A 109,503-nucleotide genomic window follows, 5' to 3' on the forward strand; every position below is an offset into this window, starting at 1 on the left:
TAGTCTCAGGCAGACTCGAACTGCCGACCTCTACATTATCAGTGTAGCGCTCTAACCAGCTGAGCTATGAGACTGTCCTATTTATCAATTGAATGATCTGAAATGAATTCAGGATCATCAACCGAAAAATATCTTGAATTGACAACTAAAACTAAAACTTCGTCTTTCCTTATAGTCGTGTCTTTAACTGCTATGCAGCAAAGCTCTAGAAAGGAGGTGTTCCAGCCGCACCTTCCGGTACGGCTACCTTGTTACGACTTAGCCCCAGTTACCGGTCTTACCCTAGGCCGCTCCTTGCGGTGACGGACTTCAGGTACCCCCAGCTTCCATGGCTTGACGGGCGGTGTGTACAAGGCCCGGGAACGTATTCACCGCATCATGGCTGATATGCGATTACTAGCGATTCCAGCTTCACGGGGTCGAGTTGCAGACCCCGATCCGAACTGTGATAGGTTTTATAGATTCGCTCCGCCTTGCGACGTGGCTGCTCTCTGTACCTACCATTGTAGCACGTGTGTGGCCCAGGACGTAAGGGCCGTGATGATTTGACGTCATCCCCACCTTCCTCACGGTTTGCACCGGCAGTCTGGCTAGAGTTCCCGACTTGACTCGCTGGCAACTAACCACAGGGGTTGCGCTCGTTATAGGACTTAACCTGACACCTCACGGCACGAGCTGACGACAACCATGCAGCACCTTGTAATCTGTCCGAAGAAAAATCTGTTTCCAAATCTGTCAGACTACATTTAAGCCCTGGTAAGGTTCCTCGCGTATCATCGAATTAAACCACATGCTCCACCGCTTGTGCGGGCCCCCGTCAATTCCTTTGAGTTTCATTCTTGCGAACGTACTCCCCAGGTGGGTTACTTATCACTTTCGCTTGGCCACCCAGTCCTCAATTAGACCGGACAGCTAGTAACCATCGTTTACGGCGTGGACTACCAGGGTATCTAATCCTGTTCGCTCCCCACGCTTTCGTCCATCAGTGTCAATATATTGTTAGTAACCTGCCTTCGCAATCGGTATTCTATGTAATATCTATGCATTTCACCGCTACACTACATATTCTAGTTACTTCACAACAATTCAAGACTAACAGTATCAATGGCAATTCTACAGTTAAGCTGCAGACTTTCACCACTGACTTATTAGTCCACCTACGGACCCTTTAAACCCAATGATTCCGGATAACGCTTGCACCCTCCGTATTACCGCGGCTGCTGGCACGGAGTTAGCCGGTGCTTATTCTTACGGTACCGTCATCGTGCTACACGTAACACTTATTCTTCCCGTATAAAAGCAGTTTACAACCCATAGGGCAGTCTTCCTGCACGCGGCATGGCTGGATCAGGCTCCCGCCCATTGTCCAATATTCCTCACTGCTGCCTCCCGTAGGAGTCTGGTCCGTGTCTCAGTACCAGTGTGGGGGATCTCCCTCTCAGGACCCCTACCTATCGTTGCCTAGGTGTGCCGTTACCACACCTACTAGCTAATAGGACGCATGCTCATCTTGTACCGTAACCTTTACTATATAAAATGATGCCATTAATATAGACTATGGAGGATTAATCCAAGTTTCCCTGGGCTATACTCCAGTACAAGGTAGATTGCATACGCGTTACGCACCCGTGCGCCACTCGTCATCAGAAAAGCAAGCTTTCCTATGTTACCGTTCGACTTGCATGTGTTAGGCCTGCCGCTAGCGTTCATCCTGAGCCAGGATCAAACTCTTCATCGTAGTATTGTAAATAATATTCCACGATATAAGGAAATTTAATCACCTCTGTAATAACAGAAGCTCAAAATGGTCGTTCTAGTTTTAATTCAAATATTATCTTTTAAAGATAATACGCGTTGTCAATTCAATATGTCAATTAACTCCTCCCCTAATTAAAGAAGATCATTTATCGTTAGATGTCAAGGAATCGAACCTCTCTTTTTATTACCAAATCATCTCGTTTTCAATGTGCGTTGCTCTCTGCGAAAGCGGCTGCAAATATACAAACCTTTTTTATTACTAAACAAATAAAATTTAAAGTTTTTTTTGGGCCTTTTTTTAGTCGCTTTTCTAAGAACTAATCCGCTTTCCTTGCCGAAAAACGGGAGGGCAAAGATACTACCCTTTTCCCTTTATAAACAAGCTTTTTTTAAACTTTATTTTTGACGCCGTCAAATGGATTTCACAACCAATGACTTGTCTAAAACAAAAATTCTATCATTAGTAAATTCCCCACGAGATCAACCCGGAGGCACTTTACTTTATCTGCATTTCTATGAACGTAAAACCGTTTTTTATATCCGATTTTGGAGGCGCAAATATAGAACGATTATCTATCCCCGCAAGCACTTTTTCAAAGTATTTTTAAAATAATTTACTACCGCCTTGTTTACAGTTAATTACATTCTTAAAGTTTTTGAAAAAACTTCTGGATATACTCATACAATCAAAATAACAAACGATCGAAGCAGCTTCTAAAAAAGCAAAATCCTGAATTTTACTGGATTTACTCGATGAACTACACAGAAAACACACGAGGTGGTGTGAAATACGAAAGTAGAAATACAAAATACAACTAAGAGCTTGTAGGTCACTTCGAGCGCAGTCGAGAAGCTTTTTAAAGTTTGCAGTAGCAGTATTCAGTCAGCAGTTTCAGTGGGCAGTAGGCAGTCCACCACTTGAAATATAAAATCAGCAGATACGAGGTACAAATTAGCACTCTTATATAATGCCGATCTGATTATTGCGCTTCTTCTTTTTTATATTTTTCAAAAATTTCATTCATACGTATGGGTGAGATCGGTTTGATCACATAATCCTTCACTGTTTCCGAATAGCCTAAGGCCCGCTTCCGGTCTGCGCTGCTTACCGAGGAAGTTACAATATAAATGACGATTGCTTTTTGAGGCTTGATCAATATAAACTCATCAAGAAAGCCCCAGCCATCCATAATAGGCATATTGAGATCCAAAAATATAATATCAGGAATTGCAGTAAGCGGTCCTGTTTGCATCAATAGCGTAAGTGCATCTATGGCTTCTTTTCCATTGGTATACACGAGAACCTCATCACAAAACGAGGCGCGTTCCATTAGTTTTTTAGCTCCAAAAATAAATATAGGATCATCATCAATAAGACAAACTGTTCGTGTATACTTCTTCATAAGGTAAATATATAGTAAAGGTCGTACCTACGTCTATGGTACTTTCTACAGTGACCCGGCCTCCCATGGCCTCAATTTGATTTTTAGTTATAAACAACCCGATTCCTCTAGAATCCTTATGCTTGTGAAACGTATTATACATCCCAAAAAGTCGCTCCCCATATTTTTTAAGATCCATACCTAATCCATTATCTTCAATAGTGAGTTCTATTTCATTTGCATTGACCTCGGTACAAAATTTTATATAGGAAGCCCTTTTCGTCGACCGGTATTTGATCGCATTGGAGGTGAAGTTCAGCAGGATACTTTCCAGATATGCAGGAATGGCATTTACCACCAAGTTAGCCGGCGTTTGATCAACGATGCTGATGTTATTTTCTTTGATTACAGCACTAAGGGTGTTTGTGGTCCTCAATATGTACTCTTTTAAACATACCGTTTTTCGTATGGCATTTTCATTAGTTTGAATTTCGGTCACCTCATTTAAATGCGCAATCGTCTCTGCCAGCTGTCCGGTTGCAGAATCCATCATTTGCATAAGTTCTTTGAGCTTACCATCTAGTTCCTCATTCAGAAATGCGACCAGCATATTTAAATTACCCGAATGGGACCGAAGATTATGCGAGACGATATGCGAGAAGTTTTTCAACCGGTTATTTTGATCTTGGGTCAATCTGAGCACCTGCTTTAGATCATTTTCAGATTTGCGCTGTGTACTTATATCTGTAATTTGAGAGATGAAAAACAAGGGGATCAAGTCTTTATCTCTAACGACACTTACCGATAAAATCACCGTAACAACGCGTCCTGTTTTATGAAAATAGCGTTTTTCAATTTGGTAACTATCTCTTTCACCTGTACGTAAAGCATTTACGTGACTCAAGTCTAATTCCAGATCTTCAGGGTGCGTAAGTTCTTGAAAGGTCATCCCGCTCAATTCCTCTTTAGTATATCCTAAGATATCTGATATCTTTTGATTGATCTGTAACCAATTTCCCTCAGGGGATACCAAAGCCATACCAATAGGAGCATTTTCAAAACTAGATTTGAACGTCGTGTCGATCAACTGCTTCTCCTGGTTTGCGGTAATAATCTCTGTAATATCGTGCATCGCCACTACTGCCCCTATGAGTTGCTCTTTTTCATCATAAAGTTGATTCCCGGTAACCCTTACGTAGCGATTCTTGGCCGCTGTTTTGATACTGATGATCTCGTCTGGTCCCAAGACTTTTCCCTCAAGAACCTTCAACAATGGGATGTCTGCCTCTTCTAACAGGCTTTTACCGTCGGCTTTATATAAACTGTAATAGTGAGAAAGCTCTGAAGCGGGGACCGACTTAGAAGGTAAACCATGCCACTCCCTACTGGTTTTATTAAAATAGGTCAATTCTTTCTCAGCGTTACATGCTACAATGCCTACGTTAATGGAATCGAAAACCGTTTTTTGAAAAGCCTGCTGGCGTTTTTGCTCAAACTGTAATTGTTTAAAATGGGTAAGGTTTGAAGTTTGCATGAGCAGACCGCCTATTTCACCCTGATGGTACCAGGGTTTTACTTGCCATCGCAAATAAAACGCGGCTCCAGTTCGGTCAAAAAACTCATCTTCCTCAGCTTGATGTATCTCGCCCTGAAGACATTTTCTATGTATTTCTTTCCAACGTTCAGGGATATCAAAAAGATCATAATGATTTTGCCCCTCAATCGCTTCAGGCAAATTGTAATCGATCAACCATTGGCGCGAAGCAGCCAAATAATTAAGCTGGGTATCAAACATCGCAATGGCACCCGGAGCTTGATCGATAAAGGTTTTTTTGATTAGGGCACCCATACCGGTTTCATCTAGAGCCGTATGGTAGCCGGTCATCCATTCGGGACTGCCATCTTTCCAACTTACTACCTGTCCTTGATCTTTTACCCAAATGTAGTCTCCATTTTTTTGTCGTAAGCGCAGCGTACAAGTATATTGCTCTGTAGTACCAAGACAATGTGCCTCAAGTGCACGCTGATAATTTTGCAGATCATCGGGATGACAAAGCCTTTCTTTGGTTTCGCAGATAGCTGGGATATCATCTACTGAATACCCTAGCACTTCAGCCCACGCAGGACTATAATGCATTTCATGGGTAATCCTATTCCACTCCCATACTCCGATACCGGCATCCCTTAAAATATGCGCGTAGCGCTGTTGGTTCATTTTCTCTAATTACAATAGCAGCTTCAAATTAAGGCATTTTTAGTAATTCTACACAAAAAAATTGATTGTGCTTTAAGTCAAAATACTCATAACCTAGTATAAACAGTTAGATTTATTCCATGCTCACACCAAAGATTACGTGAAAATTCCTACGTATTGATTTAAAAATATATAGTGTCTTGATGTGTAGCACCTAGCATTTGCTGTTATCCCAATGTAAGATAGAGTATAGCAAGGTCTAGCTATTATTTTAGAGCTATAGTCCTTGGGTAGGAATTATATCGAGAAGCTTTTTTGAAGTCTGCAGTAGCAGTGTTCAGTCAGCAGTCTCCGGGAGCAGTTGGCAATTGTTATGCTGCTGTTTGTTACTCCGGATCAAAGTACAAAGTCAGAAGTACAAAATACAAATAAGCAACGCACAGTCACTTCGAGTGATTCTTGAATGCCTTAGCGCGAAAGGATTGTATCGAGAAGTAGTTCTCAGTGGGCAGTCGCAGTTGGCAGTGAGCAAACTTTAGGCTGCTGTTTGTTATTTTGCTATTTGTTATTGCTGATTTGTTATTCGGGGTTGGTGTACGTAGAAATACGAAATACTTCATACACTGTCACTTCTAGCGCAGTCGAGAAGTTTTTTATTAATTAGCAGTAGCAGCGGTCAGTCGGCAGTCACCTACTTGAAATACAAAATCATAAAATAAGGAGATTCTCGCACTGCCCATCCCAATGAAGGTTAGGAATTGTATCGCGTGTTTTGGAATGGAAAACCATACCTTATGTAACGCTATCAGTTCCCCTCCTCGTTGAGGAGGGGTGGCAGCAAGGCGCACGCAGTGCGCAGCTTACGGGGTGGTGTTGCCGTAAATATACTAGAACCACCCCTGCCCTGCTGCGCGGGCTTTCCCCTCCTTTAAAAGGAGGGGAGCTTTGTTCTATTCTTTTTTGGATCCTTGTGATACGATGCTGAAACAATCCGAATAGTTGTCGAGACTAAGATTAGTTAGTTAGCGGCTTAACGTTCTAAGATAGAAATACATAACCTAATGTCACTACAAACGCAGTCGAGAAGCTTTTTTTAAAATTAGGTAGTTGGTAATTTTCAAAACGCGCTAAGCATCTTCGGCCAGCATTTTTTGTTCCAGTTTAAGAATGAGTTCGTTTAAAAACTTGGTCCTGCTGCCTTTGCGTTCTTTCAGTTCGGTATAGGTTTTATACGGGTGCTGCAATTTGATATTGAAAAAATCTTCAAATCCTGAGGTCAACTGCTTAAGGTCGAGTGCGCCGTGATTGATGACCTGATCTGAATACAAGGCATAGATAAGTTCTACCAAAGCGGTTTTAGAGCCCGTCCAAACCAATACTTTGTGCTTATCCTGTTTCCATTTAAAATTCTGCCCCGGTTGTAAAGCCTCCAATTGTTCCCGTATATAATGAATGTATCGGTTCATGGCTTTAACTTTGGCCCAGAGCATATCATGTGAGGTGGTGAATTCAGGAAACTGGTAGTAATGCACCAGTGGATTGACGGGATACTCCGGATTTTGGGTACGTGAAAAATACTGATGATCCAGATACGTATGTCCCAGCTCCATATAATGTACAAAATCAGCATTCCTGTAAAAGAACTTGTTGAGCTTTTTAAGCTCTTTTTGCAGAAAACTTACTTGATAGTGTTTCCCCGCCTTGGGTTTCTGCAGTTCACAGGTGCGCACTTCGGTATAATAAATAAGATGACTCATGGGTTCTGACTTCAGCGACTTGAAGAAATAGATCTCAGAGGGTATGCTTTCAAAATCATGCGTATCTACCCAATGCTGGAGGGACGACAAGGTTTTGTTACAGACTGCAATGGCCTCCAGAGCACATTTTAAAGGCGTGGCTTGTGCTTCTTGTAAGGCTTGTAACTCCCGGGTAAAAGCAGCTACCCGTGCTTCCGCTTCTTTCATAACTATTCGGTTTTTAGTTGGTGTTGCGCTTCGATATAATCCATCATAAAATTGCCATCCCTACGCATATAGGCTTGTTTGGGTAGGAGTTGCGCTCCCAGCTTACGCTTTTCAAAATTGGCACTGATACCCCAATCCACCTGAGTGCAATGCAATCGACGGGCTCTGAGCAAGCTTTCGTATAAGAGTTGGCGATAGGTTTTGTAGGTAGCTGCGTGTGCGTATTCCATCCCAATAAGACTGGGGACATAGGTTGTTCCGTTACGGTAACAAAACAATACGCCCAAGAACTGCTCCCCTTCCCGTGCATACAGGACTAGAAATTCCCACTGATCAGAAGTATTCATCGCTTCAAAAAGCCTGTAGGGGTAGGTAAAGGTATTCAAGGCAAGATTACGTGCTTTTACTTGTTGATACATCCCGTACGCCAACTGCAATTGCACATCACTCAACTGTGCTTGTACTTTGCAGTGCACCAGATTTCGAAAGGGTAAAATATCCCGTTTAAAATGCTTTCGGGAGCGTGTACTCAGGTCATTTAAGTAGGCTTCCTGATTCTTCCAGTCTAAAGAAGTTACCAATGCCGTTTCGGGCATAGCCACCGGAATAAAGCCCTTTTGATTAAACCAAGTATCTAATGCATGACCCAAGTCCAAATCCCGGAACACAAGTTGTGATAGGTTCTGGGTTGTACTATAGTCTTCCAAGGTCTTGAGCATCATGTTTAGTGCCTGAGTTGCCTGAGGATGATCGTGTTGTAAATACAATGGCAAGCCGTCTGAAAATAAAGAACCCAAACTAAGCACCGCACTGCATAAATAATAAGAATCCTTTATACGCTTCTTTTCTATAGCTTCAGAAATTTTTGCCGGTGCCAACACGTCTTCTTTCCATAAGCTTTGTGTAAAGGCTGCTAAAAGTAGCAGTTCTCCTTGAGCATCCTTGATCTGCAGATACTTAAACTTCCAGTGATGTTCGGGCAAAGCAGCTTGCGCAAACACCTGTTCTACAAAACGCCAGCCCTCCCAGTCGAGAATACCAAAACCTTTAAAGTGTGTATCCCATAAAGATTGGTCAACAGCTTCAATAGTCTCTTCCACGATCAGGCTTAGGTTGGCTAAGGAGGTATCAGGCATTGGCATCACTTCAAAGTGCTGTTTAAACGCCGCACTTAGCTGGTCAAAATCATTCCCGGTAGCCTGTAGCACTCTGGGGTATTCCTCTTGAAGACAACGTGCAAGCCCTTGAATATCCTCTAAGGTGTTTTTAAGCGATACCGTAATACGCAATCCTGTATTTTTAGAAGGCACTGCCGGGAACAAGCCCATATTTACAAAATACCCGCGATCGAGCAACCTGCGGGTTAACTGATATCCGGTTTCCGGCACTCCGGTTGCCAGAAAAAATACCGGAGCATCGGTTACTGCGACGAGGGGAAGTTTATACTTCTTCAACAGCGCATTAAAACAAACCACCCGCTTTTGCAAATCCTGTTGCCAGTCGTTCAACTCTGAAGTAAGATGTAAGCGTGCAGCGGCAATTGCCGCGCCTACCGAAGCCGGATCTAATTGTGCTGAAAAAGTAAGCGGTCCGCCAAAGGTTTTGATCTTATGATGCGCATCAAGATCTCCACAAATAATAAGAGCGCCGTTAGCACCAAAGGTTTTGCTAAGCGTGCCTATCACAACGCTACGGGGCAATAGCTCCTGCAGGTGATCGTAGATTACCCCGGTACCGTGTTTTCCCGCCCAGCTCATACCGTGTACATCATCAAAATACAACTGAAGCTGCTTGTATTTATGAGCCAGGCGTTTTAAAGCTTCCAGGGGCGCATAATCTCCGTGCATAGAATACACCCCGTCTGCCATATACCATATCTTGTGTGAGGTAGACCCTAGTTCTTGTAAACGCGCTTCGAGAAGATCCATACGGTTATGTCGTATCAAAAGCACCTTAACTCCTCGCAATTTGAGTCGGTTTGCTGCATCCTGTACGCTCCAGTGTACCTGATGATCGAGAATCACCGTATCGGCATCTCCCACCAGGACCGGTAGGGCTGCCATGTGGGCCAGCGTAGCATTTTTGGTTACGATCACCGGGCGACCGTACATGGCTTCCAGTAGGGTCTCCAATTCTTGATACAGCGGATGCGCGATATAGGTTTTTGACAACGGAAACTGTGTACCATAAGCTTCGATAGCTGAAATTGCAGCCTTTTTGATGCGCTCATCCAGCCCCAATCCCAGATAACTGGTGGTTCCAAAATGCTTCAGGCGTTGGCCTTCTATCTGAATAAATCTACCGTCAAAACCAGCAGGATCGGCATGTAAATGGAGGATGTGTTGCGCCCGCGCATGATTAAAAACCGCATCTACGGTGTCTAAAAAATGATTGTGTCTAAGTTGCGCCATAAGCTTGCGTATTACGTGGATATTCAAGTTAAGCACCACTAAACTAATTAATTGCAAGCAGCCTTTAGCGCTATCACGCGTACGCCGCTTTAAAAAATCCCGCAAAGCAAAGATTTTATCCCGCAGAGCAAAGTTTTAAGTATCTACCACAGGGAATAACCCTCAAAACACCTGTATATCAAGCCTATAAAACACACTTTTAAAGAATAATTAGTACTTTCAACACAAATAGCAGGATTAATGAACTTCTTAGAAACCAACTTTGCTGTAATGCAGCTGCGGGAGAATATCCTTTTTTTTAGGTACAAGCAGATTCCGCAATTCGATCTTTCCGTGGCTAAACAACTCGTGGCAGACCGGCTACGCTTACAACGGGAACAAGCCTATCCCGTTTTGTGTGATATGCGCCAGTATAACCAGCCCGATCTGGAAGCCCGACGCTATCTGGCGGTACAAGGTTCTGTACTTATTCGTGCTGTAGCGTATGTAATACCACCGGATACCCGCAATCATGTGATCTATTTTTTCATCAGGGTTGATCAACCTGTAGGAAACGCCAACATATTTACACACGAACAGGAAGCGCTTCGCTATTTAAAAAAGTACGTATGAAAACATCCTCAAATCCCGGTCACAGCTTTGATAGCTTACGGCAGATGATCCAACAGCTCGCCAATGGAGAATTTGCGCACCGTATCCCCCTGCACGAGCAACCCCAAAATGACCTCGAAGAAATCGCTGGAGACCTCAACATGCTCGCAGAAGAATTGGCCGATTTATTCATCAATAAACAAGCCTTTGGATTGAAGGATATGGCCAATCCGCTGATACTGGTCGTCAATGCGCGTTTTAAAATTCAAGGGATCAATAAACGCTTGGCTCAAATGCTTACCCAAGCTTCCAAACGCCTGCTGGGGAAATCCCTGCATAAGGTACTCACCCCGGAATGCATTACCAGTTTGCACGAGATCCTTCCCCTGCATTTGCAAACGCAAAGCAGTAGACCTCCGGTCAAAACCTTAGTGATGTTCAAACTCCCTAAGGGCACCGTACAGGCCTGGGGATATTGGCATTTGCTCAACACGCCAGAAGGCTATTGTTTTTTCTTTAGGGGATTGCCGGCGCGCCTGCAAGATGCACCACCACCTCAAAAAGGACAGCCTACCGCAACAACTTCCCGTAAGGACACCGAGCAACTACAATATGACTTCAACACCATTAAAAAGGTGCATCAATACGTACTGGAACATCTTGACCAGCCCCTACCCTCTTTGCCGGAGCTCGCAAAACTATTTTCGACCAATGAGTTTAAGCTTAAAAGAGGGTTCCGATTGCTGTATCACAACACTATCTTTAAGTTTCATTTAGAGAAACGCCTTGAAGTTGCACGGCTCAAAATCCAGAATACGCCCACCAGCTTAAAACAAATCGCACAAGACCACGGGTTTCGTAATTACAGTCATTTTTCAAAGGCTTTTAAAGCCCGTTACGGTCATAAACCTTCGTACTATAAAAATCGCAACGAGCTGTTTTAAAGCTATCCTTACAAAAAATCCCTTAGACATAACTCATACTCCTGCATAGCAAACTCATTGTAAAATAGATGGATGAACTTTAACCTACAAAGTTTTTACCATGGCGCTAAGCAGTTTTAACAAACAAGGGATCCTAAGGGGAGTTATCAGCTTCTTTATCCTGCTGTGGGTCTATGCCGCAACAGCAAAGCTGCTCGAGTTTGATGATTTTGGTATTCAGTTGGGACAGTCCCCTTTACTCAGTGCCTATGCCGGTATCTTGGTTTGGTTGGTTCCACTAAGTGAATATATACTAAGCGCGCTCCTGCTCCTTCCCACAACTAGAAAAGTGGGTTTATATGGAAGTCTGTGTTTGATGACGGCGTTTACCACCTATATCATCATCATTCTTAATTATGCAGATTTTGTACCCTGCTCGTGTGGTGGGATTCTGGAGGCCTTGGGATGGACAGAGCATTTGATCTTTAATGGGGTGTGTTTGTTTTTGGCTGCAACTGCGTTCTTATTCGCTGCTCAAAATTCTAAAAGCCCTATTACAGGGTTGAAACGAACGGAAATACTAAAACTCTGTGCAGGCGTTTTGGGAAGTGCTGTATGGGTAATTGTCCTGTTTTTGACTTCGGAAGAGCAAATGCATCGTAACAATGCCTTTATACGTCGGTATCCTCAGCATGTGGCCAAAGTTAAGGCGAAAATTAACCTAGGCTATAACTCCTATTATATTGCAGGAATCACCAACGATAGTATTTACTTGGGAAATACCACAGCGCCTTTACACATTATTGCAACTGATACTAAGCTACAGGATACCATACACCATAGATTACACCTTAAAGATATGGATCAGTATTCCTTCAGGTCGCTGCAATTTCGGGTGTTGGATACAATGTATTACCTCAGTGATGGAAGTGTCCCTGTAATTTTTACTGATACGATCGGGAAGTGGAGACCATCCAGAATTTTAAAAACGGAGTATTCTTTTTATAAACTACAACCTTTGCATAATAGCACCTTCGCAGTATTAACTGCAAATAAAGAGACAGGAGATCATGAGCTGGGCTTGCTGAGTTTTAAAGATACCGTAGCATTTCATATAGCTCCGGAGCTATTAGAGAAACAAGTAGATGGTATTTTTGATGTAGATGGATTTCTGCGATATAATGAGAGCCAGGATAAACTCATCTATGTGTATCACTACCGTAATGAGTATTTGGTAATGAATAATATGCTTAAGCTCGAACATAGCGCTAAAACTATTGATACTTTGAGTCAGGCCCAGCTGGATATTGCAACCAGCAGTACTACACTAAAAATTGGCCCTAAATCCATTGCAGTGCATCTTAATGCCGCTACTGCAGGACATTATCTCTATTTACGTTCAGACCGCTTAGGGCAATATGAACCTGCAGAAATGCTTGAGGAAGCAAGTATTATAGACGTTTATGATCTGCAGGATAAGAGTTATGTGCTTAGTTTTTACCTCTATGATTATAAGGGACATTCCTTGAGAAACTTTATGGTAAAGGGTGATCAACTCTACGCCATTTACGATACGTATTTAATAAAATACACCTTAAAAGCTGATGCTTTTAAGTTTTAAAATATTCCGGCCGGGATCAGGAGATTTTAAGAGCTGAAAACCTGTAAACGAGTAGGCCAATTAATAGTAATCTTTAATTTTTATATTATGAAAAATGCACAAAGAAAACTGATTTTACCAGCTCTGGTAATGGGGCTGGGTGTTTTTGGAGCCTTCGTGAGTACTGCACATACTGCAGCTAGCTTTGCTCCACAAACAGGTTATGTAGAGAATAACCAACCTTGTGACACGCCGGTAAGTTGCGATACAGACGGTGAAGTCATGTGTACCCTGATCATCAATGGTGAGGAACAGATTGCAAGAGGGAAATTAACGCCCGTTAGTGATTGTACAGTACCGCTTTTTAGACCGGTGCAAAATTAATCAGTAAAGAGGGGGCCGGTTGGCCCCTTTCTTTTTGCCGTTGATTGATAGTATGATGCTTAATCCATCCAATCTTGTTTTGGCATTCCTTTTAAATAGTGGTCGAACCATTCCAGATGCCTGTTATACAGGTCCTGTCGGGCAACTTTAGCACTAATACCATGTCCTTCTTCAGGGTATACCAATAGCACGTGCTCCTTTTCCAATCGTCTTAAAGCCTGATACAATTCCCGGCTTTGCGTCCATTCAATATTTGGGTCTTTTATTCCTGTCCACGTCAACAAGGGTGTATTGATTTGTGCGGCCTGATGCACGGTAGAATTAGCCAGATAGGCCTCCGGGAACTCATAAAAACCCTTATCAAACCGCCACTGATGATTTTCAAACCGAAAGTAGGCCGACTCAAGAATGAAATTTAGATACCCTAGATAATGGCTTACTAAATCAGTCACCGGGTTTCCGATGATAGCAGTAGCATATCTATCGGTTTGAGTAAGTATAAAACCGGCTTCAGAGGCTCCATACGATACGCCCATTAAACCTACAGCTTTGGGGTTGATTGAAGCGGTTTCGATTGCTTTATCTACGGCAGCTCCCACACAATTAACCGCCGAAATTCCGAAGGCATTCAATTCATAGCGAATATCAGGGCGCAGTACAAAATATCCATTGAGATTTAAATCTATCGGCTCTATACTGCCGCGTTGAAAAGTTAATGAGGGCAGATGATAATCGTGTAGCTTTCTCGAATTAAGCTCATACACATCTACGATCATCGGGTAGCTTCTTGATGGATCATAATTTACGGGATAATGCAATGCCCCGTGAAGTTTATGACCTCCCTGCCAATAGGTAATGAGTTCAGACCGGGGTTTATAGTAATCCTGCTCGTGCAGATTACTTTGTTCAAGAGTTTTAACCGATTTCTGATTCAGGTTGCTGTACATTAAGCGGGTAGGATGGTCCGAAGATTCCTGTTTAAAAATACACAGCCTACCTGAGCTGTCCGCTTGAAGATCATAAAGCTTTAAAGAATCATAGCTTAAAAAGATCTCGTCCTGAGTTTCGCTTAAGGTGCTAATTCCCATTTCATAAGTATTCAGGTTTTTAACTTTAAGTAAGGGGTTTTCGTCAAGAGCAACCTGCTGGGTTTGAAAGTTAAGTTTTTCATATACACTTACCTGTCGTACAGGACGCTTAGTCAAACGAAACTGTAGGTTTCTGCCGCTTCCATCTGTAAGTTTATGGCGTACCCCGGTTTTAGGGCTCACTTTCCAGATGTCCCAATGGTCGTATAGTAAAATAGCTTCATCTCCTTTAGTAAAATAGGGGACTTCATAAGGAGGCGGTATGCCGCTTCGGTCATAGGTGGTATCATACGCAGGGATTTCCCATCCCTGAGTCAGGTTAAGATGCTGTTCCGTTTTGATATCATAAATCCACCAGTGTTTATTTTTAAAGTAACAGATATACTTTCCTTCAGGCGAACCACAAAAACTATTTTTTATAAAAGGCAGGCTGTCTACAATGCGTCTGCGTTGACCTGTTTCCAAATCAAGCAGATTAAGGTCCATAATAAGTTCCCCAGTTTTGAACCTGGGAAGGTATTGAGAGGTGTTGTAGGTTAAAGCATAACGCTGTTTGGGAATAAGGAGTGAAAAAGGCTGCTCTTTCGATTCTACAGGCAATACTTCCTGCTTTTGAGGCTTCCATACCATTAACCGAACACCATGTTCAATCCAGTCATAATTGGGGCTTTCAATTTCGGTCCAGGGGGCACTGGCCTTCCATACTTGTACGTTAGCCAGTTGACTGGTATCTAGTGCAGCTGTAGTTTCCACACGGGGTACTGCTTTAAAAAATACGCGGCGGTTATCTGTGGATATCCCAAAATCAGCACTGCTGCCTTTGTAAAAACTATATTCATCCAGTTCATACTCGTTTAAAGTGAACACACCGGTTTCTAAATCTACATAAAGCAGACTGTTGTTGTTTTCCTCTTCCCGCAACACGGTAAAGGATTTTCCATTTGGGTTCCAATGTATGGCCCTAAATGTACCCGTAGTCTTAAGTTTTTGTGTTACCTGAAAACCGTCCAGATTGAGAACTTGTAGTTCGGCACCCGGATCGCTTTGCAACACCACAACGGCATTAGCTGTAAGTTTGCTAAAATAGACGTCTTTTAAATTAGTAAGCTTAAGGGAATTCCCGCTTTCGAGATGCAGGAATTGACCTTGGTGCTTCTTCTTGTTTTTTAAAAGGAAATGGGTGCCACTGGCGCTAAAGGATGCATCGGTATAGGTGTTAAAGGTCTTGATCGAATCGTTTTTCAGATTAATCAGATTCACTTCTTCAGGGGTTTTAAAGCTTGCCCAGTTACTGTTATTGGAGAACTGCAGGCTTTGCCCATTGGGGATTTCGTGCCGGTGTTCGGTTTCCGTATGTACCAGAACCAGCGTATCGTTCCCTTTTTTATAATGCCGGTTATACGTAACCCAATGACCATCCGGTGACAGACCCGAATTTGAGAATTTATACCATTTGCTCAGATCATTCTGCGATAGTTGGCGATTTTGTTGAGCCATACTATATGGTCCAATACCGAGTACAGTCAGTAGTAAAAAGATTTTTAAAAATTGCATCAGTATCCGGTGTTTTGAGGTTGTAAATTCGGATTGAGTACCAGCTCAGCTTCCGGAAGTGGCAATCTGATCTTATAGGACTCCCATCCATTTTTATAGGATAAAGCCGCATCAGCCGCATCAAAGCGTTTGAGGTCAAAAAACCGATGCCCGTATTCGGTAAACAATTCATGGCGTCGCTCCTGTAAAATAGCAGCGAGCAATTGCTCCTGCGTATTGGCCGCTACCTCGGGAAGAACGGCACGTGTGCGTATGACATTTACATCGGTTGCGGCAGCTTCCAATTGCCCCAGCCGTGCCTGTGCTTCAGCGCGTATTAAATACTGTTCTCCTATACGTAACACTATGCTACACTCAAGGGTATTGGCCGTATTGCTGTTTTCCTGATACTTGTAAGGAAAGTACTGGGCAGTTTCGCCCGTTCCAACCTTTCCGATCCACTCTTGCAAGCGCTGATCTTGTTCCTCAAAACTTGTGATAAGTCTTGAGGTTAGAGCCGTTCTAGGGGGAGGCAAAGATTCAAATACATAGTTTGCAGCTTCATAGGTGTTGGCACCTTCAGCACCTGGACTGAACTGTAAAAGAGTTGCCTGACTATCTTTTAAAAACACCTCACGCAAAGGAAGATCTACCCGGTATAGGGGATTTTCAATCACTTGGCTTGCTTGCGTTATAGCTTGCTGCCAAGCTCCTGAATACAAATATACTCTGGCTAGTAATGCAGTAGCAACGGCCTGATTAGGCCGTACCCGTTCTGCGGAAGGGTATGCTTCAGGTAAAAGGTCTTTAGCCATTTGCAAATCGTGTATGAGCCTTTCAAAAACCGCTTCTTCAGAGCTTTTGGCTATGTTGGTGTTTTCAACATAATTCGTGCTGGTCACATATGGGACTTCACCAAAAAGTTGCTGTAGATATAGATGCACTAAGGCGCGTAGAAAATAAGCTTCACCTTGTATTTGTAGGGCAAACGCCTTCGACAATTGATCGTTATTTGTAGTGTACGCTATAATATCATTTAAAGCATAAATCTGGCTGTAGCTATCTTCCCAAAGCTGTTCAAGAAAAGGGGTTTCGGGTAAGACATTGTTCTCATAAAACACCAAGACATTGGCGCGACTGGTCAAATATAAATCCAGTTCATCGGTATAATGGGCTGTTAAATTTCCTACGCCAATATCTTTTCCGGTTAGCAAACCACCCTCTCTTAAATTGGCGTAAACGTTGAGTAGGGTAGCGTTGGTGGTGCTTTCATCGGCAAATACGGTCTCGGCTGTAATCTGCGTATTGGGCAGATCGGTTTCTAAGAAGGGTTCGCAGGCATACATACTGCATACCAGTAAACAGAGCATGCTTTTATATAATAGTGAATGCACTTGTATAGATTTTAGTATTCGTTTCATAAGAGTATCAATTAAAAATTAGCCTGTAACCCAAGGGTTAAAAAACGTAATGGCGGCAGGTTGTCTATACGCTGGGTTTCGGGGTCTGAACCCGCATATCGGGTAAAAGTCAGGAGGTTTTGTCCCTGAACATAAATGCGCGCATCCACACCTTGAAGCAACCTTTCCGGAAGATTATAGGAAAAAGAAGCATTTTTAAGCCGTATATAGGAAGCATCGGTAACCGAGGCGCTGCTGTTTCGGTAATTGGAAAAAGCACGAACGGCCTCGCTGTCTCCGCCCGCAGTGAGCTTTTGAAAGGGAGCATCATCCTGCGGCTCTTGCCATCGGTCGAGAAGTGCTACGGGTTGATTTGAACGGATACCGGGTCTTGAGCCGGTGGCATAATAATTAGAACCCTGCTGTTTGGCAAACTGCAGCAAGAAGTTTAATTCGAACGCCCCCCATTGCACCTGGTTGCTAAGCCCTCCAAAGAAATCCGGATTCAAATCCAGCACCGCTTGGCGGTCATTAGGAAAGCTGATGCTACCATCCCCATCATAATCCTGAAATTCATAGATGCCGGTTTCGGGGTTAATGCCGGTGTACTGATATACTTTGCGGATGTTTAGTGGCTCTCCCACCATATATTGATTGGCATAGGTAGAACCTTCCAGATCGGGAAACGAAACCAGCTCATTTCTTAAAAACGAAATATTCAAAGAGGTACTCCAGTTGAATTTTTCATTTTGAAAATTGACAGTACTCAATTCAAACTCCCATCCGCTGTTTTCTACCGTGGCATCAAGGTTGGCCAGAATCGAACTAAAGCCCGTGGTTCCCGGCAGCGGTATGCCCACCAGTTGATTCCCGGATCGGTTTTTAAAGTATGCCGTATTCAGTAAAATGCGATTCTTTAAAAAACCCAATTCAAGAGCTAATTCTAACTTTTTGTTTTCCTCCCAGGCAAAATCTGCATTAAACAGACGTGTAGGGGTGATTCCGGTTAGACCCTGATACCGGTTTGTAGTAATGCTATAGGTATCTAGAAATTGATAATCGCCTATCGCGTCACTTCCGGTAATCCCATAACTACCGCGTAGTTTACCAAAACTCCACCAAGGGCTATCCTGTATCACATCTTCTTCAGAGAATATCCAGGCAGCACCTACCGCACCAAAATTGGCAAACTGTTTACCCGGACCAAAACGACTGCTACCGTCTCTGCGTCCGGTCAGATTCAAAATATAGCGGTCTTTATACTTTAAATTCAATCTTCCAAAGCCCGCGGTATACGTATAAGCGGTACTCCCGTTCTCCAATACAAAAATAAACGAGGCGGCACTTAAATTGGAAATCAGGCTGTTATTGGAATATCCCTGACCGTATACTACATTGCTACGTGTAGTTTGATTTTGAAAGGTGGCCCCCAGTAATGCATCCAGCTTCCAGTTTTGCATATTCAGGGTATAATTAAGCTGAGGTTCTATGATCCAGGATTGATTACGGGTATCATTGGTAAAACGATACGAGCGATCACTTCCATACCCATATGCCGGATTGTAAAAGGTAGAAGGTACTTCTTTAACCTCTGTCAAAAAACGATCATTATACCCCAGACTAGAGCTTACTTTTAAATGAGGTGTCACTTGATATCCTATAACTGCATTGGCGATAAGGGTATGGTTTTTTGCTCGATAATCCTGTTCCAGCTGAGCCAGGGGATTGTCCCAAGTACTATCTGCCCAGTTCAGCGCCCCATCTTCCGTATACAGATCGGGGGCATTGGGAGGTAGCATGCGTGCGTCACGGGTAAAATCATTTCCCGGTTGGTTGTTGTCATCAAAGGAGTAGGACGTCGTCAGGTTGATACTGAATTTCTGATCTGCAGATTGATGATTGAGGTTGCTGTTTACCGAGAGTTTATGATAGGTAAAAGCTCCGGGGAATACTGAGGTTTCCCGTTGGTACCCGCCTCCTATCCTAAAGCGGGTAGTTTCTGATCCCCCCGTAACAGCGCCCTGAAGGGCAGCGGTAGTTGCTGTACCACCAATAAGGGTTTCCTGCCAGTCGGTATATTTATTCGCATCCCATGTACCGTTGATGTCGTAAGCATTGGCAGGATAATCGGTTACCCCATCATTGGCGTAGGCTTCCCGTCGCATCTCCAGATACTGCTCGGTATTCATCAATTCCAGAGTACGAGTAAGCTTTCCGCTACCGGTATAGGCTTGGAGGCTAAAGCGGGTCTTACCGGCTTTTGCCTGTTTGGTGGTGATCAGCACTACCCCGTTAGCCCCGCGTGACCCATAAATTGCAGTAGCATCAGCATCTTTCAAAATTTCAATACTTGAAATGCTGTACGGATTTAAGGTATTTAAAGGGGACATATTGGCTCCCGGCAAGAGGGTGGCAGAGACGTTGGTATTGCTCAGGCTTTGTGAATTGTAAGGTACTCCATCAATGATATAAAGCGGTTCGTTACCCCCTGCCCGTAAACTATTCCGCCCGCGTATCTCAATATCAAATCCCCCTCCCGGTACTCCGGTGGTTTGGGTGATATTCACACCCGCCATCCGGCCTTGCAAAGCGGCTAGGGGATTGGTCACCGGTTGGCGCTCGATCTCGGCAGCGCTTACCCGGGCGATACTGCCCGTCTGCTCGCGGCGGGTAGTATTGTAATACCCGGCATTGATGGTCACCTCACCCAGATCGGTGATGTCCTGTTGCAGGACAATCGTAAAATGGGTTTGATTCTTTACCGGCAGGCGGATTGTTTTAAACCCAATATAACTGATGCTTAAGGTATCGCCAGGTTGTGCTTGAATGCTGAAGATTCCTTGCATATCGGTTTGCGTCCCCGTGTTGCTGTTTAAAAGTCGGATGCTTACACCCGGAATTGGGTTTTCTTGTGCATCGGTAACGGTACCGGATACGCTTTGTTGGGGCGTGGCCCAAAGTAGATTTCCTGTTGCCCAAAATAGGCAAACAAGTATCCACGCAGCCCCCGTAAGGCGCGTAGTCAAAATTTTCATAACTTCGTCGTGTTAAAATGAAACAATAGTTTTATTTAAGCTCACGCCTTCCCGCCGGACGCCAATCTCGAGGGAAGGCTTTTTTGCTTAGACGGCTTTGTAAAAGGCGTCATTCTAGTCCTGCCGTTAGGCAGGGTGTAGAATCTCATCCGGCATACTCCATGCCCAATGAGGTGATTCACCTTTAAAAACCAAGATTTCTTCTTCACAGACCTTGCGGTCTGCAGCTCTTTTTTATGGCTAATTCACGTGTTTGCAATAGGGTATTTAGCTTCGTTTGCCCTCATCCCCCCGCCCTTCTCCCGCAGGAGAAGGGTGCTTGATCTTACATAAACACGCTTAAAAGTTGCTAAAGCCCCTGTGCTTGTACAGGAACTGTATAAGCCCGTGCTGCATGCACTGCACGCAACCCCAACCCAACTACCGCGTATTCTTAGGGAATGACCGGTAACCCACGGGTGCTTTAGCAGGATGGTGTGCTCCCGTTCGCACGTTTGTCATATGTTTTTTACTTTTAGATGATTAATACTATTTTACTTTTCAATTTGATGGACTTAACGTCCTGATTTTATAACCCAAAGGGTTAAACTAATGTCTTCCCTCGGTTCAGAATAGTCGCAAGGGCAGCGCGTTAAGAAAAGGTCTGGTAGACCTTTTTAACGAATGAGCCAGGTGGCGCGTTGGCTTTGGAATAGAATATTTTACTTCAAGTAAGAACTACTCTTAAAAAATCTTGAGCAACGACGCGGAGCTGACCAGGCGGTTTTCGCCTCTAAGGCGAAAAATTCCTAAGCGAGGGGCTCTTTTCTTTTGGTTCGTTTTCTTTAAACAGGCAAATCGACTTTAGGAGATTCACGAGCTCCCGTAAAATAAAAATCGCGCGAGTAAAGAAAATGAACAAAACATGCTATAAACCCATTACCTCTATTTTCTAACCTAAATACTAAGTAGCCTACCTCAAGGCGAGCCTCAGCATATTAAACCCTTTGGCGACGCCAATAAACAACCAAGTAGCAGCTAGAAGATCAAGGCTCACAAGACAGCATCTAAATGTATCATCCACTTTAATGCATTCTTTTTAATCAAAAGGCCCCAACGCAGCAAGCCAGCTCACTTTCCAGAATAGTTTTTAAGTGTATTCTTTAGGCTCAGCCCTAAATATCTTGAGGCCTGCTTTCCAAATACAGAAAACACAAAGACGCTAAAACATCCTTATCTTTGCACCAGTACTTTTGCATTTAATAAGGCTATCACTCCAGATAAAGCTGCTGTGCTTGTCTTGCGCTAATAACGCTACAAGCGTGCTAAAAACAGTACGCATTATGGCGTTATGATGTGCACCCGTTGGCACGTGTGTCATAGGCAAATTGATTTAAGGATGCCAAGGCAAACCGATTTTACTTCAGGCTACCACCAGCCGTGATAGCGATGCTCATTGGGGTTTTAGGGGAAGAATTAGGAGCTGCAGGGCTACAGGCTTTCTTTAATCACAACGTTGCTACCCGGATAGTCAGCGTTGAGCACTATAAAGGCTAAGAATCCTGTCGGCTTATGCATCAAAACAATAATGCAGCACCCTAATTATGAGGTAAATATATAATAAATCTACAAAACAACAAATAACAATTACAATATATTTTTTGTTGCCGTATAGATTGTTCAATTTGATCTATGTCAAGATATAAAGACGAACTCAACTTAGTTAAACTGGGGGCTAACCTGACCAAACAACGGGAAGCCTTAGAACTGTCTGTAGAAGATGTTTCTGAAATGACCGGTTTTTCTGCGCAAACCATTCGAAATATTGAAGCCGGTGAAGAGAGTTCGTTGTCTTACGTCATTGCCATTTGCCAAGCATTAGAGTTACACCCTACCCAAGCCTTTGACTTTCCGATTAAATTGGAACCTCGATATAAGTTATCTGCTGCGCGCGTCGAAAAAACACGACTCACACAACGCATCGAGGGCTTTGTCGCCGGCGATTATTTTAATGAGGGCCGCACAGCTAAGGATGTAGTCACCGAGCTGAACGAAGTCTATCATATTCAAACCACTACCTCGGCCGTCTCTGTGATCCTTAAACGCAAAGTAGATGAGCAATTACTTAAAATTGATCAAGCAGGTAAACAGCGTATGTATAAAAAGAACTGATGTTTTCTCCCTGAATGTTTCCTTCTGTCACAATGTATATAGGGCATTCCACCCCTAACCTATTCCCTGCTCGTGCGCTGCCTGTCCCAATGCATATGTGGAATTGCATCGCGTTCTCCTTCTTCTAAATTCATACTACTAAACAAACTACCCCCGTTGCCGCGCGATTGTATCGCGTGCCCAAAATCTGAGCTTGAGGTACTGGAAAACCAAAATTCTAGTCTAAATAATCCAACAAATCTTCCACATTTAATCCGCAATACGACGAAAACTCAGGTACCGTAACAAACTGATGTGGCTCTTTTTTTAGATATACCCTGATATCTGCAAGCACTTGACGCCCATAGCGCTCACGTTTTCCGGTGATACACTGTTTATCTTTTGGAAATATATACAAGCCTTTGGTTTTCATAAGTGATCAAAGTACAAGCCAATAGAAAAAACCAGAATCTTTCGGTATACCGTTCGTAGTACCGTAAAAATTTAACAGTTAGATCATCAATAACAAATAACAAACAAGCAATAAGAAATAAGAAAACGCAAACCCTAAACAGAGAACAGAGAACAAAGAATAACAATTAAGGAATAAGGAATAAGAAACAAGAAGCTGGATATAGTTCTAATTTTGAACTTTGAATTTTGAACTTGTTATCCATCGCTTAGGAAAAGACCTTTTTAAGCAATAGTTTCACATTCAAATACTACGCTTATGCACCCTTTTTAACTGGATAAGCACTAAAGCTGCAGATGTCTCAGTATTTAAGAGCCCCTTTATTTTTTTCGCACAAAAGCACCTTTATTTTTACAAACAATTGATTGCTAGATGATTGTTTATTAATTTGATTTACACGTACTTAGCGTCGGAGTGAGACACTTCTTCAAAATGCGTATTTAAAGTTGGGTTACTTCTAAGCATTTGAGGTCTCACTCTTTTTTTAAAGCATGCTTTCACACGAGCACATTATAGAAATGATTCCAATTTTGAAAAGTCTTATGAATTTGTAAGAGCCTTGGACAAAAGGGACTATATAAGATGCTAAATGCACGAAATTGCATCCCATACCCCTCACCAGCTATACGACTAATCCAAATACCCTAACAAATCTTCCCCTCCTTCTTCTTTTACCATCTCCCAGAAAATAACAAACAAGAAATAAGGAGCAACTAGAAACAATGACACTGGTTCATACATTATCTATCCCAATGCATACAAGAATTGTTGGTGCGCGATTGCAACGCATACTCCTAATTCCTACTACTAAACAAACTACCCCATTGCCGCGCGAGTGTATCGCGTGCCCAACATCTGAGCTTGAGGTACTGGAAAACCAAAATTCTAGTCTAAATAATCCAACAAATCTTCCACATGCAACCCACAATAGGCTGCAAACTCATGTACCGTTACAAACTGATGTGGCTCCTTTTTTAGGTATACCTGATGTCTGCAAGCAATTGACGTCCATAGCGCTCACTTTTTCCGGTGATACACTGTACATCTTTTGGAAATATACACAAGCCTTTGGTTTTCATAAGCGATCAAAGCACAAGCCCCCCAGCAAACCTCCCCTGTTCGTGCGCGATTGCATCGCGTACCCTTCAATAGTTACACGATTAATCCAAATACACAAACAAATCCTCCACATGCAACCCACAATAGGCTGCAAACTCATGTACGGTAACAAACTGATGCGGCTCCTTTTTTAGATAGACCCTGATGTCTGCAAGCAATTGCCGCCCATAGCGCTCACTTTTTCCGGTGATACACTGTACATCTTTAGGAAATATACACAAGCGTTTGGTTTTCATAAGCGATCAAAGCACGAGTAACCCTACAAACCTGCTAAGAAAAAACCAGAATCTTTCGGTATACCAATCGTAGTACCGAAAAAAATTAACGCTTATCGGTATACGTTAAGAATTAAAAAGGCAAGCCTTACGATTGAACCTAGAGTCAAAACACACTACTTCACCTACACGCTGCTCAACTCAACTGTCCCTTCGACAGGCTCAGGGTGACAACTAGAATAGACACGCAATCCCAAAAAACTTAAAAGTTCGTGCTAAATACCTGCCAGCCGCCGACTGAGACTGCCTACTCATTACGTATGCGTCAAAATCCTAAACCTCGCATTTTGAACTTTGAATAGTAAATCCTTCGCCTCAAATAAGAGAGAACAAACAGCGAACAGAGAACAGCACATAAAAAACCCTTCCTCCAGACCTAAACCTGAAAGAAGGGTTAAATACATCTGGTAATCACAAGATTGTGATCCCTAGTTAAGGTCTCTTCGTTTTAAAATCCATGCTTTCAAGCGCTTAAGCAACCATTTTAAAACCAAAGAAACCACAAAACTCACACAAGCCCCTAGGCCTGCAAGCACAACGGCCTCAAAGACTTTGTCGCGGTGCAGACTGGGGAGTGTTGCAGCAAGCATTCCTCCCAGTGTACCCAGTTTTAAAGAAATACTACTGCTGCGCATCGGCTTCCTTAGTCTTCGCTTCCGATAGTCCGTCTGCAACCACTGCCTGACTTACTGCAGTAGCTACACTTCCGGCAACTACCGCATAACCGGCAATACTCAGCAACACAGCAGGGAGTGCTACGGGAGCTGCGAGCAAGGCCGCACCCCCACTGGCCAGACTAATCCCTACCGTACGCAGCATCCGGAAAAACCGCGGGGTGGGTTGCCGATAACGTTCTAAGATATTCATGAGTGTTATAGGTTATCGTTAAATAAACAGCCTCCTGTTCCTCCACCGCTTCACAGTAGAGGAGCAGTAAACGTTCCAGCGCAGGCTTGGCATGCAAACCTTGCGCAATACCCGTCAGCTCCAGCACCGGCACGATGCCCCCTTGCAGTTCATGAAGCCCATTCTTGTCTGCGTGCAACAGGACTTGCTTGCACCCGGGCACATCGCTAAGAGACAGATGATGCCCATACTGCTGCGACAGGCGTGGCAGTACTTCGTACCGCCCTTCAGGAATACAGGATAAGGCTTTACTACTATCCTGCCAAGGCTGCTCCATACAAAAACATACAAACCGCCCATGCACCTGCAAGACCCCATGCGTTCCCTTCGGGTAGTAGCTGCGGTGTAGTACCCACTCCATCTTAAGCCGATTGAGCTACCTGTACTACCGCCATGGCGTTATACGCCCCATTCTGCAGGGAGTACATCGTACCGTTGACCTCCTGGTAAAACTCAATGCTCAAGGCCTGTACCACACTCAACGTACTGTCTGCTGTGATATTCACTTCCAGATCGGTAACAGCGACTTCCGCATTTTGATAGGGTAAAATCCCGGTAGTCACGGTCTTAAAGAGCGACGTCTGTGCCTCAAAATCGAGTTCGCTTACTCCACAACTCAGCTTGTAATGCGTAGCCCCTGTGGGTGCTGCGATCTGTACCTTCGGATTGTAGGCCTCCAGCGTCAGTCCCACCGCTCCGGTTGCCCGGTCGTAGCGTACACTAAAGGGGGTAACCAGTGTGGTGCTTAACGGACTGTTGGCATTAAATTCAAAGCCGTTTAGAAAACCCAGTTCCCCTTCGGTCAGGTTGCGTTCCCCGCGCATAGAGATAGCATCGGTTTTGATGATCGCAAGCAATTGTGTAGTCAATCGGCTTACCACTTTTGGGTCTTTTGCCTGTTGCATCATGACCTGCATCGAATTGCGCAGCAGTTTTCCGCCTTTTCCGGCACGTCCAAATTCGGCCCCGTTCTCCCGGGTACGTTGAAAAGCAGGATCGGTCGCAATACGCTTGCCATCTACTCCTCCCTTAAAACGGGCCATATGCCCATCTGCACTTTTGTAAAAGGCAATATCCCCGATAGTGCCCTTCAACTTGATAATTCCAGCTTGTTTAGCCATAATAAAAAGATTTAAATTAGGTCACAAAGTAAATAGGCTTACGAGCGGAAAACCAGCAGCAGGGTACATCCGTGCCGATATTGCCGAAAATGTTCCTTTCTGCCGAATCTGCCGGTACATAGGAAGTAAAATCATCGTCTAACCCTGTAAAATTGAGGCTCAGGTACATCTTACATCGGGTAGCTTAAACAAAAGATGGAAAAACTATAAAAGAAATTTTAATCCTCAAGTTCTGTCTGTATAGTTTATTTAGGATTAAAAATTAGCTTTGTATAGCTATAACAGGATTTATTTATTAATCTGTATAGCTAATTTAGGACGGGTCAACGCCTAGGCATCCCCCAGGCAAAGCCTAGGATAGTGTATGAAGAGTGTATGAAAACGGCATTTGAAAAGTAGAAATTTAAGAATTCGTTAACAAATAATGAAATTGAGTATACCATTGATTTTTAAAATCTGGGGGCTCAAGAAAAGTATCGAGCATGTCACTTCGAGTGATTCTGGAGCGCCTTAGCGCGAGAGGATTGTATCGAGAAGTTGTTCTTAGTGGGCAGTCGCAGTAGGCAGTAGGCAAACCTTAGGCTGCTGTTTGCTATTCCGAATTAAAGTACAAAGTCAGAAGTACAAAATACAAATAAGCAACGCACGGTCACCTCGAGTGATTCTGGAGCGCCTTAGCGCGAGAGGATCGTATCGAGAAGCATTGTTAACTATAAACTCCCTAACTTCAAAGACTTCTCGATACAGTTGAACCCCAGCTAAGGCTGGTCTTCATCCACTCGAAGTGACATCACCCATACCCGAAGGGTAGCATGCAATCATAAATCCCTCGGTTCAGAATAGATGCTGGAAGCTCCGAAGGATAGGAGCGGTAGCGACGCGGAGCTGACAAGACGGTTTTTGCCTGATAAGGCAAAAAATTCCTAAGCGAGGGCGTCGTTTCTTTTCTGCATCCGACGACCGCAGGGAGAGGAATGCACCTGTTGTGCTCTGTAAAAATGCTAGTCGAATTAGTAATGGTAAAGAAAATGAACAGAACATGATTTAAAGTAAAACCTATCAAACTGACGTTAATACGTTAATATGAAAATCTCAAGCTACTAGCCTCAATGCATGTAGGAAAAAATATGAAACTACACCCCCTTATGTAACGCTATCAGCTCCCCTCCTCGTTGGGGAGGAGTGGCAGCAAGGCGCACATAGTGTGCAGCAGCTGACGGGGTGGTGTTGCCCCGTATGTACTAGAACCACCCCTGCCCTACTATGCGGGCTTTCCCCTCCTTTAAAAGGAGGGGAGCTTTGTTGTATTCTTTTATTTTTAATCCTTGTAATGAGATGCTGAAACAAGGTACTTATCGGGACAGTATGACAGCTTGTATTCATAAAAGTTAGACGCATCCATACCCGAAGGGTTTAATTTCCTTTTGGTCAGTATAGTAAGGGCATCCCGTTAAGAATTTTTGAAGCCTTGGAAGAAATTTAGGGATGCACTTACGGTTTTTGCGATAGCAAAAAATACCTATCCAAAAGGCGTCCTTTCTTTTGTTACTTTTCTTTGGAGAAGCAAAGAAAAGTAAGAAGTTAGAATCACTCAAACCAAGGATACGAGGTTCACGAGCACCCCTTAAAATAAAAACCCCGCGAGCTAAACCGAGGATACAAGGTTCACGAGCTCACGTAAAATAGAAATCAAGCGAGATAAATCGACGCTAGGAGATTCACGAGCTCCCGTGAAATAACAAACCCGCGAGTAAAGAAAATGAACAGAACATGATTTAAAGTAACTAGTATTCCAATGGTAAACTATGGCTCAGGCAGGCCAACTCCCAGTCAACTTCTAGGCATCCCCTAGGATGGTGTATGAAGAGTGTATGAAAACGCCAATGCAAACGCAGGATTTTAAGAATTCATTAACAGCTCTACTTTTTTGCTTTAATGCCCACCCCAAAATAAAAAAAACAAACAAAACCTATCGACTACAAGCTATAGGCTATGAGCGATCATAAAAACAACAAACAGAAAACAATAAACCTCAAACGGGCCTATCGACTAAAACCTATCGATTAACAGCCATCCACTCGAAACAGCAAACAACAAACCCCATAAACCAATCCCCAGTTCCTAATCCCCAATAACCCCAAACCACTCCATCCTATCAACTAAAAGCTATCGACTACAAGCTATAAGCTGTCATCCAAACTTCAACACGAAACAAAAAACACAAAACAAGAAATCAGGAACCACTCCACCCTATCGACTCATAGCTATCGACTACAAGCTATCATCCAAACTTCATCCCGCAACGGAAAACAAAGAACAACAAACCGTAAACAGAAAACCGTAAACAAAAAAAGGACACTGATCACAGCATCCTTTTTTAAATCTATCGACTAATAGCGAGTAGCTATAGACTACTTAAAAGCTCTTCTTAAACCGCTCCCATAAGGAAGGTTTGCTTTGGCCATAAGCATAACCGTACTTATTCCCATAGCCAAAGTTGGCGGTTTTTACATCGTTGATCACAAAACTAACGTCATGCAATTTCCCATCATTTTGTGCGTCTACAGCAAAATGGAGCAATTTCTTTTCCGTATACCCCGCACGGGTGACGTATAAGATCAAATCGGCATACTTGCTAATCAAAAAGGTATCAGCTACCAGCATAGAAGGTGCAGTATCAACGATCACATAATCAAACTGCTCCCGTAATTCCTGGATCATATGTCCAAACTTCGCCTGGTGTAACAATTCTGAGGGATTGGGCGGGATACTTCCTGACAACAAGAGTTTCAAATTCGGATGGAATTTAGAATCGCTGATCAGATTTTGCAACTGATGATCCTCGTTTACCAGGTAATCACTGATCCCCAAGAAGCTTTTAGACTCGGTATCATAACGTTGCAATTGGGGATTCCGTAAATCTGCCCCTATTATGACTACTTTTTTACCCGTATTGGCCAAGGTAACCGCCAGGTTGATCGAGGTAAAGGTCTTTCCTTCCCCTTTTACGGTAGAGGTGGTATAAATACAATAGCCTTGATCTTTGTTTTTAGCATTCACTAATAAATACTGCAAATTGGTGGTCATGATCCTAAAGGATTCAGCCAAAACGGAGCGGTCATTCTCGGTAACCAGGTCGATCTCCCCTTTGGGAATATTTGGCAATTCGCCTACTATAGGGATGCTTTTGGTGACCTTTTCAATATCTTCCCGACTCTCGATCTTATTATTGAGTAAACGTTTAATATAGATAACCCCAAATGGGATCCCCAAGCCTAAGATCAAGCCCAAGACTAAAATGATCAAAGGCTTGGGAGCAACCGGTTTATTCGAACTATAACCACTATCTACGATCTTGGCTTTAGGCATGGTAGCAGCTAAGGATAGCGAATTTTCTTCCCGCTTTTGCAATAAGAAAATATACAAGGCCTCCTTAATATTTTGCTGTCGCGAAATATCTCTAAACCTGCGTTCTTTTGAAGGTACTTTACTGATTTGCGAATCAATTAAAGAATTTTGACGCTCCAGATCATCCAGTGCGATTTGAAAATTTTGTTTGGTCTGTTGCAGTCCATTATAGATGGTCTGTTCCAGTTGTTCGATCTGTGCATTCAAGCGTTTTACAGCAGGATTTAGCTCGGTTGCGCCTTCCAGCAAGCGGTTTCTTTGTAAGATCGCATTGTTGTAATTCCCGATCTGTACATTTAAACCATTATTATCTAAGGCTATATTGCCGGGAAGTAAATCTGAAGCACGCCTATCATTTTCTAAAAACTCGATAAGCGCGTCAGAAAAAGCGATTTGTGTATTCAACTCCCGTTGCCGCTCGCGATACTCGCTGGCATTTTCTATAAAGAGCTTTGACTCTTCTTCAATATTGGTGAGGTTGTTGCGCTCTTTAAAATCCTCAAGCCCTACTTCAACCGTATCCAATTCGTTACTGATAATATCCAGGCGCTCGTTGATAAACTCTGCGGTACTTAGTGCAATTTGATTTTTATCTTCAATAGCTTCCTTATTATATTCAAAAATCAGTTGATTAAGAATATCCTCTGATTTTCTCTTAACCGTACTTTCCAGGCTCAACTCCAAAAAAGTCGCATTCTGCTCAAGCAGATTAACCTCAATCTCGTTTCTTAGATAGTCGGCAATGCCGTTTACCTCTCTAAAACTGATCAGGATGTTAAAACGCTCCTCATCAGGATCCACATTCAGGTTGGGGTTTCTTTTGATCACAACCTCTCCAAATCCCAGGTCTACCAGAGTTCCTAAAGCAATGTCTTTAGTAATCCCTAAGAAATCATTATGCACGTGCACCACTTCATCAGTAAAATTTCCGGTAAATTCAAATTCACCAGCCTCTTCTTTGACCAATTCCTGCAAGCGCTTATCGTCTTGTCGAACCACCTCTACAAGCAAGGGAGACTTTAGATAAAGTTCTTGACTTACAAAAGACGAATTATCAAAATAACGCACATTCAAATTAAGCGCTTTGATGGTGTTTTGCATCATACGATAGGACTTAAACATCCCGATCTCGTTTTCAATACTGTTGGTTCCCATCCCTCCCATCAATCCTAACTCGGCAAAATTTGCCAGGCCTGCAGATGGGGTCTTTCCTTCATCATCTTTGATGATCACACTGGCGACTGTTTTATATTTGGGGATGGTCAGCTTTAAATAAACAAAAGCTAAGCCCAAAGCCAAAATTCCACTGAGTACAAACCAGGGCCAGTACCTAAGGTACTTACCCAATTCCTCTCTTAAATTGAAATCCTCCTCGTTATTGTTTAAGCTTTGCATAAATTCCTTTATTTATCGAGATATTAATACCATTAATGAAACCAGTACGGAAGCTACTGATATATACACAGAAGCATTTCGGTTATAACTGGCCGCTTGGCGTTGAGGGCCGTTAGGCTCTACATAAACGATATCATTTTGCTTTAAATAATAAAAAGGGGATTCCACAATGCCAGGCTCGGTAAGATCCAACGTCGCCTGCAGCATTTTTCCATCCTGTTCTCTAAGCACCTTTACGTTTTTACGTCTACCATATATGGTTAAATCGCCTGCCAATCCTAAAGCTTTAGGTAAACTCAGGTATTCATCACTAATGCTAAAGGTTCCCGGGCGCGCGACTTCCCCCAATACCGTAACCTTGAAGTTGGAGATTCTTACGATCACCATAGGGTCTTTTACATAAGCGGCGATGCGTTCTTTCAATAAGGCAGCCAGCTCCTTTCGGGTCAACCCATACACCTCGATTTTACCTAAAACGGGAAAATCGATCTCCCCTTCCGGATCTACGAGATAGGTTTGCACCTGTGCTTGTGTCCTGTTTGGGATCAAATTATTGTCTAATATCGTCCCGGTACCCACCATAGGTAAGTTAAAGGGAATGGCTGTTTCCTGCTCTAAGGCAGTTACCGTGATCGCTAGTTGATCGTTATAGGTTATGGTAGGATTAGAGGCTTCAGACAGCTTTAATTCCTGAATTTGCTGCTGCACTTCTTCTTCATCATAAAAATAAACAATCTCTTTTCGGGACACACAAGACCCCATGCTGAGTATCAGTAAAAGCAGTCCTAGACTGTATTTAAATCGAAGTAGCAATCTCATATAATGTTTGTTAAAGTTGCGAAAATAAGATTTCCCTTTTAAATCAATATGCTTTTTCTTCACCTTTTACCGCATTGACTACGGTAAAGTATATAATTTTAAGGTCCAGACGCAAAGACCATTTTTCTACATAAAAAATATCCAAACGCGTCCTGTTGATGATGTCACTCTGCTCTACGATCTCCCCGCGATAGCCGCGTACCTGTGCCAATCCGGTGATTCCCGGCTTTACAAAATGACGTACCAGATATTTATCTACCGAGGTCTGATATTTTTCGGTATGCACCTCCATATGCGGGCGCGGCCCTACCACACTCATATTACCTAATAAGACATTATAAAACTGTGGCAATTCATCAATACTAGTCTTGCGTAAAATACGTCCCAGCTTGGTCACCCGCTTATCGTTCTTGGTCATCATCTTGGTATCGGCATCCGCCGTGGTGGCCATGGAGCGAAATTTATAACACCAAAACACCTTCCGGTTCACCCCGTGCCGTTTTTGCTTAAAGAACAAAGGCTCATTAGAATCAAAACGCTGCAACAGGTAGACAATGGGGCTCAACCAGGACAGAAACCCCACAATGACGATAAGGGCAAAAACCACATCAAAAATCCGTTTAACCACCTTCGCATAAGGCGTTTCTAAGGGTAATTCCCTTAGATTAAGTACAGGTACATTATCGTAGAGCTCGATCTTCATCGCCCGGGTAAAGATCTCTTTATTATCGGGGATGATCTTAAGTTTGATCAAATTATTATCGGCAAAAGCCATCAAATTGAACAGCTGCGGCTGAGACAAACGCGAAGCGATACAAAAGATCTGTTCTACTTGATTATTTTTAAAATAGGCGAAGGCTTCTTCAACCTTCCCAAGGTAGGTGGGACTTTTAGAATGACTGTTATCAAAATACCCCAAGTACCGGTAGCCCAAGTCGGGCTCATCAAAAACTTTACGTATTTTTTTAAGATTCCGGTCCCTGCCGATCACAACCACCTTAACCGCATTCCCCCCTACTTCCCGATACTTTGCACGCGTATAGTAAAACAAAATACGATAGGCAAACAAGCTTCCAAACAAACCCAAAAGTAGATATGCATGATATTGGGCAGATCCCAAAGGCGTAGCGCTTAAACTGAACCAGGCAAAGTAGCCTAAAGTAAACAACAGATACAGCTGTATGGGTTTATGAAAATTGGTAAAAAAGCGCTCTTTCCGCGAGGTGGGATAATAGTCTATCGCATAGGCGCTCAACAACCAGGTCGCATTAAAAAATAAGATCGAATTGAGGTTAAAATACAATTCCGGGATAAACCAAGCCAAAAAGCCATTGATCAAGAGCAAATGAATGACAATAGTAACCGGTACAATAAGTTCTGAGCGTTTCATGCGGTAGTGCGTACTTAGTGAGTTAGCATTTTAAAAAGAATTGTAGTTGGCATTTTTCCTCCCTTCTAGGGTTTTTGAATTTTAAGAAGCTGTTCAAAATAAGTTATAGTTTCTGTAAGCCCTTCCCGTAAGCCCGTTTGAGGCTGCCAGCCGTTAAGCAATTCTCGAGCTTTGGATATCTCGGGGCGACGCTGTTGCGGATCATCCTGAGGTAAAGGCTGAAACACCAATTTTGAGGAAGATCCTGTCAAATCAAGAATGCTTGCTGCCAATTGCAACATGGTACATTCATGAGGATTCCCCAGATTCACCGGGCCTGTTACCTGCACATCGGTACCCATTAAGGCGGTGAGACCGGTGACCAGATCGTCTACATATTGAAAACTTCGGGTTTGACTCCCATCGCCAAAAATGGTCAGGTTTTTACCTTCCAGGGCCTGTACGATAAAATTAGAGACCACCCGTCCATCATGGATATTCATATGGGGGCCGTAGGTATTGAAGATTCGGGCGATCTTGATCGCCACCCCGTTTTGCGTATGGTAATCCATAAACAAGGTCTCGGCACAGCGTTTCCCTTCATCATAGCAGGAACGCGGCCCTATAGGGTTCACATGCCCCCAATAGCTTTCGGGTTGCGGGTGTACCGCCGGGTCTCCATACACCTCTGAGGTACTCGCCTGTAAGATCTTCGCCTTTACCCGCTTGGCAAGCCCCAACATGTTGATCGCCCCCATCACCGAAGTCTTAACGGTTTTAATAGGATTGTATTGGTAATGTACCGGGCTGGCAGGGCAGGCCAGATTATAGATCTCGTCTACTTCGGCATAATAGGGCTCTGTAATATCATGACGGATCAATTCAAAATAAGGATTGGTTAACAAGGGAACGATATTTTCCTTATTCCCTGTAAAATAATTATCCAGACATAGAACTTCGTTCCCATCTTGAAGCAGCTGTTTACAAAGATGGGATCCGATAAACCCGGCGCCCCCGGTAACTAAAATACGCTTCATAAAGAATTAGCCTTGTTTTATTTTTGAAGCCTGCGTTAAACAAGAAAGCATATACTCCCGATACTGTTTGTTGATAAGCTCCCAGGAGTAAATATCCTCTATTTTTTTCCAGTTCCTATCTACAAAATGCGTATAGCTTTTTTTCTGAATCGTTCTGATGCTTTCTGCCACATCATCGGCATGGCTAAAATAAAGTGCCTCCTCCCCCAGAATAGACTTATTAAAGATATTATCATTCGCCACCAGCAGGGCTCCCGAAGCCATAGCTTCTAATAAGGATGGATTGGTCCCGCCTACCGTATGCCCATGAAAATAAAGGTTACTATAGTATCTTAAATTGTTCAACACCTCGAGGTTGTAAACACCGCCTACAAAACGGATGTGGGTAGCCTCCTTAAATTTATCCTTTAAATAAGCGCCATAGGCTGTATTATGATTCCCTATAACCAAAAAGGGAACCTGCTCCCCACTGGAGACGACGCCATCCAAAATAACCTCTATACTGTTTTCCGGCTCTAAACGGGCCACCAGCATATTGTACCCATAGGGAAGCACGTCATAAGCCTCAATGTGTGTGGGTTCAGGTGTTTTAAATACGTGAGCGCCATAAGGAATATACATGGAAGTTGCCCCATAGGCATTTTGCAGATGCTCCTGGATCCCTACCGAATCGGCGATCAAATAATCGCTGGTTGTAATGGCCAAAGATTCTGCAAACTTAATAAAGCGACGTACCGGTTTGCTGAATTTGGTTCGTTTCCACTCCAGTCCATCCATATTGGTGACGATCACCGCTCTTTTAGGCAAGAGCCTTCCCCATACCGAACTGCTAGTATAGCCCAGTTGCAAGACAACATCAAAGTTTCGCTTGCGCGCATCACGTATACAATTGAGATCATAAAGAAATTGCCCCGCCGTTCCCAGTTGATCTTCCGGATCTTTTTGATGGATCAGGTGCACGCCCTTCCAGGTGGTTTCCTGATACGGATGCGTATGGGAGTTATACACATAAACCTCATCGCCCTGAGTCACAAGATACTGCGACAAATACTCTGCAAATTGCTCAAAGCCTCCGTAATGATTGGGGATCCCGCGTGTTCCTAAAATTCCTATTTTCATTTCTTTTATTTTATGGGAGTATTTAATCCTTCTTTTAAACCGTCTAGGAGGGTTGTTCCTAATACCTCAGATGGGGTTAGCCAGGCGCCCTCTGCATATTCATTCCAGGCATAGAGCATAATAAGTTTTTTCTTAGACACTGACTCTTTATGAGTATCTACCCAGACCCTTGTAGCAAGTACCGCCTTTTTAACAGATTTAGCCGAAAACCCACTGAATATTTTAGCGCCGGAGTGCTTTTGCATCGGACGCGGGTCCCAATTTAAGGTAACCGTGGGAATTTGTTTCAAACTAGTCAACTTAGATTTTAAACTCCATAATTTTTGTTCTTTAGCAGCCATGCGCTCAATAGATTCAATTCTCTTTTTAGAATACTCAAATCCAAATTTCTGATGATTATAACCTGTAATATAATTAACCCCACATAATTCTGCCTTTTTAATCATTTCAGGAGTCCCGGCATCACAAACCGAAATTTCCACACCATTAAATCCTGATTTTATGGCCTCACTTCTAAGAAGTGAAAATGCTTTCTTTATAGCTTCAGTTGTTTCAAAAGTATCATAGAGACTTTTCAATGAAAAAAATGATAAAAGGGGTTTCCCTAAATCTGATTGCATATAAAAATCATCAGACATCAATTCTACCCATCTTTTAACCAATAAAGGCCAATCTTTCTTCTTCAACTTGTACCCAATATGATTTGTCACCATAATCGTATAGTTCATATCGTATCGATTATCTACATCTCTAAAAATTTTTAATGCATTATTTTTTGAGTCATTACCGACACTGCTCCTCGTTTCACGAGGATTATAATACCAACAAAAATTAAAAAAATCGATCCCGGCTTCTGAGGCCAATCGCATTTGCTCTTCCAAAACTTCCGGGGTACTGGTTACCCAGCCCCAGATGGGTTTACGCTCCGGAAAATCCTCTTTTAAACGTGCACTTGCATGCATGGTTTTTCCGGTCCAGCCATCAAAATAATAGGCGCCTACAGTAACCTCCTTCGTAGTTTGACAAGAAGCAAACTGCACGCTAACAAAAAAAAGAATAAGAAAATAAGCAAAAGGAATTTTAAAAAACATCATCTAGGGCAGTGGTTAAGCTTTGTGTTGAAAATTGCATTTTAAAACGTTGATATCCCTGTAAACCATGCTCCCGTATCAAATGCCTATCCTTGAAATAGCACTGAAGACACTTAATAAAATCCATCTGCGAATTCGGTGTAAACAACAACCCGGTCTCTTTATGTATCACAATTTCAGAAAGCCCTCCGTGATCTGCAGCGATCACCGGCTTGGCAATACTCATGGCTTCAATGGCGATACGTCCAAAGGGCTCCGGCTTTTTACTGGGTACCAGCAGTACATCGGCTTCCTGATAATAGGGTTCAGGATCGGGGACAAAAGCTATAAAACGTACCTTATCCTGCAGCCCGTAGGCCTGCACCTTTTCTTTTAATTCGGCCAACAAGTGCTCATTGCCTTCAAAAACACTTCCTAAGATAGTTAGGGAAAACGGCTGCTCTGCATCCAATTGTGAAAAAGCCTCAACAGCAAAATCCTGTCCCTTCCAATCGTTGATTCGCCCTACCAGCAAAAACTTTAAAGGCTGTGCTACCTCCACCTCATTTACAGGTACTCCCGCATAATTAAAACCTTCAAACGCATTGTATACCACCTGCCCGCGTTTGACCTTCTTAAAAGCAGCAGCAGTGCTTTTAGAATTATACAGTGCCAAGACCTTCCCGGCATTGATAAAAAAAGTAAAAAAACGCGTAAGCCATTTATCGGGGATTTCCCGTACGTGTAAAATATTCCGGTTCTTAAGCACTAAGGCAAGTAGATAGAAATCCATGACCACAGTGGTATTGCAATACACGATATCTGCCTGTTTAAAGCGCTTATATTTCGAAGGCAGTTTAAAAAGTGGAAAAATCAATTTCCCCCACTGTAGCTTTTTTATCCAAACCTTTCGCAGAATACAAAGCCGGGTAATCTCTACCTGCACTTTCAGCTTTTGCAACTCCGACACCAAGGGGCCATGCATCGGTAAAAGCACAAGAATATCAGTAACATCTTCCCGCTCCGAAAAATACGTGACTACCTGCAAAAAACTACGGTCAGAACCATACAATTCTGCACTTTGATGTAAACAGATTATCTTCATAAACTAAACTCTTTGGGCTCCTTTTTTAAGGTATACTATTTTCAAACCTTCTATAAATCGAATGAGGTTCAAATAATACTTAACCGTAAAGGCCTTAATACGAATATCAAAAGGCTTGTTTCTAGACCAAGACCACGTACGTATGGGAGGAACCAAAAACCGAAAGACTTGAATGAATTCACTTCCTTTGACACTCTTGACATTACCCGTAATTCTTTTACTTTTATTCACTAAAACTCTCATGGTATCTCGTGCCGGATGATTGATAATAACATCTTCCTTATATTCAATAGGCAAATTCATGCTCTTAGCCCGTATTGACCATTCGTGGTCTCCTCCTGAAAACAAGGTATCATTAAAAGTTCCTACTTTGTCTTCTTGAAATAAGTAACTATAAGCAAACATATTTCCGGTTACGCTAGCACCTAAAGTAGCTGCAATATCTTGCCTAAACGCATATACACTCTCGTAAACCTCTGCCCAGTTTCGCCTTTCAGAGGTATAGAACAATTCGATATGTCCTGCAATGCGTTTTAAGGAGGGTTCTTTTTTAAAATGAGCAACCGCATTCATTATCCAGTCCTTGTCAGCAATGCAATCTGAATCGGTAAAGGCAAGCAATTCTCCTTTAGCCAATTGAAGCGCCTTATTACGTGCAGCATAAGAACCGGGCTTCGCTTCTTCCAACAGCGCTACATTAGGTTCAAAATTAATGGTTTCAGGACATGGATCTTCAGGAGCATTATTCACCACAAGAACCTCAAAATCATCTTGTGCATAACTTTGATCTCTTAAAGAGGCTAGACACAAAGCCAGCCTTGACCAGTCGTGATAGGTAGGAATGATTACAGTTACAAACATAAATTACAATTTAATACAAACTTTAAAGATCATTTCTATTTAGGCTTTATTAAATACTTTTAAAGCACTGATTCGTAAGGCACGTGTAACGAAGGGTAAAAGTTGTTTAATGTATTTATAAGTTTATAATAGAGATACAGTCCAAAAACACAATATGCTAATAAGCGAGTATCTTTTTTGATAAAATTATTAGAAAACAAAAATTCAGCAAAAAAAGGGAAGCCGAGTATAAAGAATGTAGACACACGAGCAAATTGGGTCATTGAATTTCTAAAAAACTCCGAAATCATGAAGTAGAATAAATAGCTATTGTAAAATACATTTATATTAAGGCTTCCTTTATACGTCTTCCTTATTTCGGTAAAAAGATAGAGAATAAAAAGGGAAAGAAGAATACTTGCTAAGCCAAGGCTATAATTTTCCAGATTCCCACCAAAGTTCATATAAACTTGTATCCTATGAGTAAAAGAATACCCAATTCCAATTTTTGTTAAGATATCTACAACCCCACCCATTATTGCCATTTGAATTGACCGAGTACCTAGAACGACGACTGAAAAGAACAATATATAGGCGATATTGCTCTTAATCCTTATATTCAATAAGTAATAAAAAGGAAAAAATAAATAGCTCGACTTATGAAACGTAGTCGCTATCAATACCGTAATAATAAAAGGTAAGAGTTTACGGGCAATTAAAAACCTATATGAATAAATTATAAAAGCAGCCGCAAAAACTTGCCTTACTGGAAAAAAGGCAGATGTAAATAAGATCATTGCAAAAACTAAGATGGGTTTAGCAGAAAACCTTACTACAATTTTATAATAGGATACTAATATAAGGAAATTTGTAATTAATAAAAAACCAGTATAGTCAAAACCTAAAGACTTGATTAGAACATTAAGAAAAACATATCCAAATTCTAGGACTTCATCACTCGTTTCATACCGAGAGAATGTGAAAATATTATTCCAGTCGGCATATTGAAATACCTCTAAAAATTGCTGCCAGTCAGTGCCCGTCTCCCACCTTAAACCTCTAAACAAAGTAAAAATTAAGACAAAAAATATCAAAACCACCTTTTTTTCTGATTTTGACCGTTCCTTTCTGTCAAATAACACGATACTCAATAAGAGTAAACTATATAAAAATATATAAACAAACACTAATCTACAAATTACAATTCCCTACAAAATCCCTTATCATAAAGACTTGTATACTTTCTCTAAGCTATCAACGACTTGAGCTACAGAATGATTTTGCTGCATATAATCGAGTAGATTCTTACCAAATTTATTAAGCTCTCCTTGAGCATTCTGAGCTTTTAAAATAGCGGTTTCCAGCGCCTCCTTATGAGTAGCTACCGTACTATAAGAATAAGTAAACACAGACGTTCTTAAAGTTTCATCCAGATCCTGAAGCGTACCAATATCCGGGCATATAACACTCCTAGCATAAGAGAACGCAAGCAATACCGTACCCGAATTGAGGCTACTTCTTAGATCATAAGGAAGCACTAGTGCATCACAGGCATTTAAATAGCCGGGTATGAGATCGTCTGGTATAAAAGTGAGTTCCAGATGTATATTAGATACATTCTTTACCAAATGCTCTAATTGAATACCGTATTCTACAGAAACCGGTTTACCCGCAATGGTAAGCTCTATAGTTGACACTTCCAAATTTTTGACCACTTCAATAAGCAACTCTATATTTTTATAGGGCTTCACCGCTCCCATAAATAAGAGCTTTAATGTTTTGGAGTCATCTTTCTCAATTGCAGCCTCCATAGGCCCATATTCATTGATGTAATCGGGATGCGGACAATAAAAAACCTTGTTCTCGTCAACACCATAATCATTTTTGAGAATTACTTGAGACAGTTTGCTGTGTATGACGATCGCCTTAGATTGTTTTATAAGTTTGGTCAATAATAACTCATGCAACTTCTGAAATCGTTGATCATGAGGCATTCTATTATGCATGGTCCAAACAATTTTTTTTCTTAAAACCTCCAGAAGGAGGAGTTTTGTATATTGCTTTAAAAACGATTGTAACAAAGCTATACGCGATTCTCCCACAATACTTTCAAACCAATTGAGGTGGATGATTTTAACATTTCTATATTTCAACAGATTCCCTAAAAAAGTAGGCAGACTCAAAATATGATACCCCTGTTTACGAAGCCCAGTGGCGATTTTAACTACATATCTATTGGTAAAACTTGTACAAGGATCATATACTATTTTCACTTAACAAAAGTTTTTTGCTGAAAGGGTTAAAACTTTATTTAAAGATATCATGTAGTCTATTTTTGCGATATATTTCATACTCATCAAAATCAAAAAAGCCAGAACTAATACTTTAACCATACCCTCAGTTAGTAATTGACGATTTTAGTGTCATTAAGAATATTATAGAGACAAATCTTTATTAAGCCTATCTATCTGAACCTTAATCTTTTCATCTGCTAGAGCCAACTTAGAATCTTCAGACAAGCTATAAACAAGCCCTCTATTCTTTGAAAATCTTTCGCGCATTAATTCCTCTACCTTTTTTTTATTTAAATTTTCAAGAGAAAATTTATACCCACTCAATTTCTTACTCCATTTATTTAACCTACCACTCTTTGTATAAAAAGGGAAAAAGCTCACTTCTCCTTTATCAATATTCAGTGAAGATTTCCAATCTTCCCATTTAAATTCAGACACTCTACCTCCTTCTGTATGAGGGGAGGAGAGTACAAAACGATGCCAAGGTACTCTTAAAGCATCAGCAAGTATAGCCCCATGCATAGCCTCAGTGATCAGAAATTCGCTTTGTGCTATTTCTTTCAAAGTCTCTTCAACTCCATTTTCTGAATGGGGTGAAATGTAATGAATACCCAAATCTGCACATAAAGTTCTCCAATCAAAATACTCTACCGAATGAAAATATGGCATCAAGCTAATTTTGTACTTTTTTTGTTGATTGATATATAAAGATTCAAAATTGTCAATATGCCGTATAGCATAGGCAGCGTCAGTTATATATTCATATTTATTATTTAAACTAGCAGAGGATAAGGGACCTCTTAAAAAGCGTATATCCCAAGTAGGATCTATTTGAAAATGACTATAATCTGATGCAGGACGAATCCCACTACCAAAAACTATTTTATTTTCGCTTTGTAATTCCTTTATATTCTTATTGCCATTGTGAAGTATGGATCCTATCCCCAAAAAATAAGTATCCTGTAAAACTTGAGAAACATCCCCCCAAAGTTTCTCCCACAACCAAGGATTGAGGTCATCTCCAAAATTACCCTTAGGAGATTTAAAATATAAATAATGCATAAAAGTCTTTACTTAGAATGTATTAATGATTTAATTTTTAAATAAAATGCTGACACTAAATGCTTCTCCTTTTGATTGAGTCCTGCATAATAAAAAATTAATGAATAGATTACTGAGGAAAGGATCGCGGTAAGAATGAACCTATACTCAAAATGAATAAATCTTACTAAAAAAAAATTACAAACAACTACCGCTAATAAGGGAATAAAAAGCTTAAGAAGCACCTCTCTTAAATAGATCATATAAGAAAAAGAAAGCTTTATTTTTGCAATACACAACCGTAAAACACAGGCAAACAATTCTATAAACGCATAAGTCATCAGTACCGTTTGCGGTTCAAAGTCTCCAGTTTTTAACAATAGGTAAGCCAAGGGTAAATTTAAGAGTATGACACTCCCCACCACGATCTGATAGAGCTTTATATCCCCATAAGCCTGTAAAGCCGATTGCACCCCAATGGTAAGTTGATTAGCTAAGGCTCCTATCAAAATAAGCTGACAAAATACTACAGTATATGGAGGCACCTCTTTTAACCAAAATTTCAGAATTGCTTCCATTTCAAAAATGATGGGAATCGCAAAAAAAGAAAGTAAGAAGAAACCAAATTTACTCGCCATCATCGACAGGCGCAGCATCCGTTCTCGGTCACCAGCCCCTTCACTTTTCATGATTTGCGGGTTAAGCGCCCTTAACATGGTTCTTGAGAAAAATTGGAGTTGAGAACCTACTTGATTAGCAATCCCGTAAGCCGCGTTGACCACTGTGCCGAAAAACAGGTTTAAGATCAAGGCCAACCCCTGATTCCGCCCCATACCACATAAGGCTCCAAACAAATTCCAGCCCGCAAAACCTGCTAGTTCTTTTACAAAGCCTGTCTCAGGTTTCATCACACCCTTAAACGTACATTCGGGATATTTTTTAAAACAAAATACGCTATATAAGCCAAAACTCACCACCACGATACTTGCGGTTAAAATCCCATACACCACCAAGCGATCTGAACTCAAGGTATATAAAAACAACGCAATGCCTAATTTAAGCAGGGTCTCTACGATATTCACAAAGGCTACCCACAACATATTCTCATGCGCGATAAGCAACCCATTAAAAGGCACGGTAATCACCGTAAAAAAAACCGTAACGGCCATATAATGGTAAATGATCCGGGCACTATCAATACGATCTGCAGGGATGTTTAAAAAACCATCAAACAAAAACATGCCCGCCACTTCCAAGCCTATCACAATTATTGCTCCTATGACGATATGCAAAAAGAAACTGTTAGTAAACACTTCCTTCTGCTTTTGCAAATCCTTCCGCCCCTGATGAAAAGATAAATACCGTTGCGAAGAAGTTGCCATTGCCGTATTGAGAAAGGAAAGCATCAAAACGATCCCGGCGACCAGATTATAGATTCCATAATCGGTACTCCCCAAGGCATTCAGCACCAGACGCGTTGAATACAGGGTGATTCCCATAGTCAACAGCATGCGTCCGTAAAGAATTAAGGTATTGGCGGCTACCCGGTTGGCTGCGTTCAAGACTATCTTAGTTTTTAAAGTGCTCTAAAACCAAATCCTTCTCAGAGACCTGAATCTTTTCTTCAGGAATCCCCCAATCAATAGCTAAGGTTGGATCATTATAAACGATTCCTCCTTCGGAGGCTTTGTGATAATAATTATCACATTTATAGGCAAAAACCGCCGTCTCGCTCAACACCGAAAAACCGTGCCCAAAGCCTCGAGGCACAAACAATTGCCTGTTATTTTCGGCATTGAGCTTCACTGCAACATGCTGCCCGTAGGTAGGAGAGCCTTCACGTAAATCTACCGCCACGTCAAGTACTTCGCCTTCTAAAACACGTACCAGTTTGGCCTGAGCATGAGCTCCTTTTTGAAAGTGAATCCCACGAATGACCCCATATTGAGAAAAAGACTGGTTATCCTGTACAAAATGTACGGGTTGGCCTACGAGCTCCTCAAATGTCTTTTGATTAAAACTTTCAAAGAAATAACCACGGTCATCTTTAAAAACGCGGGGTTCTAAAATAAAGCATCCTTTTAATGCTGTTTCCTGTGCTTGCATAATTCTTAGCCTTTCTTCTTTTTTGCAGCCAGTCGCAATAAATACTGGCCATATTCATTTTTCTTTAAGGGTTGTGCCAACTCTTCTAAACGTTCCTGACTCAGATACCCCTTTTCAAAAGCGATCTCCTCGAGACAGGCTACCTTTAAGCCTTGTCGTTTTTCGATGGTTTCAATAAAATTAGCAGCTTCAAGTAAAGATTCATGAGTACCAGTATCTAACCAGGCATACCCCCGCCCCATCAATTCTACCTTAAGACCGCCTCCTTCTAAATAAGCCTGATTCACGCTCGTGATCTCCAGTTCGCCACGCGCACTGGGTTTGATTCCTTTTGCGATCTCAACTACCGAATTGGGGTAAAAATACAAGCCTACCACTGCATAGTTACTTTTGGGATCCGCAGGCTTTTCTTCTATAGAGATCACCGTTCCTGCCGCATCAAATTCTGCTACTCCATAACGCTCGGGGTCCTGTACATAATACCCAAAAACTGTGGCTTTTTGAGCCTCTTTAACATTATAAACCGCAGCATCCAAAAGTTCGGTCAAGCCGTGACCGTAAAAAATATTATCTCCCAAAATCAAACATACATCATCATCACCTATAAATTCTTCCCCAATAATAAAAGCTTGCGCTAACCCGTCCGGACTAGGTTGCTCGGCATAACTCAAGCGAATACCAAAATCAGTACCATCACCTAATAGTTGCTCAAAATTGGGCAAATCCTGAGGAGTCGAAATGATCAAAACCTCTTCGATCCCCGCCAGCATCAATACGGATAGGGGATAGTAGATCATAGGTTTATCATATACCGGCATCAATTGCTTAGAGATCGAGCGGGTTAAGGGATACAATCGGGTACCGGATCCACCGGCTAAAATAATTCCTTTCATCTGTTTAAATTAAGTGGTTTATGCAGTTGTTTTAATTGTTCAATTGCAGATCGAACCAAACACGCTGGTTTCAAGAATGTACAACCTGTATCAGTTCTTCGCTACGCCCAAGTGTTGCAGGCACATTGTTAAACTTTCTTTATAATCAGGCACAGCAACCTTATAGACCTGTTGGATCTTTTGCGTGTTTAATAACGAATAGGCCGGTCGCTTAGCGGGGGTTGGGTACGCTGAAGTAGGGATCCCGTCGAGATCACACGCTAAACCGGCCACTTCCTTAATAGCTTGGGCAAATTCATACCAGCTAATTCGCCCGGCATTCGAATAATGATAAATTCCGGATTCCCAATGTGCTGAAGCTAGGATCTTTAAGATCGCCTGAGCCAGATCTGCCGCATAGGTAGGACTCCCGATCTGATCCTTTACAATGTTTAAAGAATCACGCTCCTGCATCAAGCGCAGCATGGTCTTAACAAAGTTGTTACCAAAAACCGAATACACCCATGCAGTGCGAATGATAAGCACCTCAGGGTTGCTTGCCAATGCAGCCTGCTCGCCCTCAAGTTTTGTACTCCCGTAAACACTTTGCGGGTTAGTGACAGCTGTCTCTGTATAAGGGATGGAAGAGCTCCCATCAAAAACATAATCGGTAGAAATATGAACCAATTTCGCGTGATGTTCGGCGCTCCAATTAGCAAGTAACCTTACAGCATGAGCATTGATCTGCGTTGCCTTTTCAGGTTCAGATTCTGCCTTGTCTACTGCGGTATAGGCCGCACAGTTGATGACATAATCAGGTGTGGTTTTATTGAGGTAAGTCAGAAGCTGTTCTTCGTCTTCAAGATCAAATTCCTCTCGGGTAACAAAATCAAACAGCATATCGGGATAAGTCGAGGCCAAAACCTGCAGCTCTTGTCCCAATTGCCCATTAGATCCGGTTACTAAAATACGTTTACTCATAGTTCTTTTTCGTATTTCCAGGGTACTCCATACTCATTAAATAGATAATAGTTTATGCTTCTCGACTGCGCTCGAAGTGACAAACTATTGTCAGTTCGAGTGATTCTTTCACGCAGTAGCGTGAAAGAATAGTATCGAGACTCTTGTTTCTTTCTTAATAACCCGAAATTAACACTCCCCTCTCCCGAAGCTTCGGGAGGAGAAGGGTTTTGTACTACGCCTCGTATTGCTTACTATAATATTCCTGATAAGCCCCACTGGTTACATGAACGAGCCATTCTGGATTATCAAAGTACCAATCGATGGTTTGCTTTAACCCCTCTTCAAAAGTTACAGAAGGTTCCCAGCCCAATTCTTTGTTGATCTTGCTTGCATCTATAGCATAGCGCAAGTCATGCCCCGGGCGATCTTTTACAAAAGTGATGAGCTGTTCTGAAGTTCCTTCTTCACGTCCCAACTTTAGATCCATCTGCTCACAAAGAAGTTTAACCAGATCTATGTTTTTCCACTCGTTAAAACCGCCTATATTATAGGTCTCAGCAAGTTCCCCTTTATGAAACACAAGATCAATAGCGCGTGCATGGTCAATTACATACAACCAATCACGCGTATAATTACCATCCCCATAGACCGGCAACGGCTTATTATTTATGATGTTGTTAATAAATAATGGGATCAACTTTTCAGGAAAATGGTTAGGCCCATAATTATTAGAACAATTGGTGATCACATAAGGTAAACCATAAGTCTCTCCATATGCGCGTACAAAATGATCAGAACTTGCCTTGGATGCAGAATATGGTGAATTGGGATCATACGCTGTGGTTTCAGTAAACAAACCTTCAGCTCCTAAAGCTCCGTAAACCTCATCAGTGCTCACATGGTAAAAACGTTTACCCGCATAATTATGCTCCCAGATGGCTTTAGTCGCATTCAAAAGATTCATCGTACCCAAAACATTGGTTTTCACAAATGCCAGTGGATCTTTAATAGAGCGGTCTACATGCGATTCTGCGGCCAAGTGTACCACCCCATCAAACTGTTGCTCTTGAAACAATTGGTCTATAAAGGCAGCATCGGTAATATCACCCTTTACAAAATGATAATTAGCTTGATTTTCGATATCTGCTATATTCTCTAAATTCCCTGCGTAAGTCAAGGCATCCAGATTGTAAATTTCATAATTAGGATAATTCAATACAAAGCGGCGCACTACGTGCGAACCGATAAATCCGGCACCACCGGTGATAAGTATTTTCATGATTTCAAGTTTTTAATAAACCTCCTCAGAGCAAGCCTGTTTATCGATAGAGACTGGCCCATAAGGCATTGGTTAGAAACGAATTTTCACTTTCGAGTCAAGCCTCAGAGTTCCATCCTTTGGCGGCGCCAATAAATGAGTTACCTAATGCTATTGGCTGTTTGCTTATACTTAATTACCTTGAAGTAAGTAAGCATATAAATTTTGTAATTAACAAGGACATCAAAAGCTTCTCACCGCTCTTGAAGTGACAAGCCTGTCAGTTGGACCGTGTCACACGGAGCTTGTCGAAGTGCAGTCGAGAACTTTACTCCCTATCGACTACAAGCTAAAGACTAAACGCTTTCGAAGTGACAATCTGTGTCAGTTCGAGTGATGTTGGAGCGCCTTAGCGGGAGAACATCGTTTCGAGAACCCTAGCCCGAATTATAAATTAAACAGGCTTACTCCTAAGACTTCTCGATACAAATTAAGCTCCGTTAACACTCCGCTCAATTCACTCGAAGTGACAAACTACGTTTTTTAGAAAAAGTTTATAGAATTCATCTCCCTTCTCCCTTTGGGAGAAGGGTCGGGGATGAGGGCTCTAACTCCCTATAGCATAGAATTCAAAACCTAAAGCCGTCAACGCCTCTTTATCCAGCAAGCGTCGCCCGTCAAATAAGAAGGCTGGTTTTAACATGCCTTCATAGATCGCTTCCCAGTCTAGGGTTTTAAATGCATCCCATTCGGTCATCACTGCAACCGCATGAGCAGCTTTGCAAGCCTCCTGAGCTGAATTCACGACGGTAATCAACTTACGGTTTTCTTCTTCTGAGCGCGTACCCAGATAATCCAGATCAGCCAGGATCTGTTCTTTGGTCACTTTAGGATCATACACCACGATCTCAGCCTGCTCATTCAGCAGGTAATCGGCTACATAAATGGCTGCTGACTCGCGGGTATCGTTGGTATCCTTTTTAAAGGCCCAGCCCAAAAGCGCGATTTTCTTTCCGGAAACCGTATTGAATAAAGTCTTGACGATCTTGGCAGCAAAACGGCGTTTTTGATGATCGTTCATGAGGATCACCTGCTCCCAATAATCAGCCACTTCATTCAAACCGAATGATTTGGCGATATAGACCAGATTGAGAATATCTTTTTGAAAACAAGAACCTCCAAAACCTACAGAAGCTTTTAAGAATTTAGGACCTATACGGCTGTCCATCCCAATAGCTTTGGCTACCTCCTGCACATCAGCTTCGGTCACTTCACAAAGCTCAGACATCGCATTGATGCTGGATACCCGCTGTGCCAAAAAGGCATTGGCGGTAAGTTTAGACAGCTCAGAAGACCATACATTGGTAGTCAAAATATTATCATCAGAAACCCAATGCCCATACACATCTACCAAGGCTTGGATCGCTTCCCGTCCGGCTTCGGTATCAAGATCCCCACCAATGAGTACGCGATCGGGTTTATGCAAGTCGGTTACCGCAGTACCTTCGGCTAGAAATTCCGGATTGGAAAGAATTTGGAAATTCACCCCATTTCCGGTATTGTCCAAAATACGTTTTAAGGCTTCTGCCGTGCGTACCGGCAAGGTAGACTTCTCTACAATGATCTTGTCATTCTTAGCTACGCGCGCGATCTGCCGTGCGCACAACTCAATATATTTCAGATCGGCAGCCATGCCTTTACCCATCCCGTAGGTCTTGGTAGGCGTGTTTACCGAAATAAAGATCATATCTGCCGCATCGATCGCAGCATCCACATCCGTTGAAAAAAACAGGTTACGGCCTCGGGCTTCTGCCACTACTTCAGCAAGTCCCGGTTCATAGATCGGAATCTTTTCTACATCCGGATCGTTCCAGGCAGCAATACGTTTTTCATTGATATCCACCACCGTCACATTAATTTCCGGTGATTTCTGGGCGATGATCGCCATGGTTGGTCCGCCCACATAGCCGGCACCAATACAACAGATGTTTTTAACTTTCATAAGGACTATATTTATTATCATTCCCTTGCAGAGGGAATCTTTAACTTTTAAACTTTATTTTCCATTCCCTTGCAGAAGGGAATCTCTTACCTTGACCTTTATTTTTCTATTTCCGCGCAGGCGGAAATCTTCACATTTTTAACCTATACGTATACCCCAACCCAACTCCGAGCGTATTTTGGGTACGATCGCTCCAATCCAATCCGGCATATCCGGTAAAAACTCCAAAGGAAGTCGCATACCCCAATTCCCCATAACTATATAAGGCATGCTCCCGCGGCTGGTAAGGAGTAGCATAGGTTCCTAGATTGGTCACATAGCTCAACTTCCCTCGATACCGCAATCTACCTAAACTTCCCGTCGCCCCCAGATGCAACACATAACTGCGATCATTTACATTTTGTTCTCCATATGCTCCTGGAATGATAAATGGTAAACCAATGATACGCTGGTCATAGGTCCAACCTGACTGGTAGATCCCGTTATAAAAATACCGATCTCCTTCTTTACCAAAAATTCCCGGCACAGGACGTCCGCTCTGGGAAACCGTCTGCACATATTCGAAGTCTATAGCATCCAGCCACGAAATTCCCTCCGGCTCCAGATAGGCTCCCCATACTCCATCGGGAAAATTATTCAATTCGATGCCCGAGGCATCTTCAAAGATATTTTGATGATAGAGTTTTAAGTAGAAATTAGCTCGGGTCATTTCATAGGCGAGTTCATACGAACCTAACCCATTCCCCAAACTGTTGATTTGATCCCCAATATTAGCTCCCGCATCTCCCGAGCTCCCAAAAAAGGCTTTTACGTAATCAGAGAATGCTTGAGGCTGCTCCCCAAAATCAGGCGATGTACCCCCAAACTGCACATAATGCTTCATACTCCCACTCAGGCGGTCTCCGGTAGAAAACACCAAAGCCAACTCTAAACTTTTATGATGTACCTGGGCATTAGACACGTAGCGATCTTCTTCCAGAAAGTAATGTCCAAAAGTAGCCGAAGCCTCAAACCATTTAAAGATCTTTAACGGCTTTAGCATCTGTATGTAAACTCCTGGTAATGCTCTTGCATTGTTACTCCACATAATATCCCCGTCTACACTGGAAATCCCTCGCAACTTACGATCCCGGTGTTTCAATCCGGCGTTGACCTCTAACCAGTTCCAGGTATAGCTTGCATACAGTTCATCGGCTTTGACGCCGTCATATATGCCATCATTTACCAACAATCCACCACCAATTTCCAGTCGGTTGTTTTCGTTAAATTCAGTAACAAAAGATGCTTGTACCAAGGCCAGGACCCCGGTTTGCGCATCTAACCTACCGTATTGGTTACTATACATCCAAAATGGATTTTCATTCCCGGTAGCTGCAAGTCCGCGACCGGTAAGCGCAAAATTAAATCCTTCTTGCAACTCCTCTTGCTGTGCTTGTCCCTGCACTGAAGCAGAACCCAATGCAAGCAACAACACCCAAACAACTTGATAAATCTTGTTAATACTCACTATTTAAATCGTTATGAATCTTATTAATTAATTCTCGATTGTGCTCGAAGTGACAACCCGTGTCAGTTGGAGCGTGTCACACTGAGCTTGTCGAAGTGCATCCCGAAAACTTTCGGGAGAGAACTTTACCTCCTATCGACTACAAGCTAAAGACTAAACGCTTTCGAACGGACAACCTCTGTCAGTTCGAGTGATACTGGAGCGTCCTAGCGCGAGAGCATAGTATCGAGAACTCTTTGTAAACAGACGCCGATTAAACCAATACTGCCACTCCAAAACGCTTCTCGATACAAATACCACAACCTTAGCAGGTTTCGGTATTCACTCGAAGTGACAACCCGTGTCAGTTGGAGCGTGTCACACTGAGCTTGTCGAAGTGCATCCCGAAAACTTTCGGGAGAGAACTTTACCTCCTATCGACTACAAGCTAAAGACTAAACGCTTTCGAACGGACAACCTCTGTCAGTTCGAGTGATGCTGGAGCGCCTTAGCGCGAGAACATCGTATCGAGAACTCTTTGTAAACAGATCCCGATTAAACTAAAACTGCCACTGAAAAAGGCCTCTCGACACAAATACCACAACCTTATCATGTTTCGGTATTCACTCGAAGTGACAACCCGTGTCGGTTGGAGCGTGTCACACTGAGCTTGTCGAAGTGCATCCCGAAAAATTTCGGGAGAGGAATTTACTCCCTATCGACCACAGGCTAAACGCTAAACCCCGCCAAGTCCCATGGCTCCGCCGCGTCACTCCCATATTTAGTTTTGAGAATAACCCGGTGGTTAACAAAAATAACCAAGAACCACGTTGGCGCTTGATCTGTATTTTAAGACGCCTTGCGCCCTTATTTCACCAAGTCCTTCAGGCGCGCTTCCACGATCACCCCAAGGCTTTTAATCACCATTTTAAGACGTTTACGTCCTACTTCTTGTACGATTCCCTTCTGCCCTTTAAAATGCCCCGCAGCGATCTTTACTTCTGTTCCCGGGGTATACGTACGCACCTGCACATCTGCCACAGCCTCATCAGATAACCAGTCTTGAATTGCAGCGATTTCTTCATCACGCACGACAGCCGGCTTTCCTAACCAAAAAAGATAACGCACTACTCCCGGCACAGCAAACACCTGTTGGCGCTCTGTGTTGGGCAAACAAACAAAAACATAGGATTTAAAAAGAGGTACCTGAATTTTTTTCTTGCGATCGCTCCAGACGCGCACCTCCTCAAGTGTAGGACAGAAGACCTTTACCCCTAGTTTTTCAAGCGCCGAAGCCACTTTTTTTTCAGATTGTGGTTTAACGTAGAGCACGTACCAATTCATGCAAATAGTATCTTTAAACGTTACAAAATTTTAGGGGATTTTCTAACTTCTAGATAAGCGAAAATAAGTAAAACATCGAAGCAAACAAGGATATTTCAACATTTAATTTTAGAGAAAAATTAAGAAAAATAGCTTCAACCTAGAAGAAAAACGTTATCGCTATTGATTGAAGCGGTTAAAAAAAAAACTTAAGCATCATAAAACCAAAAACCAATTATTCAACAATTGTTCCCGGTTGTATAACATCTCTTCTTTAGTCTCCCAATCAACCACCTGTTTCCCGGCATACTTACAGATCGCACTTCCGGCAGCTGTGTCCCATTCCATAGTTGGGGCAAACCTGGGGTAACAATCGGCCTGGCCCTCTGCCACCATACAGAGTTTTAAGGAGCTCCCTTTAGAGATCGTCGCGACTTCCCCGTGTTCTGCCTCCAGCGTTTTAATATACTCCACCGTTTCGGGGGACAAATGAGATTTACTGGCTACTGCGGTATACTGTTCTTTTTGGAGCGTTAATGGAAGCTGCTTTCCTGTATTCAATATAGCATCTACAGCAGCAGTAACAGCTACATCAACAGCCTTAAAGGAACCTAGGCCTTTAGCTGCATAAAACAACTCCTGAAGCACCGGCACATAGATTACGCCTAAGATCGGCACACCATCTTGAATCAATGCAATGTTTACGGTAAACTCCCCGTTCTTTTTAATAAACTCCTTGGTCCCGTCTATGGGATCTACGATCCACAAATACTCCCAGCCCTTACGGTTTTCATAAGCAATACGTTTCCCCTCTTCTGAAAGCACAGGAATACCGGTTTTTCCCAAATAGGACATTATAATATGATGACTTGCCGTATCGGCTTTGGTCAATGGCGAATCATCACTCTTAAAATCTACATCAAAATCTTCATTATGATAGATCTCAAGAATGCGTTCCCCTGCTTTTAGCGCCGCTTCGATGGCAGTATGCAGTTGTGCTGTTATATTCATGTGTTTGTGGTTTTTGGTTGGATTAATGGTTTATAGGGGATTGGGGGTTAGGGGTTAGGGGTTAGTGGCTGGGTGATGGAGGTTTGTGATTAAATGAATTTTTCAGCTTGATCAAAATTTAATCTTTTAGTTTGGTGTTTAAGTATTTGATGTATCCATTAATTAATCTCAAACAGGTCGAGGTTTGTTTTCTTATTTCCAGAAGTTGTTCTGATGAAATATAATTACAATGACGCGTCTCAATAGTATGGTCTAAAACTTCGGCAACTGAGCCACGAGCAATAATCATAAATCGAATACTATCTTTTCTATGATGCCGCCCCCAACCTTCTGCTATATTTGCTGTGGTGGAACGTGCCGCTCTTAAAAGCTGGCTATATAGTTCAAACCTTTCTATTTCAGGAAGTTGAATTAAAATATCCTTCCGTACGTACTCTTTTAACCGGAAACACTCCTTCCAGCATTCTAATTCTTCAAAATTTCCATACAAAGCTATTTTTATCAATGGAACTATTGAGATTGAAAATCGAGGAAACTTGAAACATCAAATTATTCACTTTAACCACTAACCACGCCCCCATTTACCAGTCCCCCGATAATCAAATCACCATCCCCGCAGCAACCGTTTCATTGGTACTTTCATCGATCAGGATAAAACTTCCGGTACCTTTGTTTTGGTTGTATTCGTCTACGAGTAAAGGCTTGGTAGTACGCATCTTTACGCGAATGATATCGTTCATGCCTATGGTATCGTATTCCTCCTGACGGTGTAAGGTATTGATATCTACCTTATACAACACTTCTTTGATCATCGCCCGGGCTTCTACACTGGTATGCTTGATCGCATATTTGGCTCTGGGACTCATCACATCACTGTTCATCCAGCACAACATCGCCTCGACATCTTGCTGAGGCTCAGGTTGATTGTGCTCACGCACGATCATATCTCCTCGACTGATGTCGATCTCATCTTCCAGATTGATGGTTACCGATTGCGGAGGGAAGGCTTCTTCCAGTTCTTCTTCACCCAATACAATAGACTGGATCTTTGATTTAAAACCAGAGGGCAATACCATCACCTCATCTCCTTTTTTAAAGATCCCACTGGTCACCCTACCCGCATAACCCCGGTAGTCGTGAAATTCATCACTAAAAGGCCTGATGACATTTTGCACCGGAAAACGGCAGTCTACCAAATTGTGATCACTACTGATATGAATGTTCTCCAAGGTCCCGAGTAAGGAATCTCCTGAAAACCACGGCATGTTAGCAGACTTATCTACCACATTGTCCCCATTTAAAGCGGAGATCGGGATAAAGCGCACATCGTTGATCCTCAGCTTTGAAGCAAAGCTTTTATACTCCTCAATGATCTCATTAAAACGTTCTTCTCCGTAGTCTACCAGATCCATCTTATTGACGCAAACCACAATGTGTTGAATTTGCAAGAGCGACGCAATAAATGAATGGCGTTTGGTCTGCTCGATCACTCCCTTACGGGCATCGACCAAGATCAAGGCCAAGTTGGCTGTTGAAGCCCCGGTGATCATATTGCGGGTATATTGCACATGGCCCGGCGTATCGGCAATAATAAATTTGCGTTTTGGAGTCGCAAAATAGCGATACGCCACATCGATGGTGATCCCCTGCTCGCGCTCGTCTTTCAAGCCGTCGGTAAGGTGAGCCAGCTCCAGGTGACTGATTCCTTTCTTTTCTGATATCTTTTGTAAGTTGTCAATTTGATCTTCGTAAATAGACTTCGAATCAAACAGCAACCTTCCTATCAAGGTACTTTTACCATCATCTACACTTCCTGCAGTGGTAAAACGTAATATCTCTTTTTCTTCGTGTTGTAATCCCATTGTTTGTTGCTTAGCTGTTTAGAAATATCCTTCTTTTTTACGATCCTCCATGGCGGTTTCTGAGCGTTTGTCGTCAGAACGATTGCCACGTTCGGTCTGGCGGGCGATCGCTACCTCTTCCAAAATAAGTTCTAAGGTATCGGCTTCTGATTCTGAACCTCCGGTGATCGTAATATCTCCCAAGGTACGGAAGCGTATTTTCTTGGTCACCACTTCTTCCTTAGGTCTTAGGCTAATGAACTCCGAATTGGGGATCCAAGTGCCTTGTCTACGGATCACTTGACGCTCGTGTGCAAAATACAACGAAGGAATGGCGATATTGTTTAAGGTTAAATACTGCCACACATCCAGCTCGGTCCAGTTGCTTATAGGAAAGACCCTGAAGTTCTCCCCCATATTGAGCTTTCCGTTGAGCAGGTTCCATAATTCGGGACGCTGGTTTTTAGGATTCCACTGCCCAAAATCATCGCGATGCGAAAAGAAACGCTCTTTAGCACGAGCCTTTTCTTCATCTCTTCGACCTCCTCCTATACAGGCATCAAACTGATGCTCTTCAATTGCCTCTAGAAGTGTGGTCGTTTGCAATTTGTTTCGGTTGGCATCTATCCCGGTCTCTTCTTTTACCGAACCGCTTTTGATCGAGTCTTCTACCAAACCTACCACTAGTTTAGCCCCTAGTTGTTCCATCAACTGGTCGCGAAACGCAATGGTCTCCGGAAAGTTATGCCCGGTATCTACGTGCAAAAAGGTAAAAGGGATTTTGGCCGGGTAAAAGGCTTTACGAGCCAATGCGGTCACTAAGATCGAGTCTTTACCTCCGGAAAACAAAATGGCCGGGTTTTCAAACTGTGCTGCGGTCTCCCGCAAGATGTATATGGCCTCTGCCTCCAGTTCCTGCAAATGCGATAATGCGTATTTTCTCATAATGTACTGGTTAGTCTATTTTTAATTGTATTCCAAATCTGTACAACACATTCGTCAACAGATTGTTCGTTTGTTTTGATTTCTATATCAGGATTTTTAGGCACCTCAAACGGCGCTGTTATCCCTGTAAAATTAGGAATCTCTCCTTTTCTCGCCCGAGCATACAAGCCTTTTACATCACGGGCTTCACATACTTCCAGCGGACAATTCACGTAGATTTCTACATAATCTTCACCCAAGATGGCTTTAGCTCGCTGCCGGTCTTGATGCATCGGCGTGATAAAAGCCGTAAGTACCACCGTGCCGGCATCGGTAAACAGCTTCCCTACCTCTGCGATCCTGCGAATATTTTCCGAACGTTCCTCGACAGTAAATCCCAGATCTTTATTGAGCCCCATACGAATATTGTCGCCATCAAGCGTATAGGTATCTATATGTTTTTCAAACAAAAATGCTTCGAGTGCGTCGCTTACGGTTGATTTACCACTTCCAGAGAGCCCAACAAACCATAAAACCATAGATTGATGTTGCTTTTTTTGAGCCCTCAGGTCTCTTGCAACCTGAAATGCTTGTTTTTTCACATTTGTGCTTTTCATTAAGTATATTTTAATTTCAAATACAGCAAAACCACACCTAAATAAAGTGCAGTGAACGGTAATCCTATTTTCCAAAAATCTTTAAACCGATAATCACCGGGAGCCATGATCAACAAATTAGTCTGATAGCCTATGGGGGTCATAAAAGCTGCCGATGCCGCAAATCCCACAGCCAAAAAAAGAGCTTCTCCAGGAATTCCTGTTTTTTGACTTATTGAATACGCTAAAGGAAAGACTATAGAAACCGCAGCTACATTAGTTATAAAAGATGTTAGCACTACGGTAAAAAGCATAAGCCCTAAAACTATACCCTCAAACCCAAAAGGCATAACCACTCGTAAGATAGCGGCACTTACTTGTTCTGAGAGACCAGAATTAATGAAAACCTCACCAACAATAAGAGAAGCGACGAGAATGACAAATAAATTACCTTTTAATTCTTTGATTACTTCACTCCGAGAAGCAAACTTTAATAAAAAAGTAAGCCCTAAAACCAACACCAGAAATAAAAATAGGCTTATTTTAAATACTAGTGCAAATGTAGCGATCAACACAATTCCCCCTAAAAGAGTATATTTTTTACGGCTTGGAATTTGTTCTTGAGTTACATTAGATAGGATATAAAAATCAGCTTTTAGAGATTCTGTAATATACGTATGTGGAACCACGATCAAAAGATCTCCACTCTTCAACCGCATCTCTCCAATTCTACCGCTTAAATCTTCACTATTGCGATGTACTGCTAAGATGGTTGCGCCATAGCGCTGCCTAAAGTTAGTTTGATTTACTTTTTTACCATCTAATGACGAATTAGTAGGAATAGAAAGCTCTAAAAAAGCAAGCTTTTGCCCTTGCATAAGTTTCTTATGAGCAATAAATTCAAGATTTTTTTGCTCTGCATTAATTTGCATCACATCAGCCAAACTCCCTGAGAAGATAAGTCGGTCATCTTCTTGTAAGATCATATTTTTTGAAGCGACCACTTCAAAATTGCGATCCCCTCTAACCAATTCAATTAGAGAAACTCCTTTCAAGTTTTTAAGACCACTATCTGATAACGGCAAACCGATTAATTTAGAATAAGCCCCTATACGTGCTTCGATAAAATACTTACGCACTTCATCTTGTTTTCTCGCAAAAGGCAAGGATCGAGAGGGCAATATGCGATAACCTACGATTATTAGATATAAGATCCATGTTGACAATACAAACAAACCAGGTACCAAAAAATCTGTAAACTGAAGCCCTTTCAATCCGCTAGACTCTATCAATCCATTCAATATAAGATTTGTAGATGTACCTATTAGAGTTAACATTCCACCTACTATGGCAGAAAAAGACAAAGGAATTAAGAATTTAGAAGGTGAAACGCCATACTTCTCTGCTTTCTGCATTACGTAGGGTATTAAAATTATAACAACCGGCGTGTTATTAAAAAATCCAGAAATTAAAGATACAAAAAGACACAAAACCCCTAGAAAAAGCAATGGGGACTGAATAGAACCTAATACTTTATCAAAATAAAATCCTAGATTTATATTGGAATTGATAATAGAAGAAAGTGCGATAACTAAGAAAATCACCAAAATACTCTTAGTGATTGCCGCACGAAGAATCATATCTACATCTACATACCCCAACACTAAAAACAAGAATACCACAATTGAAAAAACCAATGCAGGTTTGAGCCTTCCCACTACCAGTTCAAACACCATCACCAGGAGAATAACCCCGACTATACCGGCAGCATAAACATCTAAAACATTTCTAATTTCTTCCAATTTATAATTTGCTTTACACTAAGGCTTCAATAGATTACACTATCATTAAAAAATACGGAGTAATAAGTTAGGTAAGTTTTAAGCGTGCTTAAGCTGCTCATACAAAATCCCGCTAAAAAGCAAGCCTTTTGATTGAGATAAACTTTACCCATAAAGGTTCTTAATTTAAAAAACGAGGTAGACACTTTAACGCTGACCTTAATAAGACAATTACAGAACTATGATTTTAAATAAGACCACCAATTAAACATCAAATTCAATCACTGTTAAGTGCGCAGCAAACTTTAAAAAAACTTTTACAATTAACGTTCAATCCAAAGTGAATACATAAACTTCACTCAGTATTTTTTTTTACAATATTATGCAGTTTTAATTCTTAATCCTACAAAATCGATAGGAATTTATCCTTTAGTTATATTATTTAGGGTATTCTAACATATAAAAGCCACACACTTCTAGACTTTTCCTAGGTTTTTTGCTTGATTTTAGAACAAAGTCAATAGAAGAATAATACATCCCCGCTACAATTTAATAATGAATTTAAAGATTTAAGAAAGTTATACGCAAGAAAGCGTTGTCGGAAACCCAACACAGCTGACTCTATAAATCATCTAGAAAAAGGGTTAACGTATACACGTTAAAGGAGAAGACCTCGCAATCAGATGATATGCATAAAAAACTCTTTTCTGATACCCCAACCTTCGCTATACAAAAAAAGGGAGCGCCCCTAAAGACACTCCCTTTTTGTTAAATTAAAACAGTTAACGCTACTCCTGAAAGGTGGTTTCCCCATCCCATTCCATATAACCACCTAACAGGTTGTAGGTAGTTTCAAAACCTAATTGATCCATCAGCTGGGCTGCTTGTCCGCTTCGATTTCCTGAACGGCAATAGATGTAATAGTGCTTTGATTTATCAAGTTCGTTGACTTTATCAATAAAGCCCTGCCCTTCATAAATATCAATATGATGCGAATTCGGAATGATGCCTTCATCCACCTCATTTTGGGTGCGCACATCTAGGATGAATGCCTTATCGTCTTTTGCGATCTGCGCTTCCCATTCTTCCTGAGTTATATTTTTCATGATGTATTGTATTAAGATTAAGTCTCAAAATTAAAGCATTGCCCGCGCTTCTCCAACGCGATCAGGCTTTAATAGAACAACCAATGGCTTTGGTGGTTTCGGGATTCACTTCTTGATCGTTTAAAAGCGCCTCAACCGCCTGAGCCACAAAAAATGTGGTCACCGTCGAAGCATCGCGAACGCTATCGTCTATAGCCCCTATGTATTTTACCTCTAAAGCATCATCCTTTTTTTGGAGCACATAAACGTGCGGTGTTTTGGTCGCTCCATATTCGGCATAGATCTCATGATTGGCATCATAGAGATAGGGATAGGTAAATTGCTTGGATGCAGCTAAATCCTGCATTTCTGTAAAGCTTTCTCCTGCTTGAATCTCCGGATCATTCGGATTGATCGCAATCACCGGATAGCCTTTCGGTTTGAATTGTGTATCCAGGGCTTGTATACGCTCCTGATTGGCAATAGCAAACGGACAGGTATTACAGGTAAAAACAACAATAAAACCTTTAGCCTCTTCAAAATCGGATAAGGAAACCATGCTTCCGTCTACATTTTTCAACCGAAAATCCCCAACAGCATCACCTATTTCATACCCCGATTTAAAACTACCTAAACTGGCAATTGCTATCGCAGAAACGACCATAACAAGCGTAAGCGCTATTAATACTTTTAAGGACTTCATGTTATTCTTTTAAGTTAGGTTGTAAACTCAATAATTCGTTCTCGAGCTCCCGGTAGGAAAAGCTTTGCTCGTAAAACATATATTCTTCATTCGTTATGATAAGGCTTGCCGGTATAGCGCCACTCCAATCTTCTGAAACCTGAGGGATCCAGGTGTTCCCGTGTGCATCGTCCAGGTACAGCACTTTTGACTGAAGTTTCTTCTCCTTAATATAAGGAATAAGCCGTTGTTCAATTTGGTCTGAAAAGTCCAAACTCACCAGCAAAACTTCGACTCCCTTTTTGTGGTACGCTGCATAAAGCTTTTCAAAAGCCGGCAATTCTTTAACACAAGGCGCACACCAGGTCGCCCAAAAGTTGATCACTTTCACCCTGCCTGCTTTAGGGAAATCCAACATAGGCTTAAAGGCCTCAAAATCATACACGGGCAAATGATATCCGTCAATTGACAGCATTTTTACCGGTTTTGGGGTTCGGGTAGACGCAACTTTGGAGGCACAGCCTGCCAGTAGCACAACGCAACACAATACACCTAATTTTCTAAACAATCGCTACTCGATTTTCAATTTAATGACCACCACTCGCAAGTTTATTCCTCTTAAACGTCAAGAGAACTACTTGAAGCAAGACTGCGTAAATTTAAGGATTACAACATTTTGATAACAGATTTTAGGATTTGTATAACACCTACAGCGTTGTAATGAGGGGATTCTCGTTAAAAAACCTTAAGAATACGTTAAAAATTGTATCGCATCCACATTGAATCTAAATTAATCATACATTTGTACATACAAATATTGTAGATACAAGATGAAGATTGAAGAAGCACTAAAAATAGGAAACGGGTTAGATTTATCATCAAAAACCCTAATCAATATACAATACACTTCCAGAATACTGGAAGAAAAATTTGCAGCGCTTCTTAAAGAATACGATCTGAGTACCCCACAATTTAATGTCTTACGCATTTTGCGCGGTCAAAAAGGCAAACCTGCAAGTCTTGCATGTATTCAGGAGCGCATGGTAGATCGCAGCAGTAATACAACACGCCTGGTAGATAAATTGATCAAGAAGGAATTGGTAAGCCGACGCATTTGTCCCGATAATCGTAGAAAAGTCGAAATAGAAATAACTGCTAACGGATTGAAACTTTTAAAAGAACTGGACCCCCTCACCTCGGCTGCAAATGCCAACAACACTTCAAGCCTCAATGACGACGAATTAGTAACACTTAATAACCTATTAGATAAACTTAGAACCGATGAGTAATTATATCGATGATTTAAACTGGCGCTACGCCGTTAAACAATTTGATGCTTCCAAAAAAGTATCCGATGAAGATTTACAAAAGCTTATAGATGCAGTGCAACTTTCTGCTTCTTCCTATGGTTTGCAACCCTATAAAATTTTAGTTGTAAAAGATCAAGCCGTAAAAGAAAAGCTGAAAGCTGCAGGATACAATCAGTCTCAATTTAGCGATGCTACCGCCGTATTTGTATTTGCACATCAAACCGACTTTGACGCAGAACTCGTAGACTCTTATATCGAGCTCTCAGAGCGCATCAAAGAACTTGAAACGGGAACGCTGGAAGGCTATGCAAATTTGATGAAAAATGCACTTCTCAACCTGCCTCAGGAAGCTAAAGCGGGATGGACCAGCCGTCAAGCTTATATAGCTCTTGGCAATTTACTAAGCGCTGCTGCTGCTCATAAAATAGATGCCTGCCCTATGGAAGGTTTTGAGGCAGCTGCTTTTGACGAAATCTTAGGTCTTACAGATCAAAACTTGCACGCCGTAGTTGTCGCTGCAGTAGGATACCGAAGCGCTGAAGATGAAACCCAGCATGCTCCGAAAGTAAGACGCCCTCAGGAAGAACTTTTTGAGATCATCTAAATTTTTTTTTAACTCAACATTTGTACATACAATTTTAATCTATACAACAATGAAAATTCAGAATTCCATCAGCAACCTTAATCAAAGCTTGGCAAAACTAAACCTGGCTTCAAAAAAAGCCTTCAATCAAATAAACCGCGATAATCGCGTTAAATCAGTATTAATTTTAGCAGTAGGCGTTGCCGCTGCATCATTTACAACAAAAACAATCATGGAAAAAGTAAGCGTAAAAAGCAGTTCAATCACTTGGGTAGGTAAAAAAGTTACCGGTAAGCATTCAGGAACTATCGATCTTAAAGACGGTTTTTTTGAAATGGAAAACGGAAACATCACCGGAGGTGAGTTTGTGATCGACATGAACAGCATCGCGTGTACAGACCTTGAAGGAGACAGCAAAGGTCAACTGGAAGGACACCTAAAAAGTGACGATTTCTTTGGTGTAGAAAATCACCCAACTGCCAAATTGGTCATCACCAATGCGGTTAAAGACGGAAATTCGTATACCGTAACCGGAGACCTTACCATTAAAGAAACTACTGAACCTATCTCTTTTGACTTGCAACAAGCAGGTGATAATTTTACTACTACCCTAACCATCGACCGTAGTAAATACAACGTGCGTTACGGATCTGGCAGCTTCTTTGACAACCTAGGAGACAAGACGATCTACGACGACTTCACACTAGACATCAACTTGTCTATCTAATTGATTGTCTATCATAAGTATTTAGAAAGCTGTCTTTTAAAAAGACAGCTTTTTTTTGTGGTATTTCAAAATGGTTCCACGTACTTTATTAGAACAAATAGTCATATCCGAAAGTTTTTAACGTCTTTTTCTTCAGTATAGCGAGAAGGCTCCGTTAAGAATTTTTGAAGCCTTGGAAAAAATTCAGGAGCCTTATTGCGGTTTTCGCCCTGAGGCGAAAAATACCTAAGCGAGGGGCTCTTTTCTTTTGTGCAGCCTGTCCTGAGCGATAGTCGAAGGATTTCTTTGGACAAGCAAAGAAAATGAACAAACACTATTAGTAATAAGATTTCTCGTATCAACCTTAGAAGATTAAACAACTACCTAAACACACAACTAAACCATTTACTTTAAGCAAAAACAGAAATGCGATTACCCACGGGATAAAACCATCTACGACGACTTTACTTTAGACATCAACTTGTCTATCTAATATTTTTAAAAAGTAATTTTAAATTTTGTTTGTCGCTTAAGCATCAATTTTTATCTTTGATGCTCAAATTATGAAAAACAAAACAGTAAATACTTGGTGGTGGATCTCGCAACAGTAATGTCGTGAAACAACCTTGTATTTAAAATTTAAATAACTGAAAGGCCTGTCTCACGACAGGCCTTTTTTGTTTCGCCTAACAACCAAAAAATGAAATATACCTTAAAAACGCACAGCAAGAAGATTCTTGCCGATACCATCACTCCGGTTTCGGTATACCTTCGCCTGCGAGATCGCTTCCCCAACAGTCTGCTTCTCGAGAGTAGCGACTACCGGGCTAACGACAATACCTTCAGCTACATCTGTTGTAAACCTATCGCTTCGATCACCGTAAAGGATGAAATTATTACGGAAAGTTTCCCTGACGGAAAAACCACAACCACAAGCATCGACTCCACTACCGATGTAGTTGGGATCATCGAAGCTTTTGCCAAAAAGTTTGAGACCGAAAACAACGATAAAAAGTTCATTCAAAACGGACTGTTCGGCTATATGAGTTATGATGCCGTGCGCTATTTTGAAGATATTGAGATCACCAAAAAAGAAGGTGCGCTGGATGTCCCAGATCTGTATTATGCGGTGTATCAAAACATCATTGCGATCAATCATTTCAATAATGAAGCCTATATTTTTTCGCACACCTACAATGAAGAAAATAACCTGAGTGAGATCGCACAGCTGCTTACGGTAAAAAGTTTTGCAGAGTACCATTTCAAATTAGAAGGCGATCAACAATCGCAAATGTCTGATGAAGCCTTTATGGATCTGGTTAAAACCTGTAAAAAACATTGCCAACGCGGTGATGTGTTTCAGATCGTACCTTCTAAGCGCTTTTCGCAAAATTTCAGCGGTGATGAATTCAATGTGTATCGCAGTTTACGCAGTGTAAATCCTTCGCCGTATTTATTCTTTTTTGACTACGGAAACTTTAAGATCTTCGGAAGTTCTCCCGAAGCGCAACTCATCGTTAAGGATGGCAAAGCTGAAATTCACCCCATCGCCGGAACCTTTAAACGTACCGGAAATGATGAGAAGGATGCTGTACTGGCCAAAAAACTTTCTGAAGATGAAAAAGAAAACAGCGAGCATGTGATGCTGGTCGATTTGGCGCGCAACGACTTAAGTCGCAACGGCAGCAACGTGAAAGTAGAGACCTATCGCGAGGTGCAATACTTTTCACACGTGATCCATTTGGTGAGTAAAGTTACAGGAACCAAACACCCTGACACCTCAACCATGCGTGTCGTGGCAGACACCTTTCCCGCCGGAACTTTGAGCGGTGCGCCCAAGCACAATGCGATGAAATTGCTGGAGAAATACGAACCCATAAACCGGGATTTCTACGGTGGTGCGATCGGTTTTATGGATTTCAACGGAAACTTCAATCACGCGATCATCATCCGTTCTTTTTTGAGTAAAAATCATCAATTACATTATCAGGCAGGAGCCGGAATCGTAAGCGATAGTGTTCCTGAAAAAGAATTAGAAGAAGTATATAACAAATTAGGCGCGCTTACTAAAGCCCTTAAACTTGCTGAAGAACTATAACATGAAAAAACAGGTTTTAGTCATAGACAATTACGACAGTTTTGTGTACAACCTTGTACATTATCTTGAAGATCTGGACTGCGAAGTCACCGTTAAACGCAACGACCAACTCCGTCTAGAAGAGGTTGCTGCTTACGATAAAATCTTGCTTTCACCGGGCCCGGGAATCCCGGAAGAAGCCGGTTTGCTTTTAGAAATTATCAAGACCTACGCGCCTACCAAAAGTATGTTTGGCGTATGCCTAGGCCAGCAGGCCATCGGCGAAGTTTTTGGTGGAACGCTCATCAACCTGGATCAGGTATTTCACGGTGTTGCAACCTCAGCCAAACAGTTGGTTGCAGACGAACCGCTTTTTAAAGACATCCCGACGGAATTTGAGATCGGAAGATACCACTCCTGGGTCGTTGCTCCGGAAAATTTTCCGGAAGCTTTAGAGATCACTTCGGTAGATGTGAATGGGCAAATCATGTCTTTACGTCATAAAGAATATGACGTGCGCGGCGTACAATTTCATCCCGAATCGGTACTCACTCCGGAAGGCAAAACAATGATCAAAAATTGGGTTAATAATTAAGTTTTTCTATTTCCGTGAAGATGGAAATCTCATGAACCCAACTAAAACTGCTTCCGTGAAGACGGAAATCTTATAAAATAAAAGAAGTAGTCCATTTCCGTGAAAACGGAAATCTCAAATAAATAATAATGCTCCCTACGGAGTACTTATAGTAAATAATGAAGACAATATTAAACAGACTTATAAACCACGAGCAACTCAATAAAGAAGAAGCGCGAGAGGTTTTAGTCAACATTTCTGAAGGTAAGTACAACACCAGCCAGATCGCGGCTTTTATCACCGTGTATATGATGCGTAGCATTACGGTTGAAGAACTTGCCGGTTTTAGAGACGCATTGCTAGACCTATGTATCGCTGTTCCCTTTGAAGGCTATAACGCGATCGATCTATGCGGAACCGGTGGTGATGGTAAAAACACGTTCAACATTTCTACACTTTCTTCTTTTGTAGCAGCAGGTGCGGGAATCAATGTGACCAAGCACGGGAACTACGGCGTTTCTTCTGTGAGTGGAAGTAGCAACGTTATGGAAAGCTTCGGAATAAAATTTACCAACGATGCCGACTTTTTAAAGCGCTGTCTGGATGAAGCGGGTATTTGCGTACTCCACGCGCCGCTCTTTCACCCGGCGATGAAAAATGTGGGACCTATTCGCCGCGAACTCGGCGTTAAAACCTTCTTCAATATGCTGGGCCCTATGGTAAATCCGGCGTTTCCTGAGAACCAACTCGTGGGTGTTTTCAATCTGGAACTGGCTCGTTTATACGGGTATCTGTATCAGGATACTAAAAAGAATTTTACCATTTTACACAGTATCGATGGCTATGACGAGATTTCGCTAACCGGAAATACCAAAGCCATTCGCAACAACAGCGAGCGCATGTTAACGGCTGAAGATTTTGGGGTACATACGATCAAACAGGAAGATATTTATGGTGGTGACACGATCGAATCTTCTGCTGCGATCTTTAAAAAAGTGATCAGCGGTAAGGGTACTGAAGCGCAAAACAATGTGGTTTGCGCCAATGCAGGAATGGCCATTGCCACCGTTAAAAACCTCGAGCCTAAAGCAGGTTTTGAACTTGCCAAAGAAGCTCTTCTAAGCGGAAAAGGACTCGAACGCTTAAATAAACTCATAGCCCTAAGCAGCAAATAAGATGAATATTTTAGACAAAATAATCGCTGATAAATATAAAGAAGTAGCCTTACGCAAGCAGCTGATTCCGGCGAAGCAATTGGAGCAGTCGGTGCTTTTTAATCGTAAATCGCCTTCACTTGCACAAGCCTTGAGCACAAGCGCTTCAGGGATCATCGCAGAGCATAAACGCCGATCACCCAGCAAAGCAACCATAAATAATAACCTCAACGTGCAAGATGTAGCCCGTGGTTACGAGCAGGCCGGGGTTTGTGGGATGAGCGTACTTACCGATGGGAAATATTTTGGTGGCTCGCTAGACGACCTGTTGCTCGCCCGTGCCGCAGCGCAATTACCGCTGTTGCGTAAAGAATTTGTGATCGACACCTATCAAATTCTGGAAGCGAAAGCCTATGGTGCCGATGTGATCTTGCTAATTGCAGCAGTGCTCACGCGGGAAGAGATCAAAAGCCTTTCAGAATTTGCAAAATCGCTTGGTCTTGATGTGCTTCTCGAAGTCCATAATCTGGAAGAATTGCAAAAATCGGTCATGCCGTCTTTAGATATGTTGGGCGTAAACAATCGCAACCTAAAAACTTTTGAAGTCAGTCTCGAAACCAGCAAAAGTCTTTCTGCTGAAATCCCAGATGACTTTGTAAAAGTTTCTGAAAGCGGAATCAGTTCGATCGAAGCGATCAAAGCCTTACAGCCGTATGGTTACAAAGGATTTCTTATTGGCGAGAACTTTATGAAAACTGACGACCCTGGCGCCAGCGCCACTGAGTTTATCAAACAGCTTATTTAATAGTATATAAATTAAATTGAATACTAAATAGTATACATGCGAAGCCTCCTTTTGTTCCAGAATAGGCTTTATAAAATGGGAAAGACAGCGTAGCGCCCATTTTATAAAATGGTTTCCATAACCGGCTAAGGTTATGGAAAATTCCTAACAAAAGGCGTCTTTTTCTTTGGTTCGTTTCTTTTGGAAGAGCAAAAGAAATGAACAAAACACAATAGGAAGCACTAATGCTTATGATCAAAAAAATCCATCATAAAAAAAATAATAGACTAAGCCTTAAGGTTTGTGGTATGAAACACAACACGCTTGAAGTTGCGCAACTCCAACCGGATTATTTGGGTTTTATCTTCTTTGAAAAAAGTAAACGAAATTATGACAAAGCCCATATTGAAATCCTTCCGGAAGGAATAAAGAAAGTCGGTGTTTTTGTAGATGCAAGCATCGCATTTGTACTCGATAACATCAGGCAGTTTCAGTTTGATGTGATTCAGTTGCACGGTAGCGAAACTCCGGAATATTGTAAGAGGCTTCAAACAGATTCAAAAGTTGAACTCTGGAAAGTCTTCAGCATAAAAGACCACTTTGACTTTTCGGTTTTGGAAGCTTATGAAGCTGTGATCGATAAATTTTTATTTGACACCAAAGGAAAGGAAAAAGGCGGCAATGGCTATACTTTTGATTGGAGAATACTTCAAAACTATCCTTCGCAAAAGCCTTTTATGTTAAGTGGCGGTATAGGATTGGGAGAAATCCCAGCGGTAAACGAACTTAAAAAAACACAACTTCCACTCTTTGGTATCGATGTCAACAGTAAATTTGAAGACGAACCGGGATTGAAAAATATAAACCTGTTAAAGTCACTCGTAAGAGATTTAAATAGATAAAGATTTCCGTCGTAGTTTATCCAGAGCGATAGCCGAAGGGCGGAAATATCAATATAGAATTATGAACTACAACGTAAATGAAAAAGGATATTATGGAGATTTTGGTGGTGCTTACATCCCAGAAATGTTATATCCTAATGTAGAAGAACTGCGTCAGAATTATATAAAAGTGATGCAGGAGCCGGATTTTCAAGAGGAATTTAAGGCGCTTTTAAAAGAATATGTGGGGCGTCCTACTCCACTCTATTATGCTAAGCGTTTTTCTGAAAAATACGGAACAAATGTTTATCTCAAACGCGAGGACCTGTGTCATACAGGAGCGCATAAAGTAAACAACACGATTGGCCAGATCTTGATGGCCAAGCGTTTGGGTAAAAACCGCATTATCGCCGAAACCGGTGCCGGTCAGCACGGAGTGGCCACGGCTACCGTATGTGCGTTGATGGGCTTAGAATGCATTGTGTACATGGGAGCGATAGACATCAAACGTCAGGCGCCTAACGTAGCCCGAATGAAAATGCTGGGCGCTACCGTAGTTCCCGCAGAATCCGGTAGCAAAACCTTAAAAGATGCGACCAATGAAGCCATTCGCGACTGGATCAACAATCCAACCGATACGCATTATATCATTGGTAGTGTGGTTGGGCCTCACCCCTATCCCGATATGGTGGCCCGTTTTCAAAGTGTGATCTCTGAAGAGGTTAAAAAGCAATTACTGGAGAAAGAAGGCAAAGAAAACCCCGATTATGTGGTGGCCTGTGTAGGAGGTGGCAGCAACGCAGCCGGGATTTATTATCATTACCTCGATACGCCAGAAGTTGGTATCATCGCTGTAGAAGCTGCCGGGAAAGGAATTCACTCCGGGGAAAGCGCCGCAACTTCGGCCTTGGGTAAAGAAGGGATCATTCACGGAAGCAAAACCCTGTTGATGCAAACCGATGACGGGCAGATCACCGAGCCGTATTCGATTTCTGCAGGTCTTGATTATCCCGGTGTTGGACCTATGCACGCGCATTTGTTTAGAAGCGGCCGTGGTGAGTTCATCAGCATCACCGATGCCGATGCGATGCAGGCCGGTCTTGAATTGTGTAAACTGGAAGGGATCATCCCCGCGATCGAATCGTCTCACGCTCTGGCCATTTTTGAAGAACGCAAGTTTAAAAAAGAGGATATCGTGGTCGTGAATTTGAGTGGTAGAGGAGATAAGGATCTAAGTACATTTATAGATTACTTCAAACTCGCTTAAGCGCGTTTGAATTTTTCATTTCCGCGAAGGCGGAAATCCCTTGAATGTAAGCACACATTTTAAATGGAAGAATTATTCTACATATATATTCTTACAAATAAAAACCACACAGTGCTTTACATTGGAGTTACCAGTGATTTAAAAAGAAGACTTAAACAGCATAAACAAAAGAGCAATAAAGGATTTACAAGAAAGTACAATGTTGAAAAACTCCTCTATTTTGAATCGAGCCCTTATGTCGAAAATGCCATTAAAAGAGAGAAACAGCTCAAAAAATGGAATAGAGCCTGGAAAGAAAATCTGATCAACGAAATGAATCCTGATTGGAACGATCTGAGTTGGATGCTAGACGAATGAGGTTTCTGTAGAATACAACATATTTAAAACTTGACTTGGATTTGAAAGATTTCCGCTGAGCATATAATTGGAATTAGAATTAGACTGGAAAGATTTCCGCTGAGCACAACGTAATTAAAACTTGAATTGAATTGGAGAGATTTCCGCCTAAAGTTTATCCTGAGCGAGAGTCGAAGGACGGAAATGACTTAAAAAATACTATTATGAACAGAATAAATACGAAATTAGAAGAAGGTAAAAAGTTGCTTTCTATATACTTCACCGCGGGTTATCCTAAACTGGAAGACACCACAACAGTTATTGAAAAGCTGGTGGAAGCCGGGGTAGATATGATCGAGATCGGTTTACCGTTTAGCGATCCCTTAGCAGATGGGCCCACGATTCAGGAGAGTTCTACCGCAGCTTTAAAAAACGGAATGACCACCGCAAAGCTCTTTGATCAGATCAAAGACATTAGGAAAACCGTTGATATTCCGTTGATCGTGATGGGGTATTTTAATCCGATGCTTCAGTATGGTGTTGAAAAATTCTGCGCCACCTGCGCCGAAATAGGCATAGACGGACTCATCATGCCAGATCTTCCGCTTGCGGAATATGAAGAACACTATCAAGCTACTTTTGAAAAATACGGTCTTAAGATGATCTTCCTGATCACACCGCAGACTTCAGATGAGCGTATCAGACAGATCGATGCAGCAAGCGATGGTTTTATTTACATGGTGAGCAGTGCAAGTACTACAGGTAAAACTTCGGGCTTCAGCAATGTTCAAACCGATTATTTTGAACGCATCGCTGCTTTAAATCTGAAAAATCCGCAGATCGTAGGTTTTGGTATTAAAGATGAGGAAACTTTTAAGGCAGCAACACAAACCGCTCAGGGTGCCATTATAGGTTCAGCATTTATCAAAACGCTTACCGAAAAGGGTATTGAGGGCATTTCTGGCTTTATTAAAAGCATTAGACCCTAAGTCTTAACCCGCTTTTAGCAAGTTCTTATCAATAATTAACAGCTGTACTTCTTATCTTGAGGTCAACAAAAAAAGAAAACTATTATGGATAAGAAATTTGAACGAACAGTAGACCAGAAAGACAGCGATCCTACAAGCAGCCTTGGAGATCGTAAAAAGAACACCAATAAAGTGGATATTGATGAAAAAACCATCAAAGACCAACAAAACAAGCACTAAACGCTTGGGCTAACCACCAAAAACTAAAAAAGCCGATACCTAACGTATCGGCCTTTTTAGTGCGCTATTTTCATCAGGTATCGCTACCCACCAGATTGTAGGTTGGATCTTCGATAATATTCACATCGATGATCGCCTCGGCATTCTTCAGCAAACGGCGACAATCGGGGCTCAAGTGTCGTAAATAAACGGTCTTGCCCAGTTTATGATAACGGCTGGTCACCACGTTCAAGGCTTCGATAGCCGACATATCTGCTACCCGACTTTCTTTAAAATCGATGATGATCTTGTTGGGATCGTTCAGGATATCAAACTTCTCTGTAAAATTGGTGGTCGAGGCAAAGAATAACGGTCCGTAGATCTCATAATGCTTGGTTCCTTCATCGTCTACATATTTTCTAGCTCGAATGCGTTTGGCACTTTCCCAGGCAAAAAACAAGGCAGAAAGAATCACACCAACCAACACGGCCAGTGCAAGGTTGTGCAAGATAACGGTGATAGCAGCCACGATGATCACCAAGAAAATATCTTTTTTAGGTACTTTATTGAAAATACGCAGCGTGGCCCACTCAAAGGTTCCTACCGCTACCATAATCATCACCCCAACGAGTGCCGCCATCGGAACTTTTTCAATAACCGGCGCACCGAATAATACAATAATAAGAATGGTAAATGCAGCGATAATACCAGATAAACGCGCTCTGGATCCCGCTGAAAGATTCACCAAGGTTTGTGCGATCATCGGGCAACCTCCCATTCCGAAGAAAAATCCGTTGAGCAGGTTAGAACTTCCTTGAGCGATACACTCCCGGTTTCCGTCTCCTTTGGTTTGTGTGATCTCATCGACAAGATTCAAGGTTAGCAAACCTTCAGTAAGTCCTACTGCCGCCATCACCATAGAATAGGGTGCGATCACTTTTAAAGTTTCGTAAGAAATAGGAATTTCAGGAATATGGAACGGAGGAAAACCACCACTTACCGAAGCGATATCTTTAACCGTTTTGGTATCAATTCCGAAGAAATACACCAACGCAAAAACCACAATTATAGCAACCAACGAAGAAGGAACCGCTTTTGTCAACTTCGGAAGAAAAATCACGATCAATACTGTAAGTGCGGCCAGACCTGCCATAATTAATAAAGGCGTGCCGGTTAACCACGCTACTTCACCGTTTATGAGGGTTTGAAATTGTTTGATCTGCGACATAAAGATGACAATAGCCAGACCGTTTACAAACCCAAACATCACCGGGTGCGGCACCAGACGAATAAACTTCCCCAGTTTAAAGAGTCCGATCAATACCTGGATGACTCCAGCAAGTGCTACAGCCGCCAAAACATATTCTAAACCGTGGGAATTCATCAACGCGATCAGGGTGATCACGGTGGCTCCTGCTCCTCCCGAGATCATCCCAGGACGGCCACCAAAAATCGCGGTCACTAAGCCTGCAATAAAAGAAGCATATAAACCCATCAAAGGAGGAAGACCAGCTAGAATCGCAAAAGAAAGCGATTCAGGAATCATGGTCATCGCAACCGTAAGACCGGCTAGAATTTCAGTTTTGTAATTGACCTTTTGAGTTAAATCAAATAAGTTAAATACTTTTTTCATGAAGTAGTTTTGTGCAAAAAGCGTGTGTTTTTTATTGGGGTAAACAGTCAAAAAAATCAAGAATCGCACTTGAAATGCCCTGTTATTTAGCAGGTTAAAACCCAGCTCAATTCGGCTGCAAAAATAGCCTTTTTAATGAGAAGGGCAAGCATATCACGGCAGGATACGCCTGTAATGGTTAGAGTTTACCAATCAAGCGGTTACGCAAAGGATTTCGCCAATACAAGACATTTCAGAAGCCGTTAAACTTATATTAATCTGGTACTGCTGCAGATCGCTGGCTCGCTAAAGTCTTATTTTCGTATAAAATCACAAACTATGAAAATATACCTCTATATTTTAGCCGGTCTCGTTTTGTTCACCGGTTGCAAAAATGATAAATCAGTTTCTGAAGATAAACAGGAAGAACTCGCCGATAATGGTCCGGTAACTGTGGAAACGACTGTGGGACCTTTAGAACTCCCTGCTCCTTTTGCTTCAGAATCGGTTACTAAACAAAGTAAGGTAGTTGCCTGGCCTGCCGGAAAAACACCGGTTGCTGCCGAAGGTTTTAAAGTAGAACGCTTTGCCGACTCCTTAAAGCATCCCCGATGGACCTATGTTGCACCTAACAATGATATTTTTGTTGCCGAATCAAACACAAGAGACAGCGCCAATAGAATTACCTTGTTACGAGACACAAATGCTGACGGAGCTATCGACGAACGCTATATTTTTAAAGAAGACCTCAACCAGAATTTTGGAATGCTGGTTTTAGACGGTTCGTTTTACATTGCAAACACCGATGGCTTGTACCGTTTCCCATACACCGAAGGACAAACCAAGTTAGAAGGTGAAGGCGAGAAAATCGTTGAACTTTCAGCGAGTGGTTACAACAACCACTGGACGCGAAATATCATCACTAATGAAGCGGGAGATAAAATCTATATCTCGGTAGGATCTGCCAGTAATGTGGGAGAACAAGGAATGGAAAAAGAAGAACGCCGCGCCAATATTCTTGAAGTGAATCCTGACGGTAGCGGAGAGATCATTTATGCTTCCGGACTTAGAAATCCTGTAGGAATGGATTGGAATCCGGTGACCGGTGATCTTTGGACGGCTGTAAATGAGCGTGATGAATTAGGCAACAACTTGGTTCCCGATTATGCTACTAGCGTTAAAAAAGGCGGCTGGTACGGGTGGCCGTACAGCTATTACGGGCAGATTAATGATCCGCGATGGGAAGACGATCCGCATCAGGATTTAGTAGATCAAGCCCTCATTCCTGATGTTCCTTTAGGACCGCACACCGCTTCTTTAGGCTTTACGTTTTACACTGCAGATCAATTCCCGGAAATGTATCAAAACGGAGCATTTGTAGGACAACACGGGTCTTGGAACCGCGAACCTTTTTCTGGCTATAAAGTAGTTTTTATTCCATTTGAAAATGGAATTCCCAAAGAACCTGTTGACTTTTTAACCGGGTTTATTCCTGATGAAAACGGAAACGAAGTTTATGGTCGCCCGGTGGCAACCACAGTTGCTCCCGATGGTTCCTTATTAGTAAATGATGATGACGGCGGAGTGATCTGGCGTGTTTCTGCAGAATAAACTAACCCATATAAAACTTCTTGGCATTTAGTCCTTCGGCGGTGCCAAGCAGTGGGTATATGTTTTAGTATTTTTGAAGTTCATTAGAATTTCCATCCTCGATTAGCGAGTACTTTATGAAAAATATTCTTTTAGGTCTGTTGTTGTTTTCCGGATGTGTATTTGCGCAAGAGAAAACAGCAACAGACTCTGTTTTTGTACGCAACACCTTAGGTGAAGTTATCATCACCTCCACGCCTATTCAAGACAAATTGCAACGTATTCCTGCGGCGGTAAATAGCATTACGGCTGAAGATTTTCAGCGTGGTGACCAACTTTCCATCGCTAATGAGCTCAATAAAAACCCGGGAATTCAAATGCAGCAAGGTGCGCTCAACACCAGTCGCATCAGCATCAGAGGCCTAGGAGCGCGTAGTCAATATTCCACAAATCGCGTAAAGGCCTATATTGAAGGTATTCCCTTGACTACCGGAGAAGGAGAAACTACCTTAGAAGATATAGACCTCAACCTGATCGAACGTATGGAGATTATCAAAGGCCCCGCGAGCAGCAGCTACGGAGCCGGATTGGGTGGCGCGATCAATATTTCAGTAATCAAACCAAAACCAGAAAATAGCAGGATTAGGTTGAATGGGATCGCAGGTGCTTACGGTCTTTTTAAAAGCGGAATCACTGCAATGCTTGGTAATCGTGAAACCGGCGGATTTGTAAGTTATAATCATCTCGAGAAAGATGGCTTTAGAGCCAACAGCAATTACAACCGAAACACGCTTACCGCTTATGCCAAAACACAACTTAACGAAGTGAGTTCGCTTTCTTTCTTCGGAAATTATACGCGTTTAAAAGCATTCATCCCAAGTTCTGTAAATGCTGAAACCTTGCAAAACAGTCCCGAGGATGCCGCATTCACTTGGGGGCAAGCCCAAGGTTATGAATCTTACGACAAAGCTTTAGCCGGGCTTGCTTATAAATGGGACATCAATGCCAACAATAGCTGGCAAACCAGTGTTTTCGCCAATTACCGTGATGGGTATGAACCCCGGCCTTTTGATATTCTTGATGAAGATTCTTTTGCGTTTGGTATTCGAAGCAGTTTAAATTCGCAGTTTTCGCTATTCAATATTCCCGGAAAAAGCAGTATTGGAGTCGAATATTTTGATGAGCATTATCAAGCGCAACTCTTTGAGAATTTATATGAAGAAAACAACGGTAACGGAAGTCTGCAAGGCAATCGCTTTAGCAATCAAGAACAAGATCGCAAATACTTAAATCTTTTCGCACAATTAAGTCTACAGCTTACGCCAAAGTTTAAAGCGGATTTAGGACTGAATTACAACCACAGCAGATACCGTCTGGACGATCACCTTAACGAAAGTAATGTCGATAACAGCGGCGTGTACACCTATCCCAGAATCTTTTTACCACAAGCCGGCCTGAGTTACGAGGTGGCTAATGATAAATTTATCTATGCCTCGATAAGTCGTGGCTTTTCTTTACCCACAGTTGCCGAAACGCTGACTCCCGAAGGCGCTATAAATCCTGAAATCAAACCTGAGATCGGTTTCAATTATGAATTAGGGCTGAAAGCACAATGGCTGGATCATAGACTCTACACAGAGCTCGCTTTGTACACGGTACAAGTTAATGATCTCCTTGTTGCCGAACGCGTGGGTAATGATCAATACGTGGGTCGCAATGCAGGCGCTACCGATCATAACGGGATTGAATTCTTAATCAATTATCGTGAAAATTTAACGCCAGCATGGTCGCTTCAGCCGTATGGGTCTTTAGCGCTGAATGACTATTCGTTTGATGCCTTTGTAGATAATGATGAAGATTATAGCGGAAACGAGCTTACCGGAGTTGCAGATCAGGTGATCAATCTCGGCCTGGATGTGGCTTTTCAAAACCGTTTTAAGTTCAACATCAATTACCGTTACACCGGAAGCATTCCGTTGAATGACGCCAATACACTTTATAGCGATGCTTACAATCTGGTGAACCTTCGGGCAGATTATAGTTTTGATCTTTTTGCTAAAGTAAAAACCCGAATTTTTGCCGGCGTAAACAATGTTTTTGACACCGATTATGCTGCACAAATATTGCCTAATGCTACAGGATTTGGTGGTGCAGCACCACGTTATTATTATCCCGGAGAACCTGTAAATTTCTATACCGGATTAAACGTGAAGCTGTTTTAAAACTAATTTCCGTCAGGGAGTTTCATTCCATTTTCACCAAATTTTTTAAGCTCGGTTTCAAAGCTATCGGCGAGTGCTATGAATTTATCTAAAAGGTCTAAGTGATTTTCTCGTTCAAGAAGATTACCCGGCAATTGCATGGCATCACAGTATTCAAAAAACAAGTTGTGGTAATATGCATCAATACCTAATTGATCTACTAAAAAATCGTGATCAAAATAGTCATCGGTAGCAAAGAGCACCCGGTATTGTTTATAAGTAATGGGAGCATATTTTTCCTTTTGTTTGGAAGGGTCTTTTTTAAACAGACTTAAAAAAAGCCGTCCCAACTCCATAAAATCAACACCATTGGTACTGTTAGGCGGTCGGTACAACTGGCGGTTCTTTTTGATATCATTCTGAATCCTGCTGTTGAAAATACTATCGTATTCTTTGACGTCAAATTTCTTCTCCTTCGGCGCTTCGGTAAGGCGCACTTCGTCGAGTTCGTTCAGGTTCTCTTTAAGTTCAACCACCCAGATCTTTTCGAGCTGATAGGGTTCTACTACAAAAACCTGGGTTTCCATAAAAGGCGCACTAAAAACCAAAGAATCTTCTAATCGCGCAGCTAAGCTAAAATCTCCTTCATCTGTAGTCGTCGTACTTTTATGCTGCGTCAGGTTTTGCACCAAAACACCGGGAACGCGTTTATCGCCCGCATATACTTTTCCTGAAGTATTTTGAGCACGCAGTGTGCCAGCGCAAAGCAAACTGAAGCCTAGAAGAATGTATATAAATCTCATCAAAACAATTTAGGTTGCGAAGTTAGCTTAATTAGTTTGTGCCTGTTTATGAAAATCGGAACTGGTCTTAAGCAGATACTCTAAAAAGCGCATTTGATTCTTTTCTTGCAAAAGACGCGCATCTATTTTTCTACTTAAACAATAATCAAAAAACAAGGGCTCTTCTTCTCCGGTGATCGACAATTGATTTCTCAAAAGTTGCTGATTGAAGAAAGCGTCTTTTTTAAAGAATGCTTCAAGTTCGCCTAATTTTAAGATTCTAAACCGGTTAGGATCTTCTGCTTTTTCTTTTTTATCTTTCTTTATCGAATTCCATACCATTTTTCCTATCGCGATAAAATCTATCCCTCCTCCGGTAGGATTCGGACTGTACATTCCCGGATTTTCCTGAATATCTTTTTTCAGCCAGAAATTGAAGTTTTTATCGTACTCTTCAACACTAAACTCTTTAACGGAATTAGTTGCAGTGATGGTCACGGCATCCAATTCATTTCGGTTTTCTTTCAATTCGACTACCCAGATCTCTTCAAGCTGGTAGGGCTCTATTTTATGAATTTGTGTCTTAAAAAAGGAATAACTAAAGATCAAAGAATCTCCAAGTTCAGCAGCGATCTTAAAATCTCCCTGCGCATTGGTCGAAGTCATGACATCTTGAGTCTTGTTGATAATAAGTACGCCTTCTAGCGGTTTATCATTTGCATATACTTTACCCTTAGTTTCTTGAGCTTGAAAACTAAAACTTAGCAGAAAAAATAAAACAGGGAGTAAAGGTCTTGGCATAATCAGGTCTGTTGCATAATGACCTGATCTATGTGCTAATGTTGCAAAACTTTATACGCGTACCGCGTCTGGCACCAAGCCGGTGTAATCCCCGCCATTGCGAATAACATCACGCACGATGGAAGAAGAAATATAACTTTTACCTGAAGAAGTGAGCAAGAATACCGTTTCTATTTGCGCCAGCTTTCTGTTGGTATGCGCAATAGCCTTCTCAAACTCAAAATCTGCCGGATTGCGCAAACCTCTAAGAATAAAGCCGGAATCTGTAGCATTACAAAAATCAACCGTAAGCCCTTGATACGTCATGACTTTGATCTTGGGTTCGTCTTTAAACGACTCTTTTAAGAAACGCTCGCGCTGCTCTAAAGTGAACATATATTTCTTATCGGCATTGACCCCGATCGCTAAAATGATCTCATCAAAAAGCTTTAAGCCCCGCTCGATAATATCATAATGTCCTAAAGTAAGCGGATCAAATGATCCCGGAAATACTGCGCGTTTCATAATTAGGAATTCAATGTTTAAAGTTCAAAATTAAAGGTACAAAAACTGGAGCGTTTGAAGCTTGTGGTTTAAGGTTGCTTAAAGTCTATAAAATATTCAGCCCATTGGCGGTGCCTAAAAAAGTTGCTTTTCAGATTATCTACTGTTTACTGGGACTGCCTACTGAGACGTTCTATCACGCATCGCTTGCTCAATAACATTATCAAACAATTCTGGCAAGCTTATCCCTGCCACCTTTGCCTGCTGCGGGATAATACTCGCAGGACTCAATCCCGGAGTGGTATTTACTTCTAAAAAATGCGGCTCCCCATTATGAAAAATAAATTCCGCTCGGGTAAGACCTTTCAATTTTAAGATCTTGAATACCTTTTCTGCTTCGCGTTGTACGGCTTCGGTTTGTTCATCAGTAATTCTTGCCGGTGTGATCTCCTGCGATTTGCCTTCGTATTTTGCCTGGTAATCAAAGAAGTCATTGTCGCTTACAATTTCCGTCACCGGGAGCGCCATGACGTTTCCCTGATAATTGATCACACCCACCGAAACTTCGGTTCCTTCTAAAAAGGATTCGATAATGATCTCATCATCTTCTTTAAAAGCCACTTCGATCGCTCCTTCTAGTTCTTCGGCACCATAAACTTTAGAAACCCCATAACTGCTTCCCGCTTTATTGGCTTTTACAAAACAAGGCAAACCTACTTGCTCCAAAATTTCAGTCGCATGGATCGCATCACCTTTATTCAGCAAATAATTGGTTGCGGTTTTGATTCCGTAGGCTTTCAACACACCGATGCAATCCCGCTTATTAAAGGTAAGCGCAGCCTCATAATAATTGCACGCCGTCTGCGGAATATTCAAAAGCTTCAAATAGGCCTGCAAAATTCCGTCTTCTCCAGGCGTACCGTGAATGGTGTTAAAGACGCAGTCAAAAGTAATCTTAGTACCCTCTACATTTATAGAAAAATCAGCCTTGTCAACAGGAATAGGCTTGTGATCTGCGTGTTTGCAAAACCATCCTTCTTTCAAGATATGAATAGGAAATACATTGTATTTTGATTGGTCTAAGTGCTTGCAAACCGTATTCCCGCTCAAGATCGAGATATTCACCTCACTTGAGAATCCACCCATCACGACTGCAATATTTTTTTTTGACATAGTAAAAATGAAAGCTTTACGTTATCTAGTAATAAGATGACTTTCTGGTCATCTTCAGCTATTGAAAAAACAATTTTAATTAAGCTCGGTTTACCGAGTACTTTAAGGCTTCAAAGAACGTTATTTTTAGAATAAATAGGCAAAAAAAATGATTGCAATTGAGCGTCAGCCAATTTTAAACTAAGTTTGTAGCCGCAAATTCGCTATCTATGGGATTCTTTAAATTTATATTCAGCAAAGTGTTTTTAAAACAGCTCTTGCTGGCTTTATTGGTACTGGTATTACTCGTATTTGGGTTGCTGTATTGGCTGCGTGCCTCTACAAATCACGACCAGCGTATCGCGGTGCCAGACCTTAGCAAAATGTCTTTAGGTCTCGTGCAGCAAGAGCTCGAGAATGCCGACTTGAATTATGTGGTGATCGACTCTTCAAATTACAATCCAGATTTCCCAACCTTTTCTGTAATTGAGCAAAATCCGGCTGCAGGAAAATTTGTAAAAGAAGGCCGAAAAATCTATTTGGTTTTAAATCCTTCAGGATACCGAAAAATTGAAATCCCAGAATTGGTAGGTAGAACACAACGTCAGGTAGAACCTACGCTGCTTGCCCTTGGATTCAAAATAGGAAAAATTGACTATCGCGATCATATAAGTTCTGACGAAGTGCTTGAACTGCGCCACGATGGCCAAACCCTTAATGTAGGCGACGCCCTGCGGAAAACCTCGGTCATTGATCTGGTTGTAGGTAATGGAAAAGGCAGCTACCGCACTTCTGGCGATGCTGCACAAGATGTAATTAACGATGCTGAAGATTTAGACGATGCAGGATTTTAAAACCGAAGGTCCTGATGAGCAGGACGATGAATTGTATGAGCATTACAGCTTTACTGCGGGCAAAGGCCAAGAGCCGCTGCGTGTAGATAAATTTCTGATGAATTTTATTGAAAAAGCGACGCGTAATAAAATTCAGCAAGCTGCAAAAAATGGCAACATTCAGGTGAATGGAGCGGTTGTAAAGCAAAATCATAAAGTAAAAGCGAATGACGTGGTGCGGGTTCTTTTTGAGCATCCACCCTATGAATTTTTACTTACGCCTGAGGATATTCCGTTAGATATTGTTTTTGAAGATGACACACTGCTTGTGGTGAATAAACCCGCCGGTATGGTCGTACATCCCGGTCACGGTAATTACAGTGGTACGCTCATTAATGCATTGATCTATCATTTTGACAACCTGCCCGAAAATAGCAGCGGCAGACCCGGGCTGGTGCATCGCATAGATAAAGACACCAGCGGACTTCTCGTAGTCGCAAAGACCGAGGAGGCTATGACGCATCTGGCCAAACAGTTTTTTGATAAAACCAGTGAGCGCGAGTACATCGCGATCGTATGGGGAAATGTCGAAGAAGACCAAGGCACTGTTGAAGGGCATATAGGCCGTCACCCTAAAAACCGTATGCAAAACACGGTTTATGAGGACGGCGATCAAGGTAAGGAAGCTGTGACACATTATAAAGTCTTAGAACGCTTAGGCTATGTGACCAAAATCTCCTGTAAGCTTGAAACCGGCCGCACGCATCAAATTCGTGTGCATATGAAGCACATAGGACACACGCTTTTTAACGATGAGCGCTATGGCGGGGATGCGATCTTAAAAGGAACCACCTTTACCAAGTATAAACAGTTTGTAGAAAATTGCTTTAAAGTTTTGCCCAGACAAGCTTTACACGCAAAAACCCTAGGCTTTGAACATCCAAAAACAGGGGAATGGATGCGTTTTGACAGTGCGATCCCTGAAGATATGGAAGCCTGCATCGAGAAGTGGCGTAATTATGCAAAACACGCGATGGAATAGCACTATTGCAAATGCTGTTTTAAATTAAGTACCTTTAACGTATGCTCGATTTTATTCCAGATAATTTTCAATCTATACTCATCATTGTTGTTTTGGCTGTGCTTTTTTTAGCTGTGATGGCAAACAATAAACGCAATCAAAGTAAATTAAGAGACCGTCGCAAACGGAATTTTAAAACCGATTACTTCAAGCTTAAAAATGAGCGTGAAAAAGAATCAAACTCCTAAAAACTAAGCTGTGAAAATCTATACCAAAACCGGAGATAAAGGTACTACCGCCCTCTTTGGCGGCACACGGGTATCTAAGCACAACATACGCATTGAAAGCTACGGCACCTTAGACGAACTCAATTCGTATTTAGGCCTGCTACGCGATCAGGAAATTGACGCGCACAGCAAAGCTTCTTTGATTAGTATACAAGAGAAACTATTTGTAATTGGCGCTATTCTGGCAACAGATCCTGAAAAGGCTGTTCTAAAAAATGGAAAAGAGCGCTTAAATATTGATAAGGTAAGCGAGGCCGATATTCTATTCTTAGAACAAGAAATGGATGCAATGGACGAGCAGCTACCGCCAATGACCCATTTTATCCTACCCGGCGGACATCAAACGGTGTCATTCTGTCACATTTCACGCGCGGTATGCCGCAGAGCGGAAAGACTCGCAACCGCTCTTTATCAGGAAGTTCCGTTTGAAGAAAATGCACTTAAATATTTAAACCGCCTTTCTGACTATCTCTTTGTACTGGCACGGAAGTTGTCTAAAGATTTGCAGGCTGAAGAGATAAAATGGATTCCTGAAAAGAAGGATTAAAACCTCCAAAACTAAAGCCTAAACCTCGTAATCACAAGAGATTACAGACGTTCATAAAAATAATTTTGAATTAACATTCAATTTTCTTGGATTTTACGTTAATAAATTTATTTTTGCAAAAAAATAAATACGTTAACTTATGTACTGGACATTAGAACTAGCTTCTCATTTGAGCGACGCGCCTTGGCCTGCAACCAAAGATGAATTGATTGATTATGCAATTAGAACGGGAGCACCATTAGAAGTTGTTGAGAACTTACAAGCTATGGAGGATGAAGGGGACTCTTACGATTCGATTGACGAAATATGGCCAGACTACCCGTCTGAAGACGACTACCTCTGGAATGAGGATGAATACTAGATTTTACAACATTCTAAACATAAAGAAGTCTCGCAATGAGGCTTTTTTTTTGCTTAAATTTGAAGTGCAAAATAGAAGAATTCAGTTTTAAAAATTCTTCAGAAGAATAAAGAAATTTTCATCCTAAAAAATGAAAATCAAAATAACTCCTGAGACTTCAGGATTACATGAAATTAATTTTTCCCTTTAAAACGAAACCACAGGTTTTGTTGGGATAAAAGAACTACCAATTATGGGATTATTAGACAAAGTATTAAAGGTTTTTGTGGGTGACAAATCCAAACAAGATGTCGCTGCCATTCAACCTATTGTTGATAAAATAAAAAGTTTTGAAGCGCAGCTTGAAGCTTTAACGCACGATGAGCTGCGTCAGAAGACCACAGAATTCAAAGCTAAAATCGCAGATGCACTTTCTGATACTAACGCAACACTACTTCAGTTAGAGAAAGAAGCTGATGAGACCGAAGACATTGACCGCAAAGAGGAAATCTACGCGGAGATCGACAAACTTAAAGACGAGTCTTACAAAATCAGCGAAGCAGTCCTAAACGACATTCTTCCCGAAGCTTTTGCTGTGGTTAAAGAAACCGCAAAACGCTTTGTACACAATCCGCAATTGAAAGTTACTGCAAGTGCTTTTGATCGTGAACTAAGCGCAGAAAAAGACTACGTACAACTTGACGGTGATGATGCGATCTGGTCTAACAGCTGGGATGCTGCCGGAAAGCCCATCACTTGGGATATGATCCATTATGACGTGCAGCTCATAGGTGGTGTGGCTATGCACCAGGGTAAAATTGCAGAGATGCAAACCGGTGAAGGTAAAACATTAGTGGCTACGCTTCCGGTGTATCTAAACGCACTTACCGGAAATGGTGTACACTTGGTAACGGTTAACGACTACTTAGCGAAACGTGATAGCGCTTGGATGGCACCGTTATTTAACTTTCACGGACTCACAGTAGACTGTATCGATTACCACAGGCCTAATTCGGCTTCCCGAAGAAAAGCTTACGCTGCTGATATCACCTATGGTACGAATAACGAATTTGGTTTTGATTACTTGCGTGATAATATGGCGCATGCGCCAAACGATCTGGTACAACGTGCTCCTAACTATGCGATCGTCGATGAGGTCGATTCGGTATTAGTTGATGACGCGCGAACACCTTTGATCATTTCAGGGCCTGTACCCAAAGGAGATCAACACGAGTTTGATGCGTTGAAGCCAAAAATTGATAGCTTGGTAAGCCTTCAGCGTCAACAACTGACAGGAACTTTAGCTGAAGCGAAAAAGCTTATTTCAGCAGGCGACACCAAAGAAGGGGCTATTCTTTTATTACGCGTATACCGCGGTCTTCCAAAGAATAAAGCACTGATTAAATATTTGAGTGAAGAAGGAATTCGTCAACTTTTACAGAAGACCGAAAACCATTATATGCAAGATAACAATCGCGAGATGCACGTGATTGATTCTGAATTATACTTCACCATTGATGAAAAGAACAACCAGATCGAATTGACCGATAAAGGTATCGATCACTTGTCTGGAAAAGAAGATCCTAATTTCTTCATTATGCCTGAAATGGGCGTTGAGATCAGCAAGATCGAAAACGCAAATCTTTCCACCGAAGAAGAAGCTGAAAAGAAAGAAGAGCTTTTTAGAGAATTCAGTGTTAAGAGTGAGCGTATTCACACGATGAATCAGCTGTTAAAAGCCTATACTTTATTTGAAAAAGACACCGAATATGTGGTGATGGACAATAAAGTGAAAATCGTTGATGAGCAAACCGGTCGTATTATGGACGGGCGTCGTTACAGCGATGGTTTACACCAGGCCATCGAAGCAAAAGAGAATGTAAAGATCGAAGATGCTACGCAAACTTTTGCTACGGTAACTCTTCAGAATTACTTTAGAATGTACCGCAAACTTTCGGGTATGACGGGTACTGCAGTGACGGAAGCAGGTGAATTCTGGGAAATTTACGAATTGGACGTTGTTGAAATTCCTACCAACCGCCCGATTGCCAGAGATGACAAAGACGACAAAGTTTATAAGACCAAGCGTGAAAAATACAATGCCGTTATTGATGAAGTGCAGCTTCTGGTTCAAGCCGGAAGACCAGTACTTATCGGTACGACCTCGGTAGAAATTTCTGAGATCTTGAGCAGAATGCTTTCGATGCGAAAAATTCAGCATAATGTATTGAACGCCAAATTGCATAAAAAAGAGGCCGATATTGTTGCCGATGCAGGTAACGCAGGTCAGGTAACCATCGCTACCAATATGGCGGGTCGTGGTACCGATATTAAATTGAGTAAAGAAGTAAAAGATGCCGGAGGTCTTGCGATCATAGGTACTGAGCGTCACGATTCGCGTCGTGTAGACCGCCAGTTACGTGGTCGTTCTGGTCGTCAGGGAGATCCGGGTAGCTCGCAGTTCTACGTGTCGCTTGAAGATAACTTGATGCGTTTATTTGGTTCTGAACGAATCGCTAAAATGATGGACCGTATGGGACTTCAGGAAGGCGAAGTAATCCAGCACGGAATGATCTCTAAGTCTATCGAGCGTGCGCAGAAAAAAGTTGAAGAGAACAACTTTGGTGTACGTAAGCGTCTTTTGGAGTATGATGATGTGATGAATGCACAACGTGAGGTGATTTACAAGCGTCGTTATCACGCATTGTTTGGGGAGCGTCTACGTGTAGATGTCGCCAATATGATCTACGACACTTCTGAAGCGATCGCCGAAACCAATAAAATGGCGCAGGACTTCAAAAACTTTGAGTTTGAGCTAATTCGTTTCTTCTCGATGAGCAGTCCGGTTGATGAAGCCCAATTTGCGAGTTCGTCTGCAAAACAACTTGCAGTGACTGTTTATGAGGCGGCTCTTAAACATTATAAAGAGAAGATGGAGCGCAATGCCGCACTCGCCTTCCCTATCATTAGTAATGTTTATGAAAATCCTGAAAGCAATTATGAGCGTATCGTGGTTCCTTTTTCTGACGGAACTAAAGAACTAAAAGTTGTTACCAACCTAAAAGACGCTTACGAGTCTGAAGGAAAACAACTCATCACCGACTTTGAAAAGAATATCACGCTTGCGATCATTGATGATGCCTGGAAAACGCATTTACGCAAGATGGATGAATTGAAGCAAAGTGTGCAGCTAGCGGTTCACGAACAAAAAGACCCGCTATTGATCTATAAGTTTGAAGCTTTTGAGCTTTTCAAACAAATGATCGATCAGGTAAATAAAGATGTGATTTCCTTCTTGTTTAAAGGAGAATTGCCGGTACAGCAGCAAAATCAGATTAGAGAAGCGCGTCAAGTACGTCAAACCGAAAAGACGCAGACTTCTAAAGAAGAAATCCCTAATCTTGATGAGCGCGCCGCACAAAGCCGTGCAGCAAGTGGCAATACACAACCTCAACGTCAACAAGTGACCGAGACCATCACCCGTGAGCGTCCTAAAATAGGTCGTAATGACAAAGTAACGATCAAGCACGTGATGAATGGAGAGAACAAAACAATGAAGTTTAAACAAGCTATTCCGCTTCTCGATAAAGGAGATTGGGTGCTAGTAGATGAATAAGATTTATAGAATTCAAACAGCAAAAAAGTTCGGTTAACAACCGGACTTTTTTTGTGAATAACTATTTGCAATCCGTTAGTTTTAATCTTTACATAAACTTAATATTGCAGCCTTTTTGAGACCTGAGAATACCCCTAGTTTTGCAATCTAAAATCCTATTATATTGTTTTCTAAAGAACGTCTACACAACGAGTTAATTCAATCTACAAACATGTCTGCAGTAGAGCTGCGTGCGTGGTTGCGCACCGATATTGCTCCCATAACCGTGGCCAATTACAAGGATGCTCCTTCACTGGATCAATCCAATAAATTGCTGACGATCATGATGAAAAATACAGAGGAACTTACCAAGACAGACTGCTTTTTTATTCAAAGTATTTTGCAGCGTATCAAGTACCTAAAAAATAACCGCAGCCGAGAAGGTTATGCGCGTCTTGATTGGGAAAACAGTTTACGCAATCTAGGCTTCGATGTAAAAAAGCAAATCAAACCTGCCAGAAAAGTAAAGGCTTATTTTTAGCTAAATTTAAAGGTACCACTTTTAAATAATTGAGATTTATACTACCTTCAATACGCCTTAAGACTGAAACAGGCTGGTATGAAAAATTGTAGGTTAGAATTTAAATGGGCAGTTATCTATACCCTTTTTCTTTTGGTATGGATGGTTTTTGAGCGTTTGATGGGCTGGCATGATGTGCATATCGCCAAGCATCACCTGTACACCTTGCTTATTTACCTTCCTACAGCCTTATTGTATTACTTAGCCTTAACCGATAAGCGCAATAATTTCTACGGGGGCATCATAAGCTTTAAACAAGCTTTTCTCAGCGGATTGGTTTTGACGATTTTTATCGCTGTTTTAGCAATTCCTGCACAATATGTCATAAGCACTTACATTACCCCTCTGTATTTCGAAAATGTAATCACCTACGCCGTCCAAAGTGGTAAAGCTACGCCTGAAGAAGCTGCATCGTTCTTCAATCTTCAAAGCTATATGATTCAAGCGGTAGCAGGAAGTCTTGCTTTCGGACTCGTTTTGAGCGCCTTGATTTCCATTTTTGTTAGGAGAAAATGATAAGAAAAATCTAAATCTTTCAGCAAAAAATCATGTTGGATTATCTTTGAAGCATGACAAAGAAAATCCAACTCATGTGTTCTGACATTGATGGAACACTACTCAATGCAAAACGCGATATCGCTCCCGAAACTGCTCAGGCAGTAGAAAAATTACCTAAAGATTTCCCAATCATTCTGGCCTCTTCAAGAATGCCTTCGGCAATGTATTATTTACAAGAAAAAATAGGTCGCTTAGGCAGTCCTATCATCAGTTACAATGGCGGACTTGTACTGGATGATAAAGGCGAAAAACTATACAGTCAGACAGTTTCTCTTGATTTTCTTGAAACCGTGATCGCACATCAAAAGGATTATGATTACAACATCAGCACCTATTGTACTGATACTTGGCGTACCGCAAAATCAGATTACTGGACCTTACGGGAAATAAGAAGCACGCGTGTAGAACCTGTCTACACACCGCTAGAGGAACACGTAGCTGTTTTAAAAGCCATAGATGAACAACCGCATAAAATTATGTGTATGGGTTCGCCCAGAGCTATAGACAGTTTAATCAGCACGCTGAAAGAAAAACACGGGGATGAAGCCCATCTTTACCGTTCTAAAGATGTGTATGTAGAAATTACTCCAAAAAACATTGACAAAAGCAGTGCTCTTGAGGCTTTGATCAGCAAAAAATACAATTTGACTTTAGATCAAGTCATCGCATTTGGAGATAATTTTAACGATACCACGATGATCAAAAATGTAGGTCTTGGCGTTGCTGTTGCCAATGCAGCACAAGAAGTAAAGGATGTTGCAGATTACGTGAGTTCTTATACCAATAAAGAACATGCTGTGGCAAAAGCGATAGAAAAATTTCTAATCTAGGTAAAACCGTAAGAGTCAATTTCACCTCAACACAGGTCTCTGGGTTTTAATCTCATTATAGCACAAAAAAAGAGAGGCGCAACTTCAACCAATCAGTGCGCCTCTCAAAACAACCTAACCAATAATCGTTATTTCTTAGTCTAAATACTTTTCAAAATTATTTACTTCGATCTTTGCTCCTAAATCGTGCATCAAATTGTACAAGCCAAAAAATGTGCGGTTGATGTATAAAAAATGTTTGCTACCACGGTTACCATTCATTTTGCGAAGTTGGGTGTCTTTTGAATACTTATCACTTAAGTCTGCAATTTGAGCAAAGAAGCTTTCATCACTAAAATCAAAAGTATCGAGGTGAAAGGGCTTGGTGAACAGACTCAACATTTCGTGAAATAGCTCTGAGAAAAAAGCAATTTCTTCAGGGGAATCTTCTTTCTTCAGTATTTCCAGTTCAAACATTTTTTCTTTGAAAATGACTGGGTCATTTATATTTTCGGGCTTTGCAAGCTCAAAATAAGGTTCATAAAATTCCTGAGGCACTTTTTTGATGCATCCAAAATCAATCGCGATCAAATTATGATCAGCATCCACGAGGAAATTACCAGGATGTGGATCTGCGTGAACCTGCTTTAGGTGATGCATTTGGAACATATAAAAATCCCATAGTGCTTGGCCTATCTTATCTGCGGCATCTTTATCGGTATTCACTTCTGTAAATTCACTAAGATGCACACCCGTCATCCAGTCCATCGTAATGATGCGCTCACTAGAGAGCTCCGGATAATATTTAGGAAAGCGCAAATCGGGGATAATGCTACACTGCCTGGTGATTTCCTGACTTTGCTTTACTTCCAGCAAATAATCGGTCTCTTCAAGAAGCTTTTCTTCAACCTCTTTAAAATACTTTTCTTTATCCTTTCCCTTAAGATTGAACATCCTGGTAGCAATTGGCTTCACTAGAGCCAAATCGCTACTTATACTATCTGCAACACCGGGATATTGAATTTTCACAGCAAGTTTTTTCCCATCTAATGTAGCCTGATGCACCTGACCGATGCTTGCGGCATTCACACTATCTTTTTTAAAGGTGTCAAATAGGTCTTCAGGATATTTATCTAAATATTTTTTAAAGGTTTTTCTAACCAATGCTGCAGAAAGTGGTGGTACTGAAAACTGAGACAGAGAGAATTTTTCAACATATGCCTTTGGCAAAATATTCTTCTCCATACTCAACATTTGTGCTACTTTAAGTGCACTACCTTTTAGACTTTTAAGTCCGTCATAAATATCTTCAGCATTTTCATCGTCTAATTCTTCTCGTGTTAAATTAGCATTGAAGGCTTTTTTGCTGTAATATTTAGCATAATTCCCTCCAACTTTTACTCCAGTCTTGACGAGCTGCGAGGCACGGGACAGTTTATTGGTAGGTATGTGATCTATCGTTTTCATACCTTTTATTTAGTTCTACTGAAATTTTCTTTAAACAAAAATTTACCAAAATCCAGCACACTCTCTAAAGGTGTCGTGTTAAACACATCAAAGATGGCATTTACTGATTTCTCAATAGCTACATCGGTCTTTTCAAAACGTGCTGAGTTATCATCCATCCAATACTTCATTAGAAACAGCGTTTGCAACCAAGCACCTTCACTAAAGATTGAAACAGGATTTTTAGTAAAACGTGATGATTTTTCTTCATTGCTTTGTTCGATCAAATCACTTGCAAATTCACGTACTTTTAGACGTAGATCTCGCAATTGGGCCAGCGATTTCAATTGGTCTTTCTGCTCTTGAAGCGCAAAAAGCACATAACTGCGATTGGCTGTCAATACTTCAAAAAATGTATAAAAGAACGACAACATCTTTTCCCTGTTGGGGTATGTCGCATACTCTTGGTTTTTGTGTAAAACAGTAACGGTATTTTCATAAAAAGCAACCCAAATCGCCTCCCTAATTCCTTGAAAAGAACCGTAAAAGTTATAAAACGCTCCTTCTTCTATATTGTGCTCTTTACAAAATTTAAATACAGAAGCAGGTCGATGTCCGTGTTCCAGAACATATTCCATATACATCGTCATTACAGCTTCTGCTGTAAGCTTTGGTGTCTTCTTAGTAGTGGTTGTTTTTTTTGTAGTTGCCATAAAGTGTTTTCTTTAGCTCAATGTAAAAGTAACTATGTTCAACATTTTTTCAAAGATGTTAAACAAAAGCTTTCGTTAAAGTTCTTTCAGTTTAAATGAAAGTTGTGTCAGTTTGTCACGCAATACGCTTTGGTATTTTTTTTGAAAACTTCGTGTCACAATTATTAATTCAAAATCAAGTTTTACCGAAGTTCGCTTCGGTACTAAAAAATCAAATACATTATGTCTACAGGTAAAATCAATGTTGCTGTTGAGAACATTTTTCCGTTGATCAAAAAGTTCTTATACAGTGATCACGAGATCTTCTTGCGTGAGTTAATTTCTAACGCAACCGACGCTACACTTAAATTAAAGCACTTGACAAACATTGGCGAAGCCAGCGTCGAATATGGAAATCCGGTAATCGATGTAAAAATTGACAAGGATGCCAAAACCCTAAGCATTACCGATCAAGGTATTGGTATGACCGAAGAGGAAGTACAGAAATATATTAATGAAGTTGCTTTTTCTGGTGCAGAAGAGTTTCTTGACAAGTATAAAGACACTGCAAAAGACAGCGGAATTATTGGGCATTTTGGTTTAGGTTTCTATTCGGCTTTTATGGTTGCGCGCAAAGTAGAAATCATCACCAAATCTTATAAAGACGAGCCTGCTGTAAAATGGGAATGTGACGGTTCGCCAGAATTCACAATTTCACCAGCTGATAAAGATGTTCGTGGAACAGAGATCATCCTTCACATCGCTGAAGATTCTGAAGAGTTCTTAGAAGAAAATCGCATTAGCGAACTGTTGACAAAATACAACAAGTTTATGCCGGTGCCGATTAAATTTGGTACTAAAGAAGAGACGCTTCCACTTCCTGAAGATGCTCCGGAAGATGCTGAAGCAGAAACTAAGACTGTTGATAATATCATCAACAACCCGAATCCGGCATGGACAAAACAGCCTACCGATCTTGAGGAACAAGATTATAAGGATTTTTACCGCGAGCTCTACCCAATGCAGTTTGAAGAGCCGCTTTTTCACATTCATTTGAATGTTGATTATCCTTTCAATCTTACCGGTATTCTTTATTTCCCGCGTTTAGGACAGGATATGAATATCCAAAAAGATAGAATTCAGCTTTATCAAAATCAGGTTTTTGTAACCGATAATGTTGAAGGTATCGTTCCTGAATTCTTAACAATGCTTCGTGGAGTGATTGATTCTCCAGATATCCCTCTTAACGTATCACGTTCTTACCTTCAGGCAGATGGTGCAGTTAAGAAAATCTCGAGCTACATCACCCGTAAAGTGGCAGATAAACTGAAGTCGCTTTTCAATGAAGATCGCGAAGATTTTGAAAAGAAATGGAACGATATCAAAGTGGTGATCGAGTACGGAATGTTAAGCGAAGACAAATTCTTTGACAAAGCAGACGCTTTTGCACTTTATCCTACGGTAGATGACACCTATTTTACCTTTGCAGAGCTTCAGGAAAAAATCAAAGAAAACCAGACCGACAAGGATGGTAAGCTGGTTGTACTTTATGCTTCTAATAAAGATGCGCAACACCAATACATTCAAGCAGCAAAAGATAAAGGATATGAGGTATTATTACTAGATTCTCCTATCGTTTCTCACTTGCTTCAAAAGCTTGAAACCTCTAAAGAAAACATCAGCTTTGTACGTGTAGATGGTGATGACATCAATAATTTGATCAAAAAAGACGAGGAGCAAATCTCTAAACTTTCTGACGATGAAAAAGAAAGTTTAAAAACCTTATTAGAAGAAACCATAAATGACAAATCGTACACTGTAAAACTTGAGGCAATGGATAGCAACTCTGCTCCATTTATGATCACGCAGCCGGAGTTTATGCGTCGTATGAAAGAAATGCAAGCAACCGGTGGCGGTGGAGGTATGTTTGGTATGGGTAACATGCCAGATATGTACAACCTCGTGGTAAACACCAATAGTGAGCTTGTAGGTGAAATTCTAAACACCAAAACCAAGAAAAAACAAGAGCGTTTGATTACACAGTCTATGGATTTGGCACGTTTATCTCAGGGCTTGCTTAAAGGCGAAGCTTTAACTAACTTTGTAAAACGCTCCTATGAGATGATTAAATAGGTAGTTAGATCTTAGATTTGAGACACCTGGATCTAGAAGCCTGACTTCATAATTAAAACCGCTCTTTTTGAGCGGTTTTTTTATGCCTTAATTCTAACGATTCTTTAACCACTCGTAGCCGGCGATTACAGCTTAATTTGGTAAATTCACTTAACCAAATTTTTATAATGTTTCAGTTTACTGCTACGTATACCGATCTATACCAATTGAGTATGGCTCAGGTTTACTTCAATAAAAATCAAAATCAGCAAGCGGTTTTTGATTACTTCTTTAGAAAACTTCCCTTCAATGGTGGCTATGCAATTTTTGCCGGACTTGAAGAGATCATCTCTATAATCGAAGAACTTCGATTTTCAGAAAGAGATATCGCTTACCTCAAAGAGCACGATTTTGAACCTGAATTTTTAGCCTATTTAAAGGACTTTCGCTTTCGCGGAACTATCAATGCTATGCAGGAAGGCGAAATCGTTTTCCCTACAGCACCTGTCCTTCAAGTTGAAGCTAATCTTATTGAAGCGCAAATCATTGAAACCATCTTACTCAACACATTGAATTTTCAAACCTTGATAGCAACCAAAGCAAACCGCATACGCAATGTTGCCGGCGACAAAACCTTGCTCGATTTTGGATTGCGCCGCGCACAAGGTCCTGGAGGATATTATGCGTCAAGAGCAGCTATGATTGGCGGTTTTGACGGAAGCAGCAATGTGATCACCGGTCGAGATTATGGCTTTCCCATCAGCGGTACGATGGCACACGCTTTTGTACAGAGTTATGATGACGAACTTACCGCATTTAGAGATTTTGCAGAGCACAGACCTAAAAATTGCGTGCTACTGGTAGACACTTATGACACCTTAAAAAGTGGAATGCCTAACGCAATTACTGTCGCAAAAGAAATGGAAGCACGTGGTCAAAAGCTACTTGCTATTCGCTTAGACAGTGGCGACCTCGCTTATTTAGCCAAACGCTGTCGTATCATGCTCGATCAAGCCGGTCTGGATTATGTGAAAATTGCAGCTTCTAATCAGTTAGATGAATACGTCATTCAAAGTTTACAAAATCAAAATGCTCCTATTGATGTTTATGGTGTAGGAACCAATCTTGTAATTGGTAAACCCAATGGTGCTCTAGACGGCGTTTACAAACTTTCTTTTGCTAACGGAAAGCCGCGTATCAAAATTTCTGAAAGTATCTCAAAAGTGACGCTTCCGCATAAAAAACAAGTCTATAGAATTCTGACTGAAGATAATGTACTTATAGGTGCAGATGCAATCGCTTTATCTAAAGAAGCGCATATCTCCGTTATGCATCATCCTGTAGAACCTTTCAAAAACCTCAACATTGATGATTTAAAACAGCAAGCGATGTTGCAACCGGTGATGCAACAAGGAAAACGGGTTTATCCTGAAAAATCAGTACAGGAAGTGGCTGCTTTTAGCAAGAAACAATTGGCTGCTTTACCTGAAGAATTCAAACGATTCGACAATCCGCATATTTACAAAGTAGGTATTAGCAATCAACTTAAAGAAGAGCGCGATCGATTAATAGCTGAACATAAAAACTAAATAATGAGACTATTCAATCTTATCCTTTTATTATTTATGCTAACATTACCTACAGCCGCTCAAGAGACGAATACAAAAGTCCGTTTAACTCAAGAAGAAAATGAAACGTGGCTTCAGGATTATCAACAAGTTGAAGATTCAGAAGAAAAGCTGAATATGGTGAAAACCAAGATTCTTTATGATGCGCAATTTGTAGGTCCTCGCCCCGGCATTTCATTAACCGGTTTAAATGAAGCGCAACGTCAGGCCTTAAAAGAACAAGAAAGCAAAAAACCTAGAATCACCGCTGATTGTAAAATCCTTTTTGTTTTACAAACAACACAATCCCACTTTTTGGATTTAGAGAAAAGTCCACAATACAAACCTTTTGTTGAACACTTAGAAACGTTCTCGATTTCTGACACCATCTTAACTGGCGCTAGTGCATCTGCGATCTACGGAACCCGAGCTCGTTGCGGCGTAGTTCTCTTAAAAACCGAAGATCCTGACGCCCTCAACTATTTAAAAACTATAAACAACCAGAAATAACCAAAACTTATGAAAGCCCTTATTATCATCGATATGCAAAACGATTTTATGCCTGGCGGCGCACTAGCCGTACCCGGTGGAGATCAAATCATTCCTTTAGTGAATAAGCTTCAGGAAAAATTTGAACTGGTCATTGCCACGCAAGACTGGCATCCTGAAAACCACTCGAGCTTTGCAGATAATCATCACGACAAAGAAAATTTTGATACTACCACGATCGATGGTCTAGAACAAACCTTATGGCCTGTGCACTGTGTACAAACCACAGGTGGAGCAGACTTTCACCCACATATGAATGCGGCGCGTATTGAAGCTATTTTTAGAAAAGGAACAGATCCTAAAATTGACAGCTATAGCGGCTTCTATGACAACGCACACAAAAAGTCAACAGGTCTTTCTGGATATTTAAAAGGAAAGGGAATCACTTCGCTACACTTTTGTGGTTTAGCTGCAGAATATTGCGTGAGCTACTCTGTGCTCGATGCGCTTGACGAAGGTTTTAAAGTCACGCTTTATGAAGATGCTACACGTGCGCTTAATGAAGCTGATTTTGAAAAGATGAAAAAGCAAATTCTCGATAAAGGCGGAAGAATCAAACACGCCGAAGAATTAGTATAATGCTTCTGGGAGGAATTGATGGTTGCAAAGGCGGTTGGCTCGTGATTTTTAAGAACGAAGGGGCATTTTCATACGAAGTTATTTCTTCGATTGAAACGCTCAATCAGCACTTTTTGCAACCATCTCGTTTTTTTATAGATATGCCGATAGGGCTTTCTTCCGAAGGTTTTACCCGAACCTTAGAAACTACACTACGCACAGAACTTCAATCTAGAAGGTCAACCATCTTTAATCCTCCTACCCGGGAAGCAACCTACGAGCCAGATCGAGATAAGGCCAAGCAGCTCAATAAGCGCATAGAAGGCAAAAGCCTTTCTGAACAAACACTTAATATAAAAAGTAAAATACGCGAACTCGACCATTTTCTACTCCATCAAAAGAATTTAGCGCTTGAATTGATTGAAAGTCATCCCGAAATCTGTTTTAAATACCTCAACAAAGGCGAGGTTTTGCAGAGTAAAAAAAGTACTTCTGAAGGTATTGAAGATCGTTTAAGACTATTGTCTAGCTATGATCAAGATGCTTTTATGCTTTATCAAGAGATCTTGAAAAATACGCAACGAAAATGGGTGAAACGCGATGATATTCTAGATGCTCTTGTGCTTTGTATTTCAAATGAACTGAGCTTTCTCAAAAAAACATACTATTTTGAAGATGAGAATATACAAGATATGAAAGGTCTCAAAATCAGGTTAGCCTATTTTAAATAGTTTTCTTCAGATTTATATTATATAAAGTATAAATTAATGTAAATTGAGCGGGCAAATCAGCCCCCAAAGGAATAATGTAAAACTCTACTTATTACGCGGTACGTTTTTCAAACGGCTGTAATGTCTCCCTAGCAAACAGTAATAAGCGACTAACTCTTATTTATGAAATTGTTATACAAACGATGGAGACTTTTTTTATACCTCACCATAGGTCTCGTATGGATTCTGTTTTCAATTACTAAAAATGTTATTATTGACGAGCCTTTAAACACTATTGATTATTTATTAGCCTGTTTGGGTATCTATTATCTAGGTAAATTTATTTATCAATATCGATTTCAATATTTAACAGTCACGCAAGATCACATCATCAAACACTTTCCTTTTTATTCTAAATCGATCGAAATTCAAAATATTGATCGATTTTACAGAAATAAAGTTGGAGATTATGTCATTGAAGCAGGTTCAAAGAAAATCAGGATCAATCCCATTATCGTAGAAAAAAAATCGTTGGAAGCATTTAAAGACTTCACCAATCAACTTCAAATTAAACAAGAAGTACATTAAAGTATTCACATGAATTATGTTTGGCATCTTTATGTAATGGCCGCAATGTATATCCTCGCAGGAATTATGCATTTTGTAAAGCCAAAAGCCTATATGCGCATTATGCCCAGATATCTGCCTGCACATAAAACGCTCGTTTATTTAAGCGGTCTAGCAGAAATACTATTGGGTATCTTCCTTTGTTTTCCAGATACTAAGAATATCGCTATTTGGGGAGTTGTCCTTATGTTGGCTGTTTTCCTTTTAGTCCACTTTTATATGCTTTCTTCAGTAAAAGCCGGACTCAACTTACCCAAATGGTTATTATGGGGTCGCATAATCCTTCAATTTGGGCTAATCTATTGGGCTTTATTTTATCTTGACGCATAAAAAAAGTCCTGCTCATTTCTGGCAGGACTTTTCCATTATTAGGGTATTAAGCTTATTTGATAGCAATTTGTTTTGAGAAATAGTCTTTACCTATTGAAACTCCAATTCTGTAGTTACCTGCTGGTAATTCTTCAAAATTTAGTGCTTGTTTCACAACAAGATTATGATCAGACATTGACTCGATAATCGCTCCACTCTCGTCATAAACTCTCGTAGTTGTTTTTACTTCCTTAGGATTGGTAAAAGAAATCATTACGATGTCATTTTCAACTCTATAATTAGGTTTGAAAATAGTTTTACTTTCGTCCTTTACGATATCAAGACCTTTAAATTCTTTTTTGATTGTAGTATACGATTTAGCATAATCATCTTCGTAGATCAAGTAGTATTTTCCTACTGGCAATTCTTCTAAACTTAAAGTCTTAGAGTCGTTTGCTACACTTCCTGCATACTCACTGTAAAGACGCTCTCCGTCAACATCCTCAAGATAAATTTGAGCTCCTTCTATTGCATTAGTATATTCAACTTTTACTTGGAAGTCTTCATTTACTGTAACTGCAATTCCATCTGCTGCACTGGCATTTAGAGTAAGGGCTAATGTCAATGCGAATACCAAAGTTTTAAATAATTTTTTCATAGTTTTTGGTTTTTGTGAGTGTTTTAATTTTTTCACATTACAAATGTAGGGCGCAAATGCACCTTGGAATAGAACCTATTGTGCAATTTTATGTGCTATTTTAACCTTGAAGCAATTAAAAAATTTAACTTTGTGAAAAACCTATATATTTAGGTTAATATAGCACAGGTTTTAGGTTAAGACCTATGCTAACTTTATACTTAATTAACAGGAAATACTATGATAAAATCCCCAAAACCAGCTTTTGAAAAAATTGAACCGGGTTTTGGCAGCTCGTTTGCTTACCGTACCTATGATGAAAATCACGAGAATAATAGTCACAATTTCTGGCATTATCATCCTGAACTTGAGTTGGTTTATGTAAAGGGTGGCACCGGCAAACGACAAGTAGGTAGTCATATTTCTTACTATCGCAACGGAGAACTCATTCTCATTGGTTCAAATTTACCCCATTGCGGTTTCACAGATTCTCTTAATAATTATGAACGCGAAACCGTAATTCAAATGCATCCTGATTTTTTGGGTCCAGATTTTTTCAATATCCCAGAGATGCGCGGAATCAAAGCGCTATTTGAACGTGCAAAAATGGGAATCGTTTTTCACGGGGAATTGAAACGCTCGGTAGGTTTAAAAATTGAAGCTATAAAGGAAGCTTCTAATTACAACCGCCTATTGGTACTTCTTGAAATTTTAAAGGAATTAGAAGCTGCAGATAAATACACGGTTCTCAACGCCCAGGGTTTCATACTTGAAACAGAACTACAAGACAATAACAGAATCAATATTATATTCAATTTTGTAAAAGAAGAATTCAAGCGTCAAATCACTTTAGAGGAAATTTCAGAACTGGTAAGTATGACGGTTCCAGCTTTTTGCAGATACTTTAAAAAGATCACCGGCAAAACATTTACACAATTTGTAAATGAATACCGCCTTGTACACGCAGCAAAACTTCTTCACGAAAAACCTATAAGCATTACAGACGTTTGTTATGAAAGTGGTTTTAATAATTTTAGCCACTTCAACAAGCAATTTAAAAGGTTCACCGGTAAGACACCTTCAACCTATCGCAATGAACTCAAATTTGTTGTTTCTTAATACTATTTTTAGCCTTCTTCGCTTTAAAAAAGGTTTTTAACTACACCCAAAGAGATTCCTTCTGTCCACTTTCCCTTTAAAATCTTTTTGGTTTAACATATCCTTGGGCACAGAAGAATTTAAAAAGTAAGTATTTCTTACAATTTCATAATAAGATTTAGACAAATTGATTTAGAAAGTTCACTACTAAAGCCTTTTAGCAATCAAAACACACAGTAAATCAAAGGATTACATTCTGAGGATAAATGCTAATATTTTGTTAAAAGTCGATGAAATGAAAATTAAATCCAGATTTCTTGTAACTTTTATCTATCCTCTAAGACGCATATACCACCCCTTATTTAATCTAAATCCTACTGTGTGCCATGATACAACTTAATTGGCAAGATATATTTATAATTGATCGATTTTCTACATCGAGATGGGATCCTGATAATAATGGTGACCTCTATTTTCAAATCCTTTTTATCGAAGAAGGAAGCGGTCGAATTACAATTAAAAATAAAGTTACGCCATTCAAAAGTCGTGATATTTTTGTGTTTGCCAAGGATGAAATTCCGCAGATCAAAACCCACGAGAATACTACTTTTATCGTATTCAAATTTACAGATCTCTTGTTCTCGAGTAAGATCAATCTTCCCGACCGCCAATCTTGGCTTCGACGGAGCGAGTTTATTTTAAATCACCCAAAAAGAAAATTTGAAGAATCGCTTAAAAGTGGAAAAGACCGTGATCTTATTTGGCGTATTTTATTTTTTATTCGAAAAGAAAACAACGCAAAAGAGCAATACCATTTACAAATCATTGCAAATATGGTAAGTACCATTCTTAGCATTCTTGCGCGTAATGTGACCAGCAAAAATCCTGAAAGTGTAAAACCTCGATCACATAAAAAATCAGATCGTATCGATGAGATTTACGCTTACATCAGATACAATATTTACGATTCTAACTTGCTTAAAATTTCAGCTATTGCTAAGCATTTTCATATTACCAGCAGTACGCTAAGCAATTACTTTAAGAAGGAAACCGGCAATTCATTACATAACTATATTTTGCTTTATAAATTAGAAATTGCAAAAGACAGATTGCTCAATTCTGATTTTACTGTTTCACAAATTGCTATTCAGCTTGGCTTTACAGATGAGAGTCATCTTACGCGTATTTTCAAGAAGTATTGTGATGCAACACCCAAACAATACAAGGACAGCCATATCACAACCGAAGAATAAGATTATTATTATTAGTAGTAGTAGTAGTAGTAGTAGTAGTAGTAGTAGTAGTAGTAGTAGTAGTGATTGAACAAATAGTATTCAAAAAAACGGGCTATGATCTCAAAACATCATAGCCCGTTTTTTTATTTGAAGCTGTTGTTCTTTTAATCAAACAACTCATTTAAAAGTGCTGCTAAGCGCACCCCTCCTTTTTGCAATTGCTCTTGAACCATCTGGTTATAATCTGCTTGATAACGATAGCTTAGCTTCTCTCCTATTTCGGCAGAGTCATACACTTTTTCTGCTAAAATCTGCCCTTCACTTACCCAATCCATCAAATCGCCTTTACTAATCTCTTTAAATTGCTTTTTAGATACTTGACCAAAATTTGTGGCTAGTTCGCTATACGACATCCCGTAACTCTCAATAAGTTTTGAATCCCAAAGCGAGTGTAAGTTCGTCCCGTTATTAAACCAACGTACTTGAAAGTCATTTCCACCTTTATCTTCAGCGTGTCCCAAATGCAACGGCTGGTGAAGATCTCCTATAAAATGTACCAACATCTTTAAGTAAAAACGTTTTTCTTCTATAGTAGCATCTTCAGAAGTAATCACTTCTTTACACGTATTGATTCCTTGTACCAGATCGCCATATTCATTTTTATCTGCTTCGGCATAGCTCAAACCTGGCGCGATATTCACATAATGCCAACTGCTGTATTTTCTATACTCTTCATAACTTTTGATCTCATCGCCATAAGTCGAAACGGTCACCAGAGTTTCATCTCCTAACAGCTTCTCAATAGCTTTCTTTGTGCGCGGCTTTAAATATTTTACCGCAATAGCAGCTGTCGCTCGATGTCCCTTGCTTCCCCAATCATCTCCTTCTGTATCAAAAGCAAAACTTTTAAAACCTATCAAACTGGTTACTACTAAACCTAAAATCAACGTTCTCATTATGTATTTTTTTTGCAAACTTAAAACATTGAATCGCTTTATAAGGCTCTTTTTTCGACTCTAATGATTCTAAAAGTTTATCAATATGAGTTTCAAAACTATAGAAAATCACAATATTGAAGAGACTTTCGATTTCTAAAACAATTAAACTTATCTTACGATTAATTCTGTGCAAGACTTTAGTTAACTAAATATCTTTGCCATTGATTTTGGCATCATTTTTAATAAGTTAAATCTTATATGAAAACGTTTAAAGAAATACAGCGGTTTGACCAATGGTGGTTGCGTCTATTGTTAGTTGTCATTTTAGCAATTGCGGTAAGCCCTATTGTTTTGGAGTGGGATACACTTGATCTTTCACGATACGAACTTGCATCTGTGATATTGAGTATTCTTGTGGTGCTCGCATTATTCTTAGGGTTTTGGTACATTTTTAAATTAGAGACCACAATAGATGAAAAAGGAATCACCTACAGGTTTGTTCCTTTTCACATTAAATCCAGATTTAAATCCTGGCAAGAGATCAAAAGCGCCAGCATACGCAAATACCATCCTATTCGAGAATATGGTGGTTGGGGATATCGAATCTCTTTTACAAAACGCAAAGCGCTTACCACCAAGGGAAAAAAAGGACTTCAACTTGTTTTTCAAGACGGGAACGAACTCTTGCTGGGCACACAACATCCCGAAAAAATCGCTCAGCTACTTAAGCATTATAATATTCAATAAACCTTCTGCTTATGCGGTACAACTTGCTGCTTTGCTTTTTATTCGGTGTTTTTTTTACTCAGGCTCAGAATATTTCAGAAACTGAAGTACGCGTTACTGATTTAATCAGCGGTTCACTCCTAAAGCCTGAAAAACAAACTGATACTTTAGTCATCATAATTGCAGGATCTGGACCTACAGATCGCAACGGCAATCAACAGATGACAAACAATAACAGTTTGAAAAAACTGGCACAACAACTTACCAAAAATGGTTTTGCAAGCTTTAGATACGACAAGCGTTTATTTGCGCTTATGCGTCAAAACGCCTTGATTGAAGAGCAACTGCGCTTTGATGATTTTGTAAATGATGCTGTTGCAGTCACCAAGCACTTTAAAGATCAAGGATATAATCACATTATTTTGCTTGGCCATTCTCAGGGCGCACTTATCGCAAAACTTGCTGCACTACAAACCAGCGTAGACAAAGTGATCTCTCTAGCGGGCGCCGGTCAATCTATTGATAACCTCATTATAGACCAACTTAAAGCACAGGCTCCGGGATTGGTTGAAAACGCCAGACAAGCTTTCACTGATTTAAGAGAAAAAGGAAAAGCAGAAAGCTATAGTCCGGGATTAAGTTCCTTATTCAGACCCTCTGTACAGCCTTTTATGAAGAGTTGGGTAAAATATAACCCTGCTGAAACTATTGCTTCTTTAGAGCTTCCTATTTTGCTTGTAAGCGGCAGTAAAGACCTTCAGATTCCATCAGAAGAGACCGAATATTTAAAAAAGGCACAACCCAATGCTCAATTAGCAATGATTGAAAATATGAATCACGTCTTAACGATTATAGAAGGTGATGACATCGAAAATGGCAAATCCTACAATGAATCGGCTAGACCTATTTCTTCAGAATTAATAGAGGTCATTACTTCGTTTATTCGCACAAACTGATTCTACTTTTTCAAGTGTTTATAATTTACTTGGAGTAACTCAACTTCCGCTAGCTTTTAAAGAAGATTTTAGGCATATTTGTAGCCCTCAAAAAATCATAAAATGCAAATTAGATTAACTATTCTTAGCCTTGTGAGTTTATTTTTACTAGCAAGTTGCAGCAAGGATGGAGATTTTACACTTACCGGAAAAGTAAACGGATTAAAAAAAGGAAAAATTTATCTTCAACGTATTGAAGACACTTCCTTAGTGACTATTGATAGTGTTATTGTAGATGGCGACCCAACGTTTGAGTTTATCACAGACCTTAAAGAACCGCAAATCGTTTATCTGGCACTTGAGAAAGTAGATGCTTACGAGTATGATGATCGTATTATGATCTTTGCAGAACCGGGACAAATGACCGTCAACACTTCACTTAAGAATTTTGAAAGCCAGGCTGCGATCACAGGTTCGCAGAATCAGCAAAAATTAGACGAGTATACTAAAATCATACGTCGCTTTAATGACCAAAACCTTGATTTGATTAAAAAGAGTTTTGAGGTTAGAAAAGAAGGATGGGAAGACTCTATTGTATTTTACGACAATAAGTTGCAGAACCTAACCAAGCGAAAATACCTTTACACCGTGAATTTTGCATTAAATAATAAAGAGTATGAAGTAGCTCCTTATCTGGCAGTTTCTGAAATTTTTGATGCAAACGTGAAGTATCTTGATACCATATACAGTTCTTTAAAACCGAAAATCAGACGCTCTAAATACGGGAAGGCTTTAAAGGATTATATTAAAGAGCGTAAAGATATGCCTGAAGAAACTACAACAACTACAACAGATTCTACCTACACTGAGTAGTTCATAATATTCTTGTAAGTCAAATCCCTTCGAGCAGTTCCTAGAGCTTTAGACTTTGAAACGAATTTTCAACTTTGTGAAAAGCCTTGTGTAATTAAACTCTTGGGTGGTACTCATAAAAAAAGCCTTCAATAATTGAAGGCTTTTTTATTTGCATTTTGCTCTTGTTATAAATCGTTAACACGATCAATAAGTGCTTTACCGCGCTCTTCAAGCTCGGCGCTTACCGCTTTTAACTGCGCGCGACGATCGTCTACCTTACGATCGTTTACTTTAGCGATCAATTCGTCAAAAGTTTTTATTGCATCATCAATAATTGCTTCTGATTTAGTGTGATCTTCTTTAGGATTAATTGCCTCCCAGATATAAACCGCATCAATAATATCTCCAAGAACAAAATTAATATCTTTTTTAAGGTCTCTTATACTTGCCATAAATTAAATTTTCGGCAAAAATACGCCTAATTATCAGATGTTCTACAAGTAAACTTCCAGAATCTCGCAAGAATCTGCTTTCAGGCTTACAGCCTCATTTGCTGCAGGAATAAGCAAGGTTTCGCCTGCAGATAAGTTACCTGTTGTTGAACCGTCTGAAAATTCCAGAGCACCAGAAACCACAATAATAATCGTGAAAGAATCCTTGCGGCTCACCTCATAAGCTTCGGTTAAGTTGACCCACTCGGTTTTAAAATAGGTATGATGCTTAACGACCTGAGGTTTATTAGTTACACTACGATCGTAGTCCAGTTTAAAGTCTTGTGTGGTTTCAAAGTCAAGCACTTCTCTCGACTCCTTAACGTGAAGGTCTCTTAGATTCCCGTCATCGTCCTTTCGGTTATAATCATATACGCGATAAGTCACATCTGACGTTTGTTGAATTTCTGCAAGTAACACACCTCCACCTATTGCGTGAATGCGTCCTGCATTAATAAAGAACGCATCTCCTTCATTTACCACGTGCTGATCCATCACTTCTTCGATGGTCAAATTATCTATGCGCTCATCATATTCCTCTTTAGTGATTTTTTGATTGAAACCCACCGTGAGTTTCGCTCCTTCATCAGCCTGCATTATGTACCACATTTCAGTTTTTCCTACGCCTGTTGGAGAAGTTTCATCTGTAGGATGTACCTGTATGGAAAGATCGCTGGCAGCATCAATGAATTTAATCAACAACGGAAAATGAGGACCAAATACGTCATGAACTTTAGTTCCTAAAAGCCCTTCTGGATTTGCAACAATAGCCTCATGAAGCGATTTTCCAGCAAGTGCTCCGTTTTTAACCGTACTTTGACCTTCTTTCAAATCGGCAATTTCCCAGCTCTCTCCTACTTTTGCCGTAGCACTGGTTCCTTTGTTAAAAATCGCATTCAGTTTTTGACCTCCCCAGATTTTCTCTTTTAAAACCGGGTCGAATGTCATTGGATAAATTGATGTACTCATATTCTTTTGCGCCTTAAGGCATATTGATTAGTATATAGTTGTTTTTTTAGTTGCCGGAATAGGTTACCGAATTACGCGGAGTTTCATACAACGTAACTTCAATAGCAAATTTAGCATCTAGTTTTGCTTTAAGCCTGTCGTAAATTACCACACAAATATTCTCTGCTGTTGGATTAAGTTGTGAAAATTCAGCGACGTCAAGATTCAAATTCTTATGATCAAAAGGTTCTTCAACCTCAGATTTGATAAGATCTTTAAGCACTTTTAGGTCAATCACAAAACCGGTTTTAGGGTCAATTTCTCCTGTAACCGCAACGATCAGTTCGTAATTATGCCCGTGATAGTTAGGATAACTGCATTTACCAAAAACCTCTAGATTTTTAGCATCATCCCAATCAGCTCTGTAAAGTCTGTGCGCTGCATTAAAATGTGCTTTGCGCTTTACGGTAACAGTTTTCATTAGCGCTCGATCTGGTTATAAAATTTATCAAAGATGATCTTAAACCACTCGGTATAACGCTGCGGGTTTTCTTTCATATCAGCTTCAATCGCTTCGAGCGACATCCACTTCCATTCTGAAACTTCATCCGGGTTTATATTGGGCGTCCCGTTAAAATCTCCCAATAAAATATGATCATACTCGTGCTCAGTTAGACCATTATCAAACGGAGCCTTATAGATGAAGGAGATGTTTTCTTCAAGCTCTGTAGTAAACCCCATTTCTTCCATAAGGCGACGTTTACCGGCTTCTATATTGCTTTCTCCTTCCCGCTGATGACTACAACAGGTATTCGTCCATAACCCCGGAGAATGATATTTATGTGCTGCTCTGCGCTGAATCATTAATTCTTTTTGCTCATTGAAAACAAAGACCGAAAATGCCCGATGTAAAAGCGCTTTTTCGTGCGCTTCCATCTTAGGCATCAAACCTACCTGCCTATCATTTTCATCAACCAAAATCACCAATTCTTCTTTCATAAATTTATTTTTAACGGTAAATGTACAAATACATTACCCCCTTAACAATAGAAAAAGCCTTCTAAAATTTAGAAGGCTTTTAACGGGTTTGTTATGTAGATGCAACTTCAACTATTAATAATCCTGAACGATAAACTCGCTTCGTCTATTAAGTTGATGTTGTTCTTTGGTACAGTCTACGCCATTACTACATTCATTGAGTAATTGAGTTTCACCATATCCTCTTCCAGATAAGCGTTCTCTTGCGATTCCGCCTTCTTCCACAATGTAGTCTATGGTAGATTGATTTCGACGCTCAGAAAGTGCTAAGTTATAAGCATCATTACCTCGACTGTCTGTATGTGATCTTACATCTATGTGTAATTCTGGATATTCTTTTAGTATCTCAATAATTTTAGCAAGTTCTACTGCCGCGTCAGGCCTGATGTTTGATTTATCAAAATCGAAATAGATCGGGTTGATCAACTTTCCTAAATCGAAGCTTGGAGGTATTGCCGTAACGGCAGGCTCTAATTCTAATATTACAGTAACCTCACTGCTTTCTGAAGGAATTTCCACCAATTTCTCGTCGGTCATATATCCTTCCATTTCAGCTCTGGCAAAGTATTCTTCTCCGCACTCAGGATCTTGAAAAGTATAAGTAGCCTCAGGAGCTTCAGCAGAACCAGAAGCGATAAGATCATTATCCAAATTTCTAATCCCTACTAAAGCGCCGTTAAGAGGTTCTTTGGTTTCCTTATCAACAACCTTTACGATTAAGGTGCTCTCACAAGCAGCCTTAATAAAACTGTAGATATCATCATCTAAAGGATCATTGGCTCGGTTGGATGCAAAAAATCCTTTACCCGTATCACTGTTGATTATGAATGTAAAATCATCTTTTGTACTATTAACAGGAGCACCAACATTTTCTAGAGTTTCACTTTCAAAATCATAAACATATACATCGAGTCCACCTAAACCTGCACGGCCGTCAGTTGAGAAGTACAGCTTTCCATCTTTACTAATAAACGGAAAAGTCTCTCGCCCGGGAGTATTTATTTTATCTCCCAAATTTTCAACGGTGCCAAAAGAGCCATCTTCATTGATCGCAACTTTCCATAAATCTGATTCTCCGAGAGAGCCCGGTCTATCAGAAGCAAAATAAAGCGTTTTTCCATCGGGAGTTATTGCGGGGTGCGCAGTAGAAAAGCTATTATCGTTAAATGGCAATTCTTCAATAGCCCCTAAACCTTCGGCAGTTTTAGCAGCTTTATAGAGTTTGAGACGATTTGTTTTATTACTATCTGCTCGGTATTGATCTTTAGTAAAGTTATTACGTGTAAAATATAAGGCGTTACCATCGGGGCTCAAAACTGCTGTACTCTCGTGAAATTCTGTATTGACACTTCCTCCCAATTTAGACACAGTATTTACTTGATTCTGATCATCTATATCTCCCACATATAAATCTAGAAATGGTTGATTGTTCCATTTATGAACACGTCTGGTAAACACACCGGTATCTCTAGTCGATGAGAACAACAATTGTTCCCCATAAAAAGCAGGCGCAAAGTCAGAATATTTTGCAGCATTAGCCTTTAGTTTCTCAATCTCATACGAGGCACTTCCTTCTTTAATTTCAGAAATGCTTTGTTCTGCATATAAATCTTCTGAGCCGTCAGACAACTCTTGATAACGAGCGATCATCTCCTCAGATTTATCGTACTCCTGCTCTGCTCTTAGCGCTTGAGCATATCGAAAATATTGATTAGGCGTAACCTCACTTTGATATTTTTCTATAAGTTTTGAATACCAGTTTACGGCCTCACTATAATCTGCATTATAATAAAAGCTATCTCCAAGCTTGGCAAAAAGATCGGCAGATTCATAACCTTCTTCCGCTACGCGCAAATAGATCTTTTGAGAATCTACAAATGCATATTGGTTAAATTGTTTATTTCCTTTAGCAACTTTGCGTTCTTGTCCAAACCCACTGGTCAAAACAGAAAGGAAAAGCGCTATAAATAGATGATGTATTTTTATTCGCATAGGGGCGTGTTTTAAAGTTAAAAGAATCGCGGAGTTAACATACGATTATACTCTTTGAACAATTCAAACCGAAGAAATACTTCATAGGTACCATTGTTGTACGTTGCATTCCCCAAATCTGTCGACTCTCTGTCATACGCAAAACCTACCAGCAGGCCGTCATTTACTTGAAAAGCGGCTAAAGCACTCAAAGCTGCACTCCATCTGTAAGAAGCTCCTAAAGTAAGTTTATCATATAATAAGAAATTGGCATTTACATCTACCGCAAGAGGAGCTCCGGCAACCATTTTAACCAAGGTTGAAGGCTTAAACTTTAAATTTCGGTTCACGTCAAATACGTAACCGGCTAAAGCATAGTAATGAATTTCCTCTTCAGACACAAAGGTTTGTGCTCCTTGCGCACCGCTTCGGTCAAAGTGATCTGTACGCAATAATTGCGGAGCAGATAAACCTCCATAAAATTTAGAGTCATGATAAAAGATACCCACACCCACATTAGGTGAGAGTTTATTATCAATATTTACTAAAAACGGATCATTCTGGTTAAATGGATTGGTTCTGCTGAAATCAACATCAAGCAAATTCAAAGATCCCTTCAAACCAAAACTCAACTTCCCTTCCATTCCCGTTTCAATGGTATAACTAAAATCGGTATTGAAATATGTTTCTCGCGCAGGCCCCAAAACATCGTTAACCAAGCTAAAACCTAAACCTACTTTACCTAGCCCGATGGGACTATGTACAGAAAGATTTTGAGTAGTAGGCGCTCCATCTAAGCCCACCCACTGACTCCGGTGCAACAGTAAAATACTGGTAACCCCACGGTTCCCCGCGTAAGCGGGGTTTATAACCAACGGGTTGTACATATATTGTGTGTATTGTGGATCTTGCTGACTATACCCTGTTACCGAAACAAACAGAATAAACAACAATACCAACTTACCCAAATTTCTATTTATCATATGAAGTTGTTTATAGTAAATACTCACTGAGTAAATCATTTTTAATTAATGTATAAGAATGAAGCTTTTCTTCTTACTTCACCCGTATCAGGATCTGCATATTCGATTATGTAATAATAAGTTCCTGTAGGAAGACGCTCACCACGGCGCACTGTTGCACGACCGTCTGAGAAGCCTCTAAACACATTATCATTATCTATGCTATAACCTTCTGTGCTGTACACTTCTACACCCCAACGGTTAAAGATCTGAACCTTATTATCAGGATAATCGTCTATATTCTCGATCATAAAGATATCGTTAAGCCCATCTCCGTTAGGCGTCATTACATTATATATCACAATATCCTCGTCTGATAATACATTTGGTATTATAGTTACGGTAATATCATCAGGATTTCCGTTACCATTTGTATCAACGTTAGTATCATCATTAGGGTCGTCTGATAAATCTTCAATTACATCTCCTGAAGGGTCTACACCACTTACTAAAGCCTGGTTTTCTACAAACAGCTGCTCTATATCTGCCTGAGTTATTGCATAAACCGCGGTGAACGTTGTTGCATCTACTTCGCCTGGTGCCAAATTAATTGGTCCTCCTAAAACATCAACTAATGGGTCTTCTATAACAATATCTGAAATTGTTACTTCGCCTGTGTTGTATACGGTGAAAGTATAAGTGATTGTCTCACCAACCTGCGGCCTTTGATCACCATTTTCATCATTAAATACTCCAACTTTCTCTAACGCAAGCTCAACTATAGCCGGTGGCGGAGGTGGTGGTAAATAATCATCTTCTCTTACGGAAATATATACGGTTGCAACATCGGTTGCCACAGGAGATCCGGTATCAGAAACCTGATATGTAAACTGATCTGTTCCTATAAAACCTGCATTTGGTGTATAGATAAATGAACCGTCACTATTAATCTCTAATGTTCCGTTTGATGGACCATTTAGCGGTGTTGCATTTACATCTACTTGCTGAGACTGTCCTTCAGGATCAAAGTCATTATCTAAGACATTTCCAGAAATAGTATTATCAATAAGACCGAAATAAGCATCATCATTTGCAACAGTAGAATTACCATAATCTGGTGTAACCTCAATTGTTACTGTACCTGTTGTACATTCTGAAGGCGTACCATCATCACATACCGTGTACTCAAAACTATCTTCACCTACAAAGCCAGGCTCTGGAGTATAGGCAAATGTTCCATCAGGATTTACAGTAACGCTTCCATTAGTTGGTTGCGTATTACCGGTTACTGTAATC

General features: G+C 40.9%; 97 protein-coding genes, 1 tRNA gene and 1 rRNA gene. 40 read left to right on the forward strand and 59 right to left on the reverse strand.

All coding sequences use genetic code 11. The features are described from left to right. From MED217_RS13320 to MED217_RS13345, 6 genes are all read right to left on the reverse strand, one after another. A tRNA-Ile gene (locus MED217_RS13320) sits at positions 1 to 74 on the reverse strand. Positions 75 to 209: 135 nt separating this feature from the next. After that, positions 210 to 1,738, reverse strand: a 16S ribosomal RNA gene (locus MED217_RS13325). 1,000 nt (positions 1,739 to 2,738) lie between these two features. Then, the gene (locus tag MED217_RS13330; RefSeq protein WP_040532853.1) at positions 2,739 to 3,161 is read right to left on the reverse strand and encodes a response regulator; all 423 of its coding nucleotides are present in this window, start codon (positions 3,159 to 3,161) and stop codon (positions 2,739 to 2,741) included. Further along, complete coding sequence (locus tag MED217_RS18590) at positions 3,127 to 5,355, reverse strand: PAS domain S-box protein (RefSeq protein WP_009781062.1); 2,229 nt, start codon at positions 5,353 to 5,355, stop codon at positions 3,127 to 3,129. Before MED217_RS18590 ends, MED217_RS13330 begins: the two co-directional genes overlap by 35 nt. 1,106 nt (positions 5,356 to 6,461) lie before the next feature. Then, positions 6,462 to 7,298 carry an RteC domain-containing protein gene (locus MED217_RS13340; RefSeq protein ID WP_009781063.1) on the reverse strand — a complete coding sequence of 279 codons (837 nt, stop codon included), beginning with the start codon at positions 7,296 to 7,298 and terminating at the stop codon, positions 6,462 to 6,464. 2 nt (positions 7,299 to 7,300) lie between these two features. Beyond that, complete coding sequence (locus tag MED217_RS13345) at positions 7,301 to 9,709, reverse strand: aminotransferase class I/II-fold pyridoxal phosphate-dependent enzyme (protein WP_040533612.1); 2,409 nt, start codon at positions 9,707 to 9,709, stop codon at positions 7,301 to 7,303. Between the two features lie 240 nt (positions 9,710 to 9,949). On the opposite strand from MED217_RS13345, the gene MED217_RS13350 reads away from it, so the two are divergent. From MED217_RS13350 to MED217_RS13365, 4 genes are all read left to right on the forward strand, one after another. After that, positions 9,950 to 10,321, forward strand: coding sequence for a DUF7793 family protein (locus MED217_RS13350; protein ID WP_009781065.1), 372 nt, complete (start codon positions 9,950 to 9,952; stop codon positions 10,319 to 10,321). Further along, positions 10,318 to 11,244: a helix-turn-helix domain-containing protein gene (locus MED217_RS18595; protein WP_009781066.1), complete on the forward strand. Its 927-nt coding sequence runs from the start codon at positions 10,318 to 10,320 to the stop codon at positions 11,242 to 11,244. The genes MED217_RS13350 and MED217_RS18595 overlap by 4 nt, the downstream gene beginning before the upstream one ends. Positions 11,245 to 11,344: 100 nt before the next feature. Beyond that, complete coding sequence (locus MED217_RS13360) at positions 11,345 to 12,844, forward strand: MauE/DoxX family redox-associated membrane protein (RefSeq protein ID WP_009781067.1); 1,500 nt, start codon at positions 11,345 to 11,347, stop codon at positions 12,842 to 12,844. Between the two features lie 87 nt (positions 12,845 to 12,931). After that, the gene (locus MED217_RS13365) at positions 12,932 to 13,207 is read left to right on the forward strand and encodes a DUF6520 family protein (RefSeq protein ID WP_009781068.1); all 276 of its coding nucleotides are present in this window, start codon (positions 12,932 to 12,934) and stop codon (positions 13,205 to 13,207) included. 59 nt (positions 13,208 to 13,266) lie between these two features. Here MED217_RS13365 and MED217_RS13370 read toward each other — a convergent pair whose 3' ends face one another. The 3 genes from MED217_RS13370 to MED217_RS13380 are packed head-to-tail and all read right to left on the reverse strand — an operon-like array spanning position 13,267 to position 20,263. Beyond that, positions 13,267 to 15,792: an alpha/beta hydrolase family protein gene (locus tag MED217_RS13370; RefSeq protein WP_195891564.1), complete on the reverse strand. Its 2,526-nt coding sequence runs from the start codon at positions 15,790 to 15,792 to the stop codon at positions 13,267 to 13,269. Between the two features lie 56 nt (positions 15,793 to 15,848). Beyond that, complete coding sequence (locus MED217_RS13375; RefSeq protein ID WP_040532857.1) at positions 15,849 to 17,249, reverse strand: RagB/SusD family nutrient uptake outer membrane protein; 1,401 nt, start codon at positions 17,247 to 17,249, stop codon at positions 15,849 to 15,851. Positions 17,250 to 17,260: 11 nt separating this feature from the next. Next, complete coding sequence (locus tag MED217_RS13380) at positions 17,261 to 20,263, reverse strand: SusC/RagA family TonB-linked outer membrane protein (protein ID WP_009781071.1); 3,003 nt, start codon at positions 20,261 to 20,263, stop codon at positions 17,261 to 17,263. A 1,671-nt stretch (positions 20,264 to 21,934) separates the two neighbouring features. On the opposite strand from MED217_RS13380, the gene MED217_RS18600 reads away from it, so the two are divergent. Beyond that, positions 21,935 to 22,414, forward strand: a complete 480-nt coding sequence (locus MED217_RS18600) for a helix-turn-helix domain-containing protein (RefSeq protein ID WP_009781072.1) — start codon at positions 21,935 to 21,937, stop codon at positions 22,412 to 22,414. A gap of 217 nt (positions 22,415 to 22,631) precedes the next feature. On the opposite strand, the gene MED217_RS13390 is transcribed toward MED217_RS18600, so the two are convergent. The 34 genes from MED217_RS13390 to MED217_RS13555 form a co-directional block, all read right to left on the reverse strand. Next, entirely contained in the window at positions 22,632 to 22,826 is a 195-nt protein-coding gene (locus MED217_RS13390; RefSeq protein ID WP_009781073.1) for a hypothetical protein, read from the reverse strand. Between the two features lie 1,199 nt (positions 22,827 to 24,025). Continuing rightward, positions 24,026 to 24,220 carry a hypothetical protein gene (locus tag MED217_RS13395; protein ID WP_009781075.1) on the reverse strand — a complete coding sequence of 65 codons (195 nt, stop codon included), beginning with the start codon at positions 24,218 to 24,220 and terminating at the stop codon, positions 24,026 to 24,028. A gap of 467 nt (positions 24,221 to 24,687) precedes the next feature. After that, complete coding sequence (locus MED217_RS13400; RefSeq protein ID WP_040532859.1) at positions 24,688 to 24,894, reverse strand: hypothetical protein; 207 nt, start codon at positions 24,892 to 24,894, stop codon at positions 24,688 to 24,690. Further along, on the reverse strand, positions 24,881 to 25,078 hold the full coding sequence (locus MED217_RS13405) for a hypothetical protein (RefSeq protein ID WP_009781077.1): 198 nt from the start codon (positions 25,076 to 25,078) through the stop codon (positions 24,881 to 24,883). The genes MED217_RS13400 and MED217_RS13405 overlap by 14 nt, the downstream gene beginning before the upstream one ends. Next, positions 25,056 to 25,526: a DUF5675 family protein gene (locus MED217_RS19035; protein WP_009781078.1), complete on the reverse strand. Its 471-nt coding sequence runs from the start codon at positions 25,524 to 25,526 to the stop codon at positions 25,056 to 25,058. Before MED217_RS19035 ends, MED217_RS13405 begins: the two co-directional genes overlap by 23 nt. Position 25,527: 1 nt before the next feature. Then, the gene (locus tag MED217_RS13415) at positions 25,528 to 26,286 is read right to left on the reverse strand and encodes a hypothetical protein (protein WP_009781079.1); all 759 of its coding nucleotides are present in this window, start codon (positions 26,284 to 26,286) and stop codon (positions 25,528 to 25,530) included. Between the two features lie 2,415 nt (positions 26,287 to 28,701). After that, positions 28,702 to 31,089 carry a GumC family protein gene (locus MED217_RS13420; protein ID WP_009781080.1) on the reverse strand — a complete coding sequence of 796 codons (2,388 nt, stop codon included), beginning with the start codon at positions 31,087 to 31,089 and terminating at the stop codon, positions 28,702 to 28,704. 12 nt (positions 31,090 to 31,101) lie between these two features. Next, positions 31,102 to 31,908, reverse strand: coding sequence for a polysaccharide biosynthesis/export family protein (locus MED217_RS13425; protein WP_040533623.1), 807 nt, complete (start codon positions 31,906 to 31,908; stop codon positions 31,102 to 31,104). A gap of 43 nt (positions 31,909 to 31,951) precedes the next feature. Next, positions 31,952 to 33,298 (reverse strand): exopolysaccharide biosynthesis polyprenyl glycosylphosphotransferase, encoded by a 1,347-nt coding sequence (locus MED217_RS13430; RefSeq protein WP_009781082.1) that lies wholly within the window; start codon positions 33,296 to 33,298, stop codon positions 31,952 to 31,954. Between the two features lie 65 nt (positions 33,299 to 33,363). After that, complete coding sequence (locus MED217_RS13435) at positions 33,364 to 34,314, reverse strand: UDP-glucuronic acid decarboxylase family protein (protein WP_009781083.1); 951 nt, start codon at positions 34,312 to 34,314, stop codon at positions 33,364 to 33,366. A gap of 6 nt (positions 34,315 to 34,320) precedes the next feature. Further along, on the reverse strand, positions 34,321 to 35,433 hold the full coding sequence (locus MED217_RS13440) for a DUF1972 domain-containing protein (protein ID WP_009781084.1): 1,113 nt from the start codon (positions 35,431 to 35,433) through the stop codon (positions 34,321 to 34,323). Between the two features lie 5 nt (positions 35,434 to 35,438). Further along, on the reverse strand, positions 35,439 to 36,527 hold the full coding sequence (locus MED217_RS13445) for a glycoside hydrolase family 99-like domain-containing protein (RefSeq protein ID WP_083778023.1): 1,089 nt from the start codon (positions 36,525 to 36,527) through the stop codon (positions 35,439 to 35,441). Beyond that, a complete protein-coding gene (locus MED217_RS13450; RefSeq protein WP_009781086.1) occupies positions 36,514 to 37,608 on the reverse strand; it encodes a glycosyltransferase family 4 protein in 1,095 nt (364 codons plus the stop codon). Before MED217_RS13450 ends, MED217_RS13445 begins: the two co-directional genes overlap by 14 nt. A 3-nt stretch (positions 37,609 to 37,611) precedes the next feature. Further along, positions 37,612 to 38,469 carry a glycosyltransferase family 2 protein gene (locus MED217_RS13455; RefSeq protein WP_009781087.1) on the reverse strand — a complete coding sequence of 286 codons (858 nt, stop codon included), beginning with the start codon at positions 38,467 to 38,469 and terminating at the stop codon, positions 37,612 to 37,614. A 59-nt stretch (positions 38,470 to 38,528) separates the two neighbouring features. Next, the gene (locus MED217_RS19380; protein ID WP_394330430.1) at positions 38,529 to 39,635 is read right to left on the reverse strand and encodes an EpsG family protein; all 1,107 of its coding nucleotides are present in this window, start codon (positions 39,633 to 39,635) and stop codon (positions 38,529 to 38,531) included. Between the two features lie 36 nt (positions 39,636 to 39,671). Continuing rightward, positions 39,672 to 40,721, reverse strand: a complete 1,050-nt coding sequence (locus tag MED217_RS13465) for a glycosyltransferase family 4 protein (protein ID WP_009781089.1) — start codon at positions 40,719 to 40,721, stop codon at positions 39,672 to 39,674. Positions 40,722 to 40,883: 162 nt separating this feature from the next. Next, the gene (locus MED217_RS13470; RefSeq protein ID WP_009781090.1) at positions 40,884 to 41,804 is read right to left on the reverse strand and encodes a polysaccharide pyruvyl transferase family protein; all 921 of its coding nucleotides are present in this window, start codon (positions 41,802 to 41,804) and stop codon (positions 40,884 to 40,886) included. 8 nt (positions 41,805 to 41,812) lie between these two features. Further along, positions 41,813 to 43,345 (reverse strand): MATE family efflux transporter, encoded by a 1,533-nt coding sequence (locus MED217_RS13475; protein ID WP_009781091.1) that lies wholly within the window; start codon positions 43,343 to 43,345, stop codon positions 41,813 to 41,815. A 7-nt stretch (positions 43,346 to 43,352) separates the two neighbouring features. Next, positions 43,353 to 43,889: a dTDP-4-dehydrorhamnose 3,5-epimerase gene (gene rfbC, locus MED217_RS13480; RefSeq protein WP_009781092.1), complete on the reverse strand. Its 537-nt coding sequence runs from the start codon at positions 43,887 to 43,889 to the stop codon at positions 43,353 to 43,355. 5 nt (positions 43,890 to 43,894) lie between these two features. Next, positions 43,895 to 44,782, reverse strand: coding sequence for a glucose-1-phosphate thymidylyltransferase RfbA (gene rfbA / locus MED217_RS13485; RefSeq protein WP_009781093.1), 888 nt, complete (start codon positions 44,780 to 44,782; stop codon positions 43,895 to 43,897). Positions 44,783 to 44,872: 90 nt separating this feature from the next. Next, entirely contained in the window at positions 44,873 to 45,742 is an 870-nt protein-coding gene (gene rfbD, locus MED217_RS13490) for a dTDP-4-dehydrorhamnose reductase (protein WP_009781094.1), read from the reverse strand. A 214-nt stretch (positions 45,743 to 45,956) separates the two neighbouring features. Beyond that, positions 45,957 to 47,006 (reverse strand): dTDP-glucose 4,6-dehydratase, encoded by a 1,050-nt coding sequence (gene rfbB, locus MED217_RS13495; protein ID WP_040532868.1) that lies wholly within the window; start codon positions 47,004 to 47,006, stop codon positions 45,957 to 45,959. Positions 47,007 to 47,589: 583 nt separating this feature from the next. Next, positions 47,590 to 48,984: a nucleotide sugar dehydrogenase gene (locus MED217_RS13500; protein ID WP_009781096.1), complete on the reverse strand. Its 1,395-nt coding sequence runs from the start codon at positions 48,982 to 48,984 to the stop codon at positions 47,590 to 47,592. 130 nt (positions 48,985 to 49,114) lie between these two features. Then, on the reverse strand, positions 49,115 to 50,491 hold the full coding sequence (locus MED217_RS13505; RefSeq protein ID WP_009781097.1) for a capsule assembly Wzi family protein: 1,377 nt from the start codon (positions 50,489 to 50,491) through the stop codon (positions 49,115 to 49,117). An 846-nt stretch (positions 50,492 to 51,337) separates the two neighbouring features. Then, positions 51,338 to 51,814, reverse strand: coding sequence for a UpxY family transcription antiterminator (locus MED217_RS13510; protein WP_009781098.1), 477 nt, complete (start codon positions 51,812 to 51,814; stop codon positions 51,338 to 51,340). A 195-nt stretch (positions 51,815 to 52,009) separates the two neighbouring features. Then, the gene (gene cysQ, locus MED217_RS13515) at positions 52,010 to 52,804 is read right to left on the reverse strand and encodes a 3'(2'),5'-bisphosphate nucleotidase CysQ (protein ID WP_009781099.1); all 795 of its coding nucleotides are present in this window, start codon (positions 52,802 to 52,804) and stop codon (positions 52,010 to 52,012) included. A gap of 118 nt (positions 52,805 to 52,922) precedes the next feature. After that, positions 52,923 to 53,309, reverse strand: coding sequence for a four helix bundle protein (locus tag MED217_RS13520; RefSeq protein WP_230199275.1), 387 nt, complete (start codon positions 53,307 to 53,309; stop codon positions 52,923 to 52,925). Between the two features lie 94 nt (positions 53,310 to 53,403). Further along, entirely contained in the window at positions 53,404 to 54,666 is a 1,263-nt protein-coding gene (gene cysN, locus MED217_RS13525) for a sulfate adenylyltransferase subunit CysN (RefSeq protein ID WP_009781101.1), read from the reverse strand. 18 nt (positions 54,667 to 54,684) lie between these two features. Beyond that, positions 54,685 to 55,590, reverse strand: coding sequence for a sulfate adenylyltransferase subunit CysD (gene cysD, locus MED217_RS13530; RefSeq protein WP_009781102.1), 906 nt, complete (start codon positions 55,588 to 55,590; stop codon positions 54,685 to 54,687). Next, positions 55,587 to 56,186, reverse strand: a complete 600-nt coding sequence (gene cysC, locus MED217_RS13535) for an adenylyl-sulfate kinase (protein WP_009781103.1) — start codon at positions 56,184 to 56,186, stop codon at positions 55,587 to 55,589. Before cysC ends, cysD begins: the two co-directional genes overlap by 4 nt. Further along, a complete protein-coding gene (locus MED217_RS13540) occupies positions 56,186 to 57,967 on the reverse strand; it encodes an SLC13 family permease (RefSeq protein WP_009781104.1) in 1,782 nt (593 codons plus the stop codon). The genes cysC and MED217_RS13540 overlap by 1 nt, the downstream gene beginning before the upstream one ends. Positions 57,968 to 58,734: 767 nt before the next feature. After that, positions 58,735 to 59,052, reverse strand: coding sequence for a rhodanese-like domain-containing protein (locus MED217_RS13545; protein WP_009781105.1), 318 nt, complete (start codon positions 59,050 to 59,052; stop codon positions 58,735 to 58,737). A 61-nt stretch (positions 59,053 to 59,113) separates the two neighbouring features. Further along, complete coding sequence (locus MED217_RS13550) at positions 59,114 to 59,734, reverse strand: thioredoxin family protein (protein ID WP_009781106.1); 621 nt, start codon at positions 59,732 to 59,734, stop codon at positions 59,114 to 59,116. 1 nt (position 59,735) lies between these two features. Continuing rightward, the gene (locus MED217_RS13555) at positions 59,736 to 60,188 is read right to left on the reverse strand and encodes a TlpA disulfide reductase family protein (protein WP_009781107.1); all 453 of its coding nucleotides are present in this window, start codon (positions 60,186 to 60,188) and stop codon (positions 59,736 to 59,738) included. A 355-nt stretch (positions 60,189 to 60,543) separates the two neighbouring features. Between MED217_RS13555 and MED217_RS13560 the strand changes: the two genes are divergently transcribed. The 12 genes from MED217_RS13560 (at position 60,544) to MED217_RS19305 (ending at position 70,593) form a co-directional block, all read left to right on the forward strand. Continuing rightward, positions 60,544 to 61,002, forward strand: a complete 459-nt coding sequence (locus MED217_RS13560) for a MarR family winged helix-turn-helix transcriptional regulator (protein WP_009781108.1) — start codon at positions 60,544 to 60,546, stop codon at positions 61,000 to 61,002. Then, on the forward strand, positions 60,995 to 61,627 hold the full coding sequence (locus tag MED217_RS13565) for an NAD(P)H-dependent oxidoreductase (RefSeq protein ID WP_009781109.1): 633 nt from the start codon (positions 60,995 to 60,997) through the stop codon (positions 61,625 to 61,627). Before MED217_RS13560 ends, MED217_RS13565 begins: the two co-directional genes overlap by 8 nt. A 49-nt stretch (positions 61,628 to 61,676) precedes the next feature. Continuing rightward, positions 61,677 to 62,333, forward strand: coding sequence for a YceI family protein (locus MED217_RS13570; protein WP_009781110.1), 657 nt, complete (start codon positions 61,677 to 61,679; stop codon positions 62,331 to 62,333). A 679-nt stretch (positions 62,334 to 63,012) separates the two neighbouring features. Then, positions 63,013 to 64,410, forward strand: a complete 1,398-nt coding sequence (locus tag MED217_RS13575) for an anthranilate synthase component I family protein (RefSeq protein ID WP_009781111.1) — start codon at positions 63,013 to 63,015, stop codon at positions 64,408 to 64,410. 1 nt (position 64,411) lies between these two features. Further along, the gene (locus MED217_RS13580) at positions 64,412 to 64,984 is read left to right on the forward strand and encodes an anthranilate synthase component II (RefSeq protein WP_009781112.1); all 573 of its coding nucleotides are present in this window, start codon (positions 64,412 to 64,414) and stop codon (positions 64,982 to 64,984) included. A gap of 158 nt (positions 64,985 to 65,142) precedes the next feature. After that, positions 65,143 to 66,138 carry an anthranilate phosphoribosyltransferase gene (gene trpD, locus MED217_RS13585; protein ID WP_009781113.1) on the forward strand — a complete coding sequence of 332 codons (996 nt, stop codon included), beginning with the start codon at positions 65,143 to 65,145 and terminating at the stop codon, positions 66,136 to 66,138. Position 66,139: 1 nt separating this feature from the next. Further along, entirely contained in the window at positions 66,140 to 66,922 is a 783-nt protein-coding gene (gene trpC, locus MED217_RS13590; RefSeq protein ID WP_009781114.1) for an indole-3-glycerol phosphate synthase TrpC, read from the forward strand. 287 nt (positions 66,923 to 67,209) lie between these two features. Next, positions 67,210 to 67,803 (forward strand): phosphoribosylanthranilate isomerase, encoded by a 594-nt coding sequence (locus MED217_RS13595; RefSeq protein WP_009781115.1) that lies wholly within the window; start codon positions 67,210 to 67,212, stop codon positions 67,801 to 67,803. 61 nt (positions 67,804 to 67,864) lie between these two features. Beyond that, positions 67,865 to 69,049, forward strand: a complete 1,185-nt coding sequence (gene trpB / locus MED217_RS13600; protein WP_009781116.1) for a tryptophan synthase subunit beta — start codon at positions 67,865 to 67,867, stop codon at positions 69,047 to 69,049. A 63-nt stretch (positions 69,050 to 69,112) separates the two neighbouring features. Further along, positions 69,113 to 69,406, forward strand: coding sequence for a GIY-YIG nuclease family protein (locus MED217_RS13605; RefSeq protein ID WP_009781117.1), 294 nt, complete (start codon positions 69,113 to 69,115; stop codon positions 69,404 to 69,406). Between the two features lie 203 nt (positions 69,407 to 69,609). Beyond that, entirely contained in the window at positions 69,610 to 70,374 is a 765-nt protein-coding gene (gene trpA / locus MED217_RS13610) for a tryptophan synthase subunit alpha (RefSeq protein WP_040533635.1), read from the forward strand. A gap of 84 nt (positions 70,375 to 70,458) precedes the next feature. Next, the gene (locus tag MED217_RS19305) at positions 70,459 to 70,593 is read left to right on the forward strand and encodes a hypothetical protein (RefSeq protein ID WP_009781119.1); all 135 of its coding nucleotides are present in this window, start codon (positions 70,459 to 70,461) and stop codon (positions 70,591 to 70,593) included. Between the two features lie 73 nt (positions 70,594 to 70,666). On the opposite strand, the gene MED217_RS13615 is transcribed toward MED217_RS19305, so the two are convergent. After that, positions 70,667 to 72,205 carry a SulP family inorganic anion transporter gene (locus MED217_RS13615; protein WP_009781120.1) on the reverse strand — a complete coding sequence of 513 codons (1,539 nt, stop codon included), beginning with the start codon at positions 72,203 to 72,205 and terminating at the stop codon, positions 70,667 to 70,669. Positions 72,206 to 72,523: 318 nt separating this feature from the next. On the opposite strand from MED217_RS13615, the gene MED217_RS13620 reads away from it, so the two are divergent. Both MED217_RS13620 and MED217_RS13625 read left to right on the forward strand, forming a co-directional pair. Continuing rightward, on the forward strand, positions 72,524 to 73,795 hold the full coding sequence (locus MED217_RS13620) for a PQQ-dependent sugar dehydrogenase (RefSeq protein ID WP_009781121.1): 1,272 nt from the start codon (positions 72,524 to 72,526) through the stop codon (positions 73,793 to 73,795). 116 nt (positions 73,796 to 73,911) lie between these two features. Continuing rightward, the gene (locus tag MED217_RS13625; protein ID WP_009781122.1) at positions 73,912 to 75,996 is read left to right on the forward strand and encodes a TonB-dependent receptor family protein; all 2,085 of its coding nucleotides are present in this window, start codon (positions 73,912 to 73,914) and stop codon (positions 75,994 to 75,996) included. Positions 75,997 to 75,998: 2 nt separating this feature from the next. Here MED217_RS13625 and MED217_RS18605 read toward each other — a convergent pair whose 3' ends face one another. The 4 genes from MED217_RS18605 to MED217_RS13645 all read right to left on the reverse strand — a co-directional run bounded on the left by MED217_RS18605 (position 75,999) and on the right by MED217_RS13645 (position 79,214). Continuing rightward, positions 75,999 to 76,778: a peptidase associated/transthyretin-like domain-containing protein gene (locus tag MED217_RS18605; protein ID WP_009781123.1), complete on the reverse strand. Its 780-nt coding sequence runs from the start codon at positions 76,776 to 76,778 to the stop codon at positions 75,999 to 76,001. Between the two features lie 27 nt (positions 76,779 to 76,805). Continuing rightward, positions 76,806 to 77,558, reverse strand: coding sequence for a carboxypeptidase-like regulatory domain-containing protein (locus MED217_RS13635; protein ID WP_009781124.1), 753 nt, complete (start codon positions 77,556 to 77,558; stop codon positions 76,806 to 76,808). Between the two features lie 51 nt (positions 77,559 to 77,609). Then, positions 77,610 to 78,062 (reverse strand): pantetheine-phosphate adenylyltransferase, encoded by a 453-nt coding sequence (coaD, locus tag MED217_RS13640; protein ID WP_009781125.1) that lies wholly within the window; start codon positions 78,060 to 78,062, stop codon positions 77,610 to 77,612. Positions 78,063 to 78,221: 159 nt separating this feature from the next. Further along, positions 78,222 to 79,214, reverse strand: coding sequence for a D-alanine--D-alanine ligase (locus MED217_RS13645; protein ID WP_009781126.1), 993 nt, complete (start codon positions 79,212 to 79,214; stop codon positions 78,222 to 78,224). 209 nt (positions 79,215 to 79,423) lie between these two features. Between MED217_RS13645 and MED217_RS13650 the strand changes: the two genes are divergently transcribed. The 9 genes from MED217_RS13650 (at position 79,424) to MED217_RS13690 (ending at position 87,784) form a co-directional block, all read left to right on the forward strand. Further along, entirely contained in the window at positions 79,424 to 80,047 is a 624-nt protein-coding gene (locus tag MED217_RS13650) for a PASTA domain-containing protein (protein WP_009781127.1), read from the forward strand. Beyond that, positions 80,034 to 81,068 (forward strand): RluA family pseudouridine synthase, encoded by a 1,035-nt coding sequence (locus tag MED217_RS13655; RefSeq protein WP_009781128.1) that lies wholly within the window; start codon positions 80,034 to 80,036, stop codon positions 81,066 to 81,068. Before MED217_RS13650 ends, MED217_RS13655 begins: the two co-directional genes overlap by 14 nt. 41 nt (positions 81,069 to 81,109) lie before the next feature. Further along, complete coding sequence (locus MED217_RS13660; RefSeq protein WP_009781129.1) at positions 81,110 to 81,295, forward strand: hypothetical protein; 186 nt, start codon at positions 81,110 to 81,112, stop codon at positions 81,293 to 81,295. A gap of 10 nt (positions 81,296 to 81,305) precedes the next feature. After that, positions 81,306 to 81,881 (forward strand): cob(I)yrinic acid a,c-diamide adenosyltransferase, encoded by a 576-nt coding sequence (locus MED217_RS13665; RefSeq protein ID WP_009781130.1) that lies wholly within the window; start codon positions 81,306 to 81,308, stop codon positions 81,879 to 81,881. A 139-nt stretch (positions 81,882 to 82,020) separates the two neighbouring features. Then, positions 82,021 to 82,242, forward strand: coding sequence for a DUF2795 domain-containing protein (locus tag MED217_RS13670; RefSeq protein ID WP_009781131.1), 222 nt, complete (start codon positions 82,021 to 82,023; stop codon positions 82,240 to 82,242). A gap of 232 nt (positions 82,243 to 82,474) precedes the next feature. Beyond that, a complete protein-coding gene (gene secA / locus MED217_RS13675; RefSeq protein ID WP_009781132.1) occupies positions 82,475 to 85,837 on the forward strand; it encodes a preprotein translocase subunit SecA in 3,363 nt (1,120 codons plus the stop codon). 211 nt (positions 85,838 to 86,048) lie between these two features. After that, a complete protein-coding gene (locus MED217_RS13680; RefSeq protein WP_154648948.1) occupies positions 86,049 to 86,357 on the forward strand; it encodes a hypothetical protein in 309 nt (102 codons plus the stop codon). Between the two features lie 78 nt (positions 86,358 to 86,435). After that, positions 86,436 to 86,912, forward strand: coding sequence for a DUF4199 domain-containing protein (locus MED217_RS13685; RefSeq protein ID WP_009781134.1), 477 nt, complete (start codon positions 86,436 to 86,438; stop codon positions 86,910 to 86,912). A gap of 53 nt (positions 86,913 to 86,965) precedes the next feature. Beyond that, on the forward strand, positions 86,966 to 87,784 hold the full coding sequence (locus MED217_RS13690; protein WP_040532873.1) for a Cof-type HAD-IIB family hydrolase: 819 nt from the start codon (positions 86,966 to 86,968) through the stop codon (positions 87,782 to 87,784). 135 nt (positions 87,785 to 87,919) lie between these two features. On the opposite strand, the gene MED217_RS13695 is transcribed toward MED217_RS13690, so the two are convergent. Together MED217_RS13695 and MED217_RS13700 are read right to left on the reverse strand one after the other, a co-directional pair. Then, a complete protein-coding gene (locus MED217_RS13695) occupies positions 87,920 to 89,230 on the reverse strand; it encodes an ABC1 kinase family protein (protein ID WP_009781136.1) in 1,311 nt (436 codons plus the stop codon). A gap of 5 nt (positions 89,231 to 89,235) precedes the next feature. Next, positions 89,236 to 89,922 carry a TetR/AcrR family transcriptional regulator gene (locus tag MED217_RS13700; RefSeq protein ID WP_009781137.1) on the reverse strand — a complete coding sequence of 229 codons (687 nt, stop codon included), beginning with the start codon at positions 89,920 to 89,922 and terminating at the stop codon, positions 89,236 to 89,238. Between the two features lie 222 nt (positions 89,923 to 90,144). Between MED217_RS13700 and htpG the strand changes: the two genes are divergently transcribed. From htpG to MED217_RS13735, 7 genes are all read left to right on the forward strand, one after another. Next, entirely contained in the window at positions 90,145 to 92,034 is a 1,890-nt protein-coding gene (htpG, locus tag MED217_RS13705; protein ID WP_009781138.1) for a molecular chaperone HtpG, read from the forward strand. A gap of 167 nt (positions 92,035 to 92,201) precedes the next feature. Beyond that, positions 92,202 to 93,602: a nicotinate phosphoribosyltransferase gene (locus MED217_RS13710; RefSeq protein WP_009781139.1), complete on the forward strand. Its 1,401-nt coding sequence runs from the start codon at positions 92,202 to 92,204 to the stop codon at positions 93,600 to 93,602. Positions 93,603 to 93,605: 3 nt separating this feature from the next. Further along, positions 93,606 to 94,130 carry a hypothetical protein gene (locus MED217_RS13715; protein ID WP_154648949.1) on the forward strand — a complete coding sequence of 175 codons (525 nt, stop codon included), beginning with the start codon at positions 93,606 to 93,608 and terminating at the stop codon, positions 94,128 to 94,130. A 9-nt stretch (positions 94,131 to 94,139) separates the two neighbouring features. Then, on the forward strand, positions 94,140 to 94,748 hold the full coding sequence (gene pncA, locus MED217_RS13720) for a bifunctional nicotinamidase/pyrazinamidase (RefSeq protein WP_009781141.1): 609 nt from the start codon (positions 94,140 to 94,142) through the stop codon (positions 94,746 to 94,748). Beyond that, positions 94,748 to 95,458, forward strand: a complete 711-nt coding sequence (locus MED217_RS13725; protein WP_009781142.1) for a DUF429 domain-containing protein — start codon at positions 94,748 to 94,750, stop codon at positions 95,456 to 95,458. The genes pncA and MED217_RS13725 overlap by 1 nt, the downstream gene beginning before the upstream one ends. 162 nt (positions 95,459 to 95,620) lie before the next feature. Continuing rightward, complete coding sequence (locus MED217_RS13730; protein WP_009781143.1) at positions 95,621 to 96,025, forward strand: hypothetical protein; 405 nt, start codon at positions 95,621 to 95,623, stop codon at positions 96,023 to 96,025. Between the two features lie 9 nt (positions 96,026 to 96,034). Beyond that, entirely contained in the window at positions 96,035 to 96,394 is a 360-nt protein-coding gene (locus MED217_RS13735; RefSeq protein WP_009781144.1) for a DoxX family protein, read from the forward strand. 52 nt (positions 96,395 to 96,446) lie between these two features. On the opposite strand, the gene MED217_RS13740 is transcribed toward MED217_RS13735, so the two are convergent. Further along, positions 96,447 to 97,031 (reverse strand): T9SS type A sorting domain-containing protein, encoded by a 585-nt coding sequence (locus tag MED217_RS13740; RefSeq protein WP_009781145.1) that lies wholly within the window; start codon positions 97,029 to 97,031, stop codon positions 96,447 to 96,449. Between the two features lie 219 nt (positions 97,032 to 97,250). On the opposite strand from MED217_RS13740, the gene MED217_RS13745 reads away from it, so the two are divergent. Beyond that, positions 97,251 to 98,129, forward strand: a complete 879-nt coding sequence (locus MED217_RS13745; RefSeq protein ID WP_009781146.1) for an AraC family transcriptional regulator — start codon at positions 97,251 to 97,253, stop codon at positions 98,127 to 98,129. A gap of 365 nt (positions 98,130 to 98,494) precedes the next feature. Then, positions 98,495 to 99,361 carry a helix-turn-helix domain-containing protein gene (locus tag MED217_RS13750; RefSeq protein ID WP_009781147.1) on the forward strand — a complete coding sequence of 289 codons (867 nt, stop codon included), beginning with the start codon at positions 98,495 to 98,497 and terminating at the stop codon, positions 99,359 to 99,361. A gap of 146 nt (positions 99,362 to 99,507) precedes the next feature. On the opposite strand, the gene MED217_RS13755 is transcribed toward MED217_RS13750, so the two are convergent. Further along, the gene (locus MED217_RS13755; protein ID WP_009781148.1) at positions 99,508 to 100,299 is read right to left on the reverse strand and encodes a S1/P1 nuclease; all 792 of its coding nucleotides are present in this window, start codon (positions 100,297 to 100,299) and stop codon (positions 99,508 to 99,510) included. A gap of 240 nt (positions 100,300 to 100,539) precedes the next feature. Between MED217_RS13755 and MED217_RS13760 the strand changes: the two genes are divergently transcribed. The 3 genes from MED217_RS13760 to MED217_RS13770 all read left to right on the forward strand — a co-directional run bounded on the left by MED217_RS13760 (position 100,540) and on the right by MED217_RS13770 (position 102,815). Further along, positions 100,540 to 101,028 carry a hypothetical protein gene (locus MED217_RS13760; RefSeq protein ID WP_009781149.1) on the forward strand — a complete coding sequence of 163 codons (489 nt, stop codon included), beginning with the start codon at positions 100,540 to 100,542 and terminating at the stop codon, positions 101,026 to 101,028. A gap of 11 nt (positions 101,029 to 101,039) precedes the next feature. Beyond that, positions 101,040 to 101,963 carry an alpha/beta hydrolase gene (locus MED217_RS13765; protein WP_009781150.1) on the forward strand — a complete coding sequence of 308 codons (924 nt, stop codon included), beginning with the start codon at positions 101,040 to 101,042 and terminating at the stop codon, positions 101,961 to 101,963. Between the two features lie 102 nt (positions 101,964 to 102,065). Next, positions 102,066 to 102,815, forward strand: coding sequence for a DUF4369 domain-containing protein (locus MED217_RS13770; RefSeq protein WP_009781151.1), 750 nt, complete (start codon positions 102,066 to 102,068; stop codon positions 102,813 to 102,815). 167 nt (positions 102,816 to 102,982) lie between these two features. Here MED217_RS13770 and MED217_RS13775 read toward each other — a convergent pair whose 3' ends face one another. The 7 genes from MED217_RS13775 to MED217_RS19140 form a co-directional block, all read right to left on the reverse strand. Continuing rightward, complete coding sequence (locus MED217_RS13775; RefSeq protein WP_009781152.1) at positions 102,983 to 103,249, reverse strand: hypothetical protein; 267 nt, start codon at positions 103,247 to 103,249, stop codon at positions 102,983 to 102,985. Positions 103,250 to 103,291: 42 nt separating this feature from the next. Continuing rightward, positions 103,292 to 104,257 carry a type I phosphomannose isomerase catalytic subunit gene (locus MED217_RS13780; RefSeq protein WP_009781153.1) on the reverse strand — a complete coding sequence of 322 codons (966 nt, stop codon included), beginning with the start codon at positions 104,255 to 104,257 and terminating at the stop codon, positions 103,292 to 103,294. A gap of 46 nt (positions 104,258 to 104,303) precedes the next feature. Then, complete coding sequence (locus MED217_RS13785) at positions 104,304 to 104,717, reverse strand: 6-pyruvoyl trahydropterin synthase family protein (RefSeq protein WP_009781154.1); 414 nt, start codon at positions 104,715 to 104,717, stop codon at positions 104,304 to 104,306. Next, positions 104,717 to 105,235, reverse strand: coding sequence for an isopentenyl-diphosphate Delta-isomerase (gene idi / locus MED217_RS13790; RefSeq protein ID WP_009781155.1), 519 nt, complete (start codon positions 105,233 to 105,235; stop codon positions 104,717 to 104,719). Before idi ends, MED217_RS13785 begins: the two co-directional genes overlap by 1 nt. A gap of 114 nt (positions 105,236 to 105,349) precedes the next feature. Continuing rightward, positions 105,350 to 107,266, reverse strand: a complete 1,917-nt coding sequence (locus MED217_RS13795; RefSeq protein ID WP_009781156.1) for an OmpA family protein — start codon at positions 107,264 to 107,266, stop codon at positions 105,350 to 105,352. A gap of 17 nt (positions 107,267 to 107,283) precedes the next feature. Further along, the gene (locus tag MED217_RS13800; RefSeq protein ID WP_009781157.1) at positions 107,284 to 108,228 is read right to left on the reverse strand and encodes a PorP/SprF family type IX secretion system membrane protein; all 945 of its coding nucleotides are present in this window, start codon (positions 108,226 to 108,228) and stop codon (positions 107,284 to 107,286) included. Between the two features lie 41 nt (positions 108,229 to 108,269). Further along, positions 108,270 to 109,503, reverse strand: a 1,234-nt coding sequence (locus MED217_RS19140; RefSeq protein ID WP_040532875.1) for a T9SS C-terminal target domain-containing protein, incomplete at its 5' end; no start/stop codon positions are given.

Source organism: Leeuwenhoekiella blandensis MED217 (genome assembly GCF_000152985.1).
GTDB lineage: Bacteria > Bacteroidota > Bacteroidia > Flavobacteriales > Flavobacteriaceae > Leeuwenhoekiella > Leeuwenhoekiella blandensis.

Bases quoted from the DNA above. Each gene is read 5' to 3' on its own strand.
- MED217_RS13595 (WP_009781115.1), top strand. From the start codon at position 67,210: ATGAAACACAACACGCTTGAAGTTGCGCAACTCCAACCGGATTATTTG.
- MED217_RS13365 (WP_009781068.1), top strand. From the start codon at position 12,932: ATGAAAAATGCACAAAGAAAACTGATTTTACCAGCTCTGGTAATGGGG.
- MED217_RS13330 (WP_040532853.1), bottom strand. From the start codon at position 3,161: ATGAAGAAGTATACACGAACAGTTTGTCTTATTGATGATGATCCTATA.
- MED217_RS13795 (WP_009781156.1), bottom strand. From the start codon at position 107,266: ATGCGAATAAAAATACATCATCTATTTATAGCGCTTTTCCTTTCTGTT.
- trpD (WP_009781113.1), top strand. From the start codon at position 65,143: ATGAAGACAATATTAAACAGACTTATAAACCACGAGCAACTCAATAAA.
- idi (WP_009781155.1), bottom strand. From the start codon at position 105,235: ATGAAAGAAGAATTGGTGATTTTGGTTGATGAAAATGATAGGCAGGTA.
- MED217_RS13430 (WP_009781082.1), bottom strand. From the start codon at position 33,298: ATGAAACGCTCAGAACTTATTGTACCGGTTACTATTGTCATTCATTTG.
- MED217_RS13350 (WP_009781065.1), top strand. From the start codon at position 9,950: ATGAACTTCTTAGAAACCAACTTTGCTGTAATGCAGCTGCGGGAGAAT.
- MED217_RS13340 (WP_009781063.1), bottom strand. From the start codon at position 7,298: ATGAAAGAAGCGGAAGCACGGGTAGCTGCTTTTACCCGGGAGTTACAA.
- MED217_RS13715 (WP_154648949.1), top strand. From the start codon at position 93,606: ATGAGACTATTCAATCTTATCCTTTTATTATTTATGCTAACATTACCT.
- MED217_RS13760 (WP_009781149.1), top strand. From the start codon at position 100,540: ATGAAAACGTTTAAAGAAATACAGCGGTTTGACCAATGGTGGTTGCGT.
- MED217_RS13770 (WP_009781151.1), top strand. From the start codon at position 102,066: ATGCAAATTAGATTAACTATTCTTAGCCTTGTGAGTTTATTTTTACTA.
- cysC (WP_009781103.1), bottom strand. From the start codon at position 56,186: ATGAAAAGCACAAATGTGAAAAAACAAGCATTTCAGGTTGCAAGAGAC.
- MED217_RS13625 (WP_009781122.1), top strand. From the start codon at position 73,912: ATGAAAAATATTCTTTTAGGTCTGTTGTTGTTTTCCGGATGTGTATTT.
- MED217_RS13400 (WP_040532859.1), bottom strand. From the start codon at position 24,894: ATGCGCAGCAGTAGTATTTCTTTAAAACTGGGTACACTGGGAGGAATG.
- MED217_RS13730 (WP_009781143.1), top strand. From the start codon at position 95,621: ATGAAATTGTTATACAAACGATGGAGACTTTTTTTATACCTCACCATA.
- MED217_RS13435 (WP_009781083.1), bottom strand. From the start codon at position 34,314: ATGAAGCGTATTTTAGTTACCGGGGGCGCCGGGTTTATCGGATCCCAT.
- MED217_RS13635 (WP_009781124.1), bottom strand. From the start codon at position 77,558: ATGCCAAGACCTTTACTCCCTGTTTTATTTTTTCTGCTAAGTTTTAGT.
- MED217_RS13780 (WP_009781153.1), bottom strand. From the start codon at position 104,257: ATGAGTACATCAATTTATCCAATGACATTCGACCCGGTTTTAAAAGAG.
- MED217_RS13695 (WP_009781136.1), bottom strand. From the start codon at position 89,230: ATGAAAACGATAGATCACATACCTACCAATAAACTGTCCCGTGCCTCG.
- trpB (WP_009781116.1), top strand. From the start codon at position 67,865: ATGAACTACAACGTAAATGAAAAAGGATATTATGGAGATTTTGGTGGT.
- MED217_RS13750 (WP_009781147.1), top strand. From the start codon at position 98,495: ATGATACAACTTAATTGGCAAGATATATTTATAATTGATCGATTTTCT.
- MED217_RS13765 (WP_009781150.1), top strand. From the start codon at position 101,040: ATGCGGTACAACTTGCTGCTTTGCTTTTTATTCGGTGTTTTTTTTACT.
- MED217_RS13785 (WP_009781154.1), bottom strand. From the start codon at position 104,717: ATGAAAACTGTTACCGTAAAGCGCAAAGCACATTTTAATGCAGCGCAC.
- MED217_RS13685 (WP_009781134.1), top strand. From the start codon at position 86,436: ATGAAAAATTGTAGGTTAGAATTTAAATGGGCAGTTATCTATACCCTT.
- htpG (WP_009781138.1), top strand. From the start codon at position 90,145: ATGTCTACAGGTAAAATCAATGTTGCTGTTGAGAACATTTTTCCGTTG.
- MED217_RS13570 (WP_009781110.1), top strand. From the start codon at position 61,677: ATGAAAATTCAGAATTCCATCAGCAACCTTAATCAAAGCTTGGCAAAA.
- trpC (WP_009781114.1), top strand. From the start codon at position 66,140: ATGAATATTTTAGACAAAATAATCGCTGATAAATATAAAGAAGTAGCC.
- MED217_RS13735 (WP_009781144.1), top strand. From the start codon at position 96,035: ATGAATTATGTTTGGCATCTTTATGTAATGGCCGCAATGTATATCCTC.
- pncA (WP_009781141.1), top strand. From the start codon at position 94,140: ATGAAAGCCCTTATTATCATCGATATGCAAAACGATTTTATGCCTGGC.
- rfbC (WP_009781092.1), bottom strand. From the start codon at position 43,889: ATGCAAGCACAGGAAACAGCATTAAAAGGATGCTTTATTTTAGAACCC.
- MED217_RS13605 (WP_009781117.1), top strand. From the start codon at position 69,113: ATGGAAGAATTATTCTACATATATATTCTTACAAATAAAAACCACACA.
- MED217_RS13500 (WP_009781096.1), bottom strand. From the start codon at position 48,984: ATGAAAGTTAAAAACATCTGTTGTATTGGTGCCGGCTATGTGGGCGGA.
- MED217_RS13800 (WP_009781157.1), bottom strand. From the start codon at position 108,228: ATGATAAATAGAAATTTGGGTAAGTTGGTATTGTTGTTTATTCTGTTT.
- MED217_RS13445 (WP_083778023.1), bottom strand. From the start codon at position 36,527: ATGATGTTTTTTAAAATTCCTTTTGCTTATTTTCTTATTCTTTTTTTT.
- MED217_RS13580 (WP_009781112.1), top strand. From the start codon at position 64,412: ATGAAAAAACAGGTTTTAGTCATAGACAATTACGACAGTTTTGTGTAC.
- MED217_RS13380 (WP_009781071.1), bottom strand. From the start codon at position 20,263: ATGAAAATTTTGACTACGCGCCTTACGGGGGCTGCGTGGATACTTGTT.
- coaD (WP_009781125.1), bottom strand. From the start codon at position 78,062: ATGAAACGCGCAGTATTTCCGGGATCATTTGATCCGCTTACTTTAGGA.
- MED217_RS19035 (WP_009781078.1), bottom strand. From the start codon at position 25,526: ATGGAGTGGGTACTACACCGCAGCTACTACCCGAAGGGAACGCATGGG.
- MED217_RS13390 (WP_009781073.1), bottom strand. From the start codon at position 22,826: ATGAAAACCAAAGGCTTGTATATATTTCCAAAAGATAAACAGTGTATC.
- MED217_RS13575 (WP_009781111.1), top strand. From the start codon at position 63,013: ATGAAATATACCTTAAAAACGCACAGCAAGAAGATTCTTGCCGATACC.
- MED217_RS13615 (WP_009781120.1), bottom strand. From the start codon at position 72,205: ATGAAAAAAGTATTTAACTTATTTGATTTAACTCAAAAGGTCAATTAC.
- MED217_RS13645 (WP_009781126.1), bottom strand. From the start codon at position 79,214: ATGTCAAAAAAAAATATTGCAGTCGTGATGGGTGGATTCTCAAGTGAG.
- MED217_RS13370 (WP_195891564.1), bottom strand. From the start codon at position 15,792: ATGGCTCAACAAAATCGCCAACTATCGCAGAATGATCTGAGCAAATGG.
- MED217_RS13565 (WP_009781109.1), top strand. From the start codon at position 60,995: ATGAGTAATTATATCGATGATTTAAACTGGCGCTACGCCGTTAAACAA.
- MED217_RS13620 (WP_009781121.1), top strand. From the start codon at position 72,524: ATGAAAATATACCTCTATATTTTAGCCGGTCTCGTTTTGTTCACCGGT.
- MED217_RS13655 (WP_009781128.1), top strand. From the start codon at position 80,034: ATGCAGGATTTTAAAACCGAAGGTCCTGATGAGCAGGACGATGAATTG.
- MED217_RS13425 (WP_040533623.1), bottom strand. From the start codon at position 31,908: ATGAGATTGCTACTTCGATTTAAATACAGTCTAGGACTGCTTTTACTG.
- MED217_RS13680 (WP_154648948.1), top strand. From the start codon at position 86,049: ATGTCTGCAGTAGAGCTGCGTGCGTGGTTGCGCACCGATATTGCTCCC.
- MED217_RS13450 (WP_009781086.1), bottom strand. From the start codon at position 37,608: ATGAAGATAATCTGTTTACATCAAAGTGCAGAATTGTATGGTTCTGAC.
- MED217_RS13375 (WP_040532857.1), bottom strand. From the start codon at position 17,249: ATGAAACGAATACTAAAATCTATACAAGTGCATTCACTATTATATAAA.
- MED217_RS13420 (WP_009781080.1), bottom strand. From the start codon at position 31,089: ATGCAAAGCTTAAACAATAACGAGGAGGATTTCAATTTAAGAGAGGAA.
- MED217_RS13440 (WP_009781084.1), bottom strand. From the start codon at position 35,433: ATGAAAATAGGAATTTTAGGAACACGCGGGATCCCCAATCATTACGGA.
- MED217_RS18595 (WP_009781066.1), top strand. From the start codon at position 10,318: ATGAAAACATCCTCAAATCCCGGTCACAGCTTTGATAGCTTACGGCAG.
- MED217_RS13710 (WP_009781139.1), top strand. From the start codon at position 92,202: ATGTTTCAGTTTACTGCTACGTATACCGATCTATACCAATTGAGTATG.
- MED217_RS13415 (WP_009781079.1), bottom strand. From the start codon at position 26,286: ATGGCTAAACAAGCTGGAATTATCAAGTTGAAGGGCACTATCGGGGAT.
- MED217_RS13690 (WP_040532873.1), top strand. From the start codon at position 86,966: ATGACAAAGAAAATCCAACTCATGTGTTCTGACATTGATGGAACACTA.
- MED217_RS13650 (WP_009781127.1), top strand. From the start codon at position 79,424: ATGGGATTCTTTAAATTTATATTCAGCAAAGTGTTTTTAAAACAGCTC.
- MED217_RS13700 (WP_009781137.1), bottom strand. From the start codon at position 89,922: ATGGCAACTACAAAAAAAACAACCACTACTAAGAAGACACCAAAGCTT.
- MED217_RS13545 (WP_009781105.1), bottom strand. From the start codon at position 59,052: ATGAAAAATATAACTCAGGAAGAATGGGAAGCGCAGATCGCAAAAGAC.
- MED217_RS13455 (WP_009781087.1), bottom strand. From the start codon at position 38,469: ATGTTTGTAACTGTAATCATTCCTACCTATCACGACTGGTCAAGGCTG.
- cysN (WP_009781101.1), bottom strand. From the start codon at position 54,666: ATGGGATTACAACACGAAGAAAAAGAGATATTACGTTTTACCACTGCA.
- MED217_RS13405 (WP_009781077.1), bottom strand. From the start codon at position 25,078: ATGCTGCGTACGGTAGGGATTAGTCTGGCCAGTGGGGGTGCGGCCTTG.
- trpA (WP_040533635.1), top strand. From the start codon at position 69,610: ATGAACAGAATAAATACGAAATTAGAAGAAGGTAAAAAGTTGCTTTCT.
- rfbD (WP_009781094.1), bottom strand. From the start codon at position 45,742: ATGAGTAAACGTATTTTAGTAACCGGATCTAATGGGCAATTGGGACAA.
- MED217_RS13560 (WP_009781108.1), top strand. From the start codon at position 60,544: ATGAAGATTGAAGAAGCACTAAAAATAGGAAACGGGTTAGATTTATCA.
- MED217_RS13555 (WP_009781107.1), bottom strand. From the start codon at position 60,188: ATGCTGTCAATTGACGGATATCATTTGCCCGTGTATGATTTTGAGGCC.
- MED217_RS13470 (WP_009781090.1), bottom strand. From the start codon at position 41,804: ATGCATTATTTATATTTTAAATCTCCTAAGGGTAATTTTGGAGATGAC.
- rfbA (WP_009781093.1), bottom strand. From the start codon at position 44,782: ATGAAAGGAATTATTTTAGCCGGTGGATCCGGTACCCGATTGTATCCC.
- MED217_RS18600 (WP_009781072.1), top strand. From the start codon at position 21,935: ATGTCAAGATATAAAGACGAACTCAACTTAGTTAAACTGGGGGCTAAC.
- cysQ (WP_009781099.1), bottom strand. From the start codon at position 52,804: ATGAATATAACAGCACAACTGCATACTGCCATCGAAGCGGCGCTAAAA.
- MED217_RS13775 (WP_009781152.1), bottom strand. From the start codon at position 103,249: ATGGCAAGTATAAGAGACCTTAAAAAAGATATTAATTTTGTTCTTGGA.
- MED217_RS13395 (WP_009781075.1), bottom strand. From the start codon at position 24,220: ATGAAAACCAAACGCTTGTGTATATTTCCTAAAGATGTACAGTGTATC.
- MED217_RS13725 (WP_009781142.1), top strand. From the start codon at position 94,748: ATGCTTCTGGGAGGAATTGATGGTTGCAAAGGCGGTTGGCTCGTGATT.
- MED217_RS18590 (WP_009781062.1), bottom strand. From the start codon at position 5,355: ATGAACCAACAGCGCTACGCGCATATTTTAAGGGATGCCGGTATCGGA.
- MED217_RS13510 (WP_009781098.1), bottom strand. From the start codon at position 51,814: ATGAATTGGTACGTGCTCTACGTTAAACCACAATCTGAAAAAAAAGTG.
- cysD (WP_009781102.1), bottom strand. From the start codon at position 55,590: ATGAGAAAATACGCATTATCGCATTTGCAGGAACTGGAGGCAGAGGCC.
- MED217_RS18605 (WP_009781123.1), bottom strand. From the start codon at position 76,778: ATGAGATTTATATACATTCTTCTAGGCTTCAGTTTGCTTTGCGCTGGC.
- MED217_RS13550 (WP_009781106.1), bottom strand. From the start codon at position 59,734: ATGAAGTCCTTAAAAGTATTAATAGCGCTTACGCTTGTTATGGTCGTT.
- MED217_RS13740 (WP_009781145.1), bottom strand. From the start codon at position 97,031: ATGAAAAAATTATTTAAAACTTTGGTATTCGCATTGACATTAGCCCTT.
- MED217_RS13755 (WP_009781148.1), bottom strand. From the start codon at position 100,299: ATGAGAACGTTGATTTTAGGTTTAGTAGTAACCAGTTTGATAGGTTTT.
- MED217_RS13345 (WP_040533612.1), bottom strand. From the start codon at position 9,709: ATGGCGCAACTTAGACACAATCATTTTTTAGACACCGTAGATGCGGTT.
- MED217_RS13745 (WP_009781146.1), top strand. From the start codon at position 97,251: ATGATAAAATCCCCAAAACCAGCTTTTGAAAAAATTGAACCGGGTTTT.
- MED217_RS13660 (WP_009781129.1), top strand. From the start codon at position 81,110: ATGCTCGATTTTATTCCAGATAATTTTCAATCTATACTCATCATTGTT.
- MED217_RS13670 (WP_009781131.1), top strand. From the start codon at position 82,021: ATGTACTGGACATTAGAACTAGCTTCTCATTTGAGCGACGCGCCTTGG.
- MED217_RS13360 (WP_009781067.1), top strand. From the start codon at position 11,345: ATGGCGCTAAGCAGTTTTAACAAACAAGGGATCCTAAGGGGAGTTATC.
- secA (WP_009781132.1), top strand. From the start codon at position 82,475: ATGGGATTATTAGACAAAGTATTAAAGGTTTTTGTGGGTGACAAATCC.
- MED217_RS19305 (WP_009781119.1), top strand. From the start codon at position 70,459: ATGGATAAGAAATTTGAACGAACAGTAGACCAGAAAGACAGCGATCCT.